This window comes from Roseburia rectibacter (assembly GCF_014287515.2).
Taxonomy (GTDB): domain Bacteria; phylum Bacillota; class Clostridia; order Lachnospirales; family Lachnospiraceae; genus Roseburia; species Roseburia rectibacter.
The window spans coordinates 1,241,029-1,356,371 of record NZ_CP092473.1 but is presented as its reverse complement, the minus strand read 5'-3'; the positions used below and the strand labels follow the sequence as shown (position 1 = coordinate 1,356,371).

Below are 115,343 nucleotides of genomic sequence, written 5' to 3'. Positions count from 1 at the left end.
GTTCGGCACTGTTATAAGATCCCGACAGTCTGCCGGACAAAGTTACCACATATACATGATCCGCATCTCCTTCATATGATTTCATATACTCATCCGGAGACGGACATGCAGATTTCGGTCCGGTAACGCTTTCCTTAACCCTGCGGAGGAAATCCTTCTGGTCAAATGTCTCATCATCGCGAATACAATATCCATCTACCTCTAACTCCAATGACACATTCTGATAATGTCCATCTTTTTTTAAATCTTCCGGCAGTTCTCCACAACTGTCAATCACAATCTTATACATTTCAGATAACCTCCACAACCCGGCAATTTGTTATTTGATAACTTTTTATATGTTATTTCTTTCCATTACATGTAGTATTGATTACTACATAACAGTATCATAAAAACTTTGTTTTGTATAGAGGTTTTCATTATATTTTATATATTTTTTATCAGACATACGTTTTAAGAGAATTTCAGGATCAGTACATTCTGATCCTGATCCTCAATATAGGATAATCCAGTAATCCCCTCACAGTAATCACGGATATGCTGTTCATCGATGAGATACGCTTTTGCCTGCTCATATAAAGAGCTGTCCGAAAAACGGATCTCCTCCGTGACAGCTCCATTGCGATAGGCCTCGCCATAAATCTGTCCAACCACATCCGGTTCCCATTCTGTGATATATTTTCCTTCTTTTACATAGTAATTATCTGCCGTCGCCGTACAGTCCGGCAAAAGCAATGTGCCATCCGCCTGATGTGTCTTGCTGATCTCAGCCGTAGTCACCCCGAAATAATTATAATTGATAAAAGATCCAAAACCGCTCTCACCATTATTATAAGAAGAATTTCCCCATGTCGTATCTATAAAATAATATGCGCCATCAAGCTGCACAAGATTCCACGCATGCGTATCTCCCTCCGCAGTTCCCGTCACGACAACAGTCCGTATTCCTAAAAGAGACAACAGATACTGTGTGGCATTTGCATACCCCTGACAGACTGTTTTCTTATTTAAAAAGACACTGATAATGTTCTGGTTCTGTTCCGTTCCCATTTCATACTCAATGTTTCCAGCCAGATATTCGAAAACATATTTTGCCTTTTCATAATCTCCCCAGGATGAATCCACATTTTTTAATATGGAATCCACCACTGAATCGATCCGGCTCTGATAGGAATCACGCTCATCACGATCCACTGTATAGCTTGGCGAAAAATCTATACTGACCGTCTTTTCCCCCATCGTGTACTGCGTATAGTTATATCCGGATACCCAGAAAATCCCCCCGTGGTCTGCTATGACAGAACGATATGCTTTCTCTAATACCTTTTCGTCACAGGTACTTACCGGAACCTTTGAATCATGTGTCATAATAATCCGATATATCTCATCATAGACTGTCTGCTGCTCCGTTGAGAGAGTTTCGTAAGCATATCCATGCGATACTTTTGCCTCCGGTGTTTCATTTTCCGTACCTGTTTCCTGACTCTCTTTTATATGTTTCTCTATTGTGCCGGAATCTGCTTTGGATTTTGCATTTTTCTGTTCTACATGAACCTGGCTTTGTATCTGTCCCGGAGGTGTGAAAGAATCATGAAATACTCCGGTATATCGGATCACTGCGCCTGCTAACACCGCTAAAATCATACATTTAAGCAGTGTATGTCTTTTTCTTCTTTTCACACTTCCCCCTTAAAGTGAAAAATATGCCTTTACAAGTTCCGTCAATGCTTCCTGGTCTGCTGCTCCCATCAATTCTCTCGCCGAATGCATTGCCAGAAGCGGGATACCGATATCTACCGTTTTTACCGGCAATAATGCAGATGCAATAGAACCAAGTGTTCCGCCCCCTGCCATATCTGAACGGTTCACAAACTTCTGATATGGGATTTTTTTCAGATCACAGATCTGCTGAATAATCGCAATTGCCTCACAGTCTGTCGCATAGGACTGGGAACATGCCTCCTTGATACAGAAGCCGCTTCCAAGCACCGGTTTATTAGTAATATCCATTTTGCCTGCCTGATTTGGATGCAGACCATGTGCAACATCTACGGACAACAGCATGCTCTGATACAACAGTTCCGGAGCACTCTCCCCCGCTCCACAGGCTTTTAGAATTCGGAGTAACATATCGTGAAGCAATATAGATCCCGCTCCCTGTTTACTGCGGCTTCCAATCTCCTCGTGATCAAACAGTGCGATCAGATTAATACCGTCTTTTCTTTCCGCATCTATGATACCGGATACCAATGCTGCACAGGATGTCAGGTTATCCAGTCTTGGAGATGAGATAAAATCATCCTCTAAGCCGACATACTCCGGCTGTTCCCTGCAATATACCGTCAGTTCAAAATCTAAAATATCTTCTTTTGCAACAGACAGTTCTTTTGCAAGAAAACCTAAGAAATAATCAGCACATGTTTCATTTTCTGCAAGTAATCCTGCAACCGGGATCATATCGATCTGCTTATTCAGCTCCACACCCTTATTCACTTCGCGATTCATATGGATTGCAAGATTTGGGATCGTGAGCAGATTCTTTTGGGATGCAAAATATTTTAATTCCGGTGTAAACGGATCATTCCCTCTTACTGCCACACGTCCTGCCACACCAAGTGGTCTGTCTAACCATGTATTTAAAATTGCACCTCCATACACCTCAATGTTAACCTGTGCATAGCGATTCGTTACAACATCACATGACGGTTTAATTCTAAGACATGGAAAATCCGTATGTGCCGCTGCGATCCGGACTGCAGGCTTTTTTTCTTTTTTCATCTCATCCGCAGGAATCGAAAATGCAAACAGTGTGGTATCATGATGATCCACATAATAGCGGCCACCTGCTTTTAAATTCCATTCTTCTTCATAAGCTATCTTTTCAAAACCGGCATCTGCTAAACGCTTTGCACATGCCTTTACCACGTGTACCGGAGATACTCCCTCTTTTAATAAATCAAATAAAACTGTTTTCTCGTTCATTGTAGTTCCTCTTTTCCTGTAATACTGATTAAAACCATCCCTATTTTACTATAAAATCAGAAAGATTACATCCTTTATTTTGTTTCTCTGGGTTTTATGGTACAATATGCGTAAGCAATGAGCAGTGCCACATGAAAATGAACATAATATGAAAGAGGTATACCGCATGTTAGCGCTTAATATCCCGGAACTCAAAAATTTTATGAACCAGCTTCTGTGTTCAGATACATTCGACCACTTTCTGTTAAAGGAAGCAACCATACAAAAAGATGCCGTATGGAATTTTGACGGAACGATCACACCGGACTTTTTTTCAAAAGAAGATTTAGAAGAACAGGGCTTATCTGACCTTGCATTCCTTCCTTATGGCAGAGTGCGCCAGCACTGTTTCGACCTGATCAAAGGAAAACGTACTCCTAATTATTTCAAATTTGTATTTCTGCTGTCACCGGATAATCTGTCCCGGACACTTGCCAGCATCCAGACTTCTTTTACCCCACAGGATGTAACAGGGATGTTTTTGAATCTGAAGTTCCAGAATGGAAGTCTTATGCTCACAACCGGCGTATCATATCGTATTTTTTCTACCGATAAATCCTTAGAACACGAATGGGACAGACTCGTCGAGATTTTTCTCAAAAACCACGATATTGTTATTGAGAAATTAGGTTGAAAAATATCCTCTTTTTTCCTTTACTTTTCAAAATTGTTATGATATGCTCTAACTAGCTGTAAATACAGCCAGTAATATTTTTTGGAGGTACTTTTCAATGAACAAAGGTACAGTAAAATGGTTTAACAACCAAAACGGATACGGATTCATCTCTGACGAGCAGGGCAATGATGTATTCGTACACTACTCAGGTCTGAACATGGAAGGTTTCAAATCCCTCGAAGAAGGCGCTACTGTAGAATTCGAAGTAGTAGAAGGCGCTAAAGGACCTCAGGCAACCAACGTTACAGTAGTAAAATAATTACTACCAGCACAATCAGTAGTTTCACATGTACCTTTTTCTTTTTAAATAGAACCAGTTTTTATTTGTTAGATTAAGATATTGTAAACAATGGATTTAAAAAAGAGTGTCGGCTTTCCGGCACTCTTTTTTATGTAATAGTATTCTTTCTTGTGTAGTCCATTCAAACTGGTCTGCTCAATTTTCACCTGACTGGCATTTTAAAATAAACCAGTGTGCGTTTAAGATATGCATAAATAAATGACAGATAATATCGGTCATAAGAAACGTATGAGGAGAAAAGAAATATGAGCACAACATCTACAACTACTGTAAAAACAGAAAATTCAATCGGTCAGGTACAGTTTCTGACCATCACAGCACTTTTCATTGCATTAACTTATGTATTTACCGCATTTGTCAATGTCAGACTTCCGATCACTGCAAACGGCGGACTGATCCATCTTGGCAATGTTCCGCTTTTTATCTGCGCCATTTTATTTGGCAAAAAAAGTGGTGCACTTGCCGGCGGTATTGGCATGGGACTCTTTGACCTTCTCTCCGGCTGGACAGCATGGGCACCTTTTACATTTATCATCGTAGCGATTATGGGATATGTTGTTGGTGCGATCACGGAAAAACACCACGGACTCGGTTTTGATGCACTCGCCATCGCTGCTGCCTGCGTGATCAAAGTAGTCGGCTATTATATCGCAGAGGGTATCATCTACGGCAACTGGATTGCACCGGTTACTTCCATTCCGGGAAATCTGTTTCAGATCGGTGTTGCAGCCGTTGTAGTCCTGATCGTCATCGAGCCTTTACGCAAAGCAGCAAACAAAATTATTTTCAAATAAAGTTTCATTTGAAAATAGCATTTTTCACTCAAACTTGTAATGCCCAAAAAACGGGCGGGAATGGAGATTAGTATTAATATGTATAAGATCATGACCCCCGGACCGGTTCAGGTTCCGGAACCAGTAAGACGTGCACGCAGTTTTGCCTGCACAAATCCTGATCTGGATGAAGAATTTTATGATTTTTATAAAGAAACCTGCGAACTGATCAGCAGCCTCCTTGGCACGAAAAACGAAACGCTGATCTTAGATGGTGAAGGGATTTTAGGACTGGAAGCTGCATGTGCTTCCCTGACAGAACCGGATGATAAAGTTCTTGTCATCGACAACGGTATCTACGGAAAAGGATTTGCAGATTTTGTCAGCATGTACGGTGGTATTCCGGAAATCTACCATGCTGATTACGAAAATACTCTGGATGTGGATGCACTTGCAGAATATTTAAAAGATCATCACGATTATACTTATGCCACTGTTGTACACTGCGATACCCCAAGCGGCATGTTGAATGATATCAGCAGAATCTGTCCACTGCTCAAACAGTACGGCATCTTAACGGTCGTTGACTCCGTTTCCGGTATGTTTGGCGAAAAAGTATGTGTCGATGATTTTCAGATCGACCTTCTCTGCGGCGGCTCACAGAAAGCAGTCTCCGCACCTCCGGGACTTACCTTTGTTGTGGTAAGTGATGCCGCAAAAGAAAAAATGAAAAACCGTAAAACTCCGATTGCATCTTTCTACGCAAACCTGATGGCATTCGACGGTTACTACGAGAAAAAATGGTTTCCATATACTATGCCGATCAGCGATATCTACGGTCTGCGCGCTGCATTTAATCTGATCGCCGAAGATGCGACTTTGTATGAACGCTATGCAAGGATCGGTTCTGCTACAAGAGCAGCCGTAAAAGAAGCGGGTTTAAAACTCCATCTGCAGAGCGGTTTTTCAAACACTGTAACTGTTTTTGACATTCCGCAATGTACTGATGCTAAATCTATCCTTGATACAATGCGAACAAAATATAATATCATGCTTGCCGGATCTTTTGATGAACTCTCCGGTAAAGTGATCCGTATCGGTCATATGGGGGAAAATGCAAGGTTAGAACATATGGTTCCTACTTTAGAAGCTCTCTCTGCTACCCTGACTGAACTTGGTGTCACGCTTAAGGGAAATCTTGCAGATCTGTTTTTGAAGTATTATAGAAAAAAAGAGGCCTAATTGGCCTCTTTCTTTTCCTCTAAACGTTCTCTGATCTGCTGCATTCTGCCGTCTAACTGTGAGATCAGTTCCGCACAAAAGCAGAGATCCTGTGAGATCACCTGTGCATTTTCAATGTCCTTTTTGTATTTTAATTTATGCTCTAAACTTGCCCAGAAATCCATGGCGATCGTTCGAAACTGCACTTCCACACGCATCATCTTTTTCTCATTTGTCAAAAAAATCGGTACTTCAAGGATCAGATGCAGACTGCGGTAACCATTCGGTTTGGGATGACTGATATAATCTTTCTTCTTGATCAGCTTGATATCATCCTGTTTTTCCAGATAATCCGCTAATGTATAAATATCATCGGGAAATGAGCAGATAACACGGACACCTGCGATATCATTCAGATTCTTCTCGATATTATCTACGGAAAATGGAATCTCCTGACGCTTCATTTTCTTCATAATACTGTCCGGTTCTTTGATCCTGCATTTTATCGATTCGATCGGATTCCTGCTGTTTTGTACAGATAACTCTGTGTTCAATACGTCAAGTTTTGTCCTCACCTCTAACATTGCACATTCGTACTGCATCATCAGACAGCGAAACTTCTGTAGTTCTTCAATATCCCCAAAAACATGATCCAGTTCCTTGACTGTTTCAATATCCATGTATTCCATTTGACTTTCTCCTTAGAATCGTTCTTTTGTAACAGCTTCTCCTGACCTGCTACTCTTTCATTACTATTTTACCATACTTTTACGGAAAAGTTATCTAAACTTCTGTGAAGATTTCGGATTATATAATATTTTTACATAAGAGGTGCAAACAAACGCAAGAAACACTGTGTTCCCCTCAAAACAGCAGACCTTCCGCTCTTATATTTTTCTGTTACTTCCGTGCTCTCTGCAAAAATATGTTCAAAATCCTGACGAATCTCCCCTACGGCGTCACAGTTATATAAAAAGGCTCCATTTTCAAAATGAAGATACAAACTCCGGTAGTCCATATTAATGGTGCCACAGGTTGCCGCCTCTCCATCGCAGACACATTGTTTAGCATGGATAAATCCCGGCGTATACTCATAAATACGCACCCCTTGGCGCACGAGTCCTGCATAATAAGAACGTGTTACTTTATAGATCAGTTTCTTATCCGGGATCCCCGGTGTCACGATCCGCACATCCACACCACGCTTTGCAGCAAGTCCAAGAGCACGGTTCATCTCATCTGTGATGATCAGATACGGTGTTGTAAAATAAATTTCTTTTTTGGCATGTGCGATAAGATTCATATAAACGCTCTCTCCCACATGTTCATCATCTAATGGACTATCCGCATACGGCTGGATAAATCCCTCCTGTTTTACTTTATAATCTGTCACCGGCAGGTACTTCTGATAATCCTGGTCTGTCTTTTTTACAACATTCCACATTTCAAGGAACATAACCGTAAGACTTTTTACAGCATCTCCTTCTAAACGGATGCCGGTATCTTTCCACCGTCCATACGGATGTGTGACATTAAAATATTCATTTGCAAGATTGTACCCTCCGGTAAATCCCACTTTTCCATCGATCACTGTAATTTTTCTGTGATCGCGGTTATTCATAAATACCGATAATACTGGAATAATCGGATTGAATACACGGCAGGCAATTCCATTCTCCTCCATACGTTTTCTGAAATCATGATTGATAAATCCAATGCTTCCAACATCATCATAGAAAATACGTACTTCAACTCCATGCACTGCCCGGTCTTTTAACACGTTAAAAATCCGTTCAAAAGATTCTGCCTGCTCGATGGCATGATACTCCATAAATATAAAATGTTCTGCTTTTTTCAAATCTGCAAGCTGTGCCTCTAACCCCTGTGACGCATCCGCATAAAATTCAATATCTGTATTGCGATAAACCGGATAATGACCATATTTCCAGATGTACTCTGTCTGGTTTGCTATTGACAGATCTTTTTTCTGAAGCATTTTTACGACAGTCTCATCACTTTCTAAAAATGGGAAAAGTTCACTGTCAATGCCCTCATAACGTTTTTTCATATTTCTGGTCAGATTTGACCTTCCAAATAGTGCAAATACACACAGACCAAATACCGGAAATGCAGTAATGACCAACATCCATGGCACTTTAAATGCCATGTTTCCATGCATTCCATATATGGCAAATACAACCGAGACCGCGATCAACGTGGAAAAAAGAGAAATTGCTGCCGAATAATTATTCAGCCATATAAAAAGACTGATGATCCATATGACCTGAAGCAATACGCTGATACCAACAAAAATCAATCTTCCTACACTGTTTTTTACTGATGTTTTCTGTTCTGTTCTCATAATATTGAAAAATACCACATAATTTTACTCATGTGGTATTTTTTCCTCCGTTTCTGATTTATTTTTAGTTACGTGCATTCATTTTATCTTTTACATTTGCATCCACTTTTCCAAGATACCCTACCAGCTCATCGGATACATTCACAATGCGCTCTGTTGCCTGATCACACTGTTCAACGATCTGCTGGAATTCTTCCATGTTTTCTGTTGTTACTTTCGCACTCTCGGCATTCTGTTCTGCAAACTCTGTCAAAGAGGTGATTCCACTTTCAATTACCGTCTTATGATCGTCTAACACATTTACTTCTTCGCTGATTCCATCCACAGCATCGCTTGTATTCTTGATCTCCTCATTCAGGGAACGGAAAATTTCTTCCGTATCATGAATCTTCTCATTCTGTTTCACAAACGCTTCTGATACTTTCTGCGTGATCTCCACACTGACGTTTGAATTATCAATCAATGTATTGACGATCTGATTGATCTGTTCTGTTGATTCCCTTGACTGGTCAGCTAATGTACGGATCTCTTCTGCAACAACTGCAAATCCTTTTCCATGTTCTCCGGCTCTTGCAGCTTCAATACTTGCATTTAAAGCTAAAAGATTTGTCTGATTTGAGATTCCGGCTATGATCTCTGTTGCTGTGCGGATCTCCTGTGCAGACTGGTTTGTCAGATCTGTCTGCTGTCTTACATTTTCAATCGCAACACCGCTCTCCTTACTGATATTTACAAGTTCCTCCATGATTGCTTCTGCTGCCTTGTTGCTTTCTTTCATGTGCTCTGCACTTTTTGCAAGCATCGATACATTCTCTGCAATCTTATCGATCGTTCTGCTGATAGCATCGATCTTCTCTTTCATATCGACTGTGTGATCAGCCTGTGAGATCGTATTATCCGTAATAGTAGTCACTGCCTGCTCTGTCTGATCCAGTGAAGCTGTCATACTCTTAAAAATATTCTTAAAATTCTCTGAAACCTCACCAAGTTCCTTCGTTGCTTTCTTTATTCCCAGTACAACCTGTGAAAATGAAGTGATCGACTCCTGAAACGTACGCACAAGCTGTCCGACTTCTCCATCTTTCTCTGCAAGTTTATTTGCTTTCTTAGCAACACCACCGGAAAGTTCCACCTCTGAGCCATCACTCATAAGCTGTCTGAATGCATCCAGGAGTGTTTTGATTGATGCAAAAACAATGCCAAAAAACAGTACAGTTGCAAGACAGATCAGTATCATTGCAACCATCGTACCGATCACGCCATTTTTCAGCAGCTCAAGTACCACGATCTGCCATACTGCCATAATCAGAAAAAATACAACAAAAACACCCATTAATCTTTTCCATGCCATTTTCTTTGTGTCACCCATTTTTATCCTCCAGCTATGTTATTGTCTGAGACTGCTCCACCACAGGTGGATCCGTCTGTTTTGATTTCTGCATGACTTTATTCTCATACATCGCATGATCCGCTTCACGGAACACTGCTGCAAATAAATCTATACTGTCTGTTTCATGGAATGCGATTCCTCTTGCAATCTGTATCTTCTGTTCATACTTTGTATTATTTTTATTGAAAACAATAATACCATTATCAAAGTTTGCCAGCAGTTCCTCGCATTCTGTCTGTTTGGGCTGTTCGATGATGATCACAAACTCATCACCACCGATCCGGTATACAGTATGATCTTTAAATCCTTTTTGGATCAGTCTGCTTGCATCCCGGATGAGCATATCCCCAAATTCATGTCCAAAATTGTCATTGATCTTTTTGAGATTATTGATATCCATGACCACGACTGCATATTTCATATTCTCGGCTGCCGCGCGTTTATCCAGTTTATCCACATACTCCTTATATGCCGCCTTGTTAGCAACACCCGTCAGGGCATCTGTATACGCCTGTTCATTTACATAATCGATATAATGCCGCAGATGATTGACCATCTGCTGTACACTGTCTGCAAGCACTCCAACTTCATCTTTTGACTCACAGTCAATGTTGACATCAAGATCACCGCCTGCAACTTTCTGTGCTGCTTCCGTAAGTTCTTTGAGCGGTCGTATCATTTTTCTGGTAACATGTATTGTGATCACGACTGAAAAAATCATTATCACAACGGTTGAAACCAGAAACAGACGTATAATACGGCTGCTTAATTCATTAATCTCCTGCACCGGTGCTGTAACAGCAAACAGCATACCATTTTCCAGCTGTCTTGCCGTCATTTCTTTCTTTGTTCCCTCAAGATTATAACTGACCAGACTATCCTGTCCTGCTTTTTTGATCAGTAAATTTAACACCTTTCTGATCTTTCCGTGTACACTTCCCTCAGCAAGTCCCTCCGGATAATCATGATGGTAATAAAGAGCACCATTTGTTCCTGCCAGAAAAGCATAACCGCTCTGATAAATCTGTACGGAATCTACCTTTTCCTTCAATAGTGCCATGTCAATATCCATGCCCAGAACACCAATAAAATCTTCATCCTGATATATCGGCACCACATACGAAATGATCCAGTCATTTTTATTCAGATTGTTATACGGTTCCATCCAGAAAGCGTCTTCGTTCTCCAGAGCTTCATAGTACCATCCGACATTCTGTGTGTTATCTTTTGTATATTTTGAAAAATCAACCAGAGAATCTTCGTTAACATCACCTTTTTCATCCCTATACCAGAAAAATCCTGTCTGGTCATCGGCAATTTCAGGATTAACTCTCATATATACTCCACGTGATCCTTCTGTATTTTTCACGGTATGTAGTGAAACTTCCTGTACTTTTTTTACAAAGGCATCCACATTGTCCCTGCCTGTACCACCAATTCCGAGTGCGTTATACTGCTCTATCGTATAATCCCTGATCGTATTCACGGACTGTTCAATCCCCATCAGTGCTGCATCAATCTCCTGTGCCTTATCTTCACAGAACAGATTCATAAACTGTGTGGAATCCTCATTTACAAGTTTATGCGTATATAAAAAACCAACATATCCCAGTGCCAACGCTGTAAGAAGTACACAGCCTACCGTCAAAGCCAGAAATTTAGACTGTAAAGACCTCATCGGCAATCCTCTCTCCTCTTTCTGATATATGTTCTATTATATGCATTTTGTCATAAATTGTCAAAAAATATCACTTATTTTTTGTATGTATTTTTGAACATTTCAAGCAACATTTTCTTGATTTTTTTCTGCATAACATCTAAAATTATTGTGGTATGACCACATACCACAAAGAATCTCGACAATATAAAGGAATCATAACATATGGAATTTCAAAAATTAAACGCACCATCACTCAAAGAATTATTTATATCCGAACTGGAAAATATGATCATTTCCGGCAAACTTCCAATCGGTACAAAACTTCCATCCGAACGTGAACTTGCCACATCCATGCAGGTTTCACGCGCTGTTGTCAACTCCGGTATCGCCGAACTTGAAAAGAAAGGATTTGTCGTGGTAAAACCGCGCATCGGCACATTTGTAGAGGATTACCGCAGAAATGGAACCATGGACACTTTAGTTTCCATTATGAAATATAATGGCGGAGCTTTAAGCCAGGAAGAAATCTGTTCCATCCTTGAGGTTCGTATTCTCTTTATGAGCCTTGCATCCCGCCTTGCGATTGAAACAGCAACGGATGCTGCGATCGAGGGTCTTTCTTTTTACCTTGAAAAATTAAAAAATGCCACAACACCGGAAGATGCTGCAACATCTATCTTTGAGTTCAGTCATGAGCTGAGTTTTATCAGTGGAAATATGCTGCTTCCACTGTTCTTTATATCATTCCGTGATCTTGTATGCAGTCTTTGGGTACGCTATGCAACAAAATACGGCATAGAAGAATTATACCAGAGTGCCCTGTCCATCTATAATTTTGTCCGTGCAAGAGATGTCCGTGGTGCTCTCGATTATATAGAAACTTCTACAACCGAATGCATCAGTGGAACCCGCATGATCTACTGATCTTACTACAAAACAGCCTGACTTTGGATTCCATCTCAAAATCAGGCTGTTTTTTCATATTCCAATCTATACTTTTATTTTGCAAACTGGCTGTTGTACAGCTTTGCATAAAATCCATTCTTCTCTAACAGTTCCTCATGTTTTCCCTGTTCTATGATATTTCCATCCCGCATGACAAGAATGATATCTGCTTCCCGGATCGTGGAAAGGCGGTGTGCAACGATGAAACTGGTACGCCCTTTCATCATACGGGCAAATGCTTCCTGTATCTTGATCTCAGTTCTTGTATCGATCGAGGATGTCGCCTCATCTAAGATCAGCATCGGCGGCAGGCAGAGCATAACTCTTGTGATACATAAAAGCTGTTTCTGTCCCTGTGAAAGGCTTCCGCCATCCTCCGAGATCACCGTATCGTATCCTTTTGGCAGACGTTTAATAAAACTATGCGCATGGGATGCTTTTGCTGCCGCAATGATCTCTTCCTCTGTGGCATCCGGTTTTCCCATCGTGATATTTTCACGGATCGTTCCGCTCCGTAACCATGTCTCCTGCAGTACCATACCATAATTACTTCTTAAACTCTTTCTGGTCATCTCATCAACCGGTATTCCGCTGACACAGATTTTTCCACTGTTTACATCATAAAAACGCATCAGAAGGTTGATGAGTGTTGTCTTGCCACATCCCGTAGGGCCTACAATCGCTACACGCTGTCCCGGCTGTACGGAAAGATTGAAGTCCTCGATCAGCTTCTGTTCCAGTGTATAAGAGAAATATACATGGGACAGTTCCACGCTTCCATCTGCCTTCTCTAACACTTTTGCATCTTTGGCATCCGGTACTTCAACCGGCTCCTCGATCAGTTCAAACACACGTGCCGCACAGGCAAGCGCGTTCTGCAGCTCCGTAATGACACCGGAGATCTCATTGAACGGCTTTGTATACTGGTTTGCATAACTTAAAAGACTCGATAACTGTCCAACGGTAATGCTTCCTTTTATTGCAAGAAATGCACCGACAACACCGACTGTCGCATAGACAAGGCTGTTGATAAAACGTGTTGCCGGGTTTGTGATACTGGAAAAGAAGATTGCCCGCAGTGAATATTTCTGAAGTCTTCCGTTGATCTCATCAAACTGCTCTAATGCCTCATCCTCATGGGAAAATGCCTGAACAACTTTCTGATTTCCAACCATTTCTTCTATAAATGCGGTCTGTTCACCTCTCGTCTCAGACTGCAGTTTAAACATGGAAAATGTCTTTTTTGCAATAAAACTTGCAACAAACAGTGATAACGGTGTGATAACAACAACCGCAATGGTAATATTCACACTGATCGTCAGCATAAAGATCAGCGTGCCAAGTATTGTCACAATTCCTGTAAAAAACTGGGTAAATCCCATCAAAAGTCCATCTGCAAACTGGTCAACATCCGCAATAACACGGCTTACCACCTCACCGTAGGAATGTGAATCAATATACTTAAGCGGTAAATGTTCGATCCGCTCGAATGCCTCTTTCCGGATATCACGGATCACATTATAAGTAATTTTATTGTTACATGCATTCATGATCCACTGCGCAACTGCAGTAAGTAAGATCACAACTGCCATACGCTCTAAGATCACAAGGATGCCTGAAAAATCAACCTGTCCCTTTGTTACGATCAGATCCACTGCACGCCCTGTAAGGATCGGGATATAAAGTGTCAGCGCGACGGTAACCGCTGCAAGCACGATCGATAATCCAAGGTAAATCCAGTACCTTCGGATGTAATCCAGCACTTTTTTTATCGTTGTCTCCTGCTGCTCTGTCACTACTTTCTTCATGCTGTCTTACCTCCTTCCTGTTTTTTAAACTGTGAATTGTAAATCTCCTGGTATACCTCACAGCTTTCTAACAGTTCTTCGCTGGTTCCAAGACCAACGATCTTTCCATCGTCAAGCACAACAATGCGGTCTGCATGCTGGATGGATGCCGCTCTCTGGGAAACAATAAAAACAGTTGTCCCGCCTTCCATCTCACGGATTGCTTTCCTGAGTGCAGCGTCTGTTGCGAAATCAAGTGCGGATGCACTGTCATCTAAAATAAGTATCTCCGGTTTCTTTACAACCGCACGTGCGATCGTCAGACGCTGGCGCTGTCCGCCGGAAAGATTTTTTCCACCTTGTTCGACTTCAAAATCAAGTCCACCCTCTTTGTTGTCAATAAATTCTTTTGCCTGTGCTACTGTGATCGCATTAATCAAATCTTCTTCCGAAGCATCCGGATTACCCCATTTTAAATTTTCACGGATCGATCCATGGAACAATACTGCTTTCTGTAAAACAGTACCGATCTTTCCTCGAAGTTCTTCAAGTGAATAATCTTTGACATTTTTTCCGTCTACTTTGACAGAGCCGGCTGTCACATCATAAAATCTTGGGATCAGATTGACAACCGATGATTTTCCGGAACCGGTTCCTCCAATGATACCGATCGTCTCACCTTTTTTTACCTTAAAATCAATATCTGTTAAGGACTCATCTCCGGCACCTGCATAAGTTAATCCCACATGAGAAAATTCCACTGCATACTCTGTATCTTCAGATTCATCAGAATCCGTTGTCTGTGGCTTGTCCATATTCCGGCTGCATCCGTCTGTAATGGATGACTGCATCTCAAAAACAGACTGGATACGGTTTCCACATGCGATAGATTTGTTGATGTTGATGATCAGGTTCGCAAGTTTTACTAATTCTACTAAGATCTGTGACATATAGTTGATCAAAGCAACAACCTGTCCCTGTGTGATATATCCGTTGTCAACACGGACTGCACCAGTCCATACAAGCACAACAATCGCACCGTTGATGATCACGTAGGTAAGCGGATTCATCAGGGCAGATATTTTTCCAACATAGATCTGTGCTCTGGTCAGGAGATCATTATTCTCATTAAAATGTTCTCTCTCATCCTCTTCCTTATTAAAAGCGCGGATCACCCTGCTTCCTGTCAAGTTTTCTCTTGTGATCCCAAGCACTTTATCAAGTGCAGACTGCACTTTTTTATAAAGCGGGATACTGATGAGCATAATACCAAATACGATCACGGAAAGCAGTGGAATGGTGACAACAAATACCAGTGCTGCTTTAATATCAATGGTAAATGCCATGACCATTGCTCCAAATACGATAAACGGAGAACGGAGAAACAGACGAAGTACAAGGTTCACACCGTTTTGTACCTGATTAACATCACTCGTCATTCTTGTGATCAGTGTTGCCGTTCCAACGGTATCCATCTCTGTAAAAGAGAGACTTTCAATATGTGCAAACAGCGCATGACGCAGCTTTGTTGCAAATCCGACTGCCGCCTTTGCTGCAAAATACTGCGCGGTAATCGAGCATGTCAGTCCGATCACTGCAAGCAATACTAACACCATACACATCCGCATAATATAGGTCTTGTCCCCGGAAGCCACACCGGTATCAATGATTGCTGCCATAACAAGCGGTACGATCAACTCGAAGGTTGCTTCAAGCAATTTAAAAAGTGGTCCTAATACACTTTCTTTTTTATAATCTTTTAAATAAACCAGTAATTTTCTCATACAAACTCCAAATGTTTATTTTTTAATTTTTTTCATCTGCTGAAGTCCCAGGATCACTGCCCCGCCGATGATAAAGAACAGGATAGAAAAATTGTGGATCGTCATTGCAGGCTGTGGTGTATCAAGTGTGGTCGGTCCCATGATAACCGCATAAATAGAACCGAGCATTAAGCCAACGATCAGAAAGATTGTCTGTGCACGGAAATTTTCAAGTGCCTTACGGATCAGCTTTACAACACTGAAAATGCCAACTAATACTCCACATCCGAATACAAATACAGTTGGAAAACTCTTTAAATTCAGATGCAGGATATCTTTGATCGCCGTCACGATCGGCAGATAAAGCCCCATGATAAGAAGCAGCGTTGATCCGGAAATACCCGGAAGCACCATGGCACAGATTGCGATTGCACCTGCAATAAATACATAAATTCCTGTTGTGACTGTCAGATGCTCTAAATTCATGCTGCTGCCGCCGCCAACCGGGTTAAAATAAGTAATGGCACACACGATCGCTGCTCCAACCAGTATAAATGGAAGATATGCATACTTCCCTTTTAGTGTATCTATTTCTTCACGGACTACGATCGGAATCGCAAAAATAATAAATCCGATAAATAATGAACTGATCGCATAAATATGGGATTCAAAAACATTTGCAAGAATCAGAATCGCAAGGATCATTCCTGTTACCCAGCCGATACCAAGTTTCAATAAAAAGAAAAATGCTGTTTTCTTTTTCTCCATATTTCCTGTGATCAGATCATCAATGGAATCAATAAACTGATCATAAAATCCAAGCAGAAATGCCACAGTTCCACCGGACACTCCAGGAACACTGTCTGCAAGAGCCATACAAAAACCCCTGATAAACTGTATTATGTACATACGGTTACCTCTTTCTTCCTTATTAGTATTTACATGTGCCATCTGCACACCATACTGCCTATTATAGACGTTTCGCTTCTGTTTTGTCTAGTACGGTAAACATTAATGTTTTATTTTTCTGTCATTTATTTCAATTTTCCGGCGCAATCCCCACAGACAGAGCAGATTGGGCACCGCCATCAGAAAATTAAAAATATCCGAAATCCCCCATACAACATCAAGCGTGATCACAGCCCCAAGATACACACAAAACATATAAATGACCTGATAGATCCGGACACTGTTCTCCCCAAACAGATACCGCACGGCACATTCTCCATAGACATTCCAGCCGATGATCGTGGCAAATGCAAATAAGACCAGCGATAACGACAGCATCTCATCTCCCCACACCGGCAATTCCCGGAATACAGCAAAACACATCCGCTCGCCAGACACTCCCACATAATTGCCCGGATGGGCGATCATACTTGAAACGGAGGCAATCCCAGTGATCGCACACATCACAACCGTATCCCAGAATGGTCCCGTCATGGAAACGAGTGCCTGATCCTGCAGTGAGACATTCTGTGCTGTCGCAGCTGCCATTGGGATAGAACCAAGCCCTGCCTCGTTTGTAAACAGTCCCCTGGAAATCCCCGTCCTTAAACCTGCCATCACCGTGGTTCCGACCACACCTCCTGCTGCTGCCTCTGGCACAAATGCAGATGTTACGATCACTTTTACCGCCTCCGGAACCACAGTATGATTTTTGATCAGTATAAAAATACAGCCTCCTAAATAAAATGCACTCATAACCGGCACCAGCCAGGTACACACTTTTCCGATCTGCCTGCTTCCCCCGATGATCACTTTTCCGGCAAGCACACCTGCTGCTATCCCGATGATATGCGGCGATATTCCTATCTGTTCCGTAACTGCCGCACTAATGGAATGTGCCTGTACACTGCTGCCGATCCCAAGTGACGCCAATATTGTAAATACAGAAAATAAAACCGCCAGTCCTTTCTTTTTCATCCCAATTTCCAGCACATACATCGGACCGCCGGTCATTCTTCCATCCTTTTCTTTTTTACGGTACTTCATAGATAAAAAACACTCACCATAACAGGTCGCGATTCCAAGCACACCGGTGATCCAGCACCAGAACACTGCACCTGCACCACCGATCGCTATCGCTGTGGAGATACCGATGATATTCCCTGTTCCGATTGTAGCAGCAAGTGCTGTCGCAAGCGCCGTGTAAGACGCATGATGTGTATCCGAAAAGCTGAGTCTGATCCCCTGCGGGATTTTGCGCTGAATGAATTTCAGACGAAATGTAAAATACAGATGTGTTCCAAGAAGGAGCAGGATCTGCCCCGCGACCGCAAACTGGCTGATTTTTTGCATAAGAAATCCCCGTATACAGATACCCTTGTTCTAAGTATACGGGGATTTTACAAAATTCATTCTTTGATTTTATTCTCTGCCTATTCTACTTTCAGATCATCCTTTATGATCCGATTTATTATGCAGTGATCTTTTTCCTCTGTTCAGACATCTGTGCAAGCCGGTCTAATCCCTTACTGCAGATCACAGTATATACACTTCCAAATATATTTGCACCGATACGAAGCAGCACGGCATTTTTCATTCCAAACAGTCCCGCCGCGATTGATAATGCACCAAACGTATTAAAGGCTGTCTGCCACGCATAACCGGCAGAATACCCGACTCCGATACCACCGATCATTCCGATATACGGATACATGGATTCCGGAAGCGCTAAATATAATACTACAAACAAAAGACTTCCAACGATATTAAACATCCCTCTTTTCTCTGCTCTTTCGTTGCAGTCACCGGTAAACGGCAGACAGACGGACATACAGGCGATCCCGGCCCACATAGCTCTTGGAAGTCCAAGGACAGACATCAAAAGCATCGCAGAAGAAACGATCAGTGTCAGTTTCACATACCATCGGTTTCTGGCAGATGAAAGCTCAAATTCCCGGAACAGATCTAAAAAAGTTCTCCGGTAAGGTCTGTTTTTCTGATTCTTATAAAAAATTGCCATACAGAGTAACATTCCAACAAACAGTCCCTCCACACGCAGCAGATACGCATGTCCACTCACATCATATCCAAGTAACAGCAGATATCCAAGCACAAATGTGGAATGGTTGTACATGATCACATTGTGGCATCCTAAGATCATCAAAAGCATAATACAGCATACGTTTACCAGAAATGCCAGAAACGGTGAGAGCATATTGCTAAAACGCGGTCCCACGATCAGTATTCCAAAAATTCCCGCGATTGAAAGAAGTCCGTGCGTGGTCTTAATCCCAAAATCTGCCTGTCTAAGCACCAGTACAGCTAAAAGAACCGTCACTCCGACCACACTATTTTCCGATCCGGTCAGTTTACTGAATAATGTCACAACTGCCACACAAAATGCCATGACCAGATAAACTTTGAAATTATAGATTAAGATATGGCGCCTTTTTTCTTTTTTGTCTGCTGTATTTTTGATCAGCTGTTTTGAGCCGGTCGAACTAAGCTGAAGTTCCTGATAAAATGTCATAGTACTCTCCCTTCTTATGCTGTTTTCCAATGAAAATATCTTTTTCATCTGCATCTTAAATTTGTGTTTTTAGCAAAGTAGAGAGTACTATAGCGCAATTTACCCGAAACGTCAAGATTTCATTTTTCTTAATAGACAAAACCTCACCCCACTTTATTTCCTACTATTTCCATATGTTAAATTGGATATTAAAACAAGGGTAACGTTTTGTCAATAGATATTCGTGCTGTACTGGCAAATTTTATGAATCATAAAAACATCTTCCCCTTTCTCATTTTTATGATATACTCGATTTATGACAAAAGAAATAGCATACAAAATCCTGGGGTTTACCCCTATTATGTGCCATCCTCACTTCAGTTCCATCTCGTCTTTCATCCCGGCAAATCCGAACTTTTCATACATCGGGCGTCCCATCTCGGTTGCTTCCAAAGAAATCGCATCAATTCCTTTGTTCTTTGCATTCTCCACCAACAACGACAGTGTGTGATATGCGATTCCCATTCGCCGGTACGCCGGATTTGTATACATGTTCATAATATATGCCTTCTTTCCGGTCGGATTGTGATAGGTCGGCATAACCTCAAAATAACTGATACCGCCTGCGCCAATGATCTTTTCTTTGTCATATACCAGTATTGCAGTATGGCTGCCGTCTTTCAATGCTTTTTCATAATAGGCTCTCGACTGTACTGCAACTTCTGTCATATCCACATCATCATCTAACTTATTTGCTGCTCTTAAAACTTCAATCCTTGTTGTGACTAAAATATCTATATCTTCTGGCATAGCTGTTTTGTATGTAAAATTCATAGCTGCTCCTGTCATTGTTATCTGATTTTATCATTTCTATTAACGATTCTAAACCTTTCTCCTATTATTTTCAAATCTTTTGTGAATGACGTGGTGCTGTTTACAGCTAACTTCTTTTCCACGAGATGCGCATCCCGCCCGGAGTTTTTTGATTCATAGGACGTAATTTCCTATGAATCAAAAAAAGAATCCCGCCTAAGCAGAATCCTTTTTTATCACTATGCAATAATATCAACCTTTCACCGCACCCACGATTCCATTTGCAAAACTCTTCTGCAGCACAAGGAACAAAATTCCAGTCGGCAAAGAACAGATCAGCACACCAAGCATCAGTACGCCGTAGTCAATACTGTAACCCACGGAAAGATTTGCCACTAACATCGGCATCGTCTGTGATGTATCTGACATCATGATAACTTTCGGCCAAAGGTAATTGTTCCATGCATTCATGAAAGTTACGGTAAGTGCTGCAGCATAGGTGGATTTCATAGTCGGCATAAAAATGGTAAGGAAGATTTTAAATTCACTTAAGCCATCAATTCTTGCCGCCTCAATGATTTCCATCGGAAATGATCTCGCACTCTGCCGGAACAACATGATCAAAAACGGCGTGGAAATCGTCGGCAGGACATATGCGATCCAGGTACTTGATAAACCCATTCCTGAAAATAACTTGAATAATGGGATCAGCGTTGCAGCAAACGGAACCATCATCGCAAGGAGTAAAATATTCATCAGTGTATCTTTTGCCTTATCGTGGTAAATCTCAAATCCATATCCTGCGATCGAGCAGATAAATAAAGATAATACACTAAGGATCGTTGAATAAAACAGTGAATTACAAAACGCTCTTGATACATTCTGCATTTCAGTCAGTTTCATCAGATTCTGGATAAAATTTGTTCCAAGACTCAGTTTTCCACCAAGAACGTCTGTACTGTTGTTTGTTGCAGCCGCGATCATCCAGTAAAGTGGAAATACAGATATGAACGAAGCTATGATCAATATGATATGTGTACCTGCATTTTTAAATTTTCCTTTCATCGCTTGTCACCTACTTTCATTTGAACAAAGGATAATATCGCTACCATAATAAAGATCACATACGACATTGCCGCTGCGTATCCGAATTGTGGATTATATTCAAAACTTGCTTTATATATGTAATGGGACATTGTCAATGTTGAGTTTGCAGGACCGCCGCCTGTTAAATTGACAGACTCATCAAATAACTGTAATGTACCATTGATCGACATAATTGTTGTAAGTAAAATCGTTGGTCGAAGAAGCGGAATCGTAATCTTTCTGAAAATTGCAAATGGACTTGCTCCGTCAATTTTCGCCGCTTCATATAATGAATCATCGATATTCTGCAGACCGGCTAAATAAAATACCATATTGTATCCCGTCCAGCGCCAGATCAGTGCAAGAATAATGATCGCTTTTGCTGTATGGACATCGCCAAGCCAATTGATGCGCTCGCCGATCAGCCCTAATTTCAGTAAAACCGTGTTGATATAACCATCATAGGCAAATAATGTCTTAAAAATAATGGAATACGATACCAGTGCTGTACAGCATGGCAGGAAAATCATTGTCCGGTAAATTCCTTTTCCACGCAGATCTTTTTTGTTTAAAAGACATGCCAGAAAAATTGCAAGAATCAGCATTACCGGCACCTGAATAATCAGATAAAAGAAATTGTTTGTAATTGCAGTACGGAACACGCCGTCTTTTAACAATCTCGCATAATTGCTAAGGCCGCCCCATGTCTGATTGTTGCCAATTCCTGTTTTAAATGACAAAATAAACGCCTGGAGCATTGGATAAAAATTCATTGCAAATATCAGCAATGTCGCCGGCAGCAGGAAAGCCCATCCCGTAACACTTTGTTTTTTATATAAACTGACTCTTTTTTTCGCTTTCATATTATTCCCCATTTCTGCGCTGCTCTTCAGCGCATCTCAAGTTTGTGCGTCAGCACAAATCTTGCGTGTGAAAAATATATTTTTCACACTGATCCCCATTCCTGAACTATTTGTTTTGACAGAGAAAGCTGCCACATAAGATATCCTTTTTTGGCAGCTTTCCCTTTTGCCCGCCAGGCGCGCAGTTTATTATTTTTCAAAAAGTATAAATACAGGGAGGATTGATCTATACTTTTTTACTGACCAATGTTAAACTCGATCGTTGCCTGTGCCTCTTCGATCGCACTGTCAAGATCACTTGAACCATTCAATACGTTTGTCAAAGCTGTTCCAAGAGCTTCTTTTTCCTCAGACCAGAAAATACCTTTGTTGATTGTAGGAATATTGCTTCCGTAAGATACGATCTTAGAGTAAATTGCCTCTCCGCCAAAGTAATCAGAAACCTGATTGTAAGCATCACTGTCTGCTGCCGGAAGATAGGTTGCGATCGCACCTAACTGTGAAAGAATGTTATCGTAAAATTCGGTGCTTCCTGCCCATGTTGTTTTAAAGAAATCTACTGCCAGATCATAATTTTTGCTGGAGGAAGAAATTGCCCATGTAGAACCACCCTGTGCAGAGTAATTTGTTGCACCCGGATAATCATTTAATTTTGGCATATTTGTAACAGCCCAGTTTCCTTCCTGTTCAGCCTGATCTGTGGATGTGATCGTTGCACAGATCCAGGAACCATTGATTGTTCCAACTACAGTACCATTGTTGATAGAACCCTGATAACCGGACCAGTCTGTCTGTTCCTGCAAAATACCTGCATTGATCAGATCCATATATACATTCATGGCTTCTTTTAATCCATCATTATTGACAAGAGAAATCTTTCCTTCTTCATCAAATACAGAAATTCCTGCAGACTGTAAGATCATATTTAATAAATCAGGCTCGCCCTGCACATTGGTAAGCATTGGCATTCCTGTCTTATCGAGCACATCTTTTCCGATCTCAATGAATCTGTCCCATGTAATATCTGTCAGATCATCGATCGTATATCCTGCCTGATCTAAGTAATCTGTTCTGTAGCAGGCAATGACCGTATTGCTGTCATATGGAACACCATAATTTTTTCCATCCTTTACGGAATTGGCAACTTTTGCTTCTGCAAAGTCAGCAAACGCAATTCCGGAGTCTGTCAGATCTGCAAACACATCCGGGTAATTCTGAAGATATTTTGCAAACACCTGATCATCCATTAAGAAAATATCAGGAAGCGCATCCAGCTCACCGCTCATTGCATAGGTTTGAACCAGTGTCTGGATATCGGAAGATACTGTCTCGACCACATTAATATTTACATCCGGATGATCTTTCTGATACAGTTTTCCGGCTTCCTTCATTGCATCTACGTTAAATGAATCCCAGCACCAGACAGTAAGTGTTCCCTCTTGTGAACCACCTTCTGCATTACCTGACGCATCATTTTTCTCTGTTCCTGCCACAGCCTGATCCCCTCCTGCTGTGTTTCCATTTGCTGCTGCACTGTCATTTGCAGATGAACTTCCGCATCCTGCCATTCCAAGCAGCATAGACGCTGCTAATACCATAGTCATTACTTTCTTTTTCATCCTGTAACCCTCCATATTAAACATTTTGATAAGCTTTTCTTTCTGGCTGCTTATCTTTGTTACAGGTAAATCATACCATCATAAGAGCCATTTTCTTTAGGACTATCTTTACCTTAATTTTTCATATTTTGGGATGTAATTTGATTCAGTAGGACTATTTTTAGAAATTTGCATTAATTTGTTTTTTGAAACATCCTGCCCGGAGGTTTTGTTATGTAATTGGGAATTTCAACAAATTTTCCAATTACATAACAAAAAACGGCGGTTCATTCACGAACCACCGCTGCTGCTTTTACCTGTATATTCGAAAGACAATCTGACAGATCATCCTGCGTCAGGGAATTATTAAACTCATCTTCCACGATCGCCTCTATCTCATATGTTTTACTTCCATAATTCACAGTTATAATATTCCCAGACAGATCTGTCAAAATCTTTGTAACCTGCTGACCTCCGAAAAACTCATCTTTTGCAAGATAATTTTCGTACCCTGACATGTCTTTTACCGCTGGAAGCAGACCAATTTCTCCGATCAGCTCATTCATAAAGTCAGAGTCTTTTTCAAACATCTCTACTAAGAAATCCACTGCTGCATCCGGATTTTTTGCATTTTTCAACACATACCATGCACTTCCACCGACATTTGATGCCGCCACCGTCTTTATCTCTCCATCATACACCGGGATTGGCACAACTCTCCAGAGACCGCTTTGTTCCTCCACACTTTTTATGCTTGAAACGATCCAGCCTCCACTGATCACACTTGCAACGCTTCCATTCTGAAAAGCGGAAATAAATTCATTCCAGCCATTGACGCTCACACCGACATTTCTTTTTAGTAATTGCTGATATGTGTGAAGTCCTTCTTTTAAATACTCATTATCCTCAATATCTGCATGATTGTTTTCATCCACATACCAGTGACCGCCACTCTGCATGATGATACGAAGCAGTGGCGAATCTGTCGGATCTAATGTCAGCATCGGGATTCCAAGCTTCTGATAGACATCCTCTCCGATCTCTATGTATCGTTCCCAGGTAAGATCCTGCATATCCGCTTCGGTATAACCCGCCTGCTCTAAAATATCGAGCCTGTAAAAAAGTGCTGCTGTTCCGCTGTCAAATGGGATTCCATAAAATCTGTCTCCCTTGGAACAGAGCTTACTTTTATAATCTGTATATCTGGCATAATCAACTTTGTCTGTAAGATCTACGAACTCATCCTCGTATTGTGAAAGCACATCCTGAATATCATAATCTTCGATCATGATCACATCGGGGAGTTCCTGATACATCTTGGATGCGATCAGGTTTTTGGTATCTGCTAAGATTTCTTCTCTCTCTTTTGTCTCTACTATGATCTGAATATCTTTATGTGTTTTTTTATATTCTTTCGCCGCAAGTTTTGCAGCTTTTACATTAAAAGTATCATCCCATGTCCAGATTACGATCCTGTCTGTTTCCTTTTCTGCGCTCACGCTCTGCCGTTGTCCGCAGCCACATAACATAGCTAAAATCAAGCCCATTATAATGCCAAATCCTGCTCTTTTCATTTTTCATCCGTCCCCGTCTTATAACTCACCGGTAAAACGATCACCACCGTCGTTCCCTTTTGCTCCTCACTGAAAATATTGATCCCATAGTCGTCTCCATATAGAAGTTTTAACCGCTCCTGCACATTGTGGACTCCGATTCCGGAATAATGCTCTTTTCCGGTTGGTTCATTCATAATTTTTAAAACTTTTTCCTTCGTCATTCCGACACCATCATCAATGATCTGGATCTCTAATTTTTCCTCTTTCTGTTTTACCACGATCTGAATCGTTCCGCATCTGCCTTCCGGATACGCGTGGAAAAATGTATTTTCAATGAAAGGCTGTAAGATCATTTTCGGCAGAAGATATTCCTCACATACTCTCGAAACATAATATTCTACCTGTATACTGTCCCCATATCTCGTCTGGTTGATCAGGATATAATTCTGGATATTGATCATTTCCTGTCTCACCGGAATAAATTCATCCGAGTTACTGATCGTATTACGCAAAAGACTGATAAACGCATCGATCGTCCGTACCGTTTTTGCTGTATCATTCTGATATACCAGCCATTTGATGCTTGCAAGCGTATTATAAATATAATGCGGATTGATCTGCATCTGCAATGCACTGATCTCCGCCTGTCTCTGCTTTTTCTGCGTCTGCACCAGTTCATCCACATAGTGTTTCAGATCATCTAACATATAATTATAGGTGGAAGCTAACTCCTGCACTTCCGTAGTTCCCTCCACTGTCATATATTCTGAAAAATTCCCTTCCCGGATCGCAGACATTTTTCCGATCAGCTTTGCTAACGGCCGCATGGTCTTATGCGTATAAAACAGACATGCCATCAGAATAAAGATTCCTATTGCACTGCAGCTTGCGATCAGAAACGGCATATTATAAAGATCCTGCAACGCCACATCATTATCGATCAGCGCATAAATCGCACACTTCTGATATGGCAGTATCCGTTTCATCAAAGTATACACGGTACTGTCCTGCTTTAATTCCATACGCAGTTCATCCGCATTTTTAATTTTTTCAAACCATTCTTCCTGTAAATGCGTCCCTGTGATGCCCGGTCTGTCGCTGCATAGAACGATTTCATGGTCATCCACAAGATAAAAGGACGTTGTATCTGATACAAAATAATTGTAATACTGCTTTAACTCCTCCATCGTAAGCGTCACAAAAGCAATCGCATAAACTTCCCTGCTTTCATGATAATACAGGGCTTTTGAAATGATCAGTGTATCAGCATTTCTCGATGTGGTCGTATAAGCCTGACCAGTGTAAGTATAATGGATGACATCCGGATCACTTAATGCTTTTTTGGCCGGTTCTGATTGTAAGATTTCCTGATCTGTAACGCAGATATTTTCCGTTCGCGACAGATAATGTTTACCATTATATCCAACAACAAGAATGTTCAGCCGCTCCATATCTGCAGATTTACTCTTCTCTAAATCCTGCTCCATCTGATAAACATTCTGAAATGTCTGCGTATTATCGAGTTCCGACGTTTCATTAAAATAAAGCCGGAATGCCCAGCTTGAATCTATCGCATCAAAAACATTCTGGATATGATCATGAAAATCATTAAATTCTTTTTCGATCTGTTCAAAAACCTTTTCCTGGGAATCCCCGTAATTTTTTGTAAAAACCTGCCTCGACATAACAAGCACTACAAAACTGACGGTAACGGCGATCAGGCTGATCCCAAGCATTACGATCAGTGTGATCTTTCCTGAAAAACTATTAAAACGGCTTTTTATCTTATCCATGATTCTTCCTTCGATAGACTGACGGTGTCTTTCCCGTAACTTTTTTAAATACCCTGCAAAAATAGCTGTGCTCCGAATATCCTACCTTTTCGCTGATCTGGGCAATTGACAGATCTGTATTCTCCAGTAGCTCACATGCTTTAGCCGTCCGGATCTCATTTAGATAATCACTGAACCCTTCCTTCATATGCTGATGAAAATACGCCGAAAGATAATGATAATTAAAATTAAACTCTTCTGCCATATCCTCAAGTCTTAAATCCTGCTCATAATTTTTTTCAATAAAAGCTAACATCCTTAGAATCCTGTCATCTACAGTTTTCTGTGTAACTCCGATCTGTGCAGTGATTTTTTCCAATATCTGACGCATCACTTCTTTATAATCCTGCTCGTAATGCGCCATCGAAATCTCCCTGAAATACTCATACCGCTCTGCATCTTTCTGTTCTTCTGTCAGATCAAGCTGATCTAATAAATAATAGACCATGTTTTTAATCTGGTTTTTCAGCGATGCAATATCAATTTCACTCTGCAATGCCTTTGTATTATATTCCTCAAGCAGACGCAGTGCTTCCCCATACTCCTTCATGGATAAAAATTTATTATACTTAAAAAAATCAAATTTTACAGCAGGTATCTTTTCTTTTTCCGTCATTTCATCTGCCAGAATAAATTTAAGGTCTTTATAATAAAATACCTTATCTGCATATGCTAAAATATCCTGCTGATAATACTGCCTGATTAGTCTCATTCCATCAAACGCCCTGCTGCACACTCCAAGAATATATTCAGAAAGTACCGCTAACTCCGCTGTCATCTGTTCAAAAAAACGGATCATCTGCGCATCATTTGCCGGTTTCGCACACATTACTACAATGACCAGTTCTTCCTGCAGGATCATGACCATTCCATTGGCAGCTTCAAAATCAGCGACATCCTTTTTTATTTTCTGATACAGGAGTTCAGATACATTCGGTGGAATCTCATTCTCATTTTTGATCCGCATCCCGAAAATATGAAAATGGGAATATGGAAAAATCTGGCTGAAAGCCACCTCATCTAATTCCTGTGACATCCCGATCAGATAACGCTCCATCTCCGCAGCATAATTGATTCCTTCACTCTTTTCTTTCCTTTTATAACCCGGAATTTTCTGCGCTGCTTTCTCTAATACGTTTAACAGTTCTTCCTCATTCAATGTCGGTTTTAAAATATAATCTATGGCACCATTTGTCAGCGTTTTTTTCACATATTCAAACTTATCATATCCGCTTAAAATAATGATGGCAATATCCGGATAAATCTTATGCACCATCTCCGTAAATGCAACTCCATCCATCACAGACATCACAATATCGCTGATGATAATATGCGGCTTTAACTCTTCTGTAAGCCGCAGTGCTTCATTTCCATTGGTCGCTTCCCCGACAATTTCATAGCCTTCCTGCTCCCAGTGGATCATATATTTTAATCCCTGCCGCATAATATATTCATCATCAACGATCAAAACCCGAATCATATATCCTTCTCCCCATGTGGTGTTAATTAAACTCCGCAGTGCATATCCGGAAAATCAGAGATTTTCCGGACTGACGGGCATCTACATTCCACTTCGGTCCGTGCTAAACAGGTGCCACCGGCACCTAGCACCACCCTATCACATGAGAATAAAACAAAAAAGTGTCTGCAAGCAGCCATTTTTTATTTTACTCTCATGTGGCACTGCTCATTGCTTACGCACATTATACCATCTAAATCACATGGGAAAAAGGAATGAAAAGAAAGAAAGCAAAATAATATAAATTCTTAAAATAGTGCAAATTTATTCTATTTTGATAATAAACACACCGTCTCGACAGTTGTTTCAGTTTCCAAGGGAAGTTCTTTCACTTCCTCACCATCAACAGGCACAGGAAAATTGAATACGATCTTCTTTATCCAGCTTCCGTCTTTCCTTTTCTCCGGGAACATCTCAATTCGCTCGATAAAGGCCTTCATAAACTCCTTCTGCTCCGCTTCCGTTGCGGAATGGTAGACTTCATCAAATGCCAGTAACAAGCGATAGATATTGTCTCCGGAAATCTTCTCCTGCTGGATGCTGCGGATCTGACTTTGCAATTCGCCAATCTGAACTTCGATTTCCTCTATGGTATCATACTGCTCATCATAGCGGCGCTGCAAGTCCAAAATCTTTCTGTCATAGTGGGCATCATTGAGGTCCAAGGTATCCATCTGACGCTCCAAGCGGCTTTTCGTTCCAAAGGCTTGCTTTAGCCGCCCTTGTAGGACAGCAATCTGCTTTTCCATATCTTCTGTATCAACTGCTGTTCCGATTTTCGCCTGAATTGCTTCTACAAATCGTGGATTGTTGACCATAGCGGAGATAACCTTCGCCACAAATTTGTTGATTTCCGTCTGCTCGATATTCAGACGGAAACTGCACTCATGCCCTGTCGGTGTAACCGTATTTTTGCAGTAGTAATAATACCGTGTTTTCTTGTCCTTGCTGTGCGCCTTGGCGATATTGCCATACATACTCTTTCCGCAGCATGGGCATTTCAAGATACCGGACAGGATGTGTGCGTGGTCTGGATTGTTAACCTTTTCCCGCTTAAAGGAATTGATCTTGCGCTTTTCCTGTGCCAGATACCAATCCTCTTCGGAAATGATAGCTTCGTGTTGTCCTTCATAAACCGGGAACTCCGACTGCTCAACCACGTGCATCTCGTTTCTTGTACCCTGTTTCTTTTCTGTTCTTCGTCTGCCGTAAGCAATCTTTCCCATATAAACAGGATTGTACAATACATTTTTCACAAAATCTCTTGAAAATCCCGGAATGGTATTATTCTGTCTTAGTTTCTTAGTATAACCATTGCGGTTCAGATATTTTGCAACTCCTGCAACACCCTCATTAGTGTGAATGTAGCGGTCATAAATGACACGAATTACTTCCACTTCATCCTCTGCAATGACAAGGTTTCCATTTTCCAGTTTGTATCCATATGGAGCGAAACCGCCGTTCCATTTGCCCTCACGAGCCTTTTGCTCACGTCCTGCCATTGTCTGTGTGCGGATATTTTCTCGCTCAATCTCTGCCACCGCAGACAGCACAGAGATCATCAGCTTTCCTGCATCCTTGGAGCTGTCAATGCCATCCTCCACGCAGATCAGATTGACACCGAAATCCTGCATGAGTTGCAAAGAGTTCAGAACGTCCGCTGCATTTCTGCCAAATCGGGACAGCTTAAAGACCAACACATAAGAAACATCATCTTTGCCGTCCTGGATGTCATTCAGCATCCGTTGAAACTCCTGCCGCCCTTGAATGTTCTTTCCAGAAAAGCCCTCGTCAGAATACTCCCCGGCAACGATCATATCCTCGTATGCCGCATACTTCCGCAGCTTGTCACGCTGGGCATCCAAGCTGTATCCGTCAACCTGCATCGAGGTGGACACTCTTGTATAAAGATAGCATTTAAGTTGTTTCTTTTTCAGAATCTCCACCTCCCTCATTCCTTCCTTTTACCATAAGTCCCTCGTTGCGGATATAATACTCCAAAAGCCACAGCACATAATCCGGTGCATGGCGGTTGTCCAATTCCCATTCAGTCATAGTCCGGTAAGGAATATGGACGAGCTTGCAAAAATCTTTCCGATTCAGTCCTGTGCTTTCCCGCAACTTTATAATTCTGTTTTTACAATCCATCCGTCTTTTCTCCACAAAAGCAAAAAATACACGTTGCGTAATCATTATAGCATAGCCATAGTGAATACGCAACGTGTAAATTGCAAATTTTACGCAGCCTTATCCGTCAGAAGCTGCGCTTGATTACTTTCCTCGGAATACTCCACTTCCTGCGGAGCGTCCTGTTCCAATTTATCCAAAACCTGATGTCCATATTTTTGGAGCATCTGACTCATAACATCCACACAGCGGTCAAATGCCGCATTATATTTCGCTTCCTCATAATATTTCTTCAATAGGCGATTCCTCCATCAAAGTTCCATATCCTGTCCACGCTTCCGGGCAGTGTGTTCGTGCTCCTGCGTTTTTTTTCCTCTGCTGAGGACAACATCAAGAAAAGCCCGAACCCTTTCGGATGCGATTTCCAGTGCATCCAGAAAGGGTTGGGCTTTCTGTTTGAGTTCCATATATTTTTCGTTTACCGCTTCATACCGCTGCTTCCAGATGGAAACCGTCTTTTCTGCGGAAGCCAGTTTTTCTTTCAGACGCTTGTTGTCAGCATTGACGATAATGCCATTGACCGCATGGCGTTTGAGTGTGTCGCATTCATCCGGTGTCAGCGTGATATTGTTTCCGAATGTGGCTTTTTTGCCCATTACTTCAATGTCCTGCACTGTCAGCGCAATGGTCTTTGCCGCCTTGGTTTCCTTTTGCAAAGATTCCAGTTTCTTTTTCTGTTTTGCTGTGGCAGCTTTGGCATCCTCCAAATTCTGTTCTGCCTGTGCCACCTGCCCGGTCACAGCTTCCAGCCGCTGCTGTTCTGCCTGCACCTTGAACTGGGTCACAGTCAGATGTTCCTCTGTACTGCCACGCTCTCCACGCTCCACATCGGTATAACCGGCGTTTCGCATGAAATTGAAAAAGTCATCCTGCAACACACTGTAGGATGACTTCAAAATCTTTTTCCCTTTTGCGTTGAGCATGGGATTTCCGTCCTCGCCAAGCACCGGCTTGGACTCCCATTTCTTGCTGCGGCTGACCTGTGTGATGACCTCCTTAACGGTTCCCCGGAGGGCTTCATCCTTGCATCGCTTCGACCAAAGGATCTGCTTTTCCACCACCGGGATATAGACCACATGGAGGTGGTAGTGGTACACATCCTCGCCCAGAGCTTCGGACATTGCCCGGTTGCGCTCATCGGCGTGCATCACAGCGGAGAGGATATACTGCTCACCACCCACAATCTCCACGGCGGCTTTATAGGCATCGGCATAAAACTGTTTCGCAAATTCATAGCCGCCGTAGTTGTAGAAATAAGCGGAGTTCACATCAAATACCAACTCACCGTATTTGACGGCATCCGGTTTCAGACCTCTGGTGGAGATCACGCCGTCTTGTTCCATCTGCTCAAACATTTTTACATAATCGTCCGTGGGTGCTTTGAAATGGACGTTCAGAGAAGTGCGTTCCGGCACGATGTCCTGATTGCTGTAGCTGTCCTTTTCACGCTCATTGTGTTCCTGTACCTTTGCCACATCTGCCGGGTTTCCCAAGTCCTGATTTCTGGCTACGGTACGGTCTATTCCATCGTTTCTTGCCATTGGCGTTTCCTTTCTTTGAGATTTGCAGACAGCGGAGAACTACGGAGAGGCACTTTTTCAAAGTGTAATAACCCACTATGACACTTTCATCCATACTGGCTGCAAAGTGCCGTGGGCTCTCCGAGGGCTCTCCCGAGGGGGAATGCGGTCACTGCGGTGACCTCTGCTGACCAAGGCGAAAATGTCTGCGCCTTTTCCCATGGTCAGCCCCGTCTGCATGAAGCTGTTCTGTGTCAACTTCCTCTTGCAGCCGATGTCCACAGACACTTTTTCAAAAGCCTGTGGACATAGAAACAGCCCGAACGAGAGGATGTGTGCTGTTTCTATAACGAGCGTTTCACGCTCTTTTGCTGCGTACATACGTACCAGCAATGGGATTTACTCGACCTGCCGCCATTCCTTCGGAATGTCCTCCGGTACGTACGTACACGGCGAATCTCCGTAAAACCCATTTATATGAGGTCGTGCAATGGCTTCCACTCCCATGAATCCCCAAACCCGCCGTCCGGCAGAGTTGGTGATATTGTTGCAATGTTCCAGATTGAATCTCCCGGCATTGGCAATCATGGCGTCGCTGAAGCTGCGGGCTTTCAGCGGTGCAAGGGAATTTTCTTCGCACCACATCCGGTAGATTTCATAGAAATCCTTGGAACTGATGGACGCATCCGCTTTACGCTGGATGTATCCCTCGGAATCCATGAAATCAAAGATATTGTTGTTGTCACGCTTGACCGCTTCCCGGTTTTCCCGGATACGCTCACTCTCCGTAAACTTAAAGTTGTTGGCAACAAGCCGCTGTAAGCCTTCAAATGCCCACAGGAAGATACCCTCGGATTCGGCTTTCATCTTCTCCGCAAGGTCGGGATCGTCAGCTCTGTCCACTGGCTTTTCCTTGGTGGTCAGCACAAGCTGTCTGCGATAAAATCCGTCACTGCGGTCATACAAGGCTTGCAGATCACCGTTGCTGAATGCCAGCAATCGGGCGAACATCCAACCCTGATAACTCTGCTTGCCTTTGCGTTCCAAATCCATCTTGCCCTGTGCGGTGACAATGGATTTTACATAGTTGGTCTGGCGCAGAGCTTCCATCCGCATATCATCATCCACGCACAGGAGAATGTGTTCCAAATCGGCACGGGCGAAGCGGTTTTCAGAAATCTTGCCGATGCTGCCGTCTTTCATATTCGTGCCGAAGATGGTAGACAGTACCGCACCGATTTGAGATTTACCCTCGCCGCCGTTGCCTTTAATCACCATCATGCGCTGCCCCTTGTTGGAGGGAATCAGGCAATAGCCGATAAACTCCTGCAAAGTTGGAATGTCCTCGGCGTAAAGCAACCCATCCAGAAAGTTCAGCCAGATCACCGGCGCAGTAGCATCGGGATTGTAAGCAACCGGCAAACGGCTCCGCACGATAGCCGGTCTGCCCTCGGTAAATGTGCCGTTCAATAGCAGCGTACCGTTGGACAAATGAATCCGATCCTGCTCCGGTGGAAAGTCCGGCACTTGCGCTTCCAGTTTCAGCACTTCCAGAATGTTGGTGATCTTCCGGGGGATATTGTTTACGGCACAGAATTTCAGCTTGTCGTAAATCTCCCCACGCAGAGGAAGATCGTCCGTCACTCGACCATCGGGCGTGAAAAAAGCTCCGTTTGCGAAGATGATCCTGCGCTCTTGCAGAAATTCTTCACAAAACAGAGCTTCGTTGATGTTCTGCCCGTCAAACCACATGGGCAAGTTCATATCAGGCGTTTTCCGGTTCTTCGCCATGGTGCGCCACCTCCTTTTTCTTTCGTGCGGTATACTCTTGCAGAAAAGCAATTTTGCCGTCCTGCATCAGCTTGTCCACCAATGCCACCCGTTCTTCCAGATCACCCACCGTCAGCACATCTGCCATATATTCGATATGGCAGTGCATCTGGCAGGCTTCCACAAAACGGTCATCCAGAGCATCTTCCGGTGTCTTGGGAGCATAGCGCACTTTCCAATCTTCCAACAGATGCAAATAATCCGTCAGCACCCGGAAGCACAGCATTTCATCCTCCCGGAACTGACGGATATAGGGACGCTTCGGCTTGACCATAGCTGCGGCAGTGGGCGGTTTCGGGTCAAGCCCGAAGTCCAAAGCCAGCTTTTGCGCTGCTTCATAACTGCTCAGATTGAACAGCCTTGCCACAAGGTCGATCACATCCCCTTTGGCTCCGCAGCCGAAGCAGAAAAAATAGTCCTCATTCAGCTTCAAGCTCGGATGCCTGTCGTTGTGGAACGGGCAGCAAGCCATGCCGTTGTGGCTCACTTTCAGCCCGTAGTGTTCGGCGGCTTGCTTGACGCTGATTGCCGCCTTGATGGTTTCATAGATTGTCATAGAAAACCCTCCGTTCATAATATTCTGGAAAGCACGAAGCACCCGCCGTGATTGGCAGGTGCTTCGCTCCTTCTATTATGGTTATGACGGATTTTTCAAAAAACAGGCTAATGACAGGACAAGCCTGTTTCAAAAAACAGGACAACTTATCTGAGGACGTAGATTTCTTCACATTTACATGATATAATTAGAAAAATGAAAAAACAGGACAGGAGGGCAAGCATGAATCAAGAATTGATGACATTGGATTTCTGGCAGGATACGGTCATATATGAGAGCAAAACATTTCCTGTCGGTACACTTGCCTGTGATGCACTGAATGTTCCTGTGAATACCATTGCAAAAATAAACGAGCAATGCGAGAAAATCAATCTGCTGCTTGGAATATTAAACGCCGGACAGGATGCTTCTGCACTCTGTCCTATTGCAAAGGAAGCTGCTCTGACGATGCTCGATATTCTCAGTCAAACACCGCCGTTCTCCTATATGAATATCTCAAAGCACAGAGAACGGATTGAAAAAGTCTTTACTGTGGACAATGCGCTGAAATATGTGGAGTTTGCCATAAAAGCCGCAACCAATTCTTTGCAATTTGAAGAAATCCAGAACTTTACCGATGCGATGATGCTCCAACGCTATACCGCAGTTTTCGGGCATCTGGCATACTCCCTTGGGGAATACCAAACGGCCATGCTTGATTTTGCAGAAAAAACAGACGGCAACGAAGCAGACCGCACCGCAGAGGGTTTTGCAAAAATGTTCGGCAGCTATTTCCCGCCGGAGTTTTCCATCACGGAAGGCAATGCCTGGATGTCTACCCTGAACAATTCCGTTCAGTATGTATCCGTCATCCGTCCCGGCGAAAAAGTTGCGAAGCTGGTCAAGCGGATGCACTATGTATCCTTTGTAGGGATGTTCCGGTCTGATCTCTTTGAGGGCCTGTGTGTTGGTCATGCACCGAAGAAATGCAAAATCTGCGGCAAGTGGTTTCTGACCACCAACGCACGGCACGCCAAATACTGTGGCGGCTATGCACCGGGGGACAAGCTGCACCGCACCTGTCGGCAGATCGGCAACCTGAAAGGCAGAGAACAACGGGAGCTTGCGGACGATCATCCGGTGAAACAGATTTATGAGAAACGGCTGAACACCATAAACCGCTATGTGAAGCGTGGTACTCTGGACGCTGATCTTGCAGAGGTTATGAAAAAGCTGGCAAAAGATAAGATGCTCCGGGCATTGAGCAATGTAGCCTATGCCAAGGGAGCTTATGAAAAAGAAATGGACCAGGCGGCTTTGAAAAAGGAAGCAAGTGCAAAAATATACAAAGAAAGGGACAAACATGAATAGAAAAGAACTTAGTCAGAATCATTGGAAATACTACTTAATGCTCGAAAAGCGTTTTGTTGAATCAATAGAGTTTGTAGAACTACATGAGGACAATTTTGATGCATTTTCTAACGGATATGCCCTCTTAATTCAAGCCATAGGGGCAGAGTTGGATACTGTATTCAAAGAGTTTTGCGGTTTCAATACAACGGATCGAAAAACGGTTGCAGACTATGCACAGTATATTTTGACCAACACACCGGATATAAAAAATCAAAAAATCAGTGTACAGGAATACGATATCGAAATACAACCGTTTATGAATTGGGATATTACCCAGCCCGCACAGTCGTTGCAATGGTGGGGAGCATTTACAGATGTCAAGCACAACCGCTATGAGCAGTTGAAGCAAGCAAAGCAGGAGAATGTACTAAATATCTTGGGAGCTTTGTATTTGATAGAAATGTTGTACTTGAAGAAAATCACTGATGGGACAGACGAATTTGATGTGTTTGATGAATCTTCCAACTTGTTTAGTTTGAAAAACTGGACTTCTAAGGCTGTGCCGCTGAGCCAAGCTTTTGCCGTGCTAAGTGATATGATGGACGACGAAAATAATACTACTAACAAAAAGTTCGATGCATAATTACTGTCGATATTGATAGAGAAAGAACCGAAAGGAGGTGCGCTATGCTGAGTGATTTTTCATGGGACATGACCGGATACATACCAAAACACGCTGTCAATCCGCACGGTGACGGCATCATTCCTTATGCGGCAGAGCGCATCTTCCAACTGGAACCGGAGCCTCCAGCGGTAGGCAATCTGAACGAATATATCCTGTCTGCCTTGCAGGAAAAGAATTTGATATATTTCTCATTCTTCCTACACTACTACGAGCCGCAACTTAACAAGCGCATCAAAGACTTTCTCGGTGTGGATGGCGGCGATCTGTATGACACAGACCGATTTATAGATATAAAGCTCTCCTGCCGGGAGCAAATGCTCCAAAAGCTGATGGACTATGACCTTGCCAAGGGTGCAGAGTATGCTACATACATTTTCCCGTTCATCCGGGATGCTATGCTCCGTTTTCGCATGGGCGAAGAAAAATGGTCGGTGTCCTCTCTGACCAATTACAAAATGGTGCGGTCAATGGCTTGGCTGTTCCACAATACCAAGGATGCGGTCAACGAATTTTCCAAGAAATACAACTGCGATCTTGCCCTTGCGGAAGAATATCTGAAAGTTGTCCGTGGAATCCGCAATCAGCAGCCATTCTATGTGACAGACGAGAACGGCGAGGAAACAGGCGAGGATGTAGCCCTTGACGATAGCTGGAACTATACCGATATCCTCTGGAACGGCATACAAGCAGAAAAGGTGCAGCAGGCATTTGAGAAACTGAATTACCGGGAACAGACCTTGCTCGAAAAACGGTTAGCAATTTGCATGACTTGTGGGCGTGTCAGCTCATGGAAAGACCGCCCCACCTTTGAAGAACTGGCGGTTATGTTTGAGGGCAGTACAGCCAGCGGTGCAGAACGAGCCTACCGAAAAGCAGTGGACAAGTTGACGGAATTGTTGGTTGCCGAGGGCGCAATCCATGCAGTCCGGCTAAAACAGAAATCCAAGACCAAGCGAAAAAAGAAAATCGCCGCCGCAATCTACGAATATCAGGCAGACTGCGACGGCGAATGGGGCGAAATATCATTAGATTTTGAGAACGGAAAGGCAGAGGTCTTTTGCTTGCCGATTGGGATACAGTGAAAACAAACAAATTTGCAAGCAGAGCAATCGCCTATCTTCTGAACTGTGAGAACGAAAAATTACCCAAGGAAATAATGGTGGCCTTTGAATAACGAGGGAGTGAGATACATGGAACAATTATTGATTATTGAAGATGATATAGGGTTGAATCAGGGTTTAAGTAAAGCACTGAAAGCAGATGACCGTCAGATTATATCCTGCCAAGACCTAAAAACGGCGAAGGAACAGCTTCTTTGCGGCGGTGTATCCCTGATCCTGCTGGATATCAATCTGCCGGATGGCAGCGGGCTTGAGCTGCTTCGGGAGGTCAAGGAAAACCTGCCCGGAATTCCTGTTATTCTGCTGACTGCCAACGACACCGATCTGGACATCGTAGACGGACTGGAGAGAGGCGCTGATGATTATATTACCAAGCCCTTTTCTCTTTCGGTTTTGCGTGCAAGGGTGAATACCCAACTGCGAAAGCAAGCGTCAAACCATAAAAATGCGCCGTTCCATATGGATCTATTTCACTTTGACTTTGAGTCTATGACCTTTTATGTGGGAGATTCAAAAGTGGAATTGAGTAAAACAGAACAAAAATTACTGCGTCTGCTTGTTGAAAACCGTGGTCGAACCATGACCCGTGGAGACCTTGTCGACCGGATCTGGACAGATGGCGCAGAATATGTGGATGAAAATGCTTTGTCTGTTACGATCAAGCGTCTGAGGGATAAGCTTGGCGCACAGAAATACATTAAAACCATCTACGGAATCGGTTATAGCTGGGTGACAAAAGATGAATAAAACCGGCATTGTGATCATACTGCTATGTTTTCTGGCGGCGATAGCTGCTGTATTATGGGAGCGGAGGAAGATCAGAAAAACGATGGAAGAAATCGAAAGGATGCTGGACGCTGCCATGACCGGCTCCTTTTCTGAAACCAATTTTGATGAAAGCCGGCTATCTGCATTGGAAACGAAGTTTGCGCACTATCTTTCCGCCGCAGAAGCATCTTCTCAAAACATAGCGCAGGAAAAAGACAAAATCAAAACCTTGATTGCGGACATCTCCCACCAGACAAAAACGCCGATTGCAAACCTGCTGTTATACAGCGAGCTTCTGATGGAGGAAACTATGCCTGCATCGGCGAAGGCAAATGTGGAGGCGCTGTACAAACAATCGGAAAAGCTGCGATTTCTGATTGATTCTCTCGTAAAGCTTTCCAGACTGGAAAACGGGATCATTTCACTCTCCCCTCAGCAAGCAGCGCTGCAGCCGCTGCTTGAAAGTGTGGTAGAACAATATACTGCCAAGGCTTCTGAAAAAGGATTGTCTTTGCAAATGCAGGATACAGATGCTTTTGCTGTATTCGACTTCAAATGGACAGCGGAAGCGCTGGCGAATATCGTAGACAACGCCATCAAATATACAGAGCATGGCACAATCAGGATTTCTGCCGTAAGTTACGAAATGTTTGCAAGGATCGATATATCGGATACCGGTTCAGGCATACCGGAAACTGAGCAAGCGAAGATATTTGCTCGCTTTTACCGCTCAAAGGCGGTTCAGGAGCAGGAAGGGGTCGGCATCGGCTTATACCTTGCCCGACAGATCATATCCGGCGAGGGAGGTTATATCAAGATTGCTTCCGTTCCGGGAAAAGGAAGTACGTTTTCCATATTTCTGCCGAAATAACAACAATTCTATCAAAACTGTTAGATTTCATTTTCCGCCGGAAAGAATGTGGAAAGATTCCTATGCGATAATCTGTATGTATCAAAGGATGATTTCCTTTCATACATACAGATTTTTTCATGGAGGTACTCATTTATGGAAGTTTTACAGGCAAAAAACCTGAAAAAGATTTATGGCTCCGGCAATAACGCAGTTCATGCGTTGGATGGAGTTGATTTAAGTGTAAAGAAGGGCGAATTTGTTGCAATTGTCGGCACATCCGGCTCCGGCAAATCCACGCTGCTGCACATGCTGGGCGGGCTGGATCGCCCTACAAGTGGCACGGTCATGGTGGACGGACAGGATATTTTCTCCCTGAAGGAGGAAGCGCTGACCATCTTCCGCCGCAGGAAAATCGGCTTTGTGTTCCAAGCATATAATCTTGTTCCGGTGCTGAATGTGTATGAAAATATTGTTCTACCCATTGAGCTGGACGGTGGCAAGGTCAATAAGGATTTCGTACAGCAAATTGTACAGACACTTGGGCTGGATGATCGTCTGGATGCCCTGCCCAATCAGCTCTCCGGCGGTCAGCAGCAGCGAGTAGCCATTGCCCGTGCGCTGGCGGCAGCACCCGCTATCATTCTGGCAGATGAACCCACCGGCAATCTGGATTCCAAAACCAGCCAGGATGTATTGAGCCTTTTGAAAGTCACCAGTCAAAAGTTCGCCCAGACAATCGTAATGATCACTCACAACGAAGAAATTGCGCAGATGGCAGACCGCATTATCCGTATCGAAGATGGTCGGATCGTCTCCCAGAACTAACGGGAGGTGGCTACGATGAATGTCAAAAACAGAAAATGTATTCGAAAGCTCAGCTTAAAATCTCTTTATGCGAACCGTCGCCGCAATCTGATCGCTATTTTTGCCATTGCGCTGACAACGCTGCTATTTACGTCCATGTTCACCATTGTCTTGTCGTTGAACGCCAGTTATGAAACCTACCAGTTTCGGCAGGTAGGTGGCTATGCACACGGTACCTTTAAGGATGTTTCCCCCGAGCAGGCGGAACGTATCGCTGCCCACCCAAAGGTGAAGGCTGCGGGGGTACGGAAGGTAATCGGTATCACTGCGGAGGGTGTCTTTTCCAAAACCCCTGCAGAGATCAGCTACATGGATGCCAACTGCACTAAATGGAGCTATGCAACCCCTACTACCGGACGGATGCCCGAAAGCGGCAAAGAGGTAGCCATGGATACGGCAGCGTTGCGGCTGCTTGGCGTAACGCCGGAGCTGGGCGCCGAGGTCACGGTTTCCTATTCCATTACGGACAAGGATCAAACCGCCTTTACTGTAACAGATACCTTTACGCTGGTGGGCTATTGGGACTATGATGAACTAATGCCTGTTCATTACATCAACATCAGCCGTGATTACGCAGATGACATCGAAGCGCAGGCAGTGAAAACAGGTTTACAGCCTTTCCGCACCGATTTGAATGTCATGATGGCTTCCAGTACAAACATTCAAGGGCAGATGGAGCAGGTGGATACCGATCTCGGCTACACATGGGACAGCTATACCGATCCCAACAGCGTCCGGATCGGCGTCAACTGGGGATATACCTCATCCCAGCTGGAGTCGCATCTCGATCCGGAACTTGTGATCGCCATAGCAGCTTTTTTGCTGCTGGTGATTTTCACCGGGTATCTTATCATCTATAACATTTTCCAGATCTCTGTTGCGGGGGATATCCGGTTTTACGGGCTTCTGAAAACCATTGGCACAACGCCCCGGCAGCTCAAACGCATCATTCGCCAGCAGGCACTTCTGCTTTGTCTGATCGGCATTCCGGCGGGGCTGCTGTTGGGCTATGGCATTGGCGCTGTTCTGGTGCCTGTTGTCTTGCGCTCCACCCAGTTGGATGCAGGCATCACCACCATCAGCACTTCGCCTGTGATCTTTGTTGGCTCCGTGCTGTTTGCCCTGCTGACGGTGCTTTTGTCCTGCTCCAAGCCCGGGAAAATGGCAGCCAGGGTTTCTCCGGTGGAGGCTACCAAATATACAGATGCGATGCAGACCAAGAAAAAACAGCGCAGCACCCGGGGAGCGAAGCTCCATCAGATGGCCTTTGCCAATCTGGGACGAAACAAAAAAAAGACGGTGCTGGTGGTGGTGTCTCTGGCACTGTCGGTGACGCTGTTCAATGCACTGTGTGCCTTTGTGGGCGGCTTCAGCATGGAGAAGTATGTATCCTTCATGACCTGCGCCGATTTTATCGTCAGCACGCCCGACTATTTCCGTTACAACCCGGCAGATGAATTCATCACGCCGGAACAGATCGAAGAGATCGCAGCAAACACAAAGTCCAGTCTTTCCGGCACGGGATATGCTGTGCGAAAACCCGTATATCTTTGGATGACGGAGGATGCTCTGCGGCAGGACTATGCAAGGTACGAAAGTGCTGAGCAGTTGGACAGCCATATGAGCCGCATGGAGCACCGGGGCGATATGGTGATGGGAGATACCAGAATCGAGGCTCTGGATAACAGCCTGTTTGACAAGCTGCAAGTGTTCGACGGAGATATTTCTCCTATGCTGGAGCCAAACAATAACGCTATTGCCATTGCGGTTTCCTTAGATGACTACGGTAATCTGCCCAATCCTGAATACTACCCCAAGGTGGGAGACACGATCACCGCCACCTATGCGGACGATGTGAAATATATCGACAGCCGCACCGGGGAACTCCGCACCGAAGATACACCGGAGGAGTACTTTCAGGAAAAACTGTATGGAGCCAGAGATGTAGAGTACACGGTCTGCGCCTTGGTAGAGCTTCCGTATTCCATGAGTTATCGTTATGGTGGTATTGGATATGAGACAGTTTTGTCTGTGGATACCGCACAGAGGGACAGCGGCGGTGCGGCCATTCCGATGCTCTACCTGTTCGACACAGCAGACGACGCAGACGAGGCCGAAGCAGAGCAATATCTATCGAAGCTCACTGCCGGTGAGTTTTCACCCTTGATGTATGAAAGCAAGGCCACGGCTCGCTCTGAGTTTGCTCAGTTCCGGCAGATGTTCCTTCTGGTAGGTGGTATCCTCTGTGCTATCATCGGGCTGGTGGGACTCTTAAATTTCTTCAACGCCATGATGACCAGTATTCTTTCCCGCCGCCGTGAATTTGCTGTGCTTCAGGCTGTAGGAATGACGAACCGGCAGCTCAAAACCATGCTGATCTACGAGGGATTGTTTTACGCAATGTCCTCCGTATCGGCGGCCTTTATTCTGTCGCTGGCGGTGGGACCTCTTGCAGGAAAAATGCTGGGCAGTATGTTCTGGTTCTTTGAGTATCGATTCACCATTCTGCCTGTCCTGCTGACAATTCCGGTATTTCTTCTGCTGGGGTGGCTGATTCCTTGCATGATGTATGACAATGCAGCGAAATGCAGTGTTGTAGAGCAATTAAGGGATGCTCAATAACTGTTAAGCAAAAAACGGCCCTCTGCCAAGGAAAAGGCAGAGGGCTGAGTTTTAATCTAAGGGTTTACATTCAGTTACAGTTTTTAGATAAATTTCGGGATCACCGTTCAAGATCAAGTCTGCATATCCAACCGGATCATTGTAGATTAGATAATCCAGTTCTGACCGTTGATACATATTGTCAGCAACCTCATTCTCCACGGCGATGGTATCAATGGCAATCATGCTGCCATCTAAAAATTTCAGTTCCACACAAGCGGTATCCATGTTAAACTCACAAGAAATCAATCTATCCATAAGAAACCTCCACTTTGCTGGATGTTAGATCATCCCAAAATATTTGAATGCTTCTCGGATTGCTTTCTCTTTTTCCGGCGGACACTGGGGCTGTCTGGAATCCTCGGATTTCGGCAGATTATAGTTTTTGCCTACCTCAATCCCACATTTCCGTTTAATCTGTGAGATATAGAGGTTGGATACCTTTAATCCGCTATGTTCCAGTACATAGTCCTTGATCTGCGTGTAGGTTGCCCCATCTTGGAACTCCGACATATCCATATCTTCCAAAGAGAACTCAACCCGAATCTTTTTCGAGTCGACCTCGCCCTTGGAAAGCAAGACAACCGTCTCACAATTTCCCGTCGCAGGGAACATGTCCACGCACTGCACTTTCTTCACCTGATAACCTCTCGCCTGCAGCACTTCAAGATCTCTTGCTAAGCTGGTCGGTTTACAGGAAATATAGACCATCTGCGGCACATTATAGCGGATGATTTTCTCCAGTGCTTTCGGATGGATTCCATCTCTTGGCGGATCAAGTACGATATAATCCGGTTTTTCCCCGATCGTATCGATCACTTTTAATACATCTCCCGCGATAAATTCGCAGTTGGTAAGTCCGTTTAAAGCTGCATTCTCCCTTGCAGCCACAACAGCTTCCTCCACGATCTCCACACCGATCACTTTCTTTGCAACCGGAGAAAGTATCTGTGCGATTGTTCCGGTTCCGGAATACAGGTCAAATACTGTCTGATTCGCCTCATCGTCGAGCGCATCCCCGATAAATTCACGTGCAGTCTGATAGAGTACTTCTGCACCAAGGGAATTTGTCTGGAAAAAGGAAAATGGCGTGATTTTAAACTTCAGACCAAGCAGTTCCTCATAAAAGAAGTCCTGTCCAAATAAAATATCTGTCCCCTCATTTTTGATCGTATCGGCAACGCTGTCATTTTTTGTATGAAGGATTCCTTTTAGCACACCGTCATATTTTTCCTCACAAAGTTTTTTCACCCAGCCTTCTAATAATGCACTTTCATTTTCCCCACTAAGTTCCTCCATCTGTGTAGTTGTCACAAGGTCAACTAAAATCTCTCCTGTTTTTGCTGCTTTTCTCACAAGAAAATGACGGAGGTACCCGGTGTGACGGAGTTTATGATAAAATGAAATCTGTTTTTCCTTAAAATATTCCAACGTGATCTTAAGCACACGACGGAAATCTTCGTCTACGATCTGGCACTCTCCTACATTTACGATATCATAAAAACTGCCGCGTTTGTGCATTCCAAGTGCCAACGGACCATCCTTATATTCATCTCCAAATGAAAACTCCATCTTGTTGCGGTATGCTTTTGGTCTTGGACTTGCTTTGATTGGTAAAAACTCATATCCCTTATTTTCTTCAGTGATGACTGCGTCGATCAGGTCTTTGACCTGCTTTTCTTTCATCTTAAGCTGTTCCTCATATGGAAGGCTCTGGAATGTACAGCCACCACAGATCCCATAATGAACACATCCAGGTTCCGGCAGCTCCAGTGCAGATTTTTCCAATATTTCAAGCAGTCGTCCTTCGCATTTTCCTTTTCTGACCTTATTGACTGCTGCTGATACTTTCTGTCCCATGATCGCATTTTTTACGATCACACGTGTACCATCTTCCGTTCTTAAAATTCCTTTATTCGGGAAATCCACCCTTTCAATGATTCCTTCTACGATCTGCCCTTTTTTCATAACCAGTTCCTTTCTTTTTCTATTAACACAAACTAAAAAGGGCTGCAACACTGCAGCCCCCTAAGATATTTCTTACTCTTCTGTTTTTTCCTCTGCCGGCTCTTCTGCTTTGTCGTCATCTTCTTCGTCTTCAAAGAAATCATCATCAAAATCATCCTCGAAGTCATCCTCAAAATCTTCCAGATAATCCGGTGCAAAGAAACGATAAATTCCATAAACTGCTGCTGCCACTGCGGCAATAATTCCGATAATCGCAAATACCCAGACAACTTTGGAAGCTTTCTTCTCTTCCTCTGCTTCTTTTTTATTCAGCAGTTCGTTTAATCTTGAAATGTTAACTAAATCTTTTAAATCGTCCATCTTGTTCATAGGGCTCCCCTCCTTCTATTTTCAGACTGCTGTATCTCACAGTCATATGTTACCTGATGATTCTAATATTATGCGTATTACATTCCGCAATGTAAATTCATTACATGTTAATATTATATCATATGTTTCCCATTTCGCCTATTAAAAATTTATAAATTAAACATTTTTATATCTTTTTTAATTTTGCAAAAGAAGCAAACATTTTTTTGATGCCCACTGTATCAAACTGAACCGTGACTTCATAGTCCCGTCCACCTTCTACGATCGCAACTACAGTGCCTTCTCCAAACCTTGTATGTAAAACACGGTCAGCAATATCATATGGCAGTTTTTCCGCTTTCGTATGAACAGACGCAAATGCACGCGCCTGCATGCTCTGTCCGGAAGGCTGCTGTTTCATGTTCATCCGTTTTGATTTTGCACTCCATTCATTTCCAGTTGAAGTACCCGCTTCCTTTCTTGCAGGAACTGTTTCTTTTCCATCTAAAAGTTCTGCAGGAATTTCTTTGACAAATCGTGAAACTTTATTGTACTGTGTCTCACCTCGGATCATTCTCTGCCTTGCACAGGTGATCGTCAATTCTTTCATTGCACGGGTAATACCCACATAAGCAAGGCGGCGTTCTTCCTCTAACTGCTCACTTGAATCATCCGACGTGATCGACATATAGCTTGGGAACAGACCATCCTCCATACCTGCTAAATACACTTTAGGAAATTCCAGTCCCTTTGCACTGTGCAGCGTCATCAAGACAACATAGTCGCTGTCATCTTCCAGGCTGTCAATGTCTGCCACCAGTGCTACTTCTTCCAGAAAACCGCTCAGTGTCGGATGTTCCTCGCTTTCCTCATAGCTTACAACCTTACTTAAAAGCTCATCGATATTCTCGATCCTTGCCTCAGCTTCATCGGTACCTTCCGCCTGAAGTTCCTTAACATATCCTGTTTCCTCGATCACTTCACGAAGCAGCTCTGAAATGCTGATAAACTCCAGTTTACTCCGGAACACCTGAATAAGATTTACGAATGGCTTTACTTTTGATGCTGCTTTTCCAATGGACGGGATTTCATCTGCACGCTTTAATGCATCATAAAAGCTGATATCATATGCCCCAGCATAATCAGTCACACGGTTTACAGTCGTTGCGCCAATGCCACGTTTTGGAACATTTAAAATACGACGCACCGCAAGATCATCACGTGCATTGTCAATCGTCTTTAAATAAGCAAGAAGATCCTTCACTTCTTTTCTGGCATAAAAGTTTACACCACCGACGATCTTATACGGAATATTTGATACGATAAAACGCTCCTCAAACAGTCGTGACTGCGCATTTGTACGGTATAAAACAGCATGATCCCCATAATGATAAGCTCCGTTCTTTACATCACCTGCAATATCACATGCGATAAAATCAGCTTCCTCATAACCGGTATTAAACTGTTCAAAATCAATCTTCTTACCTTCTTCATTTGCAGTCCAGAGTGTCTTTGATTTTCTGCCGACATTGTTTGCGATCACGCTGTTTGCTGCATTTAAAATATTCTGGGTGGAACGGTAATTCTGCTCTAATTTGATTGTTTTTGCATCTGGAAAATGTTTTTCAAAATTTAAAATATTATAAATATTCGCCCCACGGAACTTATAAATAGACTGGTCATCATCACCTACTACACAAAGATTCTGATACTTTCCCGCCAGAAGACGGATCAGTTCAAACTGTGCTGTATTGGTATCCTGATACTCGTCTACCATAATATAATGGAAACGCTCCTGATAATAATTTTTCACTTCAGGATCCGACTGTAAAAGTTCTACCGTTTTCATGATCAGATCATCGAAATCAAGCGCATTGTTCTTATGTAATGCATCCTGATACTCCCGGTATACCTCCGCCTGTCTGCGTTTTGCATAATCAGAAGATGTCAGTGCACGCTGCATCAGTTCTGTCGGTGTGATCAGTTCGTCTTTCGCTGACGAGATTGCTGCTAAAAAACTTTTCTCTTTATAAATCTTAGTATCGATCTCTAAACGCTTACAGATATCTTTCATCAGGGATTTTGAATCATCCGCATCGTAGATCGTAAAATTGGTATCAAATCCGATCCGGTCAATATGACGGCGCAGGATTCTCACACAACTTGAATGAAAGGTCGATACCCAGATACTTTCCGAACCGAATCCAACAATTTTATCAATCCGCTCCCGCATCTCCCCAGCTGCCTTGTTGGTAAAAGTGATCGCCATGATATGATAGGGATTAACTCCCTTTTCTTCTATTAAATAAGCAGTACGGTGTGTCAGCACACGCGTTTTCCCGGAACCTGCTCCCGCTAAGATCAGCACCGGTCCCTCCGTCTGATATACTGCTTCCCTCTGCTGTTCATTCAGTGTATCGTATATACTCATATTTATTATTTTCCTTTTCTTTCATTGATTGCTATTATACTATAACATGTACTTTTCGTGCAATAAAACCTATCTTGAATTATTTTGTTAAATTATTTTTTCATTTATATCTTGTCATCTAGTTTTCATTACTATATAATGTGATAAGAGGTGACACAAATATGGATACGAAACAATTTTTACGTTCAATCTTAGATTCCTTACAGCAGATTGATTACGTCAAACCGGAAGATATTCCGAATATTGATTTATATATGGATCAGGTAACCACATTTATGGATTCACAGCTTGCAGCTTCCAAGCGTCATGATGACGACAAAATCCTGACTAAGACAATGATCAACAATTATGCAAAAAACAACCTTCTTCCTCCACCGGAAAAGAAGAAATATACCAAAGAACATGTACTGGTTCTGATCTTTATTTATTATCTGAAGAGTATTTTAAGTATCAGCGATATCCAGGGGATTTTAAATCCGATCACAGAAAAATACTTCGGCAATGACGAGCACTACAGTCTCGAAGATATCTATAAAGAAGTTTTCAGTTTAGAACATCCGGAAACACAGAACCTCATGAAAGATCTTGCAAAGAAATTCAACACTTCCATGAAAACATTCCCGGATGCATCGGAAGAAGAAGCCGATCTTTTGCATACGTTCAGTTTTATCTGTATGCTCAGTTATGACGTATACATCAAAAAAACTCTGATTGAAAAAATGATCGACCAGATGGCTTCAAAAGATCCGGACACAAAACCATCCAAAAAATAATAGAAGAACCGCTATTTCTGATAAGACAGATGATCATATATTTGCATATACACCTGTCTGCCAGAATAGCGGTTCTTTTTATTTCTATTCTTTATCTTTTTCCTGAAGTCTTGAGAAAACCATATCATATCCGTCATTGCCATAATTCAATGAACGGTTTACACGACTGATCGTTGCAGTGGAAGCACCGGTCTTTTCTGCGATATCAAGATATGTCTTCTGATCTCTAAGCATCTTCGCAACTTCAAATCTCTGTGATAAAGAAAGCAGCTCATTCACAGTACATACATCTTCAAAAAATGTATAACATTCTTCCTTGTTCTGGAGGCTTAAAATAGCATCAAACAGATGATCCACTGCCTCTGTCCTAAGTTTCTTGCTCATAATCCTTTCTCCTTTTTTATTGATTGCACGCTATGTGCGCTATACATCTATGTTGCATTTTAGCATATTAAAGTTTTAAAGTAAATAGATATTTTTGTTATTTTATTTTTTTCGCAGATCGTTATTATATCATTTTCTCCATGTAAATGCAATGAAATATATCGGTTTACAAAATCAGAACATTTGTTCTGATTTTTATTTCTTTTCTATTGATTTTCAAACATATGTTTGCTATAATATTTTTTACCAACAAATATTTTACCCTGTAAAGGAGCATTCCACATGAAAAAAATAGGCTCATTTTTCTTTACTTTTATACCATTTTTGCTTGCGATAGCATTCCAGTACCTTGCCATGTTTTTTGTAATGGGAGTAGCCCTGTTTTATGAACATATCCGCTATATTTTTTCTTCCAGCCATGTCTATACAGAGCTTTGGAACAATACTTTAAACCTTTGGTCCTCAACGCGCGTAAATACCATGATCATGATCGTATTTTCCCTGCTCTGTATCGGAGCATTCGGTCTATGGTACCATGCCGGATATCATGGGATTTATCTGGTTCACCCGGGAAAGATTTTCCATCCGCTTTCCGTTATTGGGATCATCCTTTTAGTACCTGGTACACAGTGTCTGTCGACCTATCTGGTCTCTTTCCTGGCATCTTTGTTTCCACAGTGGATGAAAGCCTATGAAAAACTTATGGACACTGCAGGAATGACAAATGGGCTGACCGTATCCATGTTCTTTTACTCCGTCCTGCTTGCCCCAATCGGTGAAGAACTTCTCTTTCGCGGTGTTACCATGCATCAGGCAAAAAAAGTATTTCCGTTCTGGGCAGCAAACATCATGCAGGCACTTTTATTCGGAGTTTTCCACATGAATATGATACAGGGAATCTATGCATTTTTCCTCGGTATGATTCTGGGTTACATCTGTGAAAGAGGTGGCAGTATTTATCAGTCTATCCTGTTTCACATGTTATTTAACTTCTGGGGAACCGTCATAAGCAGCATTTTACCAACCGGCAGCAGTGCACTCTTTTTCATCCTTTATTTTGCCACAGGAGTGATCTGTATCTCATGCGGTTTTGTCCTCTTCCATTTTGGATCAAACCGCATGGTTCAAAAACAAATGTCTATTCTGCCACTTGAAAATACGGGATATGATACTTTTCCTCCATTCAATTAACGTCCGGTTTCATCTCTGCAGATGATTTTTCAGGAAACGAATCAGTTCTTCCATCTCTTCTTTTGTTCCGATACTGATCCTCAGATAATTGCTGATTCGTTCTTTTGAAAAATACCGCACAAAAATATGTTCTTTTTTCAAAGCCTCAAACAATTCTTTTGCCGGCACACGCTCATGTGTTGCAAAGATAAAATTACTCATGGAATCTCCAAATGAAAAACCAAGTTTTGCAAGCTCTTTCTTTGTCCATTCACGGGTCGCTATTACACGCTGTCTGGTCTCTTCGAAGTAGTCCTTGTCCTTTATTGCTTCCACACCAAGTGCAAGTGCTGTCTGATTCATCGTATAGGAATTAAATGAGTACTTCACATCATTAATATATTTAATAAGTTTTTCATTTCCCATTGCATAGCCGATACGCATGCCTGCCATGGAACGTGACTTTGAAAAAGTCTGGACCACCAGCAAATTATCATATTTCTCAATCAGAGGAAGTGTACTCTCCCCTCCAAAATCGATATATGCCTCATCCACAACCACAATCACATCCTGATTATGCTTTATGATATCCTCAATTTCTGAAAGTGGCATTAAAATTCCTGTCGGTGCATTTGGATTTGGAAAAACTACGCCTCCATTTTCGCCATAATAATCTTCTTTTACGATCTGGAAATTATCGTCTAACGTTTTTACCTCATATGGTATCCGAAGCATATCTGCCCACACATCATAAAACGAATACGTAATATCCGGAAACCAGATCGGTGTTTTAGAATTAAAGAACGTCATAAAGATCATTGCAAGTACATCATCAGATCCAACACCCACAAAAACCTGACTGCTCTTTAAACCATAATACTCTGCGATCGCATCGACAAGAACTTTACAGGCCGGCTCCGGATATAATCTGAGCCGGTCTGTATCGAACTCTTTCAGTGCACGGATCACTCCTGGTGCCGGTGGATACGGATTTTCATTTGTATTTAATTTGATCATACGCTGTTCCTGTGGCTGCTCTCCCGGAACATAAGGTACTACTTTTCTTACATAAGATTCCCAGTTACCCATTCTATGCCTCCTACTAATTCAGTCCATACACTTCTGCTAATTTTGCAAATGCAGGAAGTGAATTTTTGATTGTCTCATGAGAAACACAATAAGCAAGGCGTACAAATCCGCCACATCCAAATGCACTTCCTTTTACCATCAGAAGATGCAGCTTTTTGCCCTCTTCTACAAACTCTTCTTCATTGGCGACCGGAGATTTCACCCACAGGTAAAATGCTCCTTCCGGCTTGATACAGGTAAAGCCAAGATTCGTTAAGCCATCGTATAACATCTTTCGGTTTTCATCATAAAAAGAAACATCTGTTTTTTCATCTAAACATCTTGCAACTGCTTTCTGGATCAAAGATGGTGCATTGACAAATCCAAGCGTACGGTTTGATATCTCAATACCGCGTATCAGATCTTCGGCATCAGATGCCTCATTTGGAACTACCACATAACCGATACGTTCTCCCGGCAGTGATAATGATTTGCTGAAAGAATATCCAACGATCGTATTTTTATAATATTTTGTCAGAAAATCTTCTTTATTTCCATCATAAACCAGCTCACGATAAGGCTCATCTGATATCAGATAAATGTCATGTCCGTATTCTTCCTGTTTCTTTTCTAAGATAGCAGCGATTGCCTGCATCGTCTCAGGTTTGTAAATCACACCTGTCGGATTATTTGGTGTATTGACGATAAGTGCCTTTGTTTTTCCTGTGATCTTTGCCGCAAAGTCAGCTAAATCCGGCTGAAATGTCCGAAGATCCGGATTTACCGTTACAATATCCGCATCAAAATTAGCTGCATACTGACGATACTCACCGAAAAATGGTGCAAACACGATCACCTCATCTCCCGGATCTAAAATTGTCTTAAAAATTATATTAAGACCGCCTGCTGCACCGACTGTCATTACAATATTTTGACCATCAAATGCAGTACCAAAACGTTTGTTTAAGTTCTCTGCGATCGCTTCACGCACATCTTTATAGCCGGCATTTTCCATATATCCGTGTAATTCCAGAGAACCTGATGCACCTTTTTTATCTGCCTCGTCTAACAGATCACGGATACTGTTATTTAACGCTGCCGGAGCCGGTGTTGCTGGATTGCCAAGAGAAAAATCATAGACATTCTCTGCACCATATTTTTCTGCCATTGCTTTTCCTTCTACAAACATTGCACGGATCGCAGAATTTCCGAGTAAAGCCTTTTGTATTCTTTTTGAAACCATAATTCTATCTCCATTCGTATACATTTCTGTTGTTGCAGATCACACAAATCCCACTGAAAGAAGTGTATTTATAATATATCTTTAAATACTTTACCACAGCACTATAAAGAAGTAAATGCTATTTTCATTGGAATTATTGATGTTCCATAATGCGACGATTTTTCCCTATTATACACGAAAAGCGTATTGCAGCTTCCATAAACTGCAATACGCTTTTACAAGCCTGTTATCTATACAATACTCATAAACCATTCCACGGTTTCCGGTGAATAATGTGAAAAGAATAAACTTTCTCCTGTATCAAGTGCTTCGATCTGCTTCATTTCCTCATCGGTCAGTGAAAAATCAAACACATTGAAGTTTTCCTGCATTCTTTCTTCGTGGGTAGATTTCGGGATGACAACTACCCCATTCTGAAGCAGGAAGCGGAGTGCTACCTGAGCTACACTCTTTCCATATTTTGTTCCGATTTCTTTGAGTACCGGAATGTTGAAGAAATCGTTTTTATAGATAACGCCGAGTTAAGTCTCACGCAGCTCAATGGCTTTAACTGCCTTCTCCGTGACCAGATCGGTTTCTGGACTGAACTGGTAAAACAAAAAATGCCTGCATCACGTTTTCTGATACAGACAGATGAATTTGAGTTTGAGGAACTGGTCCGGAACTCCTCATTGTTATGTTTTTCCACCAGTATCGCAACACCCTTAAACCAGCCCATGAAAGACCGGAAAGCGATCCCTTTGACCGATGCAGAAGTTCATGTTACTTATTGTACCATAAGTACTTTAGTCCGCAGTGCACGTCCGAAAAATTAAAAAACTGCAGTGTTTCCACTGCAGCTTTTCTTTTACATCTACTATTTTACTAACTCTTTTACTTTTGCTTTCTTACCAACGCGATCTCTTAAGTAGAATAATTTAGCACGTCTTACTTTACCCTGACGAACTACTTCTACTTTCTCAACGTTCGGAGAATGTAACGGCCATGTTTTTTCTACGCCGACACCGTTAGAGATTTTTCTTACAGTAAATGTCTCACGGTTGCTTCCACCCTGTTTTTTAAGTACAGTACCCTCGAATACCTGGATTCTCTCACGGTTACCCTCTTTGATCTTACCGTAAACTTTTACAGTATCACCAACACGGAACTCCGGTACTTCTGCTTTTAACTGTGCTGTTTCAATGTTCTTAATGATTTCACTTGCGTTCATTTTGTGACCTCCTGATAATTTGGATGTTCTTAATACGCGAATTCGTAACAGAGGACCATCTATTTTTACTCACAACTATTATATCTTATCACATAAATTTGTGATTGTAAAGATATTTTTTACTTGAGTTTCCGTACTTTTATCCACAAAGCCCCGTTTTCATAATCATCGTCATAAACAACTTTCAAAAAATGCCCAAAATATAAGGAATCCTTTCCTGTTTTGTAGTAAAATTAAGGTGTCTAATCAAAAAGATACTAAACAAAAATCAGGAGGACTCCTTATGCTTAATTCTACAACAAATACTTATACTTTGAAACGGGAAATTTTAACTTTTTCAAATAAAATTTCAAAACACCTGTCCAAGCCGGACAAAAAGTTTTCTGCCGAGATGACTTATGGTATGCTTGCCTCCAGAAGCTGTCTTTTAACCGATGTTGTGGATCAGCTTCACGAAGATTCCAAAAAGGTCAATTCTGTTGAACGGCTGACCAGACATTTAAACAATGGCATTTCCTCCACCACGCTTAAATCTTATCTTACTGCCATCCGTAAATGGGCTCCGCAAGAACCTGTCATACACATTGATGACAGCGATGTTGTAAAGCCTGATGGTTACAAATTTGAAGCTCTCGGACTTGTCAGAGATGGCTCTAAAAGTACTGCTTCCAAAACAGTTTATGAAAAAGGATATCATGTAACAGAAGCCTGTGTTCTCACTAAAAATAATCATCCTGTCAGTATTTTTTCAGAAATTCATTCTTCAAAAGAAAAACATTTTACCTCTATAAATGATGTTACTTTTTCTGCAATGGAACGTGGTGCAGCTCTCTTTGGCAAAGCAACCTTTGCCATGGACAGAGGCTACGATGACAACAAGATGTTTCTGAAACTTGATGAACTGGAACAGGACTATGTCATCCGTCTTACTGCCAAAAGGAAACTCTTCTTCCATGGAAAATGGGTTCCTGCCACACAGCTTCGTAATCAGAGAAAGGGTAAGATTAAAACTGCCCTGACATACAAGGGTAAAAAGCATGATGCCTATCTTTCTCATGTGAAAGTACAGATTACCGCTTCAAAGAAAGATATTTATCTCGTACTGGTTTACGGCATTACAGAACATCCCATGATGCTTGCAACCAATAAGAAAATCAAATCCAAAGAAGACGTGGTAAATATCGCCCTGACTTACTTTTCCAGATGGCGCATTGAGGAATATTTCCGCTGTAAGAAGCAGATGTTTCAGTTTGAAAACTTCCGTGTGAGGAAGCTCGCTGCAATCAATGCCCTGAATTTTTATATTACCCTGTGCATGGCATTTCTGGCACATATGTCCATGAAACCAGAAACGCATGCCCTAAAGGTTGCAATCATACAAAAAGCAGACCCTGTAAAGGAAAAAGTACATTTCTGCTATTACCGGTTAGCCAAAGGTATCTCCGGCATACTATCATATGCAAAAGAAGGCGTCAGGCTGTGGTTTCGGACAAAACGTCCGGCATATCGTCAACTCTGCCTTAAGCTGACCGCTTAGATAGATAAAAGAATACATCTCCCAAAGCCCGATTCCGGTGGGGCTTATTAAAGTGCCTCTACTCATAGAACTGTCAATCTAAAATATCAAAAAAACTGACAGATTGGTGCTTTGGGAAGATGTAATCATGTTTTGATTACATTTTGCGGAAACTCAAGGTGTTTTTGGTGGAAAGTTTACAATTTTATCTCTGTTTTTTTATTCCGTTTTCCTTGTATAGCTTGTTTTTATTGGGGAAATTGTGTGTTGCAGACATGCAACGTTTTTTGATGTGTTGAGAAAATCTTATCATTAAATGTTGGCACCACCTGTATCGGTTATGCAGTTCTTCCTTGATACAGATGGTGTTACTGTGGTATAAACTTTTGTTTTATGAAATCAAAGTACTTCATCTGTGTGCACAGGATATGAGATTCCATGTTCGGTAAGAAGTTTTTCCAAAGCCTGCTTCTCTAACTCCAGTTTTTCTTTCTCTGCTGTCAAATTCTGGTTTTTCGCTGTCAGGCTTTCTTTCTCGGCTGTCAGGCTTTGATTTTCTTCCGTAAGTTCTTCCATCTTTTTGTTTATCGTGTTCTGCAGTCTGTAATAGTCATCCCTTGCGCGGCATTTCTGGCGTGTGATCTCATCTGCATTTAATTCATATAATGCTTTGGATGCTTCTTCCATTGTTTTACTTTTCTTTGCAAGCATTCTGATCTCCTCCCATGTGGTTGCGGTGAACAGCTTCCCCCAGTAGTCTATTCGGCTGGCTTTATCCTCCGCAGTTGCCTGTTCTATCTGTGTTAAGTCTATCACATTCAAAATAAATTTGTCACTATATATACGATGATTTTTTACATTCATAAGTTTATAGGATGCATTAAATTCCCGGCTTCCTGCAAATGGTGGAAAGTTTAGAAATCCGATATGTATCACCGGTTTTGCCATTGTATATTCCTCTCCCCGGCAAAGCTGGTCGTAAGAGCGGCACAGATAACTTAAGGAACGGTCTTCCCAGTTCAATTCATTCTCCATCTGCATTTCCAGATTGATCAGTGTGGTATCATTCAACAGTACCACAATATCCAGTATGAACTCTTTTGCATCATAATTGTCCCCAGGTTCGATCGGATTCGTGATCCTGACTGATGTTATTTCTTCTGGTTTTAAATGTAACAGAGAGCAGATCAGTCCCTTTAATACTTTTTCATTTCTCTGTAATATTGCACGGAACATGTAATCATTGGTCATTCCATAATCAATGCGTCCTGTCGCTTCAAGGTAAGATGCACGTACTTGTTTTTCTTCTTTTGCCATAGGCAGTCTCCTCTACTCCTTCTTTTTCATTTTGAATTTTGATTTTTTACTTTTTTGATTCATTTCACGATCTTTATTGTTGAAATTTTGGCGAAACGCCGGATTTAAAATATGAGTGTGCTCCATGATAAGAGCCTTGTCCGGACAATAGAATGTCCGAACGGATTTTTCATATGAATATATATTATCACAATTGTAGTGTTTTTGACAAGTTTTAAATAAATATATCGTTCCCCTATTTCAATTTATCTTATTTCAATGTTCTGCAGGAAGTTTGCTACATTCTAAGAACCAGTGTAGCAATACTTTCCGGCATATGTAAAACACCGACACTGCATGTCATCGTCAGTTGTATCTGACCGGTTATTTTTCCATTCGGAAGCGATTCTAAACAGATCTCATCAAATGGTATCCGCACAATACCATTCTCAATCGGCAATTTTTTCAATCCATCATCCCTGCACTTACATTTGATTGTCTGCAAATGGCCGTGCAGCAGCATCCGATGATTGTTGCCCGAATATGCAGTAACCTCCCTGATACAAAGTTCGAGACATGACTCTTTTTGACACACATATAACTTTGCCGGTTTTTCAAATCCACGATCTGCCATGGAAAGTTTCTTACATTCCCTGCCCTGCCGGTAAATAGAAAAATCAACCTCATATGTACCATATGGCAGTACCACTCCTGCATTTTCCTGTGGATCATCCAGCATCTGCCCCAGATTTTTCTGCCCGATATTTTCATACTGCAAATGCATTTTTTCTCTCTGGCATATTGTCTGGATCGTTTTGATATCAACTGCATCAAGCATTCCTGCTACCGCCTGATAACGTGCCTCCTTTTCCACACCGATCCGCTCAAAATAATAAATTAATTCCTTTTCTACATCCAGATAATATTCTAAAACTTCATTTCCTTTTTTCGTAAATTCATATCCATTTTCCGTCAGAATACCAAGTTCCACGCTGCGTTTTAAACATCTTGAGACCGTAGATCGATTCACAGAAAGACTCCTTGCAATTTCCGCTTCATTACAGCCTGCCCCATCCTGCTGCTGTTTTCTTAATCTTTTCAGACATTGCAGTTGAAACATTGTTGGTCTGCACTCTTCAATTTCACTGATAAACATTTCCTGTAAACTCCTTTTTCGCAATTACACAGCCATTTTCACGATCAGATCAGGGAAACGGTAAGGATACAGATATCATCCTCTTTCGGTTCCTCATCTTTCATCTGAACGATCAATGCAACGGTTCCTTCTGATATCAGGTCGCTCCGCTGCACATTACATTCAAGCGCCTCCGTTAATATTGCATATCTTCCATCCTGTCTTTTTGCCACACGCCATTCTTCCCCATAATAATAAAAGACCTTTGGTTCATTCCTTTTCTGCTCTAACTCCAGGTAAAGATAACTCTCATCACAGATTTTCACTTTTACTTTCTTCTTAAACACCTTATATTCCTTTGCCAGTGTCCTTGGACATCTGCTCTCTTTGGTATAAATTGCAATCGGCATCTCCCTCTCTCCGTATGGGAAAAGAAAATTTAAATCATTTCCACTCATAGAATATGAAAAAACATGACGGTTTTTCAAAAACATCCGAATCCCCATATAAACCTCACCATCGATCACATATTCAATTTCTTTCGCATTCCGTTCTGCCGACTGCTGGTCAATCCCGGATATCATCATTAAAAACTCCGTAAGAATACGATATTTTTCCAGATATTCCTTTCCTTTGTTTATACCAATTGCCGTAAGATATATATGGCGTTTATCATCCCTGTATAAATACCCCTCTTCTAAAAGACTATCCACAACACGGTTAACTTTGTTTGCTGATGCCTCAAAATAACGTTCCAGATCTGATCTCGTAACCTGATCCTTTCTCCGCTTTAACAGATACATCGCCTTTAAATAATCTTCTTTTTCATGTTTTCTTTTGTCTGTCATCCGATAGTCTCCCCTACTTATCGTTAGATTCAGCTAACCTATTATAACATAAAATGAGCCGTTTGCAACGGCTCATTTATGGTCTCCACTTTTTCTGTTCCTTTTCTGTCAGCACTGCCCTTGCAAACAGATCCGGTCTTCTTTCTTTCGTCCTTATAATAGATTGCTCCCTGCGCCACTCGTCTACAAGTTTATGATTGCCTGACAAGAGTACCGGCGGAACTTTTTTACCCATCCACTCCTCCGGCCGGCTATACTGCGGATACTCTAACAGATCTCCCTCAAACGACTCCGTAGAACCGGATTCATCGTTTGTCAGCACTCCAGGTACCATGCGGGAAATCGCATCCACCATGACCATCGCCGGAAGTTCGCCTCCCGTCAGTACATAGTCACCGATCGAAACATAATCCGTCACGATCTCCTCTAAGACGCGCTCATCAATTCCCTCATAATGTCCACACAGAAAAATCAGATTCTCCTCCTTCGCAAACGACTTTGCAGCCTGCTGGGTAAAAGTCGGTCCCTGTGGTGTAAGGTAAATAGTACGCGGTTTTGCACCAATCTTATCAACGATCGATTTCCAGGCATCATAAACAGGCTGCGCCTGCATCAACATTCCAGCCCCACCGCCATATGGATAATCATCTACTTTTTTATGTTTATTGATCGTATAATCCCGGATATTTACCGCTTCGATCGAGAGCAGTCCCTTCTCGGCGGCTCTGCCGATAATACTGGTGTTTAATCCCTGCATGACCATATCCGGAAACAATGTCAAAATGTAAAAATTCATGCTTCCTCCCGCCTGCTGTTTAAGTCTCTTAATCCATCAAGCAGGTGAACCTGCATCGTACCACCTTCGATATCCACCTGTTTTACACAGTCTCTGATCGCAGGAAGTAAAATATCATCTGCACCTTCTTTGCTGATTACATAGACATCATTTGCACCTGTCTGCAGCACATCCGTCAGTTCTCCTAAATCTTCGCCCTCATCCGATGTTACTTTAAGTCCAATGAGATCTGCAATAAAATACTCATTTTTCTTCAACTTTACCGCATTTTCCCTGGTGACATACAAACTTTTTTTTCGAAACCTCTCCACATCATTGATGTTGTCATATCCTTTGAATTTGAGTATCACCATATTTTTGAAGAACTTTACCCCGGCAATTTCGAGTGTAAGGTTTTCTTTTCCAGTGTCTAAGATTACCTGTTTTAATTTTTTAAAGCGTGCTGCATCATCTGTGGTCGGAAATACTTTCACTTCCCCACGCACACCATGTGTCGTTGTAATAACACCTACCTGAAGTAAACTCTCCATAAATCCTCCATTCTGTCATTTAATCCTGATCACAACATTCTCGACCAGACCTGTTTTCTGATTTGTAAAATTAATCTGCACGGAACCGCCTTTTTGTACTTTGATCTTTTTTGCCGAATTCAGATAAGACGTACTTTTCCAGTTCTTATCATAATAAGTAAATGACGTGATCTTCCATCCTGTTTTCGCTTTCACGTCAAACTTTAATGTTTTATTATTTGCAGATTTGTAATCATAAATATTTGTATTTTTAAACTGATTTTTTAATTGTTTATTTCCAATTTTGTAACTTGCAGCCGGATTGCTCCATTTATAAACAGTCAGTTTTGACGTAAAAGTTGTCAATAACCTGCCTGTTTTTACCGTCACTTTGATTGTTGAGGTTCCAGCCTTTAATGGTTTGATCCGGACATTATTGTCACCTATGGCAATCTTTGCCACTTTTCCATTTGAGCTGCTCACTTTTGTGATTCTTCCGTTTGACGGCATATTTCCTACTTTATATACGTATGTCCTTTTGTTTTTCGGGCAATATACCTGCGTGAGTTTTCCGCTAAAACGCATTTTTGTATAAGCACCTTTATAGGATTCATTTACGATGCCTTCTGTCCCATCCAGCACATTTTCTTCGATAAATACGGTATCATTCCCTGTGTCCGTTAATCTTTCAGCAGCACTTGCCATTACCGGCATCTGTATAGCTAACAGGAATGTCATTAAAAATATACAACACTTTTTTGCAATACCTCTCATTCTTATTCCCTCTCTTCCTTCCCTGATAGAAAAAAAACCGGCTGCACCATGTTCATGATCACGCCGGTTTACTGTGAAGATTACTGCATAATCTCCACAATCACTTTTTTCTCTTCTTTTGAGGCAGCAGCCTTTACAACAGAACGGATCGCTTTCGCAATACGTCCCTGTTTGCCGATTACCTTACCCATATCAGACTGTGCAACGCGCAACTCTAATACGATCGCTTTTTCATTCTCGGTCTCAGTTACAACAACTTCATCCGGGCAATCAACAAGTGCCTTGGCAATTACTTCTACTAATTCTTTCATAGGTCCACCTCACTGATCCTATTTCTCAATACCAGCATTTTTGAAAATTCTTGCTACGGTATCTGTTGGCTGAGCTCCGTTTGCTAACCATTTCTTTGCTAAGTCCTCATTTACATGATACTCGCTTGGATCTTTAGTCGGATCATATGTTCCAATCTCTTCGATGAACTTTCCATCTCTCGGGGATCTGGAATCAGAAACTACGATACGATAGAAAGGTGCTTTCTTCTGTCCCATTCTTCTTAATCTGATCTTTACTGCCATTACTTTCACCTCCTTAAATTTTTGCTGTTCATTTATTAAAAAGGAAGTCCTTTAAACATTCCCTTTTTACCTTTTTTCATCATGCCAGGCATCTGTTTCATCATTTTCTTTGCCTGGTCAAACTGCTTTACAAGACGGTTTACTTCCGCAATATCAACGCCTGCTCCCTGTGCGATCCTACGCTTTCTGCTCGGATTGAGCAATGAAGGGTTCTGTCTCTCCTCGACTGTCATCGAAAAGATGATCGCCTCGGTACGCGCCATATTCTTTTCAGCCGCTCCCTCGTCAATCTCAGGCATCTTGCCACCGCCAAGTCCCGGCATCATACCAAGAATACTGGAAAGACCGCCCATTTTTTTCATCTGACTCATAGATTCTAAATACATCTCAAAGTCAAACTCATTCTTGCGCATCTTTTCTTCGAGCTTTTTGGCTTTTTCCTCGTCGATTTCACTCTGTGCTTTCTCAATGAGAGTCAGCACATCACCCATTCCAAGAATCCTTGATGCCATACGGTCAGGATAAAACTGCTCTAAATCAGAAAGTTTTTCTCCCATACCTGCGTAAAGAATCGGTTTTCCGGTCACTGCCCTTATGGAAAGCGCCGCACCACCTCTGGTGTCACCATCAAGTTTGGTAAGTACCACACCGTCAATTCCGATCTTCTCATCGAAGGTCTTCGCAACATTAACGGCATCCTGTCCTGTCATGGCATCAACAACTAATATTGTCTGTGATACCGCAACATTTTCTTTTATCTGAATCAATTCAGCCATCATGTCTTCATCTACATGAAGACGTCCTGCTGTATCGATGATCAGCACATTAAAATCATTCTTTGTGGCATGCTCTACCGCAGCCTTTGCAATATTTACAGGAGTGTTCTTATCTCCCATGGAGAATACTTCCACACCCTGTTTTTCACCATTGATCTGCAGCTGTTCGATTGCTGCCGGGCGATAAACATCACAGGCGGCAAGCAGCACCTTCTTGCCTTTGGCTTTTAACTTTCCGGCAATCTTTGCTGTTGTGGTCGTTTTACCGGCACCCTGAAGACCTGCCATCATAATGATCGTCAGTTCTTTGCCCGGACGAAGTGCGATTTCTGTTGTCTCAGACCCCATCAGGCGAACCATCTCTTCGTTTACGATCTTAATGACCATCTGTCCCGGATTCAGTCCGTTCATCACGTCCTGCCCGATCGCGCGCTCCTGCACGTCTTTTACAAATTGTTTGACCACTTTGAAATTGACATCGGCCTCTAAAAGAGCCATCTTAACTTCCTTTAAAGCAGCCTTCACATCATCTTCTGTCAAACGACCTTTGCTTCTCAGGTTCTTAAATACATTCTGGAGTTTTTCGGATAAACTGTCAAATGCCATCTATAGCTCCTCTAATATCTGGTTGGAGATCTGCTCGATCTCTTCTAATACTGCCTCGTCATGATTCTTATAGAACTCTTTTGTCAATGCATGAATCTTTGTTACCATACCTCTTGCGGTCTGGAACTTCTCGATCAGATGAAGTTTACTCTCATATCCTTCCAGAGTCTTCGTACATCTCTTTACCATATCATGTACACCCTGACGGCTGATTCCCTCTTCATCTGCGATCTCACCGAGTGAGAGATCATTGAACACAAAATCCTCGTATATCTTTCTCTGATGTTCGTTTAAAAGCTCTCCATAGAAATCATAGAGATACGCCTGTTCAATCTTTTCTTCCATTTTATATCCCAATCTGTACTCTCACATCAGCACCTTGCATAGATTATCATAAAAAAGAATAGGTGTCAAGCATTTTTTCTTGACACCAGTATTTATTTTTTCTTAAAACAAGACTTTTTTCCTATATCAATCTTGACAATTCTTTTTTCTGCTGTTTATAATATGCGTAAGCAATGAGCAATGCCAAACATGGAAATGACAAAAAAGACTGCTTGCAGGCTCTTTTCCGGCATGCATTGCGGACTAAAGTACCACATGAAATAAACCTGTTTTGTACTTGCGCAAAACTGCGCAGGAATGGAGGTTCCAATGAAAAATAAATATCAGAAACCTGCAATTTATCTGACACCAGAACATACAGAAGGCATTTACCTTGCAAGTGGTTCAAATGCCGCAGCCGGTTCCGTAACTGCGACCTACATAGGTGTATGGGACAGATGGGACGGTGGCGGAAAAGGTCTGGTTGCCGTAAATTGGAGCAATGTGACCGGCAGTGTTACCCTGACGCTTTCTTTCAATAACTCGATCGACCAGGTTGAGGTTGCAGGATATACAGCATCCACCTCAATCTCCGGCAATTCCGTGAAACTGATTTTTGATCCGAATTCCGGTTCTGATCTCACACTCGGTATCCATTTAAACCACTCCGGTGCAAGTATTGACAGTCTTACAATGACAGGTCAGTCTTACACGGTATCATAGCAGATTTAACTGCATATGCTCTCATGTAATATCAGAAGCAGATTTATTGCATAGATCAAAATAAGGAATTTCGTTTTCTTTTAACGAAATTCCTTATTTTTTTAGAATCTTACAGACTTGCTCTGACTAATTTCGGTTTATAACCATTTTTCTCTAATGCTTTGATGATCTGATTTTTGTGATCGGTACCAAAGCACTCTAAAGTGATACGAAGCTCCACGGCTGCATTGCGGTTTGTGCTGATAAACTGATTATGCTCTAACTTAATCACATTTCCCTGCTCTGCTGCAATCGTTGCGGCTACTTTTGACAATTCGCCCGGCTTATCCGGAAGAAGTACAGATACCGTAAAGATACGGTCACGGAAGATAAGTCCCTGCTGTACCACGGAAGACATTGTGATCACATCCATGTTACCACCACTTAAGATTGATACGACACGTTTATCTTTTACACCAAGATGTTTCAACGCTGCTACCGTAAGAAGGCCCGAGTTTTCCACAACCATTTTATGGTTTTCCACCATATCGAGGAATGCAACAACAAGCTCATCATCCTCAACCGTAATGATATCGTCTAAGTTCTTTTTGATATATGGGAATATCTTGCTGCCCGGTGTCTTTACTGCAGTACCGTCTGCGATCGTGTTGACACTTGGCAGTGTCGTTACTTTTCCTGCTTTAAAAGAAGCCTGCATACAGTTTGCACCTGCCGGTTCCACACCGATCACCTTGATCTTTGGATTTAACAGTTTTGCAAGTGTAGATACACCTGTTGCAAGTCCGCCTCCACCGATCGGAACTAAGATATATTCCACAAGCGGAAGTTCTTTAAAGATTTCCATTGCGATCGTTCCCTGTCCGGTTGCCACTGCAAGATCATCAAACGGATGAATGAATGTATATCCTTTTTCCTCTGCTAACTCATATGCCTTCTGGCATGCCTCATCATAAACATCTCCATAGAGAACAACCTCAGCGCCATAGCTCTTGGTACGGTTTACTTTGATCAAAGGTGTTGTTGTCGGCATCACGATGACAGCTTTGCAGCCATAGCATTTTGCAGCGTAGGCAACACCCTGCGCATGATTTCCTGCTGATGCAGTGATGAGTCCTTTCTTACGTTCTGCCTCCGTCAACGTGCTGATCTTATAATAAGCGCCACGCACTTTGTACGCACCGGTAAACTGCATATTCTCCGGTTTTAAATATACTTTGTTTCCTGTCTGTTCACTTAAGAAATCAGAGTATACCAGTTTTGTCTCTAAAGTGACTTCTTTTACTTTTTCACTAGCTTCCTCAAACTTGTCTAATGTTAACATTTATTTTCTCCTTCATCTGTTTATTATTCTGCCTGATCTTTTACATCAAAAAGTGCATTTACAAATTCATTGGAATCAAACTTCTGCAGATCCTCGATCGTCTCTCCGACACCGATATATTTGACCGGGATTCCAAGTTCTGAATGGATTGCAACAGCGATACCACCTTTGGCGGTGCCATCCATCTTTGTTAAAATGATACCCGTAATTTCTGCTACTTCCGAAAATTGTCTTGCCTGGGCAAGTGCATTCTGACCTGTTGTTGCATCTAAGACCACCAGAGTCTCACGGTATGCATCCGGATATTCTTTTTCCAGAATACGGTTGATTTTCTTTAATTCTTCCATGAGATTTTTCTTATTATGGAGACGTCCAGCCGTATCGCAGAGCAGTACATCCGCATTTCTCGCTTTTGCTGCTGCGACCGCATCATATACGACTGCCGCCGGATCTGCCCCTTCCTGTCCACCGATCATCTCAACACCGGCACGGTTTGCCCATTCTAACAACTGGTCACCTGCTGCTGCACGGAACGTGTCGGCTGCTGCAAGAACAACCTTTTTCCCTTGATCTTTTAATTTGCCAGCCAGTTTTCCAACGGAAGTCGTCTTTCCTACACCGTTTACACCGATGACAAGTACCACAGACTTTTCATTTTCAAACCGGTACGCAGTTTCTCCGACATCCATCTGTTCTTTGATACTGTTGATAAGAAGTTCCTTGCACTCTGCCGGATCTTTGATCTTATTTTCTTTTACTTTTTCTTTGAGATTCTCAATGATCGACTCCGTCGCATTGACACCGATATCCCCCATGATCAGGATTTCTTCGATTTCTTCATAAAAATCATCATCAATACTGGAAAATCCGCTGAAGATCGAATCGATCCCGGATACGATGTTATCTCTCGTCTTGCTGAGTCCGGAGACCAGACGGCTCCAGAATCCTTTTTTTTCTTCTCCCATACATCCTGCCTTTCTTATTTGTCCAAATATTATTTATCTAAATCGTTTTCGATCAGATTAACGGAAACCAGTGTTGAAACACCTTTTTCCTGCATCGTGATACCGTAAAGACGGTCTGCTGCAGCCATTGTACCACGTCTGTGCGTGATCACAATAAACTGTGTGTTCTTTGTCAGCTTATGCAGATACTTTGCAAACCTTGTTACGTTTGAGTCATCAAGTGCCGCCTCAATCTCATCTAACAGACAAAACGGCGATGGCTTTAAATTCTGGATCGCAAATAACAGAGCGATCGCTGTCAGTGACTTTTCTCCACCGGACATCTGCATCATATTCTGCAGTTTCTTTCCGGGCGGCTGTGCAATGATACGGATACCGCACTCTAGGATATCCTCATCTTCCACCAGTTCAAGTGTACCTTTTCCACCACCGAACAGTTCTTTAAATACCGTATCAAACTGTTTCTGGATCTCTGCAAATTTTTCCATGAACTGTTTACGCATTCCTGTATCGAGTTCCTCAATGATACCGAGCAGCGTTTTCTCCGCCTCGATCAGATCATCATGCTGCGTTTTTAAAAACTCATAACGTTCCGATATCTCTTTATAATCCTCGATCGCATTGACATTGACATCACCGAGTCTCCGGATATCGTCTTTGATCTGTGTGATCATTTTCTTTAATGCTGCAGGATCAGCATAAGAATCATCCCTAAGATCCATCGCAGCATGAAGTGTCAGCTCATATTCCTGCCACATATAATTCGTCTGATATTCTCTCGCTTCATCGAGCTTTTCATGCTGGCTGTTCAATCGGAACACTTCTTTGTCGAGATCAGCGATCTGATCTGACATTTCCTCCCTTTTCCGGAAAAATCCTTTCTGTGCAGCCGACATCTCTTCTTTCTTCTGCGTATAATCGTTAAGCTGCTGTTCTAAACCGGCATGTGTATCATCCGAAGCAAGAATCGTCTTTTTCAGCTCCTCGATCTCAAGCGTTTTCTGCTTTGCCTCTTCTTTCGCCTCTCCTGCCTGTGTGACTAACTGCTCTCTTTCCTGTGAAAATCTTGTGATTTCACTTAGGATACGTGAAATATTAGACTGCGCAAATTCTGCCTTCTGCCGGATACCAGCTTCCTCTAAAGCGATCTTTGAAACTAGCTCTGCCGCTTCTTTCTCCTTCGTCTGATATTCCTCTAAACGCTTTCCAAACTCTTCATTTTCCTGTTCGATCTCTTTTTCACGGACTGCTGCATTCTCGATCTCAGCCACGATCTGTACTTTATTTTGTTCAAGTTCTGCAAGCTGCTCCTCGATCTCAGTTCTCTCTGCATTAAGACCTGCAAAAACAGATTCCCTCTCGTTTTTCTGCTCTGTGGCACGATCTAAGTTCATTTTTGCCGTATTCTGTAAAATATACTGTTCCTGCAGTTTTTCCTTACTGCTTTCCATGTCTTCTTCTAACAGCGATTGTGCTGTTTTGATATCTTCCAGGCGGTCTCTCGACTCTTTGATCTGGCTTTGCAGTGTAGCTACAAGTGTTTCAAGTTCTTCCACTTCACGTCTTCTTGCAAGAAGATTACTGGTATTTTTAAATGCACCACCGGTCATGGAACCACCCGGATTTAAGCACTCACCCTCAAGCGTTACGATGCGAAAAGAGTAGCGGTATTTTCTTGCTAATGCAATGGCATCATCAATCGTCTCCGCAACAACTACCCTGCCAAGCAGATAATTCGTCACACCATCATATCTTGCATCATTTTTTACCAGCGTACTTGCAAGTCCTATGACACCACGTTCACGCAATGCTTCCTGATTTTTAAAACCACCGCTGCCGTTCACGCTCGTAAGAGGAAGAAATGTTGCCCTTCCATAACGGTTCTGCTTCAGATAAGCGATCATCTGCTTTGCTGTATCTTCATCCTCTGTGACAATATTCTGGATACTTCCGCCTAATGCAGTCTCGATCGCAACTTCATATTTTTTCTCAACCTGGATCAGATCTGATACTACACCTAAAATTCCTCTGTGTCTGTCTTTCTGCTCCATTACACGACGGATACTGTTTCCATACCCATCGTAACGTTCTGCGATATTTTTTAAGGTTTCTAATCTGGACTGTTCTTTATGGTATCTGGTAACATCCTGCTCTAGTTTCTGACTGGTCCCGGAATACTTTCTGCGCCACTCGCGGTTCTTTTCTTCCATTGCAGCCGTCACTTCTTTCAACCCGCGGATCGTTTCATTGACATCATCTAATTCCTGCTGATACGCAGACAGCACATTATCTAAATCTTCTTCCTCTGTCTTTCTGGCAAGAAGTCTCTGTGTAAGTTTCGCTTTACGGATATTGATCTGCTCTGCCATCGTATCAAAACGCTGCTGTCTCGCCTTGATGGATGCCTTGTTATTAAGAAGTTCGATGATCTCGCTCTTTCCACGTTCAATCCCATCACTGCATTCTTTCATTCCATTTCGCAGATCTTCTAATTCTTTTTCGGCAGCCTGCTTTCTCTCAGAGATCCCGGCTAATGCCTCTAAGAGTTCTTCCCGTTCCCTGCCATAAACTTCTTTCTGTCCGATGCGCTCCTGTCTGTCTTTTTCGATGGAATCCAGCCTGTTTTTTAAATGCTCGTCCGTCATCTCCGCTGTATGGATCTGCTCTTTTAAGACATTGATCTGACCTTCTAATTTTCCTTTTAAAACAGTAGAACCGCTCAGGTTATCACGCACTGCGGTGATTGCCTGCTCTAACTGTTCAATCTCTGATTCCATGCGCTCATATTCCGTTTTGACCTGCTCATAAGAATCTTTTGACTCATTCAGCTGTGCATTGGCAATGCCGCACTTTTCTTCTACCTCACGAAGCTGTGCGTCAATACGTGTCATCTCCATCAGAAACATATTGACATCATATGTTTTTAATTCTTCTTTTTTCTTTAAATAAACATGCGCTTTTTCTGCCTGTTTTTGAAGTGGACCAACCTGGCGCTCCAGTTCACTTAAGATATCATTGACACGAACCAGATTTTCACGCTCATTCTCTAACTTTTTCTGCGCAGTTGCCTTGCGCTTTTTATATTTTACAATTCCGGCAGCCTCGTCAAACAGCTCTCGCCGTTCTTCCGGTTTACCGTTTAGGATTTTCTCGATCTGTCCCTGTCCGATAATGGAATATCCTTCTTTTCCGATACCGGTATCATAAAACAGCTCGGTCACATCTTTCAGACGGCAGGTATTGCCGTTGAGCAGGTACTCACTCTCCCCGGAGCGGTACACACGCCTTGCGACCGTAACTTCCTCATAATCTACAGGAAGTTTATGATCCGCATTGTCAAGTGTGATCGCAACATAGGCATAACTGAGCGGCTTACGGTTTTCCGTTCCCGCAAAAATAATATCCTGCATGCTGGCACCACGAAGCTGCTTTGCACTCTGTTCACCAAGAACCCAGCGCACCGCATCTCCGACATTGCTCTTACCACTGCCGTTTGGTCCCACAATTCCTGTGATCCCGTTATGAAAATCAAAAACGATCTTATTCGCAAATGATTTAAATCCCTGCACTTCAATACTTTTCAGATACATACTAAACCTCATTCTTTACAGTTTTGGTTTCAAAAGCAAAAGTGCCTGGTAGGCAGCTTCCTGCTCTGCCGCTTTTTTCGTGTGACCGCATCCCTCCCCGATCACTTTATCTCCGATGCGTGCTTCGACCGAAAACTTTTTATCATGATCCGGTCCTTCTTCTGAAATCAGTTCGTAATGCAGACTCTCCTTATAATTGCCCTGCACAACCTCCTGTAAAATAGTCTTGCTGTCATAAAACAGCTTTTTGTGTTCAATATCTGTCAGGATAAATTTATGTATAAACTTTTTCGCCGGCTCAAAACCACCGTCTAAATAAATGGCTCCGATCACAGACTCTAATGCATCTGATAAAATTGACTTACGCTTTCTTCCACCTGTCTGGTTCTCACCTTTGCCAAGCAACAGATAATCACCAAGATCCATCTCTCTGGTGCAAAGTGCAAGTGTCGGCTCACAAACGATACTTGCGCGAAGTTTTGTCAGATCCCCCTCCGGCAGATCCGGATAATTGCGGTACAGAAAATCACTCGATACGATCTCTAAAACTGCATCCCCTAAAAACTCCAGCCGCTCATTGTCAGAATGTTTTTTCATATGCTTTTCATTGGCATATGAACTGTGTGTCAGTGCCTGACGCAATAAACCTTCTTTCTCAAATGTATATCCTATCCGATTCTGCAATTCCTGTAACTTTGACATTTCATCCTCCCTAGTCAGGGGCTTTTTTCTACCTTACTGTCCGTCCAGCAAAATATAAAAAAGACTCTGTTTTTTATTATAATAACGGAAAAGCCCTTGCCTGACAAGATTTTGTCTTCAACAAGGGCATACGTTATCCTTTTATTTAGTTTAAAGCATTTTTGATCTGCTCAACTGCATCTGCAACTGTCACGATATGCTCAGCATCCTCATTTGCGATCTCGATATCGAATTCTTCTTCAATTCCCATAATGATCTGAAAAATATCAAGGGAGTCAGCTCCAAGATCATCCACAAAAGTGGTATCCATTGTGATCTCCTCCTCATCTACATTTAATACCTCTGCAATGATTTTTTTCAGTTTTTCAAATTCCATAACTTTACATTCCTTCCTGTTCCGTTGAACTTATAATATTTTTTCTGATTTTTCCGTTGATGTCCTGCTCTTTGAACGTCACACATTGAAAAATGGAATTGGTAATCTCAACTGCTTTCGCACTTCCATGAGTCTTTACCACAAGTCCATTCAGTCCTAATAAAGGAGCGCCGCCATACTGAGTTGCATCAAACGCTTTTAATGTTGACTTTAATGCCGGAAGTGCAAGTGCCGCACCGATTTTACTTCTTACGGTACTCATCATGCCTTTTTTTATTGCTCCGACAAGCGTTCCTGCTAACCCTTCATACAGCTTTAAAATTACATTTCCAACAAATGCCTCACAAACGATCACATCTGCCTCTCCATGCGGGATCTCACGAGCCTCAATACTGCCCACAAAATTAATATCCGTACATTCTTTCAAAAGCGGAAATGTCTCTTTTACCAGTGCATTTCCTTTTTCTTCCTCTGCACCGATATTAACGATCGCTACTCTCGGATTTTTGATTCCAAGTACATTCTCCATATAAATGGAACCCATCTTTGCAAACTGAACAAGATGTGATGCCCTTGCATCTACATTCGCCCCGCAGTCGATCAGAAGTGACACGCCCTTTTCTGTCGGAATAAGCGGTGCTAACGGTGGTCTCTCGATTCCTTTGATCCTGCCTACAATAACCTGTCCGCCGACTAATATGGCACCCGAACTTCCTGCCGATACAAATGCATCCGCTTCTTTTTGTTTTACCATATTCATGCCGACAACGATCGATGACTGTTTTTTCTTGCGGATCGCATTTACCGGCGGTTCTGCCGTCTCGATAACTTCCTCAGCATGTATAACCTCGATCTGCTCTGTCGGATAAGTGTATTTTTCAAGTTCCTTGCGGACCACATCCTCCTGTCCAACCAGAAGAATCTTAATATCCCTTCTCGCATTGACCGCATCCACAGCACCCTTTACAGGTTCGGCAGGAGCATAATCTCCACCCATTGCATCTAAGACAACTTTCGTAATCTCAAGTGATTGATTCTGCTGCATAATTACTTCTCCATTCTGATACGTTTAGGGCTCTCCCTTCACGTCTATATTGAAATATACTATAACTCTTTCTATAAATCAATATAAAAATCGCTTGTCATTAGTTATAAAATTCCTGATTTCTTTCATTTTCTGCTTCACGGTCTTCATCAGACATATAACGCTCAAACACACCTTCTAATATGTAATTAAGTAACAGTGTCGCTAAAGCCGGTGAAATAATGGCAACAACCGGCAAAAGGTATGTTCCGATGCAGCATGCAAGGAAAAACATCAATGCCATAAATGTTTTTGGCAGATTACCGATCGCCATCAGTGCAGAATTTTTAAGGATCATTTTCGTTGTATTTTCAAAGCGCGCCATATATGGAAATACATACACTGCCCATGCAATGACCACAAGCATCAGCACAAAGAAAACTACATAAAGCGCACCTGATTTTTCACCTGCTTTTGCAAACTGATACATAATGTAGCCATCGAGACCTACGAGAACAACTGCTGCTGCCACAATAAGCGTTACCAATGCTCCCTGCTTCATATTTGATCTAAAAGAATGCCAGAAAGAACTCCAAAGGTATCCTCTGCTGTGCCGGATCACCTTGTTTACTGCATAATAAAGTGCTGTTGTTGCAATTCCAGCCGGAACTGCCAGTACGATACACGGCAGTGCTAAAATGATCGCTTTTGTCACATATGCCACATAAATTCCAAATGCAAGCGGTATGCAGCATATCATCCACAACAGACTTAAACATACACAGTCGACACCCTTTCCAAGTGCCTGAAAAAACTTATTGTCCAGATTAAAAATATCTCCCATTGCCCTACTCCTTTGTTAAAACATTATTCTACCATTTTATTCTGTTGGCAACGATTATGCAACCGCTAATTTGTGAATTATTTGTTTACCCGGTTCTTTACCAGCACTTGCTGCATTTGCCCAGTCCCTGACTGATTGCCTGCGCCTCTGTGATCTGTGTTGCCTTATCAGGATTCATATTTCCGCAATTATTAATGCTGTGATACTTTGATCCTGTTGCAGATTTCCAGACCATTAATGTATCTGAGCCACCTGAACCTGATCCAGTGTCATTCGTTACACTTCCACTTGCATCTGATCCTGACGACATACTTTCATTTTCCGAACCTGTATTTCCGGAATCTGTAATACCATCACCTGCCGAAACAGTGCTCTTTTCTGTCTCAACAGATTCATCCGATGTAACAGCCGCTTTCTGCCCGGATGAATCCGTACTGTCACTCTGCACGGCTGCATCTGCCAAAAGACTGCTGTCACCGGTCGCATAATCGATTTCCACATCCGGCTGTACATTATAACAATATACATTAAAAAGGATTCCTTCCCCTTTATCCTCCACAGATTCCGCTTCGATCTGCACTCCACTGGCAAGCAGATTATCACCCTCAAAAACAGGTGTCGCACGGTACATCACATGGTTTCCGGTCTCTTTCACATAATCCGCCACCATATTTTCAAACGGCAGCATACCATCCACATTTAAGTAACGTGTACCCGTGATCAGATTCTTTGTATTCGCATTTTCACCCGAAAGCTGGTATCCGATCAGATGACAACGGTTATACAGATATTTTCCATCTACAACATCATATTTTACAGTATGCCATCCGGTAGGTTTTACTGCCCCGATATTTCCGCGTTCTTCCGTTGGCATCAGATCGGTTCCAATACATGCATACACGACACCACAACGGCCAAGATCGTCTAAGTCACTGTAATATTCATAAGATGATACTGATAGATCCGTTTCCCGGAAGTACGGTACATTGTCATTGATCTCAACATATGGTTTTCCGGAATAAACCGGAATATCAGATGCTAAGATCGTTACCTCTGTTGATGGCTGAGTCTGTACCGCTATGGTCTGTTCTGTCTCAGTCTCTGTTTCACTTTCGGTTTCTGTTTCACTTTCAGTTTCTTCCGTTACAATTTCCGGAATTCCGGGTTCCTGTTTTTCCGTTTCCTGGATCTTAGCCTGTTTATTTACAGACTCTTCTATCGCCACCACGGATTCTGTTGACAATTCCGCAGTCTGACCGGCCGGGTTACTCCCCGTAGGGATCATACTGCAAAATACGAAAAACAAAACACCCAGCAGTACGGGTCTTAAAACTTTGCTTTTCGGAAGTTTTTTCCATATTTTTCTGACAGGTTTTACCGGCAATGATGCAATACCAAGCAGGAACATCAAAACAGCCCCTGGATGAAATCCATATACCGGCAGACATAACATGCAAAAAACTGCAAAAATCCAATTAAATATCCTCATGTTTCCACTCCTCTAACGTAATTTTTCTATGTGAACTCCCCTCAAATTCAGAAACAGATATCATTTTCCACTCATTCTGTAACATTGAAATATCCAGATATATATCTGCAGGATAACTTCTGTTCCATCTGAAAAGAAAAATTCTTTTTATCTTATTCTGATATTCTGTCAATGGAAGATTTTCCACAAAACAAAAATCAGAGTCTTCTGCCTTCTTCAAAAATTCATCATCCACTATAATATTATCCGGCAAAGGATCTTCAAATTGTCTGGCAGTATAATGATTGATCCAGAGTCTTTCCCCCTGTACTAATTCTATCAGGTGTTTTCTCAGCAGCTTATCCTGACTCTGCCTGCGCCTGTTAAACATCATTCCCATGTTATCATCTACAGCTACACATACATTCAATTTTTTCACTTCCTTATTTTGATCCAGATCACCCATAAAAACAAAAAGACCAAGAGGAAACTTACCGTTCCACCCTTGATCTTCCTGTATCCCGTAAGGATTAGTCCTGAGGGATGATTTCTTTTTTGTTGTAAGAGCCACAGTTTTTACATACTCTATGAGGCATCATTAACTCTCCACATTTGCTGCATTTTACTAATGCCGGAGCAGTCATTTTCCAGTTTGCTCTTCTTTTATCTCTTCTTCCTTTGGAAGATTTATTCTTTGGACAAATTGACATATTCTCACACCTCCTTAAATTTGTTAAAGACATCTTGGATTGCTGCCATTCTTGGATCCAGTTCTGTTCTCTGGCAGTTGCATTCCCCTTTGTTCAGGTTCATTCCGCACACTTTGCAAATTCCTTTGCAATCATCCCTGCACAGAACTTTCATCGGCCAGTTCACCAAAATCTCTCCATAGATAAGTCTATCTATATCCAGATTAAATCCAATCAGGTAGTCATTATCTTCCACATCTTCATCATGAACAACAGAATCTTCTAATTTGATATCCTTGTCAATCGAAAAGTGGATATCTGTCGGAACTTCCTCCAGACAACGGCTGCACGGAATCGATACACGCAGATCAACATCACCCTGGATAAGCAGCCGCTTGTTCTCCCGGTTTGCGATATGCAGTTCTATCGGTGCTGCACTGATAATAGGAAATTCCCCTAACTTTGATACAAAAGACGCAAGTTCGATCTGAACCTGTTTCGTTTCTTCCTTGTTCTCACAAGATAAAATGTCTGAAATATCTATAATCACGGCATTCTCCTATATCTTTTTTTGTGAATCAAACCTTTTATCTAGGCTTTTCACACCTAAATGATTATACATAGTGAAAACAGGTTTGTCAAGTATTTTTTCTTGACAACCCTGTTTTTTTATCTTCGCGAATCTGCTGCTATTTACACATGTGCAGTCAGCAACGATTTCAGCCCATAAAAATGCGTTGTCTCTGCCTATTTTACAAGTGCAACCGTCTCTCTTGCGATTGCAAGCTCCTCGTTGGTCGGGATCACACAGACTTTTACTTTGGAATCTGCTGTGGAGATCACTTTTTCCTCTCCGTGTACTTCGTTTGCCTGTGCATCTACTGTAATTCCAAGATATCCAAGATACTCAAGTACCTTTGCTCTGACGATCGTTGTATTTTCTCCAATACCTGCAGTAAATGCAATCGCATCCACACCATTCATTGCTGCCACATATGCACCGATATATTTTGCAACACGGTAGCAAAATACGTCGATAGCACCGATTGCAAGCTCATTTCCTTCATTGGCTGCAGCCTCAAGATCACGGAAATCACTTGATAATTTTGATAATCCCTGTACACCTGACTTTTTATTCAAAACATTCATGACACCTTCGATATCTAAGTTCTCTTTCTTTGCAATGAACTCCATGATTGCCGGATCAATATCGCCGGAACGTGTTCCCATAACAAGTCCCTCTAAAGGTGTAAGACCCATGGATGTATCTACACACTCACCATTTAATACGGCACTGATAGAAGCACCATTTCCAAGATGAGCCACAATGATCTTAGAATTTTTCAGATCCATTCCAAGGAATTCAGCAGTACGTTTTGATACAAAACTGTGGCTGGTTCCATGGAAGCCATATCTTCTTACTTTGTACTTTTCATAGTATTCGTATGGAAGACCATAAAGGAATGCTTTCTTTGGCATTGTCTGATGGAATGCTGTATCAAATACACCTACCATCGGCACGTCTGGCATCAGCTCTTTACATGCATCGATACCGATCAGGTTTGCCGGGTTGTGAAGCGGTGCAAGGTCATTACACTCTTCGATTGCTTTTAATACTTCTGGTGTTAAGACGGTAGAAGAAGCAAACTTCTCTCCACCATGTACCACACGGTGACCTACTGCATCGATTTCAGCAAGGCTCTTGATCGCACCAGTTTTCTCATTTACCAGTGCATCAAGTACCATCTGGATTGCCTGTTTGTGTGTCGGCATTGCTGCTTCTGTGATCTCTTTGTCTGATCCGGTCTTCTGGTATACCAGTCTACCGTCAATACCGATTCTCTCGCAAAGTCCTTTTGCTAATACTGCTTCACTGTCAGAATCGATAAGCTGATATTTCAGTGAAGAACTTCCGCAGTTTACTACTAAAACGTTCATATTTTCCTCCCATGCCCTGCCTGCTTTCGAATGGCAGTTTTCTTTTCTTAAATGATAAATGGGCAGTCCGACTGATACGAACCGCATATAATTTTAGTATACGCCTCTAACTCTGTTCGCACAAGGTATTTAAAGTGAGATTTTTTGTACAAAATGAAAAACAGGTTGACAGAATTTTAACGTTATTTTTTTAACAAATACCATTCTTTCACATTTGCGAAAAAAAACTGTATATGGTAGTCTTTAATCAGAATATTATTCACAAAAATGTTCTTTAATTTTTTTGAATGGAGAACCTTATGAAAGTTATCGGAATCATTGCAGAATATAACCCTTTCCACAACGGACATGCCTACCAGATCGCCAGACTCAAACAAAAAACAAATGCCGACTTTGTCATCGTCGCCATGAGCGGTGACTTTGTCCAGCGTGGTGCCCCTGCCATTGTCGATAAATACTGCAGGGCCAAAATGGCTCTCTCATGCGGTGTAGATCTTGTCATAGAGCTTCCGACCGTCTGGTCAGTCTCCTCTGCAGAAGATTTTGCCATGGCAGGCGTTACCCTTTTCGATAAAATAAACTGTATTGATGGAATCTGTTTTGGAGCAGAGTCTGACAACCTTCCTTTGCTTAAGATCATTGCAGATATTCTCGCAGAGGAACCGGATACTTATAAATCTGCACTTGCTTACTATTTAAAAAAAGGTATGACATTTCCATCTGCACGGGTTGCTGCACTGACAGATTATTTTAAGAATAACCTCCAAATTTTTTATTCTTGTACAGAAGAGATTTCTTCTATTGTAAATTATTCCATAGAGTCACTTATTTCCACATTAAGTACTCCAAATAATATCCTTGCGATCGAATATCTAAAGGCTCTGAAACGCCGCAATTCTGTCATGACTCCGATCCTGATCCCACGTGCCGGTAGCGGATATCATGACACTGCCATACATGCTCCTTCCGGAAAATTATACTTTTCCGAAGATGAGCAGCACTCCCAGCCAACAGCATCGGCTTCTGCGATCCGGACTGCAATTTCTGATTTTATGACAGCAGATAAGTCACCGGTTTCCCTTTGTGAAATTGCCATTTCCATGCCAGAACCTGCTTTTACGTTGTTTCAAAATGAGATTCTATCCGGCAGTTTTCTTAACGCAGATGATTTTTCATCGATTCTCGGTTACCGTATCTTGTCATGTAATAAAGAAGATCTGCTTGATATTTCTGACATGACACCGGAAATTGCAAACCGCATACTAAAAAATAAATATCAGTTTTCCTATTTTACACAATTTAGTGAAAAAAACAAGAGCCGTGATATTACCTATACACGGATGAGCCGGATTCTTATGCATCTTCTCCTGCGGATAACTGACGCAGATGTAAAACGATATAAAGAAGCTGATTATATTCCTTACCTGCGCATACTCGGTTTTCGCAAAGATTCTGCTGATCTGCTCTCTGTTTTGAAAAAAAACGTGACTGTGCCTGTCATATCAAAACTTTCCAAATCCCTGCACACTTTTGACGGCACCGCAAAATACATGTTAGAGGAGGATATTTTTGCTGCAGAACTCTATGAACAGCAAAAAGCAGGAAAAACAAAAGATTGTTTTTCCTGCCCTGAATGCAGTAAGCAGATTATCCGCATCTGATCAATGATGGAACAGACGGATTCCGGTAAATGCCATTGCCATATTGTATTTGTTACATGTCTCGATAACATTGTCATCACGGATAGATCCACCCGGCTGTGCCACATATGCCACACCGCTTCTATGTGCACGCTCGATGTTATCTCCAAATGGGAAGAATGCGTCTGAACCAAGTGAAACATTCGTATTTTTATCTAACCAGGCGCGTTTTTCTTCTGCGGTAAATACCTCCGGTTTTACTTTAAAGATATTTTCCCATGCACCGTCAGCTAAAACATCCATATAATCCTCGCCGATATAAAGATCGATCGCATTGTCTCTGTCGGCACGTCCGATCTTATCGAGGAACTGAAGTCCCAATACTTTCGGAGACTGACGCAGCCACCAGTTGTCAGCTTTCTGTCCTGCAAGTCTGGTACAGTGGATACGTGACTGCTGTCCCGCACCGATACCGATTGCCTGTCCGTCTTTGACATAACATACGGAGTTGGACTGTGTGTATTTCAAAGTGATCATAGCGATTGCAAGATCTCTTTTTGCAGCATCCGGGATTTCTTTATTTTCAGTTACCACATTGTCAAAAAAGTGCTCATCGATCACTAATTCATTTCTTCCCTGTTCAAAGGTAATACCAAATACTTCTTTGTGCTCGACCTTTGCCGGCACATAATCCGGATCGATCTGAATTACATTATAATTGCCTTTTTTCTTTGCCTTTAAGATCTCTAATGCCTCATCTGTATAGCCTGGTGCGATCACACCATCAGAAACTTCTCTTTTGATGATCATTGCGGTCGCCTTATCACAGACATCCGATAAAGAAATAAAATCACCAAAAGAAGACATACGGTCTGCACCTCTTGCTCTTGCATATGCATTTGCCAGCGGAGTAAACTCCATATCCATATCATCTACCCAGTAGATCTTACGTTCCACATCACTGAGTGGAAGTCCCACTGCTGCACCAGCCGGTGATACATGTTTAAAAGATGTAGCTGCCGGAAGTCCGGTTGCCTTTTTTAACTCACTGACTAACTGCCAGCCGTTAAATGCATCTAAAAAGTTGATATAACCTGGTTTTCCGTTTAATACCTGGATTGGCAGCTCACCATTTTCCATATAGATTCTGGATGGTTTCTGATTTGGGTTACAGCCATATTTTAATTCTAATTCTTTCATGGGTTCTCCTTTACTTATTTTTATTTATGATTCTGCTCTCATATTTTCCGGTCTCAATATCAATATAGCGGACAAATAAAGAAACCTTGTTATCCTCATTGAGATTTTCCCATACAAATGATGTAAATGTATCAATATCACCCTCGATCGCAACCGGTGTCGGCTCTCCCTCAAAACTTGGAAGCGGATTACCGTCCCCCATATAAGTATGGATAAAATGTGCTTCACCTGCTGTGGGATTCTCATATGCAAATGTATAGCGGTTGCAGGAGGATGGATCCCCGTTGTTACTCTTTAAAATAGACATCGCATAGTTCAATTTACCGTTTTCAATATGCATGATACCGGAAATTCTAGGTGTATAATTTGGTGCATCCGGCTCAAATTCTCTTGTGCGCAGTGCCTGTTCAAAAGTCTGCTGCTTATCCATCAGTTTATAGATCGTATCTGTCTGATCTCCGTTTGTCACGATCGTTTTATTGCCAAGCACACGGACAGGCGCATAGATGATCAGGCTCGGATCTGTCAGTTTAGAAGGATCAAACGCCTGTGTACGGATACCCTCGCCATCCTCAACAAACACACGGTTACGGCTGTTCTCGCTTCTGCCCATAATAAAATAAGCTGTAATAGCGTGTTTTCCGTCTGCAGATTTTCCGATAATGATTCCTCTTCCAGGATAGGAATTGCCTGAAAGTTCATTCTTTAATGACATTTTCTCCATGATATCCTCCAATTCTTGCGCTGTTTTGCTCTTTTTATTTATCTTATCATTTTGATCCTGTTTTTACAATTATTAGCGTCATGAATTTATTTACTTAATTTTATAAGTTATATTAATATATTATATGAAGTATTATTTCATTCGCCCGCTGTCTCCATGTATGTTCCCGGACAGCTTTCCCGTATCCTCTTTCTGCAATTTCCATACACGCGTCCGGTTTTTGCAAAAGCTCATTTACAAGCTCCGGCAGTTCTTCTCTTTTTTCCAGCGAATAATAAACCAGATCTTTTTTATCTGTAAAATTTTCCTTTAGATACCTGCTGTCATCAGTCAGTGAAAGTGTATGCTGTAACATCGCTGTAAATACCCGGTCATGTGCTCCGTCTTTAAACCAGGGCATGATGTTCAACGAAATCTTAGCATCCGCTATCGCCTCTGCGCAAGTCACAGAATCCACCTCCCTGCCATTTTTTATAATGTAATCCTGATTTTCGCAGTCAAGTTTCTCCCAGTTTGCTCCAAATACATGCACTGGGATTTTATGCTCTGCAAGGCATTTTATGATCTCCCCCCGAAAATAACTCCGCATACATATATCAATAAAAACCATTCCCGCAAACGCTGCACGAAGCTCCTCTTCCGGCACTTCTCCTAAATCCCTTCTGATATGTGTCTCTAACATCTGATCGACCGATACCGCAGGATGCACTTTCATATCTTCCATGATCTCATAATAAAACGTCCGGTACTCTACGCCCTGTCTGTCGATTTCCCGGTAAAGATGTTCCACCGGCGTATAGTTTCCGGTAAAAACAATATCATATTTCCGATTCTGATACGGTATATTTTTAAGTTCCCATTTTTTTCCGTTCTGTTTTTTAATGCAGTTTCCCGCCAATGGCAGAAAATCCACCTGCAATGCCGGATAAAACCGCTTCATATATATCACATGATCCCTGTCAATACAAAAGATCCGCATATCAGACACCGGAGGTCCTGCCAGTTTCGAATGATAATATAACGGATGATCCACCAGAATATTGATGCATGCTATCCCATGATTTTCCCAGATATAACGTCCGTTTTCCTCAATAAAAATCTCTTCCCCGGAAAGTCCTATAAAGTTGAACGTACAAAGCCATGTTTCCCCGGCTTTTACAAACCGGCTGATACCATCCACTGTATTTACCAGATCATCATAATCCACAAAATAAGTATCATAACCCAGCTCCTGAAATGCTGCTGCTAACTGTTCCGAGAAATATCCTAACGTTTCTACCGCGTTTTTTATAAAAATTATTTTCATACTTTTATACTTCCACCTCTTTTTCATTCACAGGATACAATTTCCCATGAATCAAAAAATCCTGCCCCGGACAGGTATTTTTGCATCGTATGCTAATCCCTGACGCAGAGCAGGCTCTATATTACAATCCTGATCGCAATTTAATCTTATTTACTTTTCTCACGCCTGTGAACGATCCCATTCATTTTTTTAAGATCAGTTTTTAAAGCTGTGGATCGGTGCCGGGATTCTTCCGGTACGGTTGATAAAGTCATCACAGGAATATTTATTAACTGGCATGATCGGCGCATAACCAAACAGACCACCGAACTCTACCGTATCGCCAACACCTTTGCCGATTACCGGGATCAGACGTGCCGCTGTTGTTTTCTGGTTTACCATACCAAGAGCCATCTCATCTGCGATCATACCGGAGATCGTAGTTGCCTTTGTATCACCTGGAATGGCAATCATATCAAGTCCTACTGAGCAGACACAGGTCATTGCCTCTAATTTTTCCAAAGTGATCGCACCTGCCTGTACGGAATCGATCATTCCCTGATCCTCACTGACAGGGATAAAAGCACCACTTAAGCCGCCGACATAAGACGATGCCATGACACCACCCTTTTTAACCTGATCATTTAACATGGCGAGTGCCGCGGTTGTACCAGGTGCACCGGCATATTCCAGACCAATCTCACAGAGAATATCTGCAACGGAATCACCGATTGCCGGAGTTGGTGCAAGGGAAAGGTCAATGATACCAAACGGAATCGAGAGACGTCTGGATGCCTCCTGCGCAACCAACTGTCCGACTCTTGTTACCTTAAACGCTGTCTTTTTGATTGTTTCACAGAGTACTTCAAAATTCTCGCCACGTACCTTTTCAAGTGCTGTCTTTACAACACCCGGTCCGCTGACTCCGACATTGATCACTGCGTCCGCCTCTGTCACACCATGAAAAGCTCCTGCCATAAATGGATTGTCATCCGGTGCATTGCAGAATACGACCAGTTTCATGCAGTCCACAGAATCACGGTCTTTTGAACGCTCAGCAACTTCCAGTAAAATCTCTCCCATCAGACGCACTGCATCCATATTGATACCAGTCTTTGTGGAAGCAAGGTTTACGGAACTGCAGACACGATTCGTCCGGCAGAGTGCCATCGGGATGGAACGTATCAGCATCTCATCCGCTTTTGTCATGCCTTTTGACACCAGTGCAGAATATCCGCCGATCAGATCAGCACCGATTGCTTCCGCTGCACGATCCATGGTATCTGCGATCGTCGCAAAATCTTCCGGTGTCTTGCAGGCTGCTCCACCGATCAGTGCGATCGGAGTAACAGAAATACGCTTATTAACAATCGGTATACCATATTCTACCTCAATCTCCCCTGCAACTTTTGCAAGATCTTTTGCAACGGATGTGATACGGTTATAAATATTTTCATTTAATTTTTTCAGATCAGAATCAATGCATGAAAGCAGGCTGATACCGATCGTAATGGTGCGGACATCAAGATTTTCGTGTTCCACCATGTTGTTGGTCTCGTTTACTTCAAATATATTAATCATTGCTGCTTTCCTCTCTAAATACGATGCATTTTTTCAAAAATCTCAGCTTTCTGGCACTTGATGGATACACCGATCTGTTCACCAATCCCGTCAAGATCTTTCTGACAATCCACAAATGATCTGGTGGATCTGTTCATGTCAACGATCATCATCATATTGAAATATCCGGAAACGATCGTCTGTGAAATATCAAGTACATTCACACCATTCTCGGAAAGATAAGTACATACTTTTGCAATGATACCAACGGTATCCTTACCCACTACTGTAATAATTGTCTTGTCTGCTGTGTTCTCCATCTCTGCTCTCCTCACTTTTCTGCTTTACTAAATCAGTGCAAATATTATGGATAATCATATCATATGTGATTTATAATTTCCACTGTTAAATGTGTTGGCATTTATAAATTTTTCTACTAAATGTCATTAGAAATATTATTTTTTAAAAAACGATACGCTCTGACGGCTCATCCCGTTTTGCCACATACATCGGAAAATCATCACCTTTATAAGGGTTCTCTCCCATTGTTACCTCCAGCCGGACTGTCTCATATGCAAGCTCTGCATAATTATTTTCCTTGCTGAGATGGCCTAAAATAACCGTATTGAAATGATCATGAAGCACTTCTCCTAAAAGCTGACCAGAGAGTTCATTAGAAAGATGTCCCTTTTCCCCAAGAATCCTCTGTTTTAACTGATAAGGATAACTGCCGACCTGCAGCATATGTACATCATGATTTGCCTCTAATAAAAGTACATCCAGATTTTTTATTTTATGAATGATATTTTCATCATAAGTGCCAAGATCAGTTACTACCGCAGCTGTTTTTTCCTCATTTTTTATTTTGTAGGCGACCGGATCTGCCGCATCATGTGAGATTGAGATCGGTTCGATCAAAAGATCCCCGATTTCAAAGGGCTGTTCCGGCGTTATTGCATGAAATAAAGATTCATCTATTTTTCCGACAGACTTTGTATTCAAAATTGCATCTATCGTACCTTCCGTGGCATAGATTGGAAGCCCGTAACGCCTGGCAATGACGCCCAGTCCAGATATATGATCGATATGTTCATGTGTTACGAGAACGCCTTTCATTTCTTCCGTTTTCAGATCAATTGAATTGAGTCCGTTTTCAATCCGTTTTCCACTGATTCCCGCATCGATAAGTACATGACAGTCATCAGATCCGACACAGATACAGTTTCCGCTGCTGCCGCTTGCTATACTGCATAATTCCATTGCTTTAATTCTCTTTCCATCTAAGTTCGATCGTATCTCCGGCCTTTAATACTGCAGAATACGATGCATTCTCACCATTCAAATTGGTAATGATTGCCCTGCCGTTTGAAGCTGTGAGATCAAATTCGTAAAAATCAAAAATATCTACAAATATATACTGTGGTTTTCCGGTAAGTTTTACCGGCTGACCATTGATATATACTAATACCGCGTTGCCATCTTCCGGTTTTTCATCCGTGTTCTGTACACTCTGTACTTCTGTCTGTTCTGTTACATTTTCAGCTGTATCTTCTGCTGCAGCGTCTGACACTGAATCTGACTGGGACGCTTCTGCATTCACCGTGTTCTCATCTGTTGCCGCAGCTGCATTCCCGGCATTCACTGTGACTTCATCTGACGCAGCCATGCTGTCTGATCCTGCCGTATTTTCTTCTGATGCAGTAACATCGTCTGTTCCCTCTGTGCTGTCTGCATTTACCTGATCTCCATCTGGTGCGGCAGCATCATCTGTCCCCGCTGTACTCTCCTTTGCACTGCTGTCATCATGCGAAACTGCTGCATCTGCGCTATCCTGTGCCTCTGTCTTTGGCTCTACAATATCCGGTATCTCTTCTTCTTTGTATTCCCCGACAGTCGGTGTCTTTACTTCTTTCTGCTCTAACGGCTGGAATGATGGTTTACCATAAGAACGCACGGTCCACTCGATCGTGAAGTTTTCATAGATCAGGGAATCGAGTGTTGCACGACGATTATTTACTAAGATCACATGCTCAACATTCACTTCCACATCCATAAATTCTGCAAGCTGTCCTACTGTGTAGAAACTTTTGGTCTCCACCTGGTCTCCCTCTTTGATCTGATAGGAAGGCAGCTCTAAATTACCGTTGACCTCTAAGAACTTCGGACATCTTATCACATTTCCATTGACTACAAATGCCACGTAATCAGAAGTATATTCCTCTAACTGATCTAACGTGCAGGATGCCGGCTTTCCCGCTGTGGACGGCTCAATTATGATCTCACAGTTAGGCTCTAAGGCGGCATTCAGGTTTGTCGGCCGGTCATTCATATAAACTGCTGCCGACTCGCCCTGTTCTCCGCGGATGATACGTTTTGCACCGTTTACAAAAAAGTTAAGTTCCGATCCCCTCTTTGGGAAAAGATCCTCGTTCGGGAAACCTGCCTGCAATGCGGCATCCACGATCGTTAATCCCTCATTATCATATAATTTAAGCCGCTCACCATTGAAACGCACCATGATAAATCCATTTCTCTGCTCATAATAATTAAGGCAGATTCCGATCGGTGTTACAAGCAGCGGATCTTTCTTGATATCCTGCTGTTCAAAAACAACTTCCTGCAGTACCTCTTCGCCACGCAGTGCCACACGCACGTCCGGAAGATCTAATTTCTCTGCAAGCATTTTTGTGTAACCATGGATCTTACCACCGCCACCAACGATAAACGCTGCACTGACCGTCTGATCACCATTCAATTCTTTGATCTTGGCAGCTACTGCGGTTGTCATCTCATCCACTACAGGTTTAGTCAGCTCCCATACCTCTTTTGCCGGAATCGTATGCTCGATCAGCATGATATCTTTATAGGTGATCTCATCCTCTGTTGTGCTCTGCAATTTGATATATTCGGCAGTTTTAAAATCAACCAGATAATTCTGCACGATCAGTTCTGTCAGTTCATCTCCTGCAAGAGGAATCATACCGTATGCAATGATGCTTCCGTCTTTCGTAATGGAAATATCGGATGTTCCCGCTCCAATATCGACCAGTGCGATATTAAGCAGACGATAGCTTTCAGGGATTGCAACATTAATAGCAGCAATAGGCTCCAATGTCAGATTTGCTACTTCAAGTCCTGCCTGATTTACCGCCGCATAAAGTCCGTCCACTACATCCTCCGGCAGAAATGTTACGATAATATCTTCGCCGATACGGTCTGCTTTATGTGATTCAATGTTTGAAAATGGCTCATCATTCAAAAAATATCTGACCACTGAATATCCGACACAATAAAATTTGTAATTGGTATCATTCATCTCCTGTAAAATTTTCTGTGCCTTTTCAATTCCAAGCAGATCAAGTGTATGTATATCTTCTCCGGTGACTACGCTTTCCTCCGGATAATCGTAACTGATACTTGTTGTAACCGTCTTAAGCACACGTCCTGCGGCAGCAATACATACTTCCGTCAGGGTTTTTCCGATCTGTTTTTCCAACTGTTCTTTTACTTTTCTTATCGTCCCTGATACACGTCCGATATCATGGATCTGTCCATCTAACATCGCTCTTGTATCATGCTGCATGATATACTGTGCAGTTACGATAAACTGATCCTCTGTACGGTAACCTACAGTTCCAACTACATTTCTTGTACCAATGTCAAGTCCGAACACCAATGACTGTTCCATGTCTTTTCCGTCACTCATCTGCAGTATCTCCTACTCGTTCTCCATATTTGTGATTGCCAAATCAATCTGCTTTCTTGCTTCTTCCACCGTTCCGTTATTATCGATCACCACTTTACAATACTTCCGGTAAACAGATTCCTCTAACTGACTGTCAAAAATCTGCTGTACTTTCTGCATGGAATATCCGCGCGATCTCATAAGGCGTTCTTTTCTTATATCCTCTCTGGTATAAATATACCAAAGTTCGTCACAAATTTCATCATAATGTTCTTCAATCAAAAGTGCCGCCTCTAAAACAAGGATCTTAAGTTCTCCCTTTTCCCGCTCTGCTTCTGCAACAGTTCTGATGTATCTCTTGACTGCAGGATGCACGATTCCATTTAAAGTTTCTCTTTTTCCCCCATCTGAAAAAATAACTGCTGCTAACTTTTTCCGGTCAAACGAACCATCCTCTGACCAGATATCTTCATTCCGGAATCTGTCTTTTAATTTCTGATAACAATCTGTTCCCGGAAGCATCAGTTCGTGTGCGATCTCATCCGCCAGCATGACTTTTACGCCGTCTTTTGTTTCGAGATAATGAAGTATTTCTGATTTTCCCGCACCGACACCGCCGGTAATTCCTATAAATTTCATCTGTTCTGTGCTCCCCGAAACTGAAATATTTTATTTTGCTTCATACCAGTTTTTTCCCACATGTGCATCAATCTCAAGCGTTACCGCAAGGTCTGCTGCTCCATGCATTTCTTCTTCAAGAATCTTTTTGACTGCATCTTCCTCCTCAACCGCTGTCTCCACCAACAGTTCATCATGCACTGTTAAGATCAGACGCGATCTTAAATTTTCTTTTAACAGTCTGTCATGCACACGTATCATTGCGATCTTGATAATGTCTGCCGCCGTTCCCTGAATCGGAGAGTTCATGGCAACACGTTCACCAAACGAACGCTGCATAAAATTGCTGCTCGAAAGTTCCGGTACCGGACGCCTTCTTCCAAACATAGTCGTCACATAACCTTTTTCTTTTGCCTCCGTCACAAGTCCATCTAAAAATGTCTTGATCTTCGGATAAGTTTCAAAGTAACGCTCTATATACTCTGCTGCCTCTTTCTTACTGATGCTTAAATCCTGACTCAGTCCAAATGAACTGATTCCGTATACGATTCCAAAATTTACTGCCTTGGCATTGCGGCGCTGCAGATCCGTCACTTCGTCGAACGGAATGTGAAATACCTGGGATGCGGTAATTCTGTGAATATCCTGTGCTTCCCGGTATGCCTCGATCAGCTTTTCGTCCCCTGACATGTGCGCTAAAACGCGAAGTTCGATCTGCGAATAATCGGCATCCATAAACTCAAATCCTTCTTTTGGCACAAACGCCTTACGGATCAGTCTTCCCAGTTCGATCCGCATAGGAATATTCTGAAGATTCGGCTCCGTACTGCTCAAACGTCCGGTAGCTGTGATCGTCTGATTAAAACTGGTATGGATTCTGCCATCTTCTGCGATATAGTTTACCAGTCCGTCCGCATAGGTGGACTTTAACTTGGTAAGCTGACGGTATTCTAAAATATCGGAAACGATCGGGTATTCCGGTGCAAGCCGTTCTAACACATCTGCTGCCGTTGAGTATCCGGTCTTTGTTTTCTTCCCATATGGCATGGAAAGTTTCTCGAATAAAATTACTCCAAGCTGTTTTGGGGAATTGATATTAAATTCTTCCCCAGCCTCCTCATAAATCTGTTTTTCCAGTTCTGCGATACGCACTGCAAGTTTATCTCCATACTCCATCAGCGCATCCCTGCATGCAATGATTCCCTCATTTTCCATATCTGCAAGAGTAAATACAAGTGGCATCTCAATCTCGGAAAATAGCTGATCCATGCCCTCTTCTTTCAGATCATCTTCGAGTGTCTTCTTTGATGCCTGCGCCACATATGCCATGTAGCATACATAACTTAGGAATGCTTCCGGCGCATTTTTCATTGCCTGCTCTATGGTCTGTTTTCCAAGAAGATCCGCCTTAGACGGCACCATCTGTCCCAGATAGTCTTTTGCAATATCTTCATATGGATATTCATTTTTTAACGGATTCAGAAGATAGGCTGCGATCACTCCGTCAAAAAGATCTGATAAAGCAATATTACCATTTTTCTGACGTTCCAGTAAACCAAGTGCTGCAAGCTGTGGTTTTAAATCAAGTGTCGCATAGGATGAAGCTTCACTCGTGGTAAGCATGGACATGATCTGCTTTGCCGGAAGATTTTCTCCTGCTTTTATAAAAAAGGTTTCTTCCCCACCAATTGAAACGGCAGCACCAATGCAACACTCCACTGCATCATTTTCTGCGCTTTCAACGATGCCGGACGGCTCACTGTCTGCCCCCGGCATATCTCCTGCCGCAAACAGATTCATCTGCCCGTCTGCTTCCTCGTGGCTATCCTTCTTTTTATCTCCGAAAACAATATAAAAACCACAGTCTTTTCCGCGCAGCTTCGCAAATACTTTCTCTGCTTCCTTTCGGTCTTCCACAAATTTAAAATGTTCTGCCGCCTGATTTTTCGGAGTATCTACCTCAAACCGGTTTAAAAGATTTTTAAATTCCAAACGTTTGCAGAGAAGGTATGCCTCCTCCGTATACAGTCCAGAAATTCCATTTAGCTTTGCTCCTGCAAGATCATAATCAATATCCGCATGGATCTCGATCGTTGCAAGAGTCTTGCTCATCTGTGCAAGATCATAGTATTCTTTTAAATTTTTGCTTGCACGCGGCGGCTTTAATTCATCCACATGCGCATAGGCATTTTCAATACTTCCGTATTGCGCAATGATCGCAGTTGCCGTCTTTTCACCGATCCCAGGCACACCCGGAATATTGTCCGCTGTATCACCCATCAGTGCCTTGACATCTATAAATTCGATCGGTGTTACCTGATACTTTTCTTTTACCTCTGTGGCATTGTAATCTTCAATCTCTGTACCGGTGCGCTTTGTTTTTGGGATACGGATCTTTATATGATCCGTTGCAAGCTGTAAAAGATCACGGTCGCCGGAAACCACGGAAACGGTAAGACCTTTCTGTTCGCTCTGTTTTGCAATGGTTCCAAGCAGGTCATCTGCCTCGTAACCGCCTTTTTCGATCGTGGTGACTCCCATCGCCTTTAACATTTCTTTTATGAGCGGAACCTGTTCTCTCAGTTCCTGTGCCATCGGCTTTCTCGTGCCTTTGTATTCGGCGAACATTTTATGGCGGAAAGTCGGCTCTGACACATCAAATGCAACCGTCAGATAATCCGGCTGCTCCTCCTCTAAAATCTTGAACATAATATTCAAAAATCCATAGACTGCGTTCGTATGAAGTCCCTCCGAATTCGTCAGATCCGGGATTCCGAAAAATGCCCTGTTCAAAATACTGTGTCCGTCAATCAATACCAGCTTTCCGCCCATTGTTCTCTCCATTCTCTGTCTTTTAGATTGCTCTTGTGTAGCGTTTCAGCCACTCATTTTCCTCCGGTGTCATATACGGGGAAATGGTATCATATACCATCTTATGATAATCATTTAACATCTTTTTCTCACGTGCGCTTAAAAGATCCGGATCGATCGCATCAAGATCGATCGGCGCATAGGTAATATTTTCAAATTCCATGAACTGACCATACTCATTTTTCTCAGCCTTACGGCATACAAGTTCATTTTCCGTACGGATGCCGTATCTGCCCTCTAAATATACGCCCGGCTCATCTGTCGTGATCATTCCTTCTTCTAAAACACCATTGTCATGACGCTCCGGCACAACTCTCCAGCGGAAACCATTCGGTCCCTCATGTACGTTTAACACATACCCAACGCCATGTCCGGTACCGCATTTATAATCAATGCCCATCTCCCAGAGAGGACCACGGGACAAAATATCAAGGTTTAATCCGGTACATCCATATAAGAATTTCGCATGTGCAAGATTCATATTCGATCTGCATACGGTTGTGAAATGCAGACGCATCTCATCTGTGATCGGTCCAAGTGCCATGGTTCTTGTGATATCCGTGGTTCCCTCAAAGTAATGTCCGCCGGAATCCACCAGTAAGAATCCTTCCGGTTTTAATTCCGTATCTGATTCCGGTGTTGCAGCATAATGCATCATCGCAGCATTTGCACCATAAGCACAGATCGTATCAAAACTCAACTCAATAAAATTCTCCTGCTCTCTTCTTCGCGCTTCAAGATAGTCAGAAGCCGAGATCTCTGTCATAGGGATCTTGCCGATATTTGTCTTGAGCCAGTACATGAACTTCGTAAATGCAACACCGTCTTTTACATGTGCAGCTCTGGTGTTATCCACCTCCGTCTTATTTTTTACTGCTTTCATAAGCTCGGTCGGGTTCGGTTTATCCACAACTTTGATTGCTTTATCAAGACTGTTTACGATACGGTAATTAACCATGCCGCGGTTCATCAGCACGACTGCGTCTGCCGGGATTTCCGGTACATAATCGTAGACCGCATTATATGGTTTTGTAATGATATGGTTTTCATCCAGATAAGCACGGATCTTATCATCCACTACATCCTCCTGCAAAAACCAGATACATTCTGTTTCTGTCAGCACCAGATATGACAATACGACCGGCACATAATCAATATCATTGCCACGGATATTTAAAAGCCATGCGATATCATAAAGAGAAGTTAAAATATGGACATTTGCACCATTCTCCTTCATAGCTTTCCTTAGATCTGCAATTTTATCCGCGGTGCTTTTTCCGGAATATTTTTCTTCTAAAATAAATAAAGGCTGTTTTGACAATGCAGGGCGGTCTTCCCAGATCAGGTCGATCAGATCTTCTGTCACATGCATGGAGGCATTTTTTGCAGAAGCAATTTTTTCAAGTTTACCTCCCCAGGTACCGTTTACAACACGTCCGTCAAATCCGAGACATCCACCTTCGTTTAATTTATCTTTTACAAATTCATCTACTGTTGGCACGCCCTCTTCGCCCATGCGGTAGAGTGTAACTGTGCTGCCCTTAAGCTGGTTTTCCGCCTGTACAAAGTAACGTCCATCCGTCCAGAGCCCTGCCTCCTCTGCTGTGATAACGGCAGTTCCTGCAGAACCGGTAAATCCGGTAATAAACTTTCTTGCCTTAAAATGGTCTCCTACATATTCTGATTCATGGAAATCAGCAGTCGGCACAACATATACAGTGATCCCTCTTTTCTCCATCTCTGCACGCAGTGCCTTTAATCTTTCCTGTATCATTTCTTACTTTCCTCTTTCTTATATATTTTCCAAAATCTGTATATTACATGATGGCTGTTTCTTTCATCACGCATCCGTATACTCAAAAAACTTCGTATCGATCTCCGGATAAGATCGTTTTAATGAGATCGGTCTTCCGGAACGGTTCAAAAAGCAGTGGGAACTCTTTCCGGTTGTCCGCAGTTCTCCGGTCTCTTTGTCTGTCATCCGGTATTCCACATCCATCTTGATACCATTATAACGGGTGATCTTTGTCTCGATTACGACGGTATCATCAAAATGTACCATGCTGTGATACTCACAGGATACGGAGAGCACAGGACTTATGATCTCCATCTCCTCCATCTGTTTGTAACTGAGTCCGATCTGATCCATGAGATCCATCCTCGCCTCTTCCATCCATTTGATGTAATTTGAATGATGGATGATCCCCATCTGATCCGTCTCATAATATTTTGCATGATGCTCATATGGGCGGATTTTGATATCATCGGCATTTTCATTATAAATTTCTATCTCTTTTTTACTCATATAAATCACTACCTTTCTCAAACTCCTCCAAGCTATAGTATCTCACAGAACCGCTTTAATTTCAATGGTGCCTTTTTATCCGTGCGGTCAGGCATGCGGTCAGGATAACGATCATAACACAGACAAATGAGATCCCGGCTCCCACCATAAATCCAGGTGTCCGGTAACGCAGTTCGATCGTGTGTGTTCCTTTTTCAAGATAAGTACTGATAAATGCCTCTCCAAAAACTTCCGGCTTGGTTTCTTCTCCATCAACATACAATTTCCATCCTGCATCATCCGCCACTGAAAAGATCAGCCGTCCTTCTTTTTTCACATCGATCGTTCCGGTGATCTTCGTATCGGAAAATGACGTCATCTCCATCGTCTGCTCATTTAATGTCTGATAAGCAGTATCTACTGCATCGAGATTTAAGGCATATGCAGTAATGTTCACCCTCTCCTCGCTGCTGTTTTTGATCTTTACTTCCGTACCTGCCGTGCAGTATCCAAGATCAAGCGTATAACCATGCGAAACTTTCGTGAAAGATTTTGTCCTGCCGTCACTGATCTCTTCTGTCAGGCTGTCCACGGTCGTCGAATCATAGGTAGCAAAAATATATGCATCTTCCTGCACATCAATCGTTGATTCTCCGACCACTGATTCCGATGGGATCTCTGTCAGCATCGTCTCATCTGCACCGAGAAGTTCTGCAAGTTTATTCTGCGCTGTGATCTCGTCTAAATCAGAATAATCCCACGCTTCGATCACATTCTCATCCATCATAAAGCCAAGCGGGAGCACGTATTTATTTTCATAGAGATAAGTGTTTCCGCTTCCTGCCACAAAAGAACGGATCGGATTTGCCTCAAGCGCATTATCTGCGATCACATAGCGCAGGGATAACATCGCAGATAAAAGCGGTGTTGCCCCATTCACGCAGTAAAAATTCTTACCGCCCTCCATTCCGACTGCCTGATAAAAATGACTGACATCTAAATTCATCAGTGACGAAAACTGTGTTGCAGAACGATATCCATACAATGCGGCATCATTTTTCGTTTTACGCTCTAATTCCTCTGTCCGGTAAAATAATACGCCTTCCTTCTGTGCCTGATCTTTTGCCTCTGCAAGTACCACATGATAATCATCCACCGCCTTTACATAAGCAGTCCTGCTTGTTGTCTCAAGTCCGGTCACATTGTAATTAAAGAATAATTCTAACAGCATCGCTACGCAGCCACAGACAAGCATGATCTTCTTCAGTTCTTCCCTGGTTGCCCTTTTGATCCTTCCGATCTTTTTTACCTCATCTTCCCGGATACATTCCTCCGCATAAAAATAGATCAGCAGCACCACAATATAGCTGCCCAGAAATACATAAGTTGCCGTTGCCGCGCTCTCTCCTAAGATCGTCCCATCGGAAAAATGACAGGAAACTGCCATCAGACCAACTGATGCCACTCCCGCTGCGATCACATCTAAAAACCGCGTCCCTTTAAAATGTAAAAATGCCTCATATGCAACCGCAAGCAATAAAAATGCGTATAAAAAAGTCTGTCTTCCCGGCAGGGAATCAGGAAAATGCATACCATGCCAGATGAAATCAAGTATATTATTTGAAAAACTGAGAACAAAAAATACTGCCAGAATTCCACGCGCCAGCTTCTTTTTCCAGGATATTTCACGATTAAGCAAATATAGTACAAACAAAAGAATAACAAATACTCCACAGTAAATATTTGGCCAGTGGTCTTTTCCTGTATAGGGCTCTGCCATCACAGAATGTCTTCCCAGCTCCGCAATGATGTTAAAATACCATTCCATCGTATCCGGGAACGAAATATTCTGTGACCCACTCGCACCAAGTGTGATCGCCTCAGGAATGATCAGAACTGCACCCGTTCCACCTGCCAGAAGAGAATAAACTGCAAAACGAATCCAGGCCCCGATCCCTGTTTCCTTATTTTCAAGCCATGTGATCAAAAACCAGATCACCTGAAAAATGCATACCATGATCGCAATGTAATAATTACTGATAATGCATAAAGACAGCGAGATATAATAAAGCAGTACCTTTTTCTCTTTGATCAGTTTTTCGAGTCCAAGAACAACAAGCGGCGCTAACATCATACAGTCTAACCACATGATATCCCATGCATAGGCTGCGGAGAATCCGCACAATGCATAGGCTGTCGCAAAAATACTGACCGCAATATGATTTTTTTCAAAGTGCTCTTTTAAATAATAACCAAAAAACAGTCCCGCAAATGAAATTTTCAAGATCACAAGCAAGGTCATAAATTCGATCACATGATTTTGCGGACATAACAGCAGCAGCCAGTTCAGGGGGCTTGCCAGATAATAGGCATACAGAGAGATGAAATCTGCCCCCAGTCCGACATTCCATGAGTAAAACAGACTGCCGCCATGTTTGATCTTATCCATCAGCTCCGTGAAAAAAGGACAGTACTGATGGTACATATCAATGTGTAAAATACACTGCTCTCCAAACGGATAAACATCATGAAGGATACATATCACAACCAGAATAAAAAATGGCAGAAAGAATGAAGCAAGAAGCGGCATTCTTTCTTCCCACAATTGATTTTGTAGTTTCTTTTCTCTTTTCAAAACAAAACCTCTCTTTTTATCATTTTCTAATTGACAGTTCCATGATCAAACAACTCATAATACTGCAGTTTCCGGTAAATATCCATCTCATCTTTTTCATCGGAAGCCCGCACTTCACTGCCATCTGCTTTTACCGTACGCACGGCAGAAATGACCGGATATTCTGTCTTTAAATGCATCAGATAGGAACGGTATTCGTCCAGTGGAACACCTGCACGCTCTAACACTTCTGCTGCAAGATAATTTGCACTCGTATCTGCACCCGTTTCCTCATCAATATCATAATTTGCCCATACCACATAAGGAACCTGATAACGCAGTTTCTGCTGTTCCTCTGTCAGGTGATTCCAGGACATTCCATTTTTTGCAAGAACCGTAGATGCAACGGCATCACTCGGCTGGTGATCCCCGAAGAAAACGATCACTGTTTTTTCATCTGCATCTTTAAAATAAGAGATTAAAGACTCCAACGCTGAATCAGAAAGTTTTACCAGCGATAAATACTGCTGCAGCGAAAAATTAGTGGAATCTTTCACTGAGATATCCGGGGTAAAATTGCCATACTGATCCTGATATCCACCGTGATTCTGCATTGTCACATTAAAAACAAACAATGGTTTATCTGTTTCTTTATTTTCATAAAATTCGATAATCTTATCCACACAGCTCTCATCACTGATATACTGTCTCACATACTGTGGATTCACATACTCATCTTTAAATACACTTTCGTTAAAACCTAACATCGGATAAACCGTATCACGTTCCCATCCGCCTGCATTGTATGGATGTGTTGCAATCGTCTGATATCCTAATGTTTTCAGATAATCCGGAAGTGCCTTTAAATCCCCATTGATATACTGCTGGTACGGAATACTTCCCTGTGGAAGAAATGCCATGGTATTGCCGGTCAGAAATTCAAACTCGGTATTTGCCGTATTTCCGCCACATACAGATACGTTTAACATTCCGGTAACCGTATTTTCTGCTCCCTGTTCCAAGCTGTGAATAAACGGCATGTAATCCTCATTTGTCTCAAAATCACCCAGAACCGACAGATCCGAAAACGACTCATTCATCATCACAATGATATTTGGAAGTTCTTCATCCTTTTGTGTATCATCTTTTGCTGCCGGATCAGTATCCTCCGACATTGCACCTCCTGCTCCGTAGGAATCAAGCACTGCCTGTGCCTCCGAGTCACTGTAATGCTCCGGTTTATCGATCGACATATATGCAAGATTCATCACAAATGTGACTGCCATTCCATCCACATCTGTCATGTAGACCGGTGTAAACAGCTTATTATAAAGTCTGTGGCTGTTCTGAAAGCTCTCCTGCTGTAAGGTTCCCGCAAACAGTGAAAGCACCACAGCCACAAGTGCTGCCGGAATAAGCCGTTTCCAGAATACAAAACGTGTTACTTTTACCTTTATAAAATGAAATAATGCGATTGCCACAAGAAACACCAGTGTTACCACGACCATACGCGTATCCGGCATAAAATTATAATTATCCGCCACACTCGCCGCCGTTTTCCATGAAAAAATATCCCACGGCACGATCGGATTTGTACGGAAACGCACTACATAACTGTTTGCAATACCATAGATCATCGCCACACCATAAACGATCCGGTGTGCTGTCTTTAATTTTCCTGTCAGCAAAAACAGTACAATCGTTACCAGTAAAAACAGTACAATATTAAAAAACTGAGCCCACGGACGCACGACCATAAACGGATTGTGTGAATAACACTCCATAAGATAAAAACATGCCGCAGGCGGCAATATGACAAGCAGCAACGATATGATACTGCTTCCTGCCTTTTTTAAAATATCATTCTTCTTATCCGACTTTTTGTTCCTGGCTGCTATTTTCTCATTTCTCTGCTCTTTTAATTTTTCCCAGAAACCTTTTGGTTTCGTATTTTTTCTTTTTCTGCTAGCATTCATGTCAAACCTCATTTCAAGGGTGTATCTTCCCTTTAGATAATTAGCCGAATGATATTTTAGCACATTCCTCCAGCAAATAACATCTATTCGTAAAAAATTCATAAATTCATAAGTTTCCAGTATTGCAACACTATTTCCCAGCCTTTATTTTTTGCATGTTCTGTCGAATAAAATAGTTATTTTGACGCTTTATGTTAATAAAGCAATAATCTTTCCCACAGACGTCTTTATTGTCTTGACATTTCAAATAATTTTTTTTAACATGAAAATATATACAATACCTGTATCGATTTGAGTGGCGCAAAAAGGAAGATGAAAATGAATAGTGAATCTGAAATCAACCGTCTGACAAAAGAGAATGAAACTTTCCGAAAAATCATTGAAACACAGCAGCATACGATCAATCTTCTCATTGATCATTTTATTGCCGGTAATACAGATAAACAGATCAAAAAGAACTAAATTTTGTATTTTTATTAAAAAAACAGAGCGACCGTCTGCCGCTCTGTTCCTTTTATCCGTGATAAAAAATCTTCCTTCAAAATATGCAATCTGCTGTTTATGATCTTTTTGGGCACAAAAAAAGCTGCTGACGGGAATCGGACCCGTGACCTCCGCACTACCAATGCGACGCTCTACCGACTGAGCCACAGCAGCATTGTGTTTTTCAACACCTGTATTACTATACAATAGGATTGTACGCTTGTCAAGCATAAAATGCAGGAAATTTTTGTAATTTTTCAAAAAATTTACACAATCCCAGATCAACATTCCATGTCTCACCGGGATTGTGTTCTTCGGGTCTTCTGGCCAGATGGTGTTTTGTCACCACATCCGTTATGTTCTTCCCGTTTTGTTTCAATCAGCCTCTCCTTTTTTACATCCGATTCATAATCTTGATGTGTGACTTAAAAAGAGAATAATATTTCATTCCCTTATCTTTGCCATAATGTCCCTGCAATGCAGCTCTTAATGAATTGAGATTCTTTCTCTTCGCATTTGCCTTATACAAAAACGAGGAAAAATCTTCCGGACAGTCCAGTTTTGGATCACTGTAGGCAAATACTGTCTGACAATAAACATCAAACTTCTCTTCCTCACTGATCGCATTCTGATTCTCACGGCAGATCGCATATGCAGAACTGTTCTTTGCTTCCTGGTAAAGTTCTTTTCCAATCTCTTCCCCAAAGAACAATACCAGTGCATTGTGAAAATCTGCAAGACGATCTTTGCTGATGCAGGTAAGCAGGCTGCGGATAACCTCATCCTGTTCCTTTGAAATCTCTGGTGTTTTCACCATTATATTCTTCTCAGGATCTGCATCTGACAATTCTTCATCCTGCTGATTCCCATCTGCTGTTTCATCCGGTCTCATAATTTCATCCGGCATTTCCATCTGAATCTCTTCTGGTTCAGACATTTCTTCTGATTCCGCATATTTTTCTGTCTGTACCTGTTCTTCCGCAGTTACCGTTTCGTTTTTCATAGACTCAGCTGTCTGCTCCGTCGCAGCTTCTGTCTCGTGTTTCAGAAACTCTGCGGTCTGCCCTGTCGCAGCTTCTGTCTCGTGTTTCAGAAACTCTGCCGTCTGCCCTGTCGCAGCTTCTGTCTCGTGTTTCAGAAACTCTGCCGTCCGCCCTGTCGCAGCTTCTGTGGAATTTTCCAATAACTCTGCTGTTTTTGTCTTCTGCTGTAATCTGCGGCTTAATTCTTTTCCGCTGATACGCTGTACCGGCATATTACGCTGTTTCCAATAGCGGACTGCTGCATCAAATCCGGTATCATTTGAAACGATCACATAACTGTTTTCCTGATTCTCACACAACATATACCCAAGCTGTGTAACAAGCTGGAAATCAAGTGCATTGCTTCCCTCAAAACATTTTATAAACTCTGCTTCTTTCTCCGTCTCCTTTAATAACCTCACATTTTCGTAATTCATATGCGGACTTTTCTGCGTATAAAATACGATCACTTCCTCATCAGGCTGTGATGCTACCAGTAACGGTACCCATATATCTCCTACATTCTCACTGTCAACCAAATATATTCTTTTCATCTGATCACCGGCTGATCGAAACACATTTATTATAACATAAGACGGAATCATGCCTCTACTCTTTTTTACAGAATATCAATATATTCTCCCGCAAGTGCTTTATTCATGCTGCGTACTGCACAGAATTTTCCACACATGGAACAGGTATCCTCGTGTTCCGGTTTTCTGCTGTTCCAGATTGCTTTAGCCGTTTCCGGATCTATTGCACATTCCCACTGTGCATCCCAGTCTAATACACGTCTTGCATCTGCCATCTTATCATCGATCTCCCTTGCTCCACGGACACCCTTTGCAATGTCTGCTGCATGTGCTGCGATCTTCGATGCAATGATCCCCTGTTTTACATCCTCCACGTTTGGCAGTGCCAGGTGTTCTGCCGGTGTGACATAACATAAGAATGCTGCTCCGTTCTGCGCTGCGATCGCCCCTCCGATCGCAGATGTGATATGATCATATCCTGGTGCAATATCCGTAACAAGTGGTCCTAACACATAAAAAGGTGCACCCATACAGATTGTCTGCTGGATCTTCATATTGGCTGCGATCTGATCCATCGGCATATGACCCGGTCCTTCGACCATAACCTGTACATCTTTCTCCCATGCACGTTTTGTCAGTTCTCCAAGTCTTACCAGTTCTTCAATCTGGCATACATCAGATGCATCCGCAAGACATCCGGGACGGCAGGCATCTCCAAGTGAAATGGTCACATCATGCTCACGGCAGATCTCAAGGATCTCATCGTAATATTCATAAAACGGATTTTCTTCTCCAGTCATACACATCCACGCAAATACAAGAGAACCTCCGCGGGAAACAATATTCATTTTACGTTTATGTTTCCGGATCTGCTCGATCGTCTTTCTTGTGATTCCACAGTGCAGTGTCACAAAATCCACGCCGTCCTCCGCATGCAGACGTACCACATCAATAAAATCTTTTGCAGTCAGTGTCGCAAGATCTCTCTGATAATGGATAACGGAATCATAGATCGGCACTGTACCGATCATAGCCGGACATTCTGCTGTCAGTTTTCTGCGGAACGGAATTGTATTTCCATGAGAGGATAAATCCATAATAGCATGTGCGCCCATATTGACTGCCGCCATAACTTTCTCCATCTCCACATCATAATCTTTGCAGTCCCTTGACACACCAAGATTGACATTGATCTTTGTGCGGAGCATGGACCCCACGCCCTCCGGATCAATACATGTGTGATGTTTGTTTGCGCAGATTGCAACTTTTCCCTCTGCTACAAGCGGCATCAGTTCCTCTACTGTCATACGCTCCTTTTTTGCCACGATCTCTAATTCTTTTGTCACAATGCCTTTTCTTGCTGCATCCATCTGTGTTGTATACTGTTCCATACATTTTCTCCTTTTCGCATGAAAGACTGCTGGCGATGAGAATTTTTCTATGAATGATTAAAAAAATCTCCTGCCGCAAGTGCGACAGGAGATAACATCTTCCCAATACGCTCCCTACGACAGTATTAACTGACAGGTTCAAAGAGTCAGGTTTTAACCTTCTCAACTGCAATCTCTCCAGGCACTATCCCAGACATGCAGTCCCTCTGCGTTGTTTTCTATTATATTTTACCGACTCATTCAGTCTAGCGGAATCTATGATAGTTGTCAATATTTGTACAATAAAAAAGACAGCCGATGCTGTCTTTTTAGGAGAAGGTATTTTTACTATGGGGTATAGCAAAAACTATATATAATGTATTGGGGGGTTTTTACAGTCATTATAATAGCATGATTTTCTCAATAAGTGTTCACAAATGTTACAATTTTCTCTTTTATTTTTTATGCAACATGCATAATTATTTTTCGTAACAATCCACAAAAAAGCAGATAATTCTTTTACATCTTCCCCATTTCAGGATTCATCTCACGGATTTTTGCCTTAATACGCGAAAGCGCATTATCAATGGATTTTGGCGTCTTTCCCATCTTTTCTGCAATCTGCTGATAATGAAGTCCCGCAAGGTACTGGTCTAATACTTCCCGTTCCATCCTGCTTAAATGTGTCCGGAGCCTTTTCCAGAACTGCGCTACATTCTCCTGATCGATCATCATCTGCTCCGGATTGCCGATTCCATCCATCGTCAGTGTTTCCGCCAGCGGATATCCGTTTTCGCCGTTTTCTGAATAGAAAGAAACATAAGAATTAAGTGGTGCATGCTTCTTGCGGTTTGACGCCTCAACTGCCTTATATAACTGTCTTGTGATACATAATTCCGCAAAATGAAAAAAAGACGCTTCTTTCGTGTTATCAAAATCTCTGATTGCCTTAAACAGACCGATCATTCCCTCCTGGATCAGATCATCCGTCTCCCCACCGATTAAAAATACTGCATTTGCCTTTTTGCGGACCAGCGGTTTATATTTATCCAGAATATAATCCATGATCTTTCCGTCCGTATCACCGCTGTCTTTTAATACCGCGATCAACTGTTCGTCTGTCAAATCCTGATATGACTCTAACATGTTCCTCCCAAGACTCCCGCTGCAAATTTAGCGCATACGCTGCCGCACGATCTCATATGCAAGTACACCTGCTGCTACTGATGCGTTCAAAGAATCAATATCCCCCTTCATTGGGATAGACGCAACAAAATCGCAGTTTTCACGCACAAGTCTGCCAACACCTTCGCCTTCACTGCCGATCACAAGACCGATCGGTCCTTTCAGATCGAGATCATACATACAGGTTCCATCCATATCTGCGCAGACAAACCACATTCCTTTGTCCTTTAACTCTTTCATCGTTGCAGTCAGATTTGTTACCTTTGCAACCGGGGTATAGTTGATCGCTCCGGCAGATGTCTTTGCCACGGTAGCTGTCAGACCAACTGCACGGCGTTTTGGAATAATAACACCATGTGCCCCCGCAAGATTTGCGGTACGGATGATCGCACCAAGATTATGTGGGTCCTCAATATTATCCAGAATAAATAAGAACGGCGGCTCACCCTTTTCTTCTGCCAGTTTTAACATATCTTCCACCTCGGCATATTCATATGCAGCAGCAACAGCGATCACACCCTGGTGTTTTTTTGTCTCAGAAAGCTGGTCTAAGCGTTCCTTTTCCACAAAATGTACGATCGTGTCGTGTTTTTTTGCCTCTCTTACGATTGTGCGTACCGGACCGTCCTGACAGCCGTCTAACACAAATAATTTATCAATCGTTTTTCCGGAACGGAATGCCTCAAGCACCGCATTCCGTCCCTCTATTTTCAGCTCTTCGTAGCCCATTACTCTCTCCTTTTACATTTTCAGTGCAAGTTCGTCCACACCTATCTTTACCAGTTCCACCAGACGTTCAAACTCATCTTTTAAATACAGATATCCCATCAGTGCCTCAAATCCGGTTGCTTTCCGGTAGTCTGACATTGTCGCATTTTTTGCCATTGTCGGCGATTTTGCATTTCTTCCGCGGCGGTACACTTCCGTTTCTTCCTCCGTCAGAACCGGAAGTAATTTCTCGATCATCTCCGCCTGTGTGTGCGCTTTTACAATCTGGCTTGTCCTCTTATGAAGCTCTCCTGCTCTCGTGTTTCCTTTTCCGACAACAACCGAACGGATCACCAGGTCAAATATCCCATCTCCGATATATGCTAACGTAAGAGGTGAATATGTCCGGATATCTACTTCACTGATCCCAAACTGTTCTTTAATATAGGAATCTATTCCTTTCTGCATCGGCATTTCCCCTCTCTCACGCTTTGTGCCAGATCACACCTTCTCTGGTATCTTTCAGTACAATGCCCTTTTCAAGCAGTTCATCGCGGATCGCATCTGCTTTTGCAAAATCTTTTGCTTTCTTTGCTTCCTTACGTTCCTCAATCTTTGCAAGTACATAGTTTTCTAACTCTGCATCGATCTCCTCTTTTGCATCTGTCTGTGCCGTTGTCAGATTTAAGGATAATACTTTGTCAAAATCATTGATCAACGCAAGTTTTGTTTTATCATTCATATCATCTTTGAGCAGATCGTAAATGATCGTGATCGCCATTGATGTATTCAAATCATTGCTGATCGCATTCTCAAATTTTGCCTTATAAGCATCAAATTTATCCTGCTGTACCGCTCCCTCATCCTTTAATTCTGCGATTCGTTTGGTCAGTTTTTTATAAGCTGCAGCCATGTTGTCTAACACTTCATAAGAAAACTCTAACGGTTTTCTGTAGTGGGACTGTAAACAGAACATACGGTATACGATCGGATCATAACCTTTTTCCTGCAGCAAGGATACCGTAAGAAAATCCCCTTTGGACTTACTCATTTTTCCGGATTTATCATTCAAATGCTGTACATGGAACCAGTATTTACACCATGTATGGCCAAGGTAACTCTCGGACTGCGCGATCTCATTGGTATGGTGCGGGAAAATATTGTCTACACCTCCGCAGTGGATATCTACATACTCGCCCAGATGTTTCATGCTGATACAGGAACATTCAATATGCCATCCCGGATATCCAACACCCCATGGACTATCCCATTTGAGTGCCTGATCCTCGAATTTTGATTTTGTAAACCAGAGTACAAAATCATTTTTATTTTTCTTATTCACATCTTCTTCCACATCATCGCGGACACCGACTAACAGTTCTTTCTCACTCTGGGAAGAAAATACATAATAATCGTCTAATTTTGAAGTGTCAAAATAAACATTTCCGCCTGCTACATAGGCATAGCCTTTCTCAAGCAGCACCTCGATCATATGGATGAACTCCGGAATACAGTTCGTTGCCGGCTCCACAACATCCGGTGTCTTGATGTTTAATTTTTTGCAGTCACTAAAGAAAGCGTCCGTATAATATTTTGCGATCTCCATGACTGTCTTGTGCTCTCTTTTTGCACCTTTTAACATCTTATCTTCGCCGGTATCTGCATCAGAAGATAAATGTCCGACATCCGTGATATTCATGACGCGCTTGACATCATAGCCGACATAACGGAGTGATTTTTCCAATACATCCTCCATGATGTAACTTCTGAGGTTGCCGATATGTGCAAAATGGTATACGGTCGGTCCACAGGTATACATGCCGATCTTTCCATCCTCATGCGGGATTACCGTTTCTACTTTTCTTGTCAGTGTGTTGTAAAATTGAAATTTATTTTCCATTTAAATAATCCTCCTTGTTTTGCGAAGCAAAATGCGAATCCTCTGATGAGCAGAGGATTTTACTCCTTGTTTTGCGGAGCAAAATGCAATTTTATTTTGTTTTTTGTGCATCAGCACTTAAAATCCGGACTGCCTGCTCTAAATCAAGCACACGGTTGACCAGTTCTGCATTTTCCCTCTGCAGTACGGTAATATCCTCTTTGACCGGATCCGGCAGATGGCATTGATCCATATCACTGCGCGGCATCTTCACATTGTCACGTTTTACGATTCTTCCCGGAACACCAACTACGGTACAGTTTGGCGGTACTTCCTCTATGACCACACTTCCCGCTCCGATCTTGGAATTTTCTCCAACGGTGAAGGAACCGATGATCTTTGCACCCGCACTGATCATAACGTTATCCCCGATCGTCGGATGACGTTTTCCGGTCTCTTTTCCAGTACCGCCTAGTGTCACACCCTGATACAGAGTAACATTGTCCCCAACGATCGCCGTCTCTCCAATGATCACACCACTTCCGTGATCAATAAAAAATCCTTTCCCGATCGTTGCTCCCGGATGTATCTCAATTCCTGTTTTTCTCGCTGCCCGCTGTGAAATATATCTCGCCCAGAAGAAATGTCCTTTTAAATACAGCTTATGCGCACGTCTGTAGCTCAACATAACGCGGAAACTCGGATAAAGCAATACCTCCATCGGCGATTTGATCGCCGGGTCCCGCTCCTTTATCACTGTAAATTCTTCCTTAATATGACTGATGATTCCCAAAACCGGCATCCCCTTTCCTGGATCAAAAAAAAGATCATTTCATCTCTAAGAGACGAAATGATCCGTGGTTCCACTCTAACTTAAGGATCTTTTGATCCTCACTCAATACACTTAACGCGTGTTACTCGTATCCGGATACTGTACTGGCAGACAAAGCCCTTTCCCCGGACAGGCTCACGGAGGCACTTCGGAAATCTCTTTCTGAAAACTGCTTGCAGCCGATGGCAGTTTCTCTCTGTCAGCACTCTGATTTCTTACTCTTCCCGCTCAATGCCCTTATCGTATTTATACTGGTAAGTTTATTTACTTACTCTAGTTTATGCACTTGCTTCCGATTTGTCAACTTTTTTATTTGTTCTCTCCCCTTTTTCTCATTGCATACGATCCTTTTCCGTGTTACATTATAAATAGTATCTGGTTATTCTGGGGATAATTTACAATTTATACGAAGGATTTTATTATGGAACAGCAAAGAGAAACTCTGTTGATTGTAGATGATTCACGCTTACAGCGTGCAGTTTTAAATGAAATATTTTCTTCAAACTTCAATATTCTTGAAGTATCCTCCGGCGAGGAATGTCTGAAAATGATCGAAGAAAAACAGGACATGATCGATCTTGTCCTTTTAGATCTGGTCATGTCCGGCATGGATGGTTTTGATGTTCTAAAACACAGACAGGGAATGCCGGAATTTAAGAAAATCCCGGTTGTAGTTCTCACAACCACCGATACCCCTGAAGTCCAGACAAAAGCATTCGAATTAGGTGCAAGCGACTTTATCAGTAAGCCTGCTGAACCCGCCATCGCACGCCTGCGTATTGGTAACATTTTGAAAACCAACCGCAGACTGAATAATATTTTACAAAAGCGGGAAGAATTACGGATCAGATCAGAAGTTGATGAGATGACACATCTTCTGAATAAAACCACAGCTGAGCACACAATTTCCCATATACTTTTATCAAGTCCCGAAGGTCTGCATGCATTATTCGCCATTGATATCGACAATTTCAAAGCCGTTAACGATATCTGTGGCCACAAAATGGGGGATCACACAATATCTGTGGTAGCCGGTATTCTTGCATCCCATTTTTCAGGTTCTGATATTGTTGGACGCATCGGCGGAGATGAATTTGTTGTTTTTGTGCGAAATATAACAACCAAAGAGGCAATCTACGAAAAAGCACAGGAGCTTTTAGATGCCATTTTAGACAAGGAAGGACTGTCAATCCCTGAAAATGTTACAATCAGCATCGGTATTGCTTTCACAGATCCATACGAAACGTCTTATACCACACTTTTTCAGAAAGCAGATACTGCACTCAGCAACTCAAAAAAATCCGGGAAACAATGTTTTTCCGAATATGGGGTTTCTTCGCCAGTATCCGATGCCACGCTGAAAAATATTTTATTATATACACAGTCCAGGAATGTCGCATCCACGTTGAAGTTCGCTCATTCTTATCCGGACAGGCTTGTAAAAATATCTTCCCTTGCTGAGATACATTATGCGGTTATGGATAAAAACAACCACGTTCCTGCCGTTTACATAGATGTATCCGAAAGCAAAGATGACGGTCAGAAAATATGGGAAGAATTAAGTCATGAATCCTTGGCACAGTCAGTTCCTATTATTGCCATTTGTCAGGAAAGTAACCTGACACAGGTTCGGAATGCCATATTATCCAATGTGATCAGCGATCTTATTTTTGAGCCGATTGATGTTGAAAGTATCAAAAGACGCGTCAAAAAATATCAGACACATGATGATATCTCATAAAAACAACGGTCAGATGACTTTATTTATCATCTGACCGCTTTTTATTCTGCGTATCTATTTTTTTGTTTTAACTGATTTTTTATTTGACCAGTCTGAATAAATCTTTACCTTTTTGGTTCCTGATTTTATTTCTTTGTACGTCCGTATTTTTATATAATACTTTTTCCCCGGCTTTAGACCTTTTATTCCTTTCGATGTAGTCTTATTACCTTTGACTACTGTCGTTTTTGTGTTCTTTTTGGAAAATGATGCATCCGTTGCATATGCGATTTCATATCCGCTTGTCTGTGATGCCTGTTTTTTCCATTTTAGTGTAAATGATTTTTTTGCGGCTTTTACATCTGTGAGGGATGTTCCCTTCGGGCAGATCTCAAACGTCTTTTTCAGTGTTCCTGTATAATTTCCACGGAATTTAACTGTTACAGTCGCTTTTCCGGTATTCTTATTGTTCTGATATGACACCTTATAAGAACCGCTTGAAATCACTTTTCCTTTATTATCTGTCACTTTTATGGCAGGCTTTTTCGCTTTTCCATCGTACACATAACGCTCTTTTGAAAGTTTTAACTTCTTAGGTGCATTAATTGTCTCCTGCTGCAGCACTGTTTTGCATACACTGCACACAGTCACATTTTTCCCATTACTGCCCGGCTTTGCCGGCGTCAGCTTCTTCTCCGGTGTGTGGGATTTCTTTGCGATCTTCTCTTTGTAGCTTTCCCCGCAGGTACAGGAATAAACTTTTTCGCCTTCTTTTTCACAGGTTGCCTCTACGGTCTTCTGCAGTACATAACTGTGTTTGTGTGCCGGCTTCTCTGTATCCGGTTCCGGTGTCTCTGTTCCCGGCTTTTCTGTATCCGGTTCCGGTGCCGGTGTCTCTGTTCCCGGCTCTTCTGTATCCGGCTCTTTCAGGGCTGGAATCACTATTTTTTCTCTGCTTAACTCCTCATGACATGTGGTGCAATACATTACTTTTTCATAGCTTCCTTCCACACCCACTTTTGCTTCCACACGATTTTCGATGACAGTGTCTCCCTTTTTATGCCCTAATGCTGAAACCATAATATTCTCACGGGAAAGTTCTTCCCCGCAGCCTTTATCCTTACAATAAACTACCTTATCGTAGCTTCCTTTTTGGGTACAGGTCGCAGCTATCTCGTTTTCTTTTACCGGCTCGCCCGCCACATGCTGATGCGATACATCTGGTTCATCTGTGAATATTATTTCCTTTTCTGCCAACACGGTATCTTTCAGTGCTTTTACATCTGCCACAGTATTCGGATCATCAAACGGATCCGAACATAATAATAAGGTGTATTTTCCTGTTTTCACTTCACCATATGCAATCAGATAATAGCGGTCTGACTCATTTTTATCCACATCCAGACGGATTGGGTTTTCCCAGTCCTTTTTTTGTTGAATGTCTTCATCATCACTATTCCAGTAATCAGAACGGATCAGTATCATATCATTATAAAATCCATAGCCATCATATTCATTTGCAACTTCATCAAACGTGTAATCTTCTCCATACTGATCCTTCCATATCACATCCAGATATGGTGCATCATCGGTTTTATCTGTAATGTCTGTCGGAATATTACCGGTGTAAACATTTTTCGGGCAGGATTTTATCTCGATACTATCAAGTTCACGTTCCTCCGGTACATAATTGCGATACGCTGTCCACATCCCATTTTTGCAGATCAGGCTGTAGTTGTTATTGATATCTTTATCTGATAACACAAAATTTCCTGCTGTTCCATTCTCTGCTATGATATAGGTATGCTCATTTAAAAGATTACCAGATATAGCATGACTTCCCACCTGGAACTGTGTAACACCGCTTACCTGTCCATTAATCTGAACGTATCCATTTTGATCAAGAACAAGCTTTCCCTTTGCCACACTGCCACCACTTGTGAAATTGCCCTTTACCTGAGCATCTATTATTTTTGTAAGATCCAGACAACCACCGTTTTTCAATGTAATATTGTTTAACTGCGCTGTTTCATCTTTCGGCTGCAGTCTTCCTCCTGCATCTAAAACAATATCTTTAATCCCTGTTGTAATGACACCTGACACAGCACAGTTGTTTACGGTCAATACTGTATTTGCATTTCCCCTGATCTCCACAAGACTGATCTCGTCATATCCATTTTGTTTACCTGAAAGCGTAAGTGTTGCAGATGTTGTGTCCTCTGCCGAAATAATATCCCGCACTTTTGCATCTGCGTCCAGATTTAACTCCACACTCCCCGTATAGGCAGTCCTCTCACCTGCTGACGCTTTATGTCCCATATAGATATTTTGGAACATTGTATCACTGTTTGCATTTACAACTGTGAGTGACGCTTTCGTCCCCACCGCTGTATTACTGTGATATCCTCCTGCATAGATGGTTGGAAGAAGTTCTTTTTCTGTGCCGCCAAAACCACCCAGGCTGGCGTCCCCTCCTCCCGGCAAATATGTTTTTACATTATCCAGTGTAAGGCTGTGCCCTGCAAGAAAAATCTCACGATGCGGCACAGAATTCATACTATTGGTAGAGATAAAACCAATCTGGATATCCCGGATCACAACACCGTCTCCCATGATCTGGATTGGTCCGCTGAACGTAATACTTCCTGTATTATTTCCAGTAATCACTGTCCCGTCCGGTATCTCAACAGGCATCATCTGTCCGCTCGCTTCTGCCTGACCTCTGACGGAAAAGCTTCCAGTTACAACAATATTCTTCTGCTTTTGTGCAAGTGCCGACAGAAACTCATTCTCATTCGACACTGTAACTGCTGTCTCAGCCGCCGCAGCCACATTCCACAGCAAATGATTTTGGGTTACTCCCTCTGCTCCCCCAGACGGTATGCCACAGATCAGCAGGCCCGCAGCCATAACTCCACAACAGAAACGTATCGTCCTTTTTTTCATATACTCATTTTCCCTTCTTTTGTACATAAAAAGACCCAGTATATATCCTTGTTTTGAATATCCCCTGATGTCCTTACAAAAAATATATCTGAGTCTCATTTCAATTCGCCAAAATATAGTTTATCATATCTTATTTTTATGATCGTGTCAATAAATTTTATATTTTTTTATGTATTTTTATCTGTGCAGGAAATAGGTATTATCCATGCCATATGTTCCAAGATACTCATATCCCGTATAACCATACATTTCTTTTAACTTATTCAGATTCTCATCCCGGTCTCCCGGATAATTGATATAAGATATCACAATTCCATCGTTATGATCTGCCCAATTTGAGATCTGTCCCTGTTCAATCTCATCTGCGGTAACAAATGTAATGCTTTTATAATTAGAATACTCTGCAAATTCCGGGTACAGCCAGTAACTTTCTCCCTCCAACACACAAATACAGTCATACTGATTGTGTGCATATGCCTCCGCAAGTAAATTCTGACTTTCTTGAAAAAGATACTGCCATCCGCAGGATGAAAAACTTCCCCAGGCGATCACCGCGATCATCATTGCCGTTACCACGATAAACGCTCCGTCTTTCAATACCTGTCTCCAAATCGCGCAGGTCAGACACATCACAGCCGTAAATGCGATCGCATAAATCGGCCACATATACCGGTCTGCATTTACAAAGGTTATTTTCGATACGATCATAAAATAGCAGACACACGGCGCAAAAATCAGAATATAACGGATCTTAACCTTATAATCTAACGGTAATGACAGCTTTGTCATTTTACTTTCTGTCAGAACATCCGTATATTTCTGTAACATACCAACACACGCCAATACAAACAAAGCAATCAAAATATATGCCAGTATATTTCCAAACAGCTGACTGTTCACGATCTGGAAAAACGCCTTCAGATTATCCCAGTAATTATCACTCTTTTTAAAATTGTCAATCGCCTCCGTTCCGCGATATCCAAAGAAAATATGTTTGATCATCGCCGGGAAAACCGCGATTGAAATACCACCTGCACATCCCATTGTCAGACAGAACCACGCTGTCTCTGCATACCGTTTCTTTTTTAGCAGATAAATCCCATAAACAACGGACAGAAAGAATGCATATACGATCACATAATAATGCGTAAGTGCACCTGCTATCGTTGTCAGACCTGTCAGTAGATAAAATTTTCTGGTCTGTTTTTCATCAACCTGTTTCAGAAACAGACAGGTCAGCAGAGTTACCCAGAACGTTGCCATGCAATACATTCTGAGGTAGGTTGCCGTCATAATAATTCCGCTGAGCGTCACAAATGAAAGTGATATGCTCCACAAAATAAACTTATCATCCGTAAACAGATTTATTATTTTTCTTACCATATATAGTGTCAGCAGAACAAAAATGATATTGATGCCGGCAGCAAACCATTTCGAAAATTTATTCGGGAAAACGGAACAAATCGTATGTATCAAAGCATAATATAAAGGCGGATGAACATCATTTGTCTGATTTCTCCATACATTCACATAATCAAAACGCTGTCCGTTCTGTACTTTCATATAATCATCATACACTGACGTTCCTGGCGTATATGTCTTATCATACTCAATTTCCATATCAATTCCATTTCCATTGTAGTTCGATAATCCATAGGTATAAATCTCATCAATGTAATAATTTACCTTCATAGACACAGCTAATATCATAAAAATCGCCAATACCAAATATAATATAGCTGACTTCGGTATTTTTTTTACTTTCTCTAACATCCGTATATGACCTCTCTTTACTGATTTAGAGAAAAACATTGACACTTTTTAGAGCATCATCTAAAATATGAATCGTCGTTATCATATTGAGTCTACTCTATTTAGGCTTTTCTCTAAATCATAAGGTCATTATATAGAGTAATCTCTAATTTGTCAATGCTGTTTTTAGTCTATTCTCTAAAAATACAAGGAGGTACTCTATGAATAGTGTGGATCGTGTCAAAGAACTATGTAAAGAATATAAAATTCCTGTCTCCCGTCTTGAAAAAGAACTGGGTTTTTCAAATGGATATATTAGTCAGTTGCGAAAAGGTTCTTTCCCAGCTTCCCGCTTAATGCAAATCGCGGATTACTTTCATGTCCCGGTCAACTATTTACTTTTCGGAAGTGAATGTATGGATACAAATGATGAAAATCACAATGATATTTCCCATGATCTGGAAATTTTAAAACAAAAACTGAATAGTCAGGAAAATACTCCTGTCTTTTATAAGAAAAAAGCTCTTTCCAAAGAAGATGCCATCTTTTTTGCCGGATTGATCGATCTTATGATCCAACGCCTGCAATCTTCTAACAATAACTAAAACGAGATTGCATATGATAACACATCTGCCATCATATGCAATCCCAATAAAAATAATGCTGTCTTTTATCTCCCACAGGCACGTCCCGGACATCCCGCACAGCCTCCGGCAGAATCAGCCACACTGACGCTGTTCTCATAGATCGTTGTCAATGCACAGACTGCCTGCGCAGAAATTCCCTGTTCTGTTCCGGTAAATCCCAGTCCTTCTTCTGTTGTTGCCTTCACATTTATCTGGTCTTCTGATATCTTAAGTGCTTCTGCAATATTTTTCTCCATCTGTTCAATATGCGGACGCATCTTCGGCTTCTGTGCAATGATCGTCGCATCAATATTTTCCACGATATAACCTTTTTCTGCAATCAGTTCTGCCACATGTTCAAGTAATTTAATACTTGAAATTCCTTCATATTTCGGATCAGTGTCCGGAAAATGTTTTCCAATATCACCAAGAGCTGCTGCACCAAGCAGAGCATCCATAATAGCATGAAGTAAAACATCTGCATCCGAGTGTCCCAAAAGCCCTAATGTATGCGGAATCTTTACCCCGCCAATAATCAGGTCTCTTCCCGCAACTAATTTGTGAACATCATATCCCATTCCTACACGCATTTTTTTCTATCCCTTTCATAAAATTTTTACTGTGGTGGATTACACTTCGAACATGGTGTAAATCCTCTTGCTTCTGTCTCTGATAATATCTCTTCAATATCACTTTTTCTTAAATACCGGCATCCCGATCTTATTATACAGAAAAAAATACCGATATACAACAAAAGACCTCAGAATGTCTGAGGTCTTGAAGTAGCGGAAGGGAGATTCGAACTCTCGACACTACGGGTATGAACCGTATGCTCTAGCCAACTGAGCTATTCCGCCATATTAAATTGTCATCAGAAGTTCTGATGTAATGGGACCTATAGGGCTCGAACCTATGACCCTCTGCTTGTAAGGCAGATGCTCTCCCAGCTGAGCTAAGATCCCGTCCGTGTCGGTCGCTTTCCGCAACCGACTTCTAAAGTATACTATTTCAAAATAAAAATGTCAACACTTTTTTTCATATTTTTTCAAAAAATTTCAAAAAAACATTCTTTAACAACAAAACAACCAGATTATGCCAGTAACCGTTCCACCAGTTTCACACATTCCGCTGCATCTTTGGAATATCCATCCGCTCCGATCTCATCTGAAAAGCTCTCTGTGATCGCCGCTCCTCCGATCACGATCTTCGCCGTGCATCCTTTCTCTTTTGCAAGTTCCACAACATCTTTCATCCGCATCATCGTGGTCGTCATCAGTGCAGAAAGGCCTATTACCTTTGCGCGCTCTTTCATTGCAGTATCCACGATCACATCTGCCGGAACATCCTTGCCAAGGTCGATCACATGATACCCGTAATTTTTCAGCATCAGAACCACCAGATTCTTGCCGATATCATGAATATCCCCCTCAACAGTTGCTACAACGATCGTTGCCATTGCCTCAGTATTGCTGCGCTCTAACATCGGCTCTAAATATTCGATTGCAAGTTTCATCGTATTGGCGGAAGAAATAAGCTGTGGCAGAAAATATTTCTTTTTATCAAATAGTTCTCCCACTTCATTGATCGCAGCGATCAGATGTTCATTGATAATTTCATCCGGTTTTGCACCGTCATCTAACATCTTTTTTACTTCATCTAACACATGCTCTTTATTTCCCTTTAAAACTGCCTGAAATACGCCGCTTCCTGCACTCTCCTTTTTGGTCTCACCACTCGCAGATGCATCTGTCGGAGTCTTTTGAACCATCACCCGTTCCATGCCGGCATATTTTTCTGATAAAAAGTTCATCCTTTCAATATAACGGATATCACTTTCCTTCTTATTTAAAAGCATATCAGATGCAAACGCAGCATTCATCAGAAGTTCCTGAGACGGATTTGCGATCGCCATCGTAAGTCCGTTTGCGATCGCCATCGTAAGAAATGCCGTATTGACATAAGTACGCTCAGGCAGTCCAAATGAAATATTGGAAAGTCCACACGCCGTTGGAAGTTCCAGTTCATTTTTGCAATAAGAAAAAGTCTCAAAACATTCTAATGCGGCATTTGGATTTGCCCCGATCGTGGCAACCAGTCCGTCCACAATGATATCTTCTTTTGCCATACCAATTCTGACTGCCTCATCCATGATCGTGCGGATAATTCCATGTTTCTCTGCAGAATCTTTCGGCAGCCCCTCATCTGAGAGAGGAAGCAGGATAAACATTGCACCATATTTCTTTGCAATTGGAAGGAGTTTTTCAAACTTTTCTTTTTCCAGTGATATTGAGTTGATAAGTGCACGTCCCGGATAAATACGAAGTGCAGCCTCAATAATATCTACGTGGCTGGAATCAATACAAAGCGGGCAGTCCACCGTTGAAGTTACCTCATATATGGTACGCAGCATCATTTCTTTCTCATCAATACCATTCATACCCATATTGATATCAAGGATCGACGCTCCGTTTTCTTCCTGCTCTAATGCCATCGTGCGGACAAGATTTAAAGAACCTTCTTTTAACTCAGCCTGCAGCTTTTTCTTTCCGGTCGGGTTAATGCGCTCTCCAATGACCATAAAACGTCCATCGAGTGTGATCTCCACTGATTTGCGTTCTGAAGTCAGCATTCTTCTCTTTGTCTGAAGCGGTGCTTTGACCGGAATATCCTTTACTGCCTGCTTTAAAGCACGGATATGTTCCGGTGTTGTTCCACAGCATCCTCCAATGATGGCTGCTCCCTCTTCGACTAACTTTTTCCCGACTTCGGCAAATTCTTCCGGTTCTACATTAAAAACGGTCTGACCATCGATCAACTCCGGCATGCCGGCATTCGGTTTCGCAAGAAGCGGTATCGTTGCGTACTCTGCCATTTTTGCGATCGGTTCTAACATAGCCTCCGGTCCGGTTGAACAGTTCATCCCGACCGCATCCGCACCAAGACTCTGCATCACAACAACCGCTGTAACCGGATCAGTTCCGTAGAGTGTTCTTCCGTCTTCATTGTAGGTCAGTGAAACCATAATCGGCAGATCACACACTTCCCGGATCGCAAGTACCGCCGCACGGCATTCCTGCAGGCTCATCATCGTCTCAACTACAAAAAGGTCAGCCCCTGCATCTGCGATGATCTTTGCCTGTTCTTTATAAACATTCACCAGGTCTTCAAACATCAGATCTCCTAACGGGTAAAGCTGTTCTCCTGTCATGGTAAGATCTCCGGCAACCAGCGCATCCGTACCTTTTGCAGCTTCTTTTGACAATGCGACCAGCTTACGGTTCATCTCCTCTAAATGATCTTCTAAACCGTATTCTTTTAACTTGATCCTGCTCGCGGTAAAAGTCGGAGCAAATAAAATATCTGTGCCTGCCTCCACATACTGTTTCTGCAGATTAACCAGTACTTCTGAATTTTCCAGAATCCACTGCTCCGGACATACT

Annotated in this window: 101 protein-coding genes, 3 tRNA genes, 1 riboswitch and 1 other annotated feature (2 of these 106 only partly in view); of the genes, 21 read left to right on the top strand and 83 right to left on the bottom strand. The window is 42.2% G+C overall.

All coding sequences use genetic code 11. The annotated features are described in order from the left end of the window. From H8S51_RS06470 to H8S51_RS06460, 3 genes are all read right to left on the bottom strand, one after another. Nucleotides 1–289, bottom strand: the 5' portion of a protein-coding gene (locus tag H8S51_RS06470) for a DegV family protein (protein WP_186898952.1). 551 nt of this gene lie to the left of the window's left edge; the window shows 289 of its 840 coding nt (coding positions 1–289); its start codon is at nucleotides 287–289; the stop codon falls past the left edge of the window. Nucleotides 290–453: 164 nt separating this feature from the next. After that, nucleotides 454–1,680, bottom strand: a complete 1,227-nt coding sequence (locus H8S51_RS06465; RefSeq protein WP_186898953.1) for a transglutaminase domain-containing protein — start codon at nucleotides 1,678–1,680, stop codon at nucleotides 454–456. 9 nt (nucleotides 1,681–1,689) lie between these two features. Continuing rightward, nucleotides 1,690–2,982 carry a M18 family aminopeptidase gene (locus H8S51_RS06460; protein WP_186898954.1) on the bottom strand — a complete coding sequence of 431 codons (1,293 nt, stop codon included), beginning with the start codon at nucleotides 2,980–2,982 and terminating at the stop codon, nucleotides 1,690–1,692. A gap of 166 nt (nucleotides 2,983–3,148) precedes the next feature. Between H8S51_RS06460 and H8S51_RS06455 the strand changes: the two genes are divergently transcribed. The 4 genes from H8S51_RS06455 (at nucleotide 3,149) to H8S51_RS06440 (ending at nucleotide 6,013) form a co-directional block, all read left to right on the top strand. After that, nucleotides 3,149–3,655, top strand: coding sequence for a DUF5721 family protein (locus H8S51_RS06455; RefSeq protein ID WP_241070937.1), 507 nt, complete (start codon nucleotides 3,149–3,151; stop codon nucleotides 3,653–3,655). Nucleotides 3,656–3,752: 97 nt separating this feature from the next. Next, entirely contained in the window at nucleotides 3,753–3,956 is a 204-nt protein-coding gene (locus tag H8S51_RS06450; protein WP_241070936.1) for a cold-shock protein, read from the top strand. Nucleotides 3,957–4,243: 287 nt separating this feature from the next. Continuing rightward, the gene (locus H8S51_RS06445; protein ID WP_117921309.1) at nucleotides 4,244–4,792 is read left to right on the top strand and encodes an ECF transporter S component; all 549 of its coding nucleotides are present in this window, start codon (nucleotides 4,244–4,246) and stop codon (nucleotides 4,790–4,792) included. A gap of 78 nt (nucleotides 4,793–4,870) precedes the next feature. Beyond that, nucleotides 4,871–6,013: a pyridoxal-phosphate-dependent aminotransferase family protein gene (locus H8S51_RS06440; RefSeq protein WP_186898956.1), complete on the top strand. Its 1,143-nt coding sequence runs from the start codon at nucleotides 4,871–4,873 to the stop codon at nucleotides 6,011–6,013. On the opposite strand, the gene H8S51_RS06435 is transcribed toward H8S51_RS06440, so the two are convergent. The 4 genes from H8S51_RS06435 to H8S51_RS06420 form a co-directional block, all read right to left on the bottom strand. Beyond that, a complete protein-coding gene (locus H8S51_RS06435) occupies nucleotides 6,010–6,681 on the bottom strand; it encodes a GTP pyrophosphokinase (protein ID WP_117921310.1) in 672 nt (223 codons plus the stop codon). The two genes, H8S51_RS06440 and H8S51_RS06435, sit on opposite strands and share 4 nt — an antisense overlap. A gap of 131 nt (nucleotides 6,682–6,812) precedes the next feature. Next, nucleotides 6,813–8,354, bottom strand: a complete 1,542-nt coding sequence (gene cls, locus H8S51_RS06430; RefSeq protein WP_117921357.1) for a cardiolipin synthase — start codon at nucleotides 8,352–8,354, stop codon at nucleotides 6,813–6,815. Between the two features lie 64 nt (nucleotides 8,355–8,418). Next, entirely contained in the window at nucleotides 8,419–9,723 is a 1,305-nt protein-coding gene (locus H8S51_RS06425) for a methyl-accepting chemotaxis protein (RefSeq protein WP_117921311.1), read from the bottom strand. Nucleotides 9,724–9,736: 13 nt separating this feature from the next. Beyond that, nucleotides 9,737–11,422 (bottom strand): diguanylate cyclase domain-containing protein, encoded by a 1,686-nt coding sequence (locus H8S51_RS06420; protein ID WP_117921312.1) that lies wholly within the window; start codon nucleotides 11,420–11,422, stop codon nucleotides 9,737–9,739. Nucleotides 11,423–11,626: 204 nt separating this feature from the next. On the opposite strand from H8S51_RS06420, the gene H8S51_RS06415 reads away from it, so the two are divergent. Next, entirely contained in the window at nucleotides 11,627–12,328 is a 702-nt protein-coding gene (locus H8S51_RS06415; RefSeq protein ID WP_117921313.1) for a FadR/GntR family transcriptional regulator, read from the top strand. Nucleotides 12,329–12,402: 74 nt separating this feature from the next. Here the strand turns inward: H8S51_RS06415 and H8S51_RS06410 are convergent, their stop codons facing one another. The 18 genes from H8S51_RS06410 to H8S51_RS06325 form a co-directional block, all read right to left on the bottom strand. Further along, nucleotides 12,403–14,157, bottom strand: a complete 1,755-nt coding sequence (locus H8S51_RS06410) for an ABC transporter ATP-binding protein (RefSeq protein WP_186898957.1) — start codon at nucleotides 14,155–14,157, stop codon at nucleotides 12,403–12,405. Continuing rightward, nucleotides 14,154–15,920: an ABC transporter ATP-binding protein gene (locus tag H8S51_RS06405; protein WP_117921315.1), complete on the bottom strand. Its 1,767-nt coding sequence runs from the start codon at nucleotides 15,918–15,920 to the stop codon at nucleotides 14,154–14,156. The genes H8S51_RS06410 and H8S51_RS06405 overlap by 4 nt, the downstream gene beginning before the upstream one ends. 15 nt (nucleotides 15,921–15,935) lie before the next feature. Beyond that, nucleotides 15,936–16,808, bottom strand: a complete 873-nt coding sequence (locus tag H8S51_RS06400) for a DUF368 domain-containing protein (RefSeq protein ID WP_118209734.1) — start codon at nucleotides 16,806–16,808, stop codon at nucleotides 15,936–15,938. Between the two features lie 102 nt (nucleotides 16,809–16,910). Further along, nucleotides 16,911–18,200: an alanine/glycine:cation symporter family protein gene (locus H8S51_RS06395; protein ID WP_186898958.1), complete on the bottom strand. Its 1,290-nt coding sequence runs from the start codon at nucleotides 18,198–18,200 to the stop codon at nucleotides 16,911–16,913. A 118-nt stretch (nucleotides 18,201–18,318) separates the two neighbouring features. Further along, nucleotides 18,319–19,377: an FUSC family protein gene (locus H8S51_RS06390; RefSeq protein WP_186898959.1), complete on the bottom strand. Its 1,059-nt coding sequence runs from the start codon at nucleotides 19,375–19,377 to the stop codon at nucleotides 18,319–18,321. Nucleotides 19,378–19,728: 351 nt separating this feature from the next. Continuing rightward, nucleotides 19,729–20,190, bottom strand: coding sequence for a GNAT family N-acetyltransferase (locus H8S51_RS06385; RefSeq protein WP_118209696.1), 462 nt, complete (start codon nucleotides 20,188–20,190; stop codon nucleotides 19,729–19,731). Between the two features lie 231 nt (nucleotides 20,191–20,421). After that, entirely contained in the window at nucleotides 20,422–21,234 is an 813-nt protein-coding gene (locus H8S51_RS06380; RefSeq protein WP_117921319.1) for a carbohydrate ABC transporter permease, read from the bottom strand. Next, a complete protein-coding gene (locus tag H8S51_RS06375) occupies nucleotides 21,231–22,118 on the bottom strand; it encodes a carbohydrate ABC transporter permease (RefSeq protein WP_118209695.1) in 888 nt (295 codons plus the stop codon). Before H8S51_RS06375 ends, H8S51_RS06380 begins: the two co-directional genes overlap by 4 nt. A 236-nt stretch (nucleotides 22,119–22,354) precedes the next feature. Next, nucleotides 22,355–23,737, bottom strand: coding sequence for an ABC transporter substrate-binding protein (locus H8S51_RS06370; protein ID WP_186898960.1), 1,383 nt, complete (start codon nucleotides 23,735–23,737; stop codon nucleotides 22,355–22,357). Between the two features lie 266 nt (nucleotides 23,738–24,003). Beyond that, complete coding sequence (locus H8S51_RS06365; RefSeq protein ID WP_117921322.1) at nucleotides 24,004–25,290, bottom strand: ABC transporter substrate-binding protein; 1,287 nt, start codon at nucleotides 25,288–25,290, stop codon at nucleotides 24,004–24,006. Continuing rightward, on the bottom strand, nucleotides 25,287–27,065 hold the full coding sequence (locus H8S51_RS06360) for a sensor histidine kinase (RefSeq protein ID WP_117921324.1): 1,779 nt from the start codon (nucleotides 27,063–27,065) through the stop codon (nucleotides 25,287–25,289). The genes H8S51_RS06365 and H8S51_RS06360 overlap by 4 nt, the downstream gene beginning before the upstream one ends. Next, the gene (locus tag H8S51_RS06355; protein ID WP_117921326.1) at nucleotides 27,058–28,584 is read right to left on the bottom strand and encodes a response regulator transcription factor; all 1,527 of its coding nucleotides are present in this window, start codon (nucleotides 28,582–28,584) and stop codon (nucleotides 27,058–27,060) included. The genes H8S51_RS06360 and H8S51_RS06355 overlap by 8 nt, the downstream gene beginning before the upstream one ends. Nucleotides 28,585–28,892: 308 nt before the next feature. After that, nucleotides 28,893–30,560, bottom strand: a complete 1,668-nt coding sequence (locus tag H8S51_RS06350) for a recombinase family protein (protein ID WP_334294425.1) — start codon at nucleotides 30,558–30,560, stop codon at nucleotides 28,893–28,895. Beyond that, nucleotides 30,541–30,771 (bottom strand): helix-turn-helix domain-containing protein, encoded by a 231-nt coding sequence (locus H8S51_RS06345; protein ID WP_015540908.1) that lies wholly within the window; start codon nucleotides 30,769–30,771, stop codon nucleotides 30,541–30,543. Before H8S51_RS06345 ends, H8S51_RS06350 begins: the two co-directional genes overlap by 20 nt. 89 nt (nucleotides 30,772–30,860) lie before the next feature. After that, nucleotides 30,861–31,046, bottom strand: a complete 186-nt coding sequence (locus H8S51_RS06340; RefSeq protein ID WP_117526568.1) for a hypothetical protein — start codon at nucleotides 31,044–31,046, stop codon at nucleotides 30,861–30,863. Between the two features lie 15 nt (nucleotides 31,047–31,061). After that, nucleotides 31,062–32,351, bottom strand: a complete 1,290-nt coding sequence (locus H8S51_RS06335) for a plasmid recombination protein (protein ID WP_118209690.1) — start codon at nucleotides 32,349–32,351, stop codon at nucleotides 31,062–31,064. A 378-nt stretch (nucleotides 32,352–32,729) separates the two neighbouring features. Continuing rightward, entirely contained in the window at nucleotides 32,730–34,121 is a 1,392-nt protein-coding gene (locus tag H8S51_RS06330; protein ID WP_186898961.1) for a DNA primase family protein, read from the bottom strand. Continuing rightward, a complete protein-coding gene (locus H8S51_RS06325) occupies nucleotides 34,096–34,716 on the bottom strand; it encodes a CHC2 zinc finger domain-containing protein (RefSeq protein WP_039996408.1) in 621 nt (206 codons plus the stop codon). The genes H8S51_RS06330 and H8S51_RS06325 overlap by 26 nt, the downstream gene beginning before the upstream one ends. Before the next feature lie 222 nt (nucleotides 34,717–34,938). Between H8S51_RS06325 and H8S51_RS06320 the strand changes: the two genes are divergently transcribed. From H8S51_RS06320 to H8S51_RS06290, 7 genes are all read left to right on the top strand, one after another. Beyond that, nucleotides 34,939–36,066: a DUF6076 domain-containing protein gene (locus H8S51_RS06320; protein WP_186898962.1), complete on the top strand. Its 1,128-nt coding sequence runs from the start codon at nucleotides 34,939–34,941 to the stop codon at nucleotides 36,064–36,066. Then, nucleotides 36,059–36,691: a hypothetical protein gene (locus H8S51_RS06315; protein ID WP_021683574.1), complete on the top strand. Its 633-nt coding sequence runs from the start codon at nucleotides 36,059–36,061 to the stop codon at nucleotides 36,689–36,691. Before H8S51_RS06320 ends, H8S51_RS06315 begins: the two co-directional genes overlap by 8 nt. 44 nt (nucleotides 36,692–36,735) lie before the next feature. Next, complete coding sequence (locus H8S51_RS06310) at nucleotides 36,736–37,815, top strand: hypothetical protein (protein WP_330646773.1); 1,080 nt, start codon at nucleotides 36,736–36,738, stop codon at nucleotides 37,813–37,815. Nucleotides 37,816–37,923: 108 nt separating this feature from the next. Continuing rightward, on the top strand, nucleotides 37,924–38,601 hold the full coding sequence (locus H8S51_RS06305; RefSeq protein ID WP_117489490.1) for a response regulator transcription factor: 678 nt from the start codon (nucleotides 37,924–37,926) through the stop codon (nucleotides 38,599–38,601). Beyond that, nucleotides 38,594–39,493, top strand: coding sequence for a sensor histidine kinase (locus tag H8S51_RS06300; protein ID WP_117494646.1), 900 nt, complete (start codon nucleotides 38,594–38,596; stop codon nucleotides 39,491–39,493). The genes H8S51_RS06305 and H8S51_RS06300 overlap by 8 nt, the downstream gene beginning before the upstream one ends. 135 nt (nucleotides 39,494–39,628) lie before the next feature. Further along, nucleotides 39,629–40,300, top strand: coding sequence for an ABC transporter ATP-binding protein (locus tag H8S51_RS06295; protein ID WP_006858253.1), 672 nt, complete (start codon nucleotides 39,629–39,631; stop codon nucleotides 40,298–40,300). 15 nt (nucleotides 40,301–40,315) lie between these two features. Then, nucleotides 40,316–42,961 (top strand): ABC transporter permease, encoded by a 2,646-nt coding sequence (locus tag H8S51_RS06290; protein WP_118209687.1) that lies wholly within the window; start codon nucleotides 40,316–40,318, stop codon nucleotides 42,959–42,961. 51 nt (nucleotides 42,962–43,012) lie between these two features. On the opposite strand, the gene H8S51_RS06285 is transcribed toward H8S51_RS06290, so the two are convergent. From H8S51_RS06285 to pcrA, 4 genes are all read right to left on the bottom strand, one after another. Continuing rightward, the gene (locus tag H8S51_RS06285; RefSeq protein WP_021683568.1) at nucleotides 43,013–43,258 is read right to left on the bottom strand and encodes a DUF6061 family protein; all 246 of its coding nucleotides are present in this window, start codon (nucleotides 43,256–43,258) and stop codon (nucleotides 43,013–43,015) included. A gap of 24 nt (nucleotides 43,259–43,282) precedes the next feature. Further along, nucleotides 43,283–44,968 carry a 23S rRNA (uracil(1939)-C(5))-methyltransferase RlmD gene (gene rlmD / locus H8S51_RS06280; RefSeq protein WP_186898963.1) on the bottom strand — a complete coding sequence of 562 codons (1,686 nt, stop codon included), beginning with the start codon at nucleotides 44,966–44,968 and terminating at the stop codon, nucleotides 43,283–43,285. 72 nt (nucleotides 44,969–45,040) lie between these two features. Further along, nucleotides 45,041–45,337: a hypothetical protein gene (locus H8S51_RS06275; protein ID WP_117922548.1), complete on the bottom strand. Its 297-nt coding sequence runs from the start codon at nucleotides 45,335–45,337 to the stop codon at nucleotides 45,041–45,043. 166 nt (nucleotides 45,338–45,503) lie between these two features. Next, nucleotides 45,504–47,747: a DNA helicase PcrA gene (pcrA, locus tag H8S51_RS06270; protein WP_186898964.1), complete on the bottom strand. Its 2,244-nt coding sequence runs from the start codon at nucleotides 47,745–47,747 to the stop codon at nucleotides 45,504–45,506. A gap of 161 nt (nucleotides 47,748–47,908) precedes the next feature. Here pcrA and H8S51_RS06265 point away from each other — a divergent pair, with 161 nt between their 5' ends. Further along, nucleotides 47,909–48,520 (top strand): DUF1836 domain-containing protein, encoded by a 612-nt coding sequence (locus tag H8S51_RS06265; protein WP_117922546.1) that lies wholly within the window; start codon nucleotides 47,909–47,911, stop codon nucleotides 48,518–48,520. 84 nt (nucleotides 48,521–48,604) lie between these two features. Here H8S51_RS06265 and H8S51_RS06260 read toward each other — a convergent pair whose 3' ends face one another. Then, nucleotides 48,605–48,904, bottom strand: coding sequence for a YerC/YecD family TrpR-related protein (locus tag H8S51_RS06260; RefSeq protein WP_117922545.1), 300 nt, complete (start codon nucleotides 48,902–48,904; stop codon nucleotides 48,605–48,607). A gap of 282 nt (nucleotides 48,905–49,186) precedes the next feature. Between H8S51_RS06260 and H8S51_RS06255 the strand changes: the two genes are divergently transcribed. Then, a complete protein-coding gene (locus H8S51_RS06255; protein WP_117922544.1) occupies nucleotides 49,187–50,095 on the top strand; it encodes a type II CAAX endopeptidase family protein in 909 nt (302 codons plus the stop codon). A 9-nt stretch (nucleotides 50,096–50,104) separates the two neighbouring features. On the opposite strand, the gene hisC is transcribed toward H8S51_RS06255, so the two are convergent. From hisC to H8S51_RS18395, 3 genes are all read right to left on the bottom strand, one after another. Continuing rightward, nucleotides 50,105–51,163 (bottom strand): histidinol-phosphate transaminase, encoded by a 1,059-nt coding sequence (gene hisC, locus H8S51_RS06250; RefSeq protein WP_186898965.1) that lies wholly within the window; start codon nucleotides 51,161–51,163, stop codon nucleotides 50,105–50,107. A 13-nt stretch (nucleotides 51,164–51,176) separates the two neighbouring features. After that, the gene (locus H8S51_RS06245) at nucleotides 51,177–52,385 is read right to left on the bottom strand and encodes a pyridoxal phosphate-dependent aminotransferase (protein ID WP_186898966.1); all 1,209 of its coding nucleotides are present in this window, start codon (nucleotides 52,383–52,385) and stop codon (nucleotides 51,177–51,179) included. 230 nt (nucleotides 52,386–52,615) lie between these two features. Continuing rightward, nucleotides 52,616–52,855, bottom strand: a complete 240-nt coding sequence (locus tag H8S51_RS18395) for an aldo/keto reductase (protein ID WP_334294399.1) — start codon at nucleotides 52,853–52,855, stop codon at nucleotides 52,616–52,618. Between H8S51_RS18395 and H8S51_RS18210 the strand changes: the two genes are divergently transcribed. Further along, nucleotides 52,766–53,200: a hypothetical protein gene (locus tag H8S51_RS18210; protein ID WP_186898967.1), complete on the top strand. Its 435-nt coding sequence runs from the start codon at nucleotides 52,766–52,768 to the stop codon at nucleotides 53,198–53,200. The two genes, H8S51_RS18395 and H8S51_RS18210, sit on opposite strands and share 90 nt — an antisense overlap. Nucleotides 53,201–53,241: 41 nt before the next feature. On the opposite strand, the gene rplS is transcribed toward H8S51_RS18210, so the two are convergent. After that, nucleotides 53,242–53,595, bottom strand: coding sequence for a 50S ribosomal protein L19 (gene rplS, locus H8S51_RS06235; protein WP_006858535.1), 354 nt, complete (start codon nucleotides 53,593–53,595; stop codon nucleotides 53,242–53,244). A 283-nt stretch (nucleotides 53,596–53,878) separates the two neighbouring features. Between rplS and H8S51_RS06230 the strand changes: the two genes are divergently transcribed. After that, a complete protein-coding gene (locus H8S51_RS06230) occupies nucleotides 53,879–55,132 on the top strand; it encodes a transposase (protein WP_186898968.1) in 1,254 nt (417 codons plus the stop codon). 378 nt (nucleotides 55,133–55,510) lie between these two features. On the opposite strand, the gene H8S51_RS06225 is transcribed toward H8S51_RS06230, so the two are convergent. From H8S51_RS06225 to ylxM, 10 genes are all read right to left on the bottom strand, one after another. Then, a complete protein-coding gene (locus H8S51_RS06225) occupies nucleotides 55,511–56,428 on the bottom strand; it encodes an Rpn family recombination-promoting nuclease/putative transposase (RefSeq protein WP_118209644.1) in 918 nt (305 codons plus the stop codon). Nucleotides 56,429–56,705: 277 nt separating this feature from the next. Then, complete coding sequence (locus H8S51_RS06220; protein WP_118209643.1) at nucleotides 56,706–57,563, bottom strand: iron transport-associated domain protein; 858 nt, start codon at nucleotides 57,561–57,563, stop codon at nucleotides 56,706–56,708. 44 nt (nucleotides 57,564–57,607) lie between these two features. Beyond that, nucleotides 57,608–58,390: a metal-dependent transcriptional regulator gene (locus H8S51_RS06215; protein WP_186898969.1), complete on the bottom strand. Its 783-nt coding sequence runs from the start codon at nucleotides 58,388–58,390 to the stop codon at nucleotides 57,608–57,610. A gap of 76 nt (nucleotides 58,391–58,466) precedes the next feature. Then, nucleotides 58,467–59,186, bottom strand: coding sequence for a tRNA (guanosine(37)-N1)-methyltransferase TrmD (gene trmD, locus H8S51_RS06210; RefSeq protein ID WP_117919722.1), 720 nt, complete (start codon nucleotides 59,184–59,186; stop codon nucleotides 58,467–58,469). Continuing rightward, nucleotides 59,183–59,716: a ribosome maturation factor RimM gene (rimM, locus tag H8S51_RS06205; RefSeq protein WP_186898970.1), complete on the bottom strand. Its 534-nt coding sequence runs from the start codon at nucleotides 59,714–59,716 to the stop codon at nucleotides 59,183–59,185. Before rimM ends, trmD begins: the two co-directional genes overlap by 4 nt. A gap of 15 nt (nucleotides 59,717–59,731) precedes the next feature. Then, the gene (locus H8S51_RS06200) at nucleotides 59,732–60,469 is read right to left on the bottom strand and encodes a hypothetical protein (protein ID WP_117919726.1); all 738 of its coding nucleotides are present in this window, start codon (nucleotides 60,467–60,469) and stop codon (nucleotides 59,732–59,734) included. A gap of 80 nt (nucleotides 60,470–60,549) precedes the next feature. After that, on the bottom strand, nucleotides 60,550–60,780 hold the full coding sequence (locus H8S51_RS06195; RefSeq protein ID WP_006858539.1) for a KH domain-containing protein: 231 nt from the start codon (nucleotides 60,778–60,780) through the stop codon (nucleotides 60,550–60,552). 18 nt (nucleotides 60,781–60,798) lie between these two features. Then, a complete protein-coding gene (rpsP, locus tag H8S51_RS06190) occupies nucleotides 60,799–61,044 on the bottom strand; it encodes a 30S ribosomal protein S16 (protein WP_006858540.1) in 246 nt (81 codons plus the stop codon). 35 nt (nucleotides 61,045–61,079) lie between these two features. Next, nucleotides 61,080–62,426 (bottom strand): signal recognition particle protein, encoded by a 1,347-nt coding sequence (ffh, locus tag H8S51_RS06185; protein WP_118209639.1) that lies wholly within the window; start codon nucleotides 62,424–62,426, stop codon nucleotides 61,080–61,082. Further along, nucleotides 62,427–62,771, bottom strand: coding sequence for a YlxM family DNA-binding protein (ylxM, locus tag H8S51_RS06180; RefSeq protein ID WP_117919880.1), 345 nt, complete (start codon nucleotides 62,769–62,771; stop codon nucleotides 62,427–62,429). A 309-nt stretch (nucleotides 62,772–63,080) separates the two neighbouring features. On the opposite strand from ylxM, the gene H8S51_RS06175 reads away from it, so the two are divergent. Next, the gene (locus H8S51_RS06175; protein WP_241070934.1) at nucleotides 63,081–63,473 is read left to right on the top strand and encodes a pe-pgrs family protein; all 393 of its coding nucleotides are present in this window, start codon (nucleotides 63,081–63,083) and stop codon (nucleotides 63,471–63,473) included. Nucleotides 63,474–63,582: 109 nt separating this feature from the next. Here H8S51_RS06175 and ilvA read toward each other — a convergent pair whose 3' ends face one another. The 12 genes from ilvA to H8S51_RS06115 all read right to left on the bottom strand — a co-directional run bounded on the left by ilvA (nucleotide 63,583) and on the right by H8S51_RS06115 (nucleotide 76,390). After that, nucleotides 63,583–64,794, bottom strand: coding sequence for a threonine ammonia-lyase (gene ilvA, locus H8S51_RS06170; protein WP_118209638.1), 1,212 nt, complete (start codon nucleotides 64,792–64,794; stop codon nucleotides 63,583–63,585). 23 nt (nucleotides 64,795–64,817) lie between these two features. Further along, on the bottom strand, nucleotides 64,818–65,759 hold the full coding sequence (ftsY, locus tag H8S51_RS06165; RefSeq protein WP_118209637.1) for a signal recognition particle-docking protein FtsY: 942 nt from the start codon (nucleotides 65,757–65,759) through the stop codon (nucleotides 64,818–64,820). A 29-nt stretch (nucleotides 65,760–65,788) separates the two neighbouring features. Continuing rightward, a complete protein-coding gene (gene smc / locus H8S51_RS06160; protein WP_118209636.1) occupies nucleotides 65,789–69,349 on the bottom strand; it encodes a chromosome segregation protein SMC in 3,561 nt (1,186 codons plus the stop codon). A gap of 15 nt (nucleotides 69,350–69,364) precedes the next feature. Further along, entirely contained in the window at nucleotides 69,365–70,051 is a 687-nt protein-coding gene (gene rnc / locus H8S51_RS06155) for a ribonuclease III (protein ID WP_117919738.1), read from the bottom strand. A gap of 145 nt (nucleotides 70,052–70,196) precedes the next feature. Beyond that, complete coding sequence (gene acpP / locus H8S51_RS06150; protein ID WP_006858544.1) at nucleotides 70,197–70,427, bottom strand: acyl carrier protein; 231 nt, start codon at nucleotides 70,425–70,427, stop codon at nucleotides 70,197–70,199. 4 nt (nucleotides 70,428–70,431) lie between these two features. Continuing rightward, nucleotides 70,432–71,472: a phosphate acyltransferase PlsX gene (gene plsX, locus H8S51_RS06145; protein ID WP_117919740.1), complete on the bottom strand. Its 1,041-nt coding sequence runs from the start codon at nucleotides 71,470–71,472 to the stop codon at nucleotides 70,432–70,434. Nucleotides 71,473–71,572: 100 nt separating this feature from the next. Beyond that, a complete protein-coding gene (locus tag H8S51_RS06140; RefSeq protein WP_117919742.1) occupies nucleotides 71,573–72,295 on the bottom strand; it encodes a YesL family protein in 723 nt (240 codons plus the stop codon). A gap of 97 nt (nucleotides 72,296–72,392) precedes the next feature. Then, nucleotides 72,393–73,445 carry a DNA/RNA non-specific endonuclease gene (locus H8S51_RS06135; RefSeq protein WP_456300215.1) on the bottom strand — a complete coding sequence of 351 codons (1,053 nt, stop codon included), beginning with the start codon at nucleotides 73,443–73,445 and terminating at the stop codon, nucleotides 72,393–72,395. A gap of 325 nt (nucleotides 73,446–73,770) precedes the next feature. Further along, nucleotides 73,771–74,193 carry a ribonuclease Z gene (locus tag H8S51_RS06130; protein ID WP_186898971.1) on the bottom strand — a complete coding sequence of 141 codons (423 nt, stop codon included), beginning with the start codon at nucleotides 74,191–74,193 and terminating at the stop codon, nucleotides 73,771–73,773. Between the two features lie 100 nt (nucleotides 74,194–74,293). Continuing rightward, a complete protein-coding gene (gene rpmF / locus H8S51_RS06125) occupies nucleotides 74,294–74,473 on the bottom strand; it encodes a 50S ribosomal protein L32 (RefSeq protein WP_006858546.1) in 180 nt (59 codons plus the stop codon). A gap of 4 nt (nucleotides 74,474–74,477) precedes the next feature. Beyond that, nucleotides 74,478–75,002, bottom strand: a complete 525-nt coding sequence (locus H8S51_RS06120) for a YceD family protein (RefSeq protein WP_182002514.1) — start codon at nucleotides 75,000–75,002, stop codon at nucleotides 74,478–74,480. Nucleotides 75,003–75,199: 197 nt separating this feature from the next. Beyond that, on the bottom strand, nucleotides 75,200–76,390 hold the full coding sequence (locus H8S51_RS06115; RefSeq protein ID WP_117919744.1) for an acetate kinase: 1,191 nt from the start codon (nucleotides 76,388–76,390) through the stop codon (nucleotides 75,200–75,202). A gap of 299 nt (nucleotides 76,391–76,689) precedes the next feature. Between H8S51_RS06115 and H8S51_RS06110 the strand changes: the two genes are divergently transcribed. Then, nucleotides 76,690–78,051: a tRNA(Met) cytidine acetate ligase gene (locus tag H8S51_RS06110; RefSeq protein ID WP_186898972.1), complete on the top strand. Its 1,362-nt coding sequence runs from the start codon at nucleotides 76,690–76,692 to the stop codon at nucleotides 78,049–78,051. Here H8S51_RS06110 and H8S51_RS06105 read toward each other — a convergent pair whose 3' ends face one another. The 13 genes from H8S51_RS06105 to H8S51_RS06045 form a co-directional block, all read right to left on the bottom strand. Next, entirely contained in the window at nucleotides 78,052–79,230 is a 1,179-nt protein-coding gene (locus H8S51_RS06105; protein WP_117919748.1) for a phosphoribosylaminoimidazolecarboxamide formyltransferase, read from the bottom strand. A 10-nt stretch (nucleotides 79,231–79,240) separates the two neighbouring features. Next, the gene (locus H8S51_RS06100) at nucleotides 79,241–79,954 is read right to left on the bottom strand and encodes an IMP cyclohydrolase (RefSeq protein ID WP_186898973.1); all 714 of its coding nucleotides are present in this window, start codon (nucleotides 79,952–79,954) and stop codon (nucleotides 79,241–79,243) included. A 112-nt stretch (nucleotides 79,955–80,066) separates the two neighbouring features. Continuing rightward, a complete protein-coding gene (locus H8S51_RS06095) occupies nucleotides 80,067–81,260 on the bottom strand; it encodes a glycosyltransferase family protein (protein ID WP_186898974.1) in 1,194 nt (397 codons plus the stop codon). Between the two features lie 195 nt (nucleotides 81,261–81,455). After that, the gene (locus H8S51_RS06090) at nucleotides 81,456–82,820 is read right to left on the bottom strand and encodes a PFL family protein (protein WP_186898975.1); all 1,365 of its coding nucleotides are present in this window, start codon (nucleotides 82,818–82,820) and stop codon (nucleotides 81,456–81,458) included. Nucleotides 82,821–82,834: 14 nt separating this feature from the next. Next, on the bottom strand, nucleotides 82,835–83,119 hold the full coding sequence (locus tag H8S51_RS06085; RefSeq protein ID WP_117919754.1) for an ACT domain-containing protein: 285 nt from the start codon (nucleotides 83,117–83,119) through the stop codon (nucleotides 82,835–82,837). Nucleotides 83,120–83,261: 142 nt separating this feature from the next. Continuing rightward, on the bottom strand, nucleotides 83,262–84,059 hold the full coding sequence (locus H8S51_RS06080; protein ID WP_117919756.1) for an MBL fold metallo-hydrolase: 798 nt from the start codon (nucleotides 84,057–84,059) through the stop codon (nucleotides 83,262–83,264). Between the two features lie 4 nt (nucleotides 84,060–84,063). Next, a complete protein-coding gene (pilM, locus tag H8S51_RS06075; RefSeq protein WP_241070933.1) occupies nucleotides 84,064–86,505 on the bottom strand; it encodes a cell division protein FtsA in 2,442 nt (813 codons plus the stop codon). A gap of 12 nt (nucleotides 86,506–86,517) precedes the next feature. Next, on the bottom strand, nucleotides 86,518–87,123 hold the full coding sequence (gene coaE / locus H8S51_RS06070; RefSeq protein ID WP_241070932.1) for a dephospho-CoA kinase: 606 nt from the start codon (nucleotides 87,121–87,123) through the stop codon (nucleotides 86,518–86,520). 30 nt (nucleotides 87,124–87,153) lie between these two features. Then, nucleotides 87,154–89,934, bottom strand: a complete 2,781-nt coding sequence (polA, locus tag H8S51_RS06065) for a DNA polymerase I (protein WP_186898976.1) — start codon at nucleotides 89,932–89,934, stop codon at nucleotides 87,154–87,156. A 22-nt stretch (nucleotides 89,935–89,956) separates the two neighbouring features. Beyond that, nucleotides 89,957–91,747, bottom strand: a complete 1,791-nt coding sequence (locus tag H8S51_RS06060; RefSeq protein ID WP_186898977.1) for an aminopeptidase P family protein — start codon at nucleotides 91,745–91,747, stop codon at nucleotides 89,957–89,959. A 66-nt stretch (nucleotides 91,748–91,813) separates the two neighbouring features. Beyond that, entirely contained in the window at nucleotides 91,814–92,278 is a 465-nt protein-coding gene (locus H8S51_RS06055) for an acyl-CoA thioesterase (RefSeq protein WP_186898978.1), read from the bottom strand. Between the two features lie 61 nt (nucleotides 92,279–92,339). Further along, nucleotides 92,340–94,892, bottom strand: coding sequence for a YfhO family protein (locus H8S51_RS06050; protein ID WP_241070931.1), 2,553 nt, complete (start codon nucleotides 94,890–94,892; stop codon nucleotides 92,340–92,342). Nucleotides 94,893–94,918: 26 nt separating this feature from the next. Further along, on the bottom strand, nucleotides 94,919–96,949 hold the full coding sequence (locus H8S51_RS06045; protein ID WP_408639569.1) for an LTA synthase family protein: 2,031 nt from the start codon (nucleotides 96,947–96,949) through the stop codon (nucleotides 94,919–94,921). A 216-nt stretch (nucleotides 96,950–97,165) separates the two neighbouring features. Here H8S51_RS06045 and H8S51_RS06040 point away from each other — a divergent pair, with 216 nt between their 5' ends. Beyond that, nucleotides 97,166–97,309 (top strand): adenylate kinase, encoded by a 144-nt coding sequence (locus H8S51_RS06040; protein ID WP_158570861.1) that lies wholly within the window; start codon nucleotides 97,166–97,168, stop codon nucleotides 97,307–97,309. 122 nt (nucleotides 97,310–97,431) lie between these two features. Here H8S51_RS06040 and H8S51_RS06035 read toward each other — a convergent pair. The 8 genes from H8S51_RS06035 to epsC all read right to left on the bottom strand — a co-directional run bounded on the left by H8S51_RS06035 (nucleotide 97,432) and on the right by epsC (nucleotide 104,820). Further along, nucleotides 97,432–97,504, bottom strand: a tRNA-Thr gene (locus H8S51_RS06035). A 220-nt stretch (nucleotides 97,505–97,724) separates the two neighbouring features. Next, entirely contained in the window at nucleotides 97,725–98,906 is a 1,182-nt protein-coding gene (locus tag H8S51_RS06030) for a PIN domain-containing protein (protein WP_186898980.1), read from the bottom strand. 65 nt (nucleotides 98,907–98,971) lie between these two features. After that, nucleotides 98,972–100,276: a phosphomethylpyrimidine synthase ThiC gene (thiC, locus tag H8S51_RS06025; protein ID WP_117919768.1), complete on the bottom strand. Its 1,305-nt coding sequence runs from the start codon at nucleotides 100,274–100,276 to the stop codon at nucleotides 98,972–98,974. A gap of 94 nt (nucleotides 100,277–100,370) precedes the next feature. After that, nucleotides 100,371–100,494: riboswitch (TPP riboswitch) on the bottom strand. Between the two features lie 280 nt (nucleotides 100,495–100,774). Beyond that, the gene (locus H8S51_RS06020; protein ID WP_117919770.1) at nucleotides 100,775–101,401 is read right to left on the bottom strand and encodes a sigma-70 family RNA polymerase sigma factor; all 627 of its coding nucleotides are present in this window, start codon (nucleotides 101,399–101,401) and stop codon (nucleotides 100,775–100,777) included. Nucleotides 101,402–101,428: 27 nt separating this feature from the next. Then, nucleotides 101,429–102,169 (bottom strand): 23S rRNA (guanosine(2251)-2'-O)-methyltransferase RlmB, encoded by a 741-nt coding sequence (rlmB, locus tag H8S51_RS06015; RefSeq protein ID WP_006858561.1) that lies wholly within the window; start codon nucleotides 102,167–102,169, stop codon nucleotides 101,429–101,431. 12 nt (nucleotides 102,170–102,181) lie between these two features. Next, a complete protein-coding gene (locus H8S51_RS06010; protein WP_186898981.1) occupies nucleotides 102,182–102,616 on the bottom strand; it encodes a Mini-ribonuclease 3 in 435 nt (144 codons plus the stop codon). Between the two features lie 16 nt (nucleotides 102,617–102,632). Next, the gene (cysS, locus tag H8S51_RS06005) at nucleotides 102,633–104,048 is read right to left on the bottom strand and encodes a cysteine--tRNA ligase (RefSeq protein ID WP_186898982.1); all 1,416 of its coding nucleotides are present in this window, start codon (nucleotides 104,046–104,048) and stop codon (nucleotides 102,633–102,635) included. A 91-nt stretch (nucleotides 104,049–104,139) separates the two neighbouring features. Next, nucleotides 104,140–104,820, bottom strand: a complete 681-nt coding sequence (epsC, locus tag H8S51_RS06000) for a serine O-acetyltransferase EpsC (protein ID WP_186898983.1) — start codon at nucleotides 104,818–104,820, stop codon at nucleotides 104,140–104,142. A gap of 45 nt (nucleotides 104,821–104,865) precedes the next feature. Beyond that, nucleotides 104,866–105,100 (bottom strand) — a binding site (T-box leader). Nucleotides 105,101–105,280: 180 nt separating this feature from the next. Between epsC and H8S51_RS05995 the strand changes: the two genes are divergently transcribed. Further along, the gene (locus H8S51_RS05995; RefSeq protein ID WP_186898984.1) at nucleotides 105,281–106,600 is read left to right on the top strand and encodes a GGDEF domain-containing response regulator; all 1,320 of its coding nucleotides are present in this window, start codon (nucleotides 105,281–105,283) and stop codon (nucleotides 106,598–106,600) included. A 54-nt stretch (nucleotides 106,601–106,654) separates the two neighbouring features. Here the strand turns inward: H8S51_RS05995 and H8S51_RS05990 are convergent, their stop codons facing one another. Together H8S51_RS05990 and H8S51_RS05985 are read right to left on the bottom strand one after the other, a co-directional pair. Then, a complete protein-coding gene (locus H8S51_RS05990) occupies nucleotides 106,655–109,525 on the bottom strand; it encodes a fibronectin type III domain-containing protein (protein WP_241070929.1) in 2,871 nt (956 codons plus the stop codon). Between the two features lie 177 nt (nucleotides 109,526–109,702). Then, entirely contained in the window at nucleotides 109,703–111,298 is a 1,596-nt protein-coding gene (locus H8S51_RS05985; RefSeq protein ID WP_186898986.1) for a hypothetical protein, read from the bottom strand. A gap of 200 nt (nucleotides 111,299–111,498) precedes the next feature. On the opposite strand from H8S51_RS05985, the gene H8S51_RS05980 reads away from it, so the two are divergent. Continuing rightward, complete coding sequence (locus H8S51_RS05980) at nucleotides 111,499–111,882, top strand: helix-turn-helix domain-containing protein (protein ID WP_186898987.1); 384 nt, start codon at nucleotides 111,499–111,501, stop codon at nucleotides 111,880–111,882. 65 nt (nucleotides 111,883–111,947) lie between these two features. Here H8S51_RS05980 and ispF read toward each other — a convergent pair whose 3' ends face one another. The 4 genes from ispF to H8S51_RS05960 form a co-directional block, all read right to left on the bottom strand. Further along, nucleotides 111,948–112,493 (bottom strand): 2-C-methyl-D-erythritol 2,4-cyclodiphosphate synthase, encoded by a 546-nt coding sequence (gene ispF, locus H8S51_RS05975; RefSeq protein ID WP_186898988.1) that lies wholly within the window; start codon nucleotides 112,491–112,493, stop codon nucleotides 111,948–111,950. A gap of 193 nt (nucleotides 112,494–112,686) precedes the next feature. Continuing rightward, a tRNA-Met gene (locus H8S51_RS05970) sits at nucleotides 112,687–112,760 on the bottom strand. 32 nt (nucleotides 112,761–112,792) lie between these two features. Continuing rightward, nucleotides 112,793–112,865, bottom strand: a tRNA-Val gene (locus H8S51_RS05965). A 128-nt stretch (nucleotides 112,866–112,993) separates the two neighbouring features. Then, nucleotides 112,994–115,343: the 3' portion of a homocysteine S-methyltransferase family protein gene (locus H8S51_RS05960; protein ID WP_186899076.1), read on the bottom strand. Its footprint extends 98 nt past the window's final position; 2,350 of the gene's 2,448 nt are visible here — the last part of the coding sequence; its start codon lies off the right edge, out of view — the gene reads right to left on this strand; its stop codon occupies nucleotides 112,994–112,996.

What these genes read in the sequence shown, in the direction of transcription:
- H8S51_RS06460 (WP_186898954.1), bottom strand. Translation starts at nt 2,982, where the DNA reads ATGAACGAGAAAACAGTTTTATTTGATTTATTAAAAGAGGGAGTATCT.
- H8S51_RS06455 (WP_241070937.1), top strand. Translation starts at nt 3,149, where the DNA reads ATGTTAGCGCTTAATATCCCGGAACTCAAAAATTTTATGAACCAGCTT.
- H8S51_RS06450 (WP_241070936.1), top strand. Translation starts at nt 3,753, where the DNA reads ATGAACAAAGGTACAGTAAAATGGTTTAACAACCAAAACGGATACGGA.
- H8S51_RS06445 (WP_117921309.1), top strand. Translation starts at nt 4,244, where the DNA reads ATGAGCACAACATCTACAACTACTGTAAAAACAGAAAATTCAATCGGT.
- H8S51_RS06440 (WP_186898956.1), top strand. Translation starts at nt 4,871, where the DNA reads ATGTATAAGATCATGACCCCCGGACCGGTTCAGGTTCCGGAACCAGTA.
- H8S51_RS06435 (WP_117921310.1), bottom strand. Translation starts at nt 6,681, where the DNA reads ATGGAATACATGGATATTGAAACAGTCAAGGAACTGGATCATGTTTTT.
- cls (WP_117921357.1), bottom strand. Translation starts at nt 8,354, where the DNA reads ATGAGAACAGAACAGAAAACATCAGTAAAAAACAGTGTAGGAAGATTG.
- H8S51_RS06425 (WP_117921311.1), bottom strand. Translation starts at nt 9,723, where the DNA reads ATGGGTGACACAAAGAAAATGGCATGGAAAAGATTAATGGGTGTTTTT.
- H8S51_RS06420 (WP_117921312.1), bottom strand. Translation starts at nt 11,422, where the DNA reads ATGAGGTCTTTACAGTCTAAATTTCTGGCTTTGACGGTAGGCTGTGTA.
- H8S51_RS06415 (WP_117921313.1), top strand. Translation starts at nt 11,627, where the DNA reads ATGGAATTTCAAAAATTAAACGCACCATCACTCAAAGAATTATTTATA.
- H8S51_RS06410 (WP_186898957.1), bottom strand. Translation starts at nt 14,157, where the DNA reads ATGAAGAAAGTAGTGACAGAGCAGCAGGAGACAACGATAAAAAAAGTG.
- H8S51_RS06405 (WP_117921315.1), bottom strand. Translation starts at nt 15,920, where the DNA reads ATGAGAAAATTACTGGTTTATTTAAAAGATTATAAAAAAGAAAGTGTA.
- H8S51_RS06400 (WP_118209734.1), bottom strand. Translation starts at nt 16,808, where the DNA reads ATGTACATAATACAGTTTATCAGGGGTTTTTGTATGGCTCTTGCAGAC.
- H8S51_RS06395 (WP_186898958.1), bottom strand. Translation starts at nt 18,200, where the DNA reads ATGCAAAAAATCAGCCAGTTTGCGGTCGCGGGGCAGATCCTGCTCCTT.
- H8S51_RS06390 (WP_186898959.1), bottom strand. Translation starts at nt 19,377, where the DNA reads ATGACATTTTATCAGGAACTTCAGCTTAGTTCGACCGGCTCAAAACAG.
- H8S51_RS06385 (WP_118209696.1), bottom strand. Translation starts at nt 20,190, where the DNA reads ATGAATTTTACATACAAAACAGCTATGCCAGAAGATATAGATATTTTA.
- H8S51_RS06380 (WP_117921319.1), bottom strand. Translation starts at nt 21,234, where the DNA reads ATGAAAGGAAAATTTAAAAATGCAGGTACACATATCATATTGATCATA.
- H8S51_RS06375 (WP_118209695.1), bottom strand. Translation starts at nt 22,118, where the DNA reads ATGAAAGCGAAAAAAAGAGTCAGTTTATATAAAAAACAAAGTGTTACG.
- H8S51_RS06370 (WP_186898960.1), bottom strand. Translation starts at nt 23,737, where the DNA reads ATGAAAAAGAAAGTAATGACTATGGTATTAGCAGCGTCTATGCTGCTT.
- H8S51_RS06365 (WP_117921322.1), bottom strand. Translation starts at nt 25,290, where the DNA reads ATGAAAAGAGCAGGATTTGGCATTATAATGGGCTTGATTTTAGCTATG.
- H8S51_RS06360 (WP_117921324.1), bottom strand. Translation starts at nt 27,065, where the DNA reads ATGGATAAGATAAAAAGCCGTTTTAATAGTTTTTCAGGAAAGATCACA.
- H8S51_RS06355 (WP_117921326.1), bottom strand. Translation starts at nt 28,584, where the DNA reads ATGATTCGGGTTTTGATCGTTGATGATGAATATATTATGCGGCAGGGA.
- H8S51_RS06345 (WP_015540908.1), bottom strand. Translation starts at nt 30,771, where the DNA reads ATGGATTGTAAAAACAGAATTATAAAGTTGCGGGAAAGCACAGGACTG.
- H8S51_RS06335 (WP_118209690.1), bottom strand. Translation starts at nt 32,351, where the DNA reads ATGGCAAGAAACGATGGAATAGACCGTACCGTAGCCAGAAATCAGGAC.
- H8S51_RS06330 (WP_186898961.1), bottom strand. Translation starts at nt 34,121, where the DNA reads ATGGCGAAGAACCGGAAAACGCCTGATATGAACTTGCCCATGTGGTTT.
- H8S51_RS06325 (WP_039996408.1), bottom strand. Translation starts at nt 34,716, where the DNA reads ATGACAATCTATGAAACCATCAAGGCGGCAATCAGCGTCAAGCAAGCC.
- H8S51_RS06320 (WP_186898962.1), top strand. Translation starts at nt 34,939, where the DNA reads ATGAATCAAGAATTGATGACATTGGATTTCTGGCAGGATACGGTCATA.
- H8S51_RS06315 (WP_021683574.1), top strand. Translation starts at nt 36,059, where the DNA reads ATGAATAGAAAAGAACTTAGTCAGAATCATTGGAAATACTACTTAATG.
- H8S51_RS06310 (WP_330646773.1), top strand. Translation starts at nt 36,736, where the DNA reads ATGCTGAGTGATTTTTCATGGGACATGACCGGATACATACCAAAACAC.
- H8S51_RS06305 (WP_117489490.1), top strand. Translation starts at nt 37,924, where the DNA reads ATGGAACAATTATTGATTATTGAAGATGATATAGGGTTGAATCAGGGT.
- H8S51_RS06300 (WP_117494646.1), top strand. Translation starts at nt 38,594, where the DNA reads ATGAATAAAACCGGCATTGTGATCATACTGCTATGTTTTCTGGCGGCG.
- H8S51_RS06295 (WP_006858253.1), top strand. Translation starts at nt 39,629, where the DNA reads ATGGAAGTTTTACAGGCAAAAAACCTGAAAAAGATTTATGGCTCCGGC.
- H8S51_RS06290 (WP_118209687.1), top strand. Translation starts at nt 40,316, where the DNA reads ATGAATGTCAAAAACAGAAAATGTATTCGAAAGCTCAGCTTAAAATCT.
- H8S51_RS06285 (WP_021683568.1), bottom strand. Translation starts at nt 43,258, where the DNA reads ATGGATAGATTGATTTCTTGTGAGTTTAACATGGATACCGCTTGTGTG.
- rlmD (WP_186898963.1), bottom strand. Translation starts at nt 44,968, where the DNA reads ATGAAAAAAGGGCAGATCGTAGAAGGAATCATTGAAAGGGTGGATTTC.
- H8S51_RS06275 (WP_117922548.1), bottom strand. Translation starts at nt 45,337, where the DNA reads ATGAACAAGATGGACGATTTAAAAGATTTAGTTAACATTTCAAGATTA.
- pcrA (WP_186898964.1), bottom strand. Translation starts at nt 47,747, where the DNA reads ATGAGTATATACGATACACTGAATGAACAGCAGAGGGAAGCAGTATAT.
- H8S51_RS06265 (WP_117922546.1), top strand. Translation starts at nt 47,909, where the DNA reads ATGGATACGAAACAATTTTTACGTTCAATCTTAGATTCCTTACAGCAG.
- H8S51_RS06260 (WP_117922545.1), bottom strand. Translation starts at nt 48,904, where the DNA reads ATGAGCAAGAAACTTAGGACAGAGGCAGTGGATCATCTGTTTGATGCT.
- H8S51_RS06255 (WP_117922544.1), top strand. Translation starts at nt 49,187, where the DNA reads ATGAAAAAAATAGGCTCATTTTTCTTTACTTTTATACCATTTTTGCTT.
- hisC (WP_186898965.1), bottom strand. Translation starts at nt 51,163, where the DNA reads ATGGGTAACTGGGAATCTTATGTAAGAAAAGTAGTACCTTATGTTCCG.
- H8S51_RS06245 (WP_186898966.1), bottom strand. Translation starts at nt 52,385, where the DNA reads ATGGTTTCAAAAAGAATACAAAAGGCTTTACTCGGAAATTCTGCGATC.
- rplS (WP_006858535.1), bottom strand. Translation starts at nt 53,595, where the DNA reads ATGAACGCAAGTGAAATCATTAAGAACATTGAAACAGCACAGTTAAAA.
- H8S51_RS06230 (WP_186898968.1), top strand. Translation starts at nt 53,879, where the DNA reads ATGCTTAATTCTACAACAAATACTTATACTTTGAAACGGGAAATTTTA.
- H8S51_RS06225 (WP_118209644.1), bottom strand. Translation starts at nt 56,428, where the DNA reads ATGGCAAAAGAAGAAAAACAAGTACGTGCATCTTACCTTGAAGCGACA.
- H8S51_RS06220 (WP_118209643.1), bottom strand. Translation starts at nt 57,563, where the DNA reads ATGTTTATCAGTGAAATTGAAGAGTGCAGACCAACAATGTTTCAACTG.
- H8S51_RS06215 (WP_186898969.1), bottom strand. Translation starts at nt 58,390, where the DNA reads ATGACAGACAAAAGAAAACATGAAAAAGAAGATTATTTAAAGGCGATG.
- trmD (WP_117919722.1), bottom strand. Translation starts at nt 59,186, where the DNA reads ATGAATTTTTACATTTTGACATTGTTTCCGGATATGGTCATGCAGGGA.
- rimM (WP_186898970.1), bottom strand. Translation starts at nt 59,716, where the DNA reads ATGGAGAGTTTACTTCAGGTAGGTGTTATTACAACGACACATGGTGTG.
- H8S51_RS06200 (WP_117919726.1), bottom strand. Translation starts at nt 60,469, where the DNA reads ATGAGAGGTATTGCAAAAAAGTGTTGTATATTTTTAATGACATTCCTG.
- H8S51_RS06195 (WP_006858539.1), bottom strand. Translation starts at nt 60,780, where the DNA reads ATGAAAGAATTAGTAGAAGTAATTGCCAAGGCACTTGTTGATTGCCCG.
- rpsP (WP_006858540.1), bottom strand. Translation starts at nt 61,044, where the DNA reads ATGGCAGTAAAGATCAGATTAAGAAGAATGGGACAGAAGAAAGCACCT.
- ffh (WP_118209639.1), bottom strand. Translation starts at nt 62,426, where the DNA reads ATGGCATTTGACAGTTTATCCGAAAAACTCCAGAATGTATTTAAGAAC.
- ylxM (WP_117919880.1), bottom strand. Translation starts at nt 62,771, where the DNA reads ATGGAAGAAAAGATTGAACAGGCGTATCTCTATGATTTCTATGGAGAG.
- H8S51_RS06175 (WP_241070934.1), top strand. Translation starts at nt 63,081, where the DNA reads ATGAAAAATAAATATCAGAAACCTGCAATTTATCTGACACCAGAACAT.
- ilvA (WP_118209638.1), bottom strand. Translation starts at nt 64,794, where the DNA reads ATGTTAACATTAGACAAGTTTGAGGAAGCTAGTGAAAAAGTAAAAGAA.
- ftsY (WP_118209637.1), bottom strand. Translation starts at nt 65,759, where the DNA reads ATGGGAGAAGAAAAAAAAGGATTCTGGAGCCGTCTGGTCTCCGGACTC.
- smc (WP_118209636.1), bottom strand. Translation starts at nt 69,349, where the DNA reads ATGTATCTGAAAAGTATTGAAGTGCAGGGATTTAAATCATTTGCGAAT.
- rnc (WP_117919738.1), bottom strand. Translation starts at nt 70,051, where the DNA reads ATGTCAAAGTTACAGGAATTGCAGAATCGGATAGGATATACATTTGAG.
- acpP (WP_006858544.1), bottom strand. Translation starts at nt 70,427, where the DNA reads ATGGAATTTGAAAAACTGAAAAAAATCATTGCAGAGGTATTAAATGTA.
- plsX (WP_117919740.1), bottom strand. Translation starts at nt 71,472, where the DNA reads ATGCAGCAGAATCAATCACTTGAGATTACGAAAGTTGTCTTAGATGCA.
- H8S51_RS06140 (WP_117919742.1), bottom strand. Translation starts at nt 72,295, where the DNA reads ATGGGAGATATTTTTAATCTGGACAATAAGTTTTTTCAGGCACTTGGA.
- rpmF (WP_006858546.1), bottom strand. Translation starts at nt 74,473, where the DNA reads ATGTCAATTTGTCCAAAGAATAAATCTTCCAAAGGAAGAAGAGATAAA.
- H8S51_RS06115 (WP_117919744.1), bottom strand. Translation starts at nt 76,390, where the DNA reads ATGAACGTTTTAGTAGTAAACTGCGGAAGTTCTTCACTGAAATATCAG.
- H8S51_RS06110 (WP_186898972.1), top strand. Translation starts at nt 76,690, where the DNA reads ATGAAAGTTATCGGAATCATTGCAGAATATAACCCTTTCCACAACGGA.
- H8S51_RS06105 (WP_117919748.1), bottom strand. Translation starts at nt 79,230, where the DNA reads ATGAAAGAATTAGAATTAAAATATGGCTGTAACCCAAATCAGAAACCA.
- H8S51_RS06100 (WP_186898973.1), bottom strand. Translation starts at nt 79,954, where the DNA reads ATGGAGAAAATGTCATTAAAGAATGAACTTTCAGGCAATTCCTATCCT.
- H8S51_RS06095 (WP_186898974.1), bottom strand. Translation starts at nt 81,260, where the DNA reads ATGAAAATAATTTTTATAAAAAACGCGGTAGAAACGTTAGGATATTTC.
- H8S51_RS06090 (WP_186898975.1), bottom strand. Translation starts at nt 82,820, where the DNA reads ATGATTAATATATTTGAAGTAAACGAGACCAACAACATGGTGGAACAC.
- H8S51_RS06085 (WP_117919754.1), bottom strand. Translation starts at nt 83,119, where the DNA reads ATGGAGAACACAGCAGACAAGACAATTATTACAGTAGTGGGTAAGGAT.
- H8S51_RS06080 (WP_117919756.1), bottom strand. Translation starts at nt 84,059, where the DNA reads ATGGAATTATGCAGTATAGCAAGCGGCAGCAGCGGAAACTGTATCTGT.
- pilM (WP_241070933.1), bottom strand. Translation starts at nt 86,505, where the DNA reads ATGAGTGACGGAAAAGACATGGAACAGTCATTGGTGTTCGGACTTGAC.
- coaE (WP_241070932.1), bottom strand. Translation starts at nt 87,123, where the DNA reads ATGAAATTTATAGGAATTACCGGCGGTGTCGGTGCGGGAAAATCAGAA.
- polA (WP_186898976.1), bottom strand. Translation starts at nt 89,934, where the DNA reads ATGGGCGGAAAGCTGGTATTGATTGACGGACACAGTATTTTGAACAGG.
- H8S51_RS06060 (WP_186898977.1), bottom strand. Translation starts at nt 91,747, where the DNA reads ATGATACAGGAAAGATTAAAGGCACTGCGTGCAGAGATGGAGAAAAGA.
- H8S51_RS06055 (WP_186898978.1), bottom strand. Translation starts at nt 92,278, where the DNA reads ATGAGTAAAAAAGAGATAGAAATTTATAATGAAAATGCCGATGATATC.
- H8S51_RS06045 (WP_408639569.1), bottom strand. Translation starts at nt 96,949, where the DNA reads ATGAATTTTTTACGAATAGATGTTATTTGCTGGAGGAATGTGCTAAAA.
- H8S51_RS06040 (WP_158570861.1), top strand. Translation starts at nt 97,166, where the DNA reads ATGAATAGTGAATCTGAAATCAACCGTCTGACAAAAGAGAATGAAACT.
- H8S51_RS06030 (WP_186898980.1), bottom strand. Translation starts at nt 98,906, where the DNA reads ATGAAAAGAATATATTTGGTTGACAGTGAGAATGTAGGAGATATATGG.
- thiC (WP_117919768.1), bottom strand. Translation starts at nt 100,276, where the DNA reads ATGGAACAGTATACAACACAGATGGATGCAGCAAGAAAAGGCATTGTG.
- H8S51_RS06020 (WP_117919770.1), bottom strand. Translation starts at nt 101,401, where the DNA reads ATGTTAGAGTCATATCAGGATTTGACAGACGAACAGTTGATCGCGGTA.
- rlmB (WP_006858561.1), bottom strand. Translation starts at nt 102,169, where the DNA reads ATGGGCTACGAAGAGCTGAAAATAGAGGGACGGAATGCGGTGCTTGAG.
- H8S51_RS06010 (WP_186898981.1), bottom strand. Translation starts at nt 102,616, where the DNA reads ATGCAGAAAGGAATAGATTCCTATATTAAAGAACAGTTTGGGATCAGT.
- cysS (WP_186898982.1), bottom strand. Translation starts at nt 104,048, where the DNA reads ATGGAAAATAAATTTCAATTTTACAACACACTGACAAGAAAAGTAGAA.
- H8S51_RS05995 (WP_186898984.1), top strand. Translation starts at nt 105,281, where the DNA reads ATGGAACAGCAAAGAGAAACTCTGTTGATTGTAGATGATTCACGCTTA.
- H8S51_RS05990 (WP_241070929.1), bottom strand. Translation starts at nt 109,525, where the DNA reads ATGAAAAAAAGGACGATACGTTTCTGTTGTGGAGTTATGGCTGCGGGC.
- H8S51_RS05985 (WP_186898986.1), bottom strand. Translation starts at nt 111,298, where the DNA reads ATGTTAGAGAAAGTAAAAAAAATACCGAAGTCAGCTATATTATATTTG.
- H8S51_RS05980 (WP_186898987.1), top strand. Translation starts at nt 111,499, where the DNA reads ATGAATAGTGTGGATCGTGTCAAAGAACTATGTAAAGAATATAAAATT.
- ispF (WP_186898988.1), bottom strand. Translation starts at nt 112,493, where the DNA reads ATGCGTGTAGGAATGGGATATGATGTTCACAAATTAGTTGCGGGAAGA.